The sequence below is a fragment of the Novosphingobium sp. genome (genome assembly GCF_030696665.1).
Taxonomy (GTDB): Bacteria; Pseudomonadota; Alphaproteobacteria; order Sphingomonadales; family Sphingomonadaceae; genus Novosphingobium.
In genome coordinates, this window is sequence record NZ_JAUYRV010000009.1 from 1 (window position 1) to 87,188 (window position 87,188).

Annotated in this window: 71 protein-coding genes and 1 pseudogene; 28 read left to right on the forward strand and 44 right to left on the reverse strand. The window is 62.9% G+C overall.

The annotated features are described in order from the left end of the window. Nucleotides 1-259, forward strand: a pseudogene (locus tag Q8R81_RS01385) (xylose isomerase); the annotation flags it as partial. A 205-nt stretch (nt 260-464) separates the two neighbouring features. Further along, complete coding sequence (locus Q8R81_RS01390; RefSeq protein ID WP_305615439.1) at nt 465-1,505, forward strand: LacI family DNA-binding transcriptional regulator; 1,041 nt, start codon at nt 465-467, stop codon at nt 1,503-1,505. Here Q8R81_RS01390 and Q8R81_RS01395 read toward each other — a convergent pair. Continuing rightward, nucleotides 1,502-3,136 (reverse strand): choline dehydrogenase, encoded by a 1,635-nt coding sequence (locus tag Q8R81_RS01395; protein ID WP_305615441.1) that lies wholly within the window; start codon nt 3,134-3,136, stop codon nt 1,502-1,504. The two genes, Q8R81_RS01390 and Q8R81_RS01395, sit on opposite strands and share 4 nt — an antisense overlap. A 199-nt stretch (nt 3,137-3,335) precedes the next feature. Here Q8R81_RS01395 and Q8R81_RS01400 point away from each other — a divergent pair, with 199 nt between their 5' ends. Then, entirely contained in the window at nt 3,336-5,648 is a 2,313-nt protein-coding gene (locus Q8R81_RS01400; RefSeq protein WP_305615443.1) for a TonB-dependent receptor, read from the forward strand. Between the two features lie 33 nt (nt 5,649-5,681). Continuing rightward, nucleotides 5,682-7,340, forward strand: coding sequence for an alkaline phosphatase (locus Q8R81_RS01405; RefSeq protein WP_305615445.1), 1,659 nt, complete (start codon nt 5,682-5,684; stop codon nt 7,338-7,340). 18 nt (nt 7,341-7,358) lie between these two features. Here the strand turns inward: Q8R81_RS01405 and Q8R81_RS01410 are convergent, their stop codons facing one another. Beyond that, nucleotides 7,359-7,694, reverse strand: coding sequence for a type II toxin-antitoxin system RelE/ParE family toxin (locus tag Q8R81_RS01410; protein ID WP_305615447.1), 336 nt, complete (start codon nt 7,692-7,694; stop codon nt 7,359-7,361). A 4-nt stretch (nt 7,695-7,698) separates the two neighbouring features. After that, nucleotides 7,699-7,992: a type II toxin-antitoxin system Phd/YefM family antitoxin gene (locus tag Q8R81_RS01415; RefSeq protein WP_305615448.1), complete on the reverse strand. Its 294-nt coding sequence runs from the start codon at nt 7,990-7,992 to the stop codon at nt 7,699-7,701. A 226-nt stretch (nt 7,993-8,218) separates the two neighbouring features. On the opposite strand from Q8R81_RS01415, the gene Q8R81_RS01420 reads away from it, so the two are divergent. From Q8R81_RS01420 to Q8R81_RS01430, 3 genes are all read left to right on the forward strand, one after another. After that, nucleotides 8,219-9,421: an AAA family ATPase gene (locus Q8R81_RS01420; protein WP_305615450.1), complete on the forward strand. Its 1,203-nt coding sequence runs from the start codon at nt 8,219-8,221 to the stop codon at nt 9,419-9,421. Nucleotides 9,422-9,486: 65 nt separating this feature from the next. Then, a complete protein-coding gene (locus Q8R81_RS01425) occupies nt 9,487-10,578 on the forward strand; it encodes a ParB/RepB/Spo0J family partition protein (RefSeq protein WP_305615452.1) in 1,092 nt (363 codons plus the stop codon). Between the two features lie 241 nt (nt 10,579-10,819). Further along, on the forward strand, nt 10,820-12,163 hold the full coding sequence (locus Q8R81_RS01430; RefSeq protein WP_305615454.1) for a replication initiator protein A: 1,344 nt from the start codon (nt 10,820-10,822) through the stop codon (nt 12,161-12,163). 460 nt (nt 12,164-12,623) lie between these two features. On the opposite strand, the gene Q8R81_RS01435 is transcribed toward Q8R81_RS01430, so the two are convergent. Then, nucleotides 12,624-13,637 carry a hypothetical protein gene (locus Q8R81_RS01435; protein ID WP_305615456.1) on the reverse strand — a complete coding sequence of 338 codons (1,014 nt, stop codon included), beginning with the start codon at nt 13,635-13,637 and terminating at the stop codon, nt 12,624-12,626. 134 nt (nt 13,638-13,771) lie between these two features. Here Q8R81_RS01435 and Q8R81_RS01440 point away from each other — a divergent pair, with 134 nt between their 5' ends. Next, nucleotides 13,772-14,086, forward strand: coding sequence for a hypothetical protein (locus Q8R81_RS01440; RefSeq protein ID WP_305615457.1), 315 nt, complete (start codon nt 13,772-13,774; stop codon nt 14,084-14,086). A gap of 33 nt (nt 14,087-14,119) precedes the next feature. Here the strand turns inward: Q8R81_RS01440 and Q8R81_RS01445 are convergent, their stop codons facing one another. Together Q8R81_RS01445 and Q8R81_RS01450 are read right to left on the reverse strand one after the other, a co-directional pair. Next, the gene (locus Q8R81_RS01445; RefSeq protein ID WP_305615458.1) at nt 14,120-14,965 is read right to left on the reverse strand and encodes a sugar phosphate isomerase/epimerase; all 846 of its coding nucleotides are present in this window, start codon (nt 14,963-14,965) and stop codon (nt 14,120-14,122) included. Between the two features lie 20 nt (nt 14,966-14,985). Beyond that, nucleotides 14,986-16,275 carry a sugar MFS transporter gene (locus Q8R81_RS01450; RefSeq protein ID WP_305615459.1) on the reverse strand — a complete coding sequence of 430 codons (1,290 nt, stop codon included), beginning with the start codon at nt 16,273-16,275 and terminating at the stop codon, nt 14,986-14,988. Nucleotides 16,276-16,469: 194 nt separating this feature from the next. On the opposite strand from Q8R81_RS01450, the gene Q8R81_RS01455 reads away from it, so the two are divergent. Next, nucleotides 16,470-17,243: an enoyl-CoA hydratase/isomerase family protein gene (locus Q8R81_RS01455; protein WP_305615460.1), complete on the forward strand. Its 774-nt coding sequence runs from the start codon at nt 16,470-16,472 to the stop codon at nt 17,241-17,243. Nucleotides 17,244-17,247: 4 nt separating this feature from the next. Here the strand turns inward: Q8R81_RS01455 and Q8R81_RS01460 are convergent, their stop codons facing one another. Next, on the reverse strand, nt 17,248-17,439 hold the full coding sequence (locus Q8R81_RS01460) for a hypothetical protein (protein WP_305615462.1): 192 nt from the start codon (nt 17,437-17,439) through the stop codon (nt 17,248-17,250). Then, complete coding sequence (locus Q8R81_RS01465; RefSeq protein ID WP_305615464.1) at nt 17,436-17,939, reverse strand: PAS domain-containing protein; 504 nt, start codon at nt 17,937-17,939, stop codon at nt 17,436-17,438. The genes Q8R81_RS01460 and Q8R81_RS01465 overlap by 4 nt, the downstream gene beginning before the upstream one ends. Nucleotides 17,940-17,992: 53 nt before the next feature. Between Q8R81_RS01465 and Q8R81_RS01470 the strand changes: the two genes are divergently transcribed. Beyond that, nucleotides 17,993-19,765 (forward strand): DUF885 family protein, encoded by a 1,773-nt coding sequence (locus Q8R81_RS01470; protein WP_371135280.1) that lies wholly within the window; start codon nt 17,993-17,995, stop codon nt 19,763-19,765. On the opposite strand, the gene Q8R81_RS01475 is transcribed toward Q8R81_RS01470, so the two are convergent. The 3 genes from Q8R81_RS01475 to Q8R81_RS01485 all read right to left on the reverse strand — a co-directional run bounded on the left by Q8R81_RS01475 (nt 19,747) and on the right by Q8R81_RS01485 (nt 23,093). Further along, nucleotides 19,747-20,373 (reverse strand): hypothetical protein, encoded by a 627-nt coding sequence (locus Q8R81_RS01475; protein WP_305615467.1) that lies wholly within the window; start codon nt 20,371-20,373, stop codon nt 19,747-19,749. The two genes, Q8R81_RS01470 and Q8R81_RS01475, sit on opposite strands and share 19 nt — an antisense overlap. Before the next feature lies 1 nt (nt 20,374). After that, entirely contained in the window at nt 20,375-21,343 is a 969-nt protein-coding gene (locus Q8R81_RS01480) for a hypothetical protein (RefSeq protein WP_305615469.1), read from the reverse strand. A 130-nt stretch (nt 21,344-21,473) separates the two neighbouring features. Continuing rightward, nucleotides 21,474-23,093, reverse strand: a complete 1,620-nt coding sequence (locus Q8R81_RS01485; protein WP_305615471.1) for a GMC family oxidoreductase — start codon at nt 23,091-23,093, stop codon at nt 21,474-21,476. 122 nt (nt 23,094-23,215) lie between these two features. On the opposite strand from Q8R81_RS01485, the gene Q8R81_RS01490 reads away from it, so the two are divergent. From Q8R81_RS01490 to Q8R81_RS01505, 4 genes are all read left to right on the forward strand, one after another. Beyond that, nucleotides 23,216-23,599, forward strand: a complete 384-nt coding sequence (locus tag Q8R81_RS01490; RefSeq protein ID WP_305615473.1) for a DUF6379 domain-containing protein — start codon at nt 23,216-23,218, stop codon at nt 23,597-23,599. A 15-nt stretch (nt 23,600-23,614) separates the two neighbouring features. Next, nucleotides 23,615-24,610, forward strand: a complete 996-nt coding sequence (locus tag Q8R81_RS01495; RefSeq protein ID WP_305615475.1) for a sugar phosphate isomerase/epimerase — start codon at nt 23,615-23,617, stop codon at nt 24,608-24,610. A 5-nt stretch (nt 24,611-24,615) separates the two neighbouring features. Next, nucleotides 24,616-25,392 carry a TIM barrel protein gene (locus Q8R81_RS01500; RefSeq protein WP_305615477.1) on the forward strand — a complete coding sequence of 259 codons (777 nt, stop codon included), beginning with the start codon at nt 24,616-24,618 and terminating at the stop codon, nt 25,390-25,392. 184 nt (nt 25,393-25,576) lie between these two features. After that, complete coding sequence (locus Q8R81_RS01505; RefSeq protein WP_305615479.1) at nt 25,577-26,059, forward strand: TspO/MBR family protein; 483 nt, start codon at nt 25,577-25,579, stop codon at nt 26,057-26,059. 121 nt (nt 26,060-26,180) lie between these two features. Here Q8R81_RS01505 and Q8R81_RS01510 read toward each other — a convergent pair whose 3' ends face one another. Both Q8R81_RS01510 and Q8R81_RS01515 read right to left on the reverse strand, forming a co-directional pair. Next, a complete protein-coding gene (locus Q8R81_RS01510) occupies nt 26,181-26,555 on the reverse strand; it encodes a DUF6379 domain-containing protein (protein ID WP_305615481.1) in 375 nt (124 codons plus the stop codon). Nucleotides 26,556-26,568: 13 nt separating this feature from the next. Then, nucleotides 26,569-27,603, reverse strand: a complete 1,035-nt coding sequence (locus tag Q8R81_RS01515) for a sugar phosphate isomerase/epimerase family protein (protein WP_371135281.1) — start codon at nt 27,601-27,603, stop codon at nt 26,569-26,571. 249 nt (nt 27,604-27,852) lie between these two features. Here Q8R81_RS01515 and Q8R81_RS01520 point away from each other — a divergent pair, with 249 nt between their 5' ends. After that, nucleotides 27,853-29,406, forward strand: a complete 1,554-nt coding sequence (locus Q8R81_RS01520) for a carboxylesterase/lipase family protein (RefSeq protein ID WP_305615485.1) — start codon at nt 27,853-27,855, stop codon at nt 29,404-29,406. 3 nt (nt 29,407-29,409) lie between these two features. Here Q8R81_RS01520 and Q8R81_RS01525 read toward each other — a convergent pair whose 3' ends face one another. The 5 genes from Q8R81_RS01525 to Q8R81_RS01545 all read right to left on the reverse strand — a co-directional run bounded on the left by Q8R81_RS01525 (nt 29,410) and on the right by Q8R81_RS01545 (nt 37,174). Further along, a complete protein-coding gene (locus Q8R81_RS01525; RefSeq protein WP_305615487.1) occupies nt 29,410-30,369 on the reverse strand; it encodes a nucleoside hydrolase in 960 nt (319 codons plus the stop codon). A 78-nt stretch (nt 30,370-30,447) separates the two neighbouring features. Continuing rightward, nucleotides 30,448-31,794, reverse strand: a complete 1,347-nt coding sequence (locus Q8R81_RS01530; protein ID WP_305615489.1) for an MFS transporter — start codon at nt 31,792-31,794, stop codon at nt 30,448-30,450. A gap of 33 nt (nt 31,795-31,827) precedes the next feature. Further along, nucleotides 31,828-32,664 (reverse strand): TIM barrel protein, encoded by an 837-nt coding sequence (locus Q8R81_RS01535; protein ID WP_305615491.1) that lies wholly within the window; start codon nt 32,662-32,664, stop codon nt 31,828-31,830. 81 nt (nt 32,665-32,745) lie between these two features. Then, a complete protein-coding gene (locus tag Q8R81_RS01540) occupies nt 32,746-34,602 on the reverse strand; it encodes a methyl-accepting chemotaxis protein (protein ID WP_305615493.1) in 1,857 nt (618 codons plus the stop codon). 70 nt (nt 34,603-34,672) lie between these two features. Then, nucleotides 34,673-37,174 carry a TonB-dependent receptor domain-containing protein gene (locus Q8R81_RS01545; RefSeq protein ID WP_305615495.1) on the reverse strand — a complete coding sequence of 834 codons (2,502 nt, stop codon included), beginning with the start codon at nt 37,172-37,174 and terminating at the stop codon, nt 34,673-34,675. 264 nt (nt 37,175-37,438) lie between these two features. Between Q8R81_RS01545 and Q8R81_RS01550 the strand changes: the two genes are divergently transcribed. The 3 genes from Q8R81_RS01550 (at nt 37,439) to Q8R81_RS01560 (ending at nt 40,121) form a co-directional block, all read left to right on the forward strand. Continuing rightward, the gene (locus Q8R81_RS01550) at nt 37,439-38,569 is read left to right on the forward strand and encodes a DUF2332 domain-containing protein (RefSeq protein WP_305615497.1); all 1,131 of its coding nucleotides are present in this window, start codon (nt 37,439-37,441) and stop codon (nt 38,567-38,569) included. A gap of 69 nt (nt 38,570-38,638) precedes the next feature. Next, complete coding sequence (locus tag Q8R81_RS01555) at nt 38,639-39,562, forward strand: LysR family transcriptional regulator (protein WP_305615499.1); 924 nt, start codon at nt 38,639-38,641, stop codon at nt 39,560-39,562. 109 nt (nt 39,563-39,671) lie between these two features. Further along, nucleotides 39,672-40,121 carry a DUF3429 domain-containing protein gene (locus tag Q8R81_RS01560; protein ID WP_305615501.1) on the forward strand — a complete coding sequence of 150 codons (450 nt, stop codon included), beginning with the start codon at nt 39,672-39,674 and terminating at the stop codon, nt 40,119-40,121. 2 nt (nt 40,122-40,123) lie between these two features. Here the strand turns inward: Q8R81_RS01560 and Q8R81_RS01565 are convergent, their stop codons facing one another. Next, complete coding sequence (locus Q8R81_RS01565; protein ID WP_305615503.1) at nt 40,124-41,359, reverse strand: SLC13 family permease; 1,236 nt, start codon at nt 41,357-41,359, stop codon at nt 40,124-40,126. A 32-nt stretch (nt 41,360-41,391) separates the two neighbouring features. Further along, entirely contained in the window at nt 41,392-42,903 is a 1,512-nt protein-coding gene (locus tag Q8R81_RS01570; RefSeq protein WP_305615505.1) for a malonyl-CoA synthase, read from the reverse strand. 444 nt (nt 42,904-43,347) lie between these two features. Between Q8R81_RS01570 and Q8R81_RS01575 the strand changes: the two genes are divergently transcribed. From Q8R81_RS01575 to Q8R81_RS01585, 3 genes are all read left to right on the forward strand, one after another. Further along, nucleotides 43,348-45,567 carry a TonB-dependent receptor gene (locus tag Q8R81_RS01575; RefSeq protein ID WP_305615507.1) on the forward strand — a complete coding sequence of 740 codons (2,220 nt, stop codon included), beginning with the start codon at nt 43,348-43,350 and terminating at the stop codon, nt 45,565-45,567. A gap of 186 nt (nt 45,568-45,753) precedes the next feature. Then, nucleotides 45,754-46,899 carry an acyl-CoA dehydrogenase family protein gene (locus Q8R81_RS01580; RefSeq protein WP_305615509.1) on the forward strand — a complete coding sequence of 382 codons (1,146 nt, stop codon included), beginning with the start codon at nt 45,754-45,756 and terminating at the stop codon, nt 46,897-46,899. Then, complete coding sequence (locus Q8R81_RS01585) at nt 46,899-47,852, forward strand: acyl-CoA dehydrogenase family protein (RefSeq protein WP_305615511.1); 954 nt, start codon at nt 46,899-46,901, stop codon at nt 47,850-47,852. The genes Q8R81_RS01580 and Q8R81_RS01585 overlap by 1 nt, the downstream gene beginning before the upstream one ends. Here the strand turns inward: Q8R81_RS01585 and Q8R81_RS01590 are convergent. The 6 genes from Q8R81_RS01590 to Q8R81_RS01615 all read right to left on the reverse strand — a co-directional run bounded on the left by Q8R81_RS01590 (nt 47,849) and on the right by Q8R81_RS01615 (nt 55,376). Further along, the gene (locus Q8R81_RS01590) at nt 47,849-49,258 is read right to left on the reverse strand and encodes a trehalose-6-phosphate synthase (RefSeq protein WP_305615513.1); all 1,410 of its coding nucleotides are present in this window, start codon (nt 49,256-49,258) and stop codon (nt 47,849-47,851) included. The two genes, Q8R81_RS01585 and Q8R81_RS01590, sit on opposite strands and share 4 nt — an antisense overlap. Then, nucleotides 49,255-51,039, reverse strand: coding sequence for a glycoside hydrolase family 15 protein (locus tag Q8R81_RS01595; RefSeq protein ID WP_305615514.1), 1,785 nt, complete (start codon nt 51,037-51,039; stop codon nt 49,255-49,257). Before Q8R81_RS01595 ends, Q8R81_RS01590 begins: the two co-directional genes overlap by 4 nt. Then, nucleotides 51,036-51,803: a trehalose-phosphatase gene (gene otsB / locus Q8R81_RS01600; protein ID WP_305615516.1), complete on the reverse strand. Its 768-nt coding sequence runs from the start codon at nt 51,801-51,803 to the stop codon at nt 51,036-51,038. Before otsB ends, Q8R81_RS01595 begins: the two co-directional genes overlap by 4 nt. A gap of 104 nt (nt 51,804-51,907) precedes the next feature. Beyond that, nucleotides 51,908-54,064, reverse strand: a complete 2,157-nt coding sequence (locus tag Q8R81_RS01605) for a TonB-dependent siderophore receptor (protein ID WP_305615519.1) — start codon at nt 54,062-54,064, stop codon at nt 51,908-51,910. 17 nt (nt 54,065-54,081) lie between these two features. After that, nucleotides 54,082-54,276, reverse strand: coding sequence for a hypothetical protein (locus tag Q8R81_RS01610; RefSeq protein WP_305615521.1), 195 nt, complete (start codon nt 54,274-54,276; stop codon nt 54,082-54,084). Beyond that, entirely contained in the window at nt 54,273-55,376 is a 1,104-nt protein-coding gene (locus tag Q8R81_RS01615; RefSeq protein WP_305615523.1) for a PepSY domain-containing protein, read from the reverse strand. Before Q8R81_RS01615 ends, Q8R81_RS01610 begins: the two co-directional genes overlap by 4 nt. Before the next feature lie 385 nt (nt 55,377-55,761). Between Q8R81_RS01615 and Q8R81_RS01620 the strand changes: the two genes are divergently transcribed. From Q8R81_RS01620 to Q8R81_RS01630, 3 genes are all read left to right on the forward strand, one after another. Then, on the forward strand, nt 55,762-56,943 hold the full coding sequence (locus Q8R81_RS01620; protein WP_371135282.1) for an acyl-CoA dehydrogenase family protein: 1,182 nt from the start codon (nt 55,762-55,764) through the stop codon (nt 56,941-56,943). Next, the gene (locus Q8R81_RS01625) at nt 56,940-58,004 is read left to right on the forward strand and encodes a phosphotransferase family protein (protein WP_305615527.1); all 1,065 of its coding nucleotides are present in this window, start codon (nt 56,940-56,942) and stop codon (nt 58,002-58,004) included. The genes Q8R81_RS01620 and Q8R81_RS01625 overlap by 4 nt, the downstream gene beginning before the upstream one ends. Before the next feature lie 94 nt (nt 58,005-58,098). Next, nucleotides 58,099-58,440, forward strand: coding sequence for a hypothetical protein (locus Q8R81_RS01630; protein WP_305615529.1), 342 nt, complete (start codon nt 58,099-58,101; stop codon nt 58,438-58,440). Between the two features lie 3 nt (nt 58,441-58,443). On the opposite strand, the gene Q8R81_RS01635 is transcribed toward Q8R81_RS01630, so the two are convergent. The 3 genes from Q8R81_RS01635 to Q8R81_RS01645 are packed head-to-tail and all read right to left on the reverse strand — an operon-like array spanning nt 58,444 to nt 62,741. Continuing rightward, the gene (locus Q8R81_RS01635; protein ID WP_305615531.1) at nt 58,444-59,880 is read right to left on the reverse strand and encodes a TolC family protein; all 1,437 of its coding nucleotides are present in this window, start codon (nt 59,878-59,880) and stop codon (nt 58,444-58,446) included. After that, nucleotides 59,877-61,034, reverse strand: coding sequence for an efflux RND transporter periplasmic adaptor subunit (locus Q8R81_RS01640; RefSeq protein ID WP_371135283.1), 1,158 nt, complete (start codon nt 61,032-61,034; stop codon nt 59,877-59,879). The genes Q8R81_RS01635 and Q8R81_RS01640 overlap by 4 nt, the downstream gene beginning before the upstream one ends. A gap of 3 nt (nt 61,035-61,037) precedes the next feature. After that, on the reverse strand, nt 61,038-62,741 hold the full coding sequence (locus Q8R81_RS01645) for an ABC transporter transmembrane domain-containing protein (RefSeq protein WP_305615533.1): 1,704 nt from the start codon (nt 62,739-62,741) through the stop codon (nt 61,038-61,040). A gap of 265 nt (nt 62,742-63,006) precedes the next feature. On the opposite strand from Q8R81_RS01645, the gene Q8R81_RS01650 reads away from it, so the two are divergent. Together Q8R81_RS01650 and Q8R81_RS01655 are read left to right on the forward strand one after the other, a co-directional pair. Further along, on the forward strand, nt 63,007-64,545 hold the full coding sequence (locus Q8R81_RS01650) for a phosphomannomutase (RefSeq protein WP_305615535.1): 1,539 nt from the start codon (nt 63,007-63,009) through the stop codon (nt 64,543-64,545). A 66-nt stretch (nt 64,546-64,611) separates the two neighbouring features. Further along, on the forward strand, nt 64,612-65,475 hold the full coding sequence (locus Q8R81_RS01655; protein ID WP_305615537.1) for a bifunctional 5,10-methylenetetrahydrofolate dehydrogenase/5,10-methenyltetrahydrofolate cyclohydrolase: 864 nt from the start codon (nt 64,612-64,614) through the stop codon (nt 65,473-65,475). A 145-nt stretch (nt 65,476-65,620) separates the two neighbouring features. On the opposite strand, the gene Q8R81_RS01660 is transcribed toward Q8R81_RS01655, so the two are convergent. Next, nucleotides 65,621-68,602 (reverse strand): hypothetical protein, encoded by a 2,982-nt coding sequence (locus Q8R81_RS01660; protein WP_305615539.1) that lies wholly within the window; start codon nt 68,600-68,602, stop codon nt 65,621-65,623. Nucleotides 68,603-68,753: 151 nt separating this feature from the next. On the opposite strand from Q8R81_RS01660, the gene Q8R81_RS01665 reads away from it, so the two are divergent. Together Q8R81_RS01665 and Q8R81_RS01670 are read left to right on the forward strand one after the other, a co-directional pair. Continuing rightward, the gene (locus tag Q8R81_RS01665) at nt 68,754-70,334 is read left to right on the forward strand and encodes an acyl-CoA dehydrogenase family protein (protein WP_305615541.1); all 1,581 of its coding nucleotides are present in this window, start codon (nt 68,754-68,756) and stop codon (nt 70,332-70,334) included. Next, nucleotides 70,334-71,185: a MaoC family dehydratase N-terminal domain-containing protein gene (locus Q8R81_RS01670; protein ID WP_305615543.1), complete on the forward strand. Its 852-nt coding sequence runs from the start codon at nt 70,334-70,336 to the stop codon at nt 71,183-71,185. Before Q8R81_RS01665 ends, Q8R81_RS01670 begins: the two co-directional genes overlap by 1 nt. A 13-nt stretch (nt 71,186-71,198) precedes the next feature. Here the strand turns inward: Q8R81_RS01670 and ribB are convergent, their stop codons facing one another. The 14 genes from ribB to Q8R81_RS01740 all read right to left on the reverse strand — a co-directional run. After that, complete coding sequence (gene ribB, locus Q8R81_RS01675) at nt 71,199-72,473, reverse strand: 3,4-dihydroxy-2-butanone-4-phosphate synthase (protein WP_305615544.1); 1,275 nt, start codon at nt 72,471-72,473, stop codon at nt 71,199-71,201. Between the two features lie 48 nt (nt 72,474-72,521). Beyond that, on the reverse strand, nt 72,522-73,865 hold the full coding sequence (locus Q8R81_RS01680) for an AarF/ABC1/UbiB kinase family protein (protein ID WP_305615545.1): 1,344 nt from the start codon (nt 73,863-73,865) through the stop codon (nt 72,522-72,524). Next, nucleotides 73,862-74,227, reverse strand: coding sequence for a DUF393 domain-containing protein (locus Q8R81_RS01685; RefSeq protein ID WP_305615546.1), 366 nt, complete (start codon nt 74,225-74,227; stop codon nt 73,862-73,864). Before Q8R81_RS01685 ends, Q8R81_RS01680 begins: the two co-directional genes overlap by 4 nt. A gap of 59 nt (nt 74,228-74,286) precedes the next feature. Then, the gene (locus Q8R81_RS01690) at nt 74,287-75,399 is read right to left on the reverse strand and encodes a LuxR family transcriptional regulator (RefSeq protein WP_305615547.1); all 1,113 of its coding nucleotides are present in this window, start codon (nt 75,397-75,399) and stop codon (nt 74,287-74,289) included. A 241-nt stretch (nt 75,400-75,640) separates the two neighbouring features. Then, nucleotides 75,641-76,381 carry a 3'(2'),5'-bisphosphate nucleotidase CysQ gene (locus tag Q8R81_RS01695; protein ID WP_305615568.1) on the reverse strand — a complete coding sequence of 247 codons (741 nt, stop codon included), beginning with the start codon at nt 76,379-76,381 and terminating at the stop codon, nt 75,641-75,643. A gap of 44 nt (nt 76,382-76,425) precedes the next feature. Beyond that, nucleotides 76,426-78,342, reverse strand: a complete 1,917-nt coding sequence (gene cysN, locus Q8R81_RS01700) for a sulfate adenylyltransferase subunit CysN (RefSeq protein ID WP_305615548.1) — start codon at nt 78,340-78,342, stop codon at nt 76,426-76,428. A 111-nt stretch (nt 78,343-78,453) separates the two neighbouring features. Further along, nucleotides 78,454-79,374: a sulfate adenylyltransferase subunit CysD gene (gene cysD, locus Q8R81_RS01705; RefSeq protein WP_305615551.1), complete on the reverse strand. Its 921-nt coding sequence runs from the start codon at nt 79,372-79,374 to the stop codon at nt 78,454-78,456. A 124-nt stretch (nt 79,375-79,498) separates the two neighbouring features. Further along, complete coding sequence (locus tag Q8R81_RS01710; RefSeq protein ID WP_305615552.1) at nt 79,499-80,620, reverse strand: ThuA domain-containing protein; 1,122 nt, start codon at nt 80,618-80,620, stop codon at nt 79,499-79,501. After that, nucleotides 80,620-82,308 (reverse strand): GMC oxidoreductase, encoded by a 1,689-nt coding sequence (locus Q8R81_RS01715; RefSeq protein WP_305615553.1) that lies wholly within the window; start codon nt 82,306-82,308, stop codon nt 80,620-80,622. Before Q8R81_RS01715 ends, Q8R81_RS01710 begins: the two co-directional genes overlap by 1 nt. A 14-nt stretch (nt 82,309-82,322) precedes the next feature. Next, a complete protein-coding gene (locus Q8R81_RS01720; protein ID WP_305615555.1) occupies nt 82,323-82,937 on the reverse strand; it encodes a gluconate 2-dehydrogenase subunit 3 family protein in 615 nt (204 codons plus the stop codon). A gap of 47 nt (nt 82,938-82,984) precedes the next feature. Continuing rightward, nucleotides 82,985-83,884 carry a ThuA domain-containing protein gene (locus tag Q8R81_RS01725; protein ID WP_305615557.1) on the reverse strand — a complete coding sequence of 300 codons (900 nt, stop codon included), beginning with the start codon at nt 83,882-83,884 and terminating at the stop codon, nt 82,985-82,987. 199 nt (nt 83,885-84,083) lie between these two features. Then, complete coding sequence (locus tag Q8R81_RS01730) at nt 84,084-86,288, reverse strand: xanthine dehydrogenase family protein molybdopterin-binding subunit (protein ID WP_305615559.1); 2,205 nt, start codon at nt 86,286-86,288, stop codon at nt 84,084-84,086. Further along, nucleotides 86,278-86,745, reverse strand: coding sequence for a (2Fe-2S)-binding protein (locus Q8R81_RS01735; protein WP_305615561.1), 468 nt, complete (start codon nt 86,743-86,745; stop codon nt 86,278-86,280). The genes Q8R81_RS01730 and Q8R81_RS01735 overlap by 11 nt, the downstream gene beginning before the upstream one ends. An 86-nt stretch (nt 86,746-86,831) precedes the next feature. After that, nucleotides 86,832-87,188, reverse strand: a 357-nt coding sequence (locus Q8R81_RS01740; protein WP_305615563.1) for a CoA-transferase, incomplete at its 5' end; no start/stop codon positions are given.

Sequence of the window (87,188 nt, forward strand, 5' to 3'; positions counted from 1 at the left end):
GGCAGACCTGTTCCACGGCCACATCGGCGGCGTAGACGTCATCGCCAAGGCCCTGATCCGCGCCGAAGCGATCATCAACGATGGCCGCATCGATGCCTTCCGCGCTGAACGCTACGCCGGGTGGAACGGCGATCTGGGCCAGACCATCGCCAAGTCCAGCCTCGCCGAAATCGCCGATCTGGCCGTCGCACAGGACTTGCGCCCCGCACCAGTATCAGGCCGTCAGGAATGGCTTGAAAACATGATGAACCGCTTCTGATCCACGTGGTCCGGGCGGTTGTCCCGCCCGGCCACCTCCCCCCAATCTCGTCATGCTGAACTTGTTTCAGCATCCATCTCTCGACACAAACCGCAGTGCGCGCGGATAGATGGACCCCGGATCCAGTCCGGGGTGACGAAGAACGGGGCAAGGCTTTCGCCCTGCCACTGGCAAGGGCGCGAGTCTCTCGCTAGACCGGCAAGCCATGACCGAACCCCGATCCCGCAGGCGCCAGTCTGGCCGACCGACCGTGAGCGATGTGGCGCGCCTCGCCAATTGCTCCACCATGACGGTCAGCCGCGTGATCAACGGCGGCAACGGCGTGCGCGCAGAAACCCGCCTTGCGGTTGAAGCCGCCATCCGCGAACTGGACTATGCACCAAACCGCGCCGCGCGCAGTCTCGCCGGAGCATCGCAGCTGCGCGTGGCGCTGCTCTATGCCAACCCGTCGTCGGCCTATCTCAGCGAGTTGTTGATCGGCTGCATCGATGCCGCCAGCCGGCTTGACGCGCATCTGGTCGTGGAGCGCTGCGATCCCGCGGGCGATCCGGCGCAGATGATCGCGCGGCTGACGGGCGCAATGGTCGATGGCTTCCTGCTGCCCCCGCCCCTGTGCGATGATTCCGCGCTGCTCTCGCGCCTCACCTGTGCCGAACTGCCCTGCGTGCTGATCGGTCCGGGCCATCAAACGCAGGACGGCCCCGGCGCGGTGATGATCGATGACCAGCGCGCCGCGCAGGACATGACGCGCCACATCCTCGCGCTAGGCCACCGCCGTATCGGCTTCATCATCGGCGATCCCGGCCAGTCCGCCAGCGCGCTGCGCCTCGCAGGCTATCGCGCCGCCCTGAACGAGGCGAGCGTTGCGGTCGACGAAACGCTGATCCGCCAAGGCCAGTTCACCTACCGCTCGGGCCTCGATGCCGCGATGGACCTGCTGGCCCTGCCCCAACGCCCCACGGCCATCTTCGCGTCGAACGACGATATGGCCGCAGGCTGCATCGCGGCTGCCCACCGCAGCGGGCTTGATGTGCCGCGCAATCTCACCGTCTGCGGGTTTGACGATACCGCGCTTGCCTCCACCATATCGCCCGAACTCACCACGATCCGCCAGCCCATCCGCCTGATGGCCGAAGCCGCGCTCGACCTGCTGGTGCAAGACATTCGCGGCGGGCGCACCGGCGATGGCTGCGGCACGCTCGACTACGAACTGATCCCCCGCGAATCCGAAGCGCGCTTGCTTTAGGCCACCGCCGCCAGCGCCTCCCTGCCCCGGATCACATCGGCAATCTTCTCGGCAATCATGATTGTCGGCGCATTGGTGTTGCCGCCGATCAGCAGCGGAATGACCGAGGCATCGACCACCCGCAGGCCCTCCAGCCCGATCACCTTGCAGTCCTTGTCCACCACCGCCATCGGATCACTGGTCAAACCCATCTTCGCGGTGCCGACGGGGTGATAGATCGTCTCCCCCTTCGCCCGCACCCATGCGTCGATCTCGTCGTCGCGCTGCACTGCCGCGCCCGGCCAGATTTCCTCGCCGCGATAGGGGGCAAGCGCATCCTGCCCCGCCACGTGCCGTGCCATGCGGATGCCCTCGCGCACCACGCGCCGGTCCTCCTCCGTGCCCATGAAGTTGGTCAGGATCGATGGATCGGCATAAGGATCGGCACTGGCCAGCCCCACCCTGCCCCGGCTTTCGGGCCGCAACTGGCACACGTGCAGCGTAAAACCATCACGCTTCACCTGAACCTTCGCATGCTCCTGCATGATGGCGATAACGAAGTGAACCTGCACATCGGGCCGGTCCAGATCGGGCCGCGATTTGAGGAAGGCGCCAGCCTCCAGCCCGTTCTGCCGCCCGGTGCCCTTCCCGGTCAGCATATATTGGAGCCCCACCTTCAGCTGCCGCAACCCCCTGATTTCATTGTAGAGCGATATCGGCTGCGTGCAGGCCCAGTTGAGCGTCACGTCCAGATGGTCCTGCAAATTCTCGCCCACGCCCTTCAGCGCGTGGACCGGCGCAATCCCGTGCGCCTTCAGTTTCTCCGGGTCACCGATGCCTGAAAGCTGGAGGATTTGCGGAGACTGGAACGCCCCTGCGCACAGCAGCACTTCACGCCCCGCCCGCACGCTCTGCACCGGTTTGCCCTGCCCGAGGCTATATTCCACCCCTACCGCACGCCCATTCACCACCACAATGCGATGCACCCGCGCCCCGGTGACCACGCTAAGGTTGCGCCGCGTCCCCACAATTGGCGTCAGGTATCCACGCGCCGCACTCCAGCGCTGCCCATCGTTGATGGTGAGTTGGTATCGCCCAAAGCCTTCCTGATCCGCGCCGTTGAAATCGGGTGTCACCTTGTGCCCGGCTTGCTGCCCCGCCTTGATGATCCCGCGATAAAGCGGATGGTCCGATTGCTCCCCCCAATTGACCTTCAGCGGCCCGCCCGCGCCGTGAAACTCGGACTTGCCGCCGCCGTAATCCTCAGCCTTGCGGAAATAGGGCAGCACATCGCCATAGGACCACCCCTCCAGCCCCATCTGCCGCCACTGGTCATAATCGCGCGCATGGCCCCGGATATAGACCATGCCGTTGATGGCAGACGATCCGCCCAGCCCGCGACCACGCGGATGCCACATGCGGCGACCGTCCATGTGCGGTTCCGGCTCGGACCAGAAGCCCCAGTTGTGCTTGCTCTTCTGCTTGATCAGCGTGCCCACGCCCGCCGGCATCCGCACCAGCACCGACGTATTTTTGCCGCCCGCTTCCAGCAGCAGCACGCGCACTTGCGGATCTTCCGAAAGCCGCGCCGCCAGCACCGCGCCTGCGCTACCTGCCCCGATCACGATAAAATCGAACGCGTCTTGTGCCATGCGCAGCCCCATCCCGATGGTGCGTCCCGAATCCGTCACACCTTATTGACATAGGGGTAATTAATCGCGCGATTAATGGCAAGCCGGACTGCACCGGCAACGCGCACCTGCCCCGAATGCCGTAAAAAAGGATGTGATACTCGTCACATGGTCGAAACATTGCCGCCCTATCCGCCCTGCATCACAACAGGTGGGTCCAATGAAAAAGACATTTCTTCTCGGTTCAGCGCTAACATCGTCGCTGCTTTTCTCGGGCAATGCTTTCGCACAACAAGCAACAGCGCCCGCCGCTGAAGAACAAAGCCCCGACACTATTGTTGTCACCGCGCAGAAGTTTGAACAGAAACTGGTCGACGTTCCCATCACCATTTCCGCCGTCACCGGTGATCGCATCCGCGAACTCGGCGTTTCAGACCTTGATGAACTGTCCGCCTACGTCCCTGGCCTCAACATTCAGGAACAGAGCGCCAACAATCCCGGCGTCGTGATCCGCGGCATTACATCGGATTCCGGCTCGGCCCAGCAGGGTCCGCGCGTCACGCTTTACTACAACGGCGTCGACATCTCGCGTTCGCGCGGATCGTATCAGGCGATCTATGATCTTGAGCGCGTCGAGGTCATCAAAGGCCCGCAGGCCACGCTGTTCGGCACGGCCTCTGCCGTCGGCGCGATCAGCCTTGTTTCGGCCCGCCCGCAGGAAGGCTTTTCCGCCAGCGTGACCGGCGGCATCGGCAACTACAGCCAGACCCTGCTCAGCGGCTATGTCAACGCCGGGTCAGACACCATCGCCGCCCGCCTCGCCTTCGAATGGCGCACGCGCGACGGTTATGTTGAAAACCTCGCTGTCAGCCAGGAAGAAGACCTTTACGCACAGGACCAGCTCGGCCTGCGCGCATCGATCCGCTGGAAGCCTTCGGACCGCGTGACCGTGGACCTGATCGGCACGTATGACCGTCAGCGCAATGGCGGAACGCCTTTCGTCTCGGGCACGTATGCCACTGTCAGCGGCCCCGCCAATCCGTTCGGCGATGCCAACCTTGGCGGCTCGCCGCTCTCCGCCTCGGTGCTCGGCAATTCGCAGCTTGGCCTCAACCGCGATGTCTATGACGCGAACCTGACCGTCGCTGCCGAACTGACCGACGAAATCACGTTCACCACCGTCAACGGCTACCGCGAATTTGACAGCCGCGAAGTGTTCGATGCCGATGGCAGCGCCGCGTGGTATCTCGAATTTGCTGAAAACGCCAAGGGCTGGCAGGCCAGCCATGAAGGCCGCTTCAGCTATATGTCCGATACCATCCGCGCTTCGGCAGGCTGGAACGTGTTCAAGGAAGACGGCACGCAGGCCGTGCCCTTCAGCTCTGAAGAAGGCACGTTCCTGCAGTGCGCCGCCAACATCATCCCCGGCCTTGGCTGCGTAAACTCGGCTGGCGTGGTCACCGCCGCACAGGCCACCGCCCTCGCCACTCGCGGGGCACTCACGCAGGTTCCCTATTCGTCGGAATTCATCAACGGTGGTGAGAACACTGCATACTCGGTGTTCGCCGATGCCACGTGGATTCCCACCCCGGCCATCGAAGTCACCGTGGGCGCGCGTTATGTCTGGGAAGACCGCACTTCAACCTTTTTCGCCCGCGTCCCGCGCCCGGTGCTGAACCCCGCCGCCACGTCGCTGGTCCCGGGCCAGATCGATACCGGCGGCCAGACCTTTACCGCCAGCGGCAAATCCAACGCCTTCCTGCCGCGCTTCAACGTGCTCTACCGTCTGGGTGACCGCACCAATGTGTTCGCCACCGTATCGAAGGGCCGCCGCTCGCCCGTGGTGCAGCTTGGTGCCACCCGCGTAAACGGCGCGCCGCAGCCCAACATCCAGTCCGTGCCCGAAGAAAAGGTGTGGAACTACGAAGTGGGCCTCAAGGGCGCAGCAGGCCCGGTTTCCGGCTCCATCGGCGTCTATTACCAGAAGTACGATGGCTTCCAGGTCAGCGTCCAGCAGGCCAACGGCACCACCGTGACGCAAAGTGCGGGCACCGCCAGCAACTTCGGGGTGGAGGCAGAACTGGCCATCAAGGCTTCGGACTGGCTGCAACTGTTCGGCAACGTCGGCTTCATCGATGGCGGGATTGACGAAGACAACACCTTCGCCCCCACCTTCTCGGGCGCACGTTTCCGTCTTCAGCCCGAATGGCAGGCCGCGGGCGGCTTTACCATCAACACCCCGGTGGCAGATGGTGTACGCTTCTTCATCACGCCCACCGTCACGCACCGCAGCAAGATCTTCTTCGAACTGCCCAACCGCGATCTGCTTTCCCAGAAAGCGGTAACGCTGGTCAACGTGCGCGGCGGCGTATCGTTTGCCGATGGCATGTATGAAATCTCGGCCTTCATGCGCAATGTGACCGACAAGGACTACTTGCTCGATGCCGGCAACACCGGCGGCGCGTTCGGCATTCCCACCTTCATCCCCGCCGAACCGCGCATGTTCGGCGCTGCACTCACCGCGCGCTTCTGATAGCCTGACCGCACAGCAAAGGACGCCAGACCGATGACACTCGCAATCAACCGCCGCAGCCTGCTCACCGCAATGGGCGCGGGCACCGGCATCGGTCTGGCTCCTGCCGCAATGGCAGCGCCTGCGCTCAAGACTGCCACCTTCAACCACGGCGTTGCCAGCGGCGACCCATCGGCAAACGGCGCAGTCTTGTGGACCCGCGCCACCGTGGCTGAGGACGCAACGGGTGACGTTCCGCTCAAGTGGCACGTTGCCGCCAGCGCTGAAGGCAAGCCGCTGAAATCCGGCAAGATCACCGCCACCGCCGCTGCCGATCACACTGCCAAACTGGAAGTCGAAGGCCTGAAGCCTGCCACCGATTACTGGTACTGGTTCAGCACGAAGGATGGCACCACATCACCCAAGGGCCGCTTCCGCACGCTGCCGGTGGGCAAGACCGACAAAGTGGTCATCGCGCTTGCCTCGTGCCAGCTCTACCCCGGCGGCTTCTTCAACGCCTATGCCGATATGGCCGCGCAGGAACGGCTCGACGCGGTGCTGCATCTGGGTGACTACATCTACGAATATGGCGCGGCAGGTTATGGCACGGACATCGGCAAGAAAATCGGCCGCCTGCCCGATCCCGCGCACGAAATCGTGACGCTGGACGATTACCGCCGCCGCCACGCACAGGCCAAGGCGGACCCGCAGCTTCAGGCCGCCCACGCCCGCGCCGCCTTCATCTGCGTGTGGGACGATCACGAAACCGCCAACGATGCATGGATCGGCGGCGCAGAAAACCACGATCCGGCCAAGGAAGGCGATTGGCGCGCGCGCAAGGCCGCCGCTCTGCAAGCCTATTTCGAATGGATGCCCATTCGCGCACCCAAGACCGGGAGCGATCCGGCTGCCATCTATCGCAGCTTCGAATTCGGCGATCTGGCCACGCTGGCAATGGTCGAAACCCGGCTCCTCGGCCGGTCAGAACAGATCGCCAGCAAGGGCGCTGCGCCCGATGCCGCACAAGTTGCCGCAATGCTCGCCGCCCGCAACGATCCCTCGCGTGAAATGCTGGGCGCAGCGCAGATGCAGTGGCTTGAAAGCCTGTTCGCAGCCTCGGTAAAGGCGTCCAAGCCTTGGCAATTGCTCGGCAATCAGGTGGTCATGGCGCGCGTGCCGGGGCCGGACCTGAAGCTGGCTCTGGGCGATGAAAAGTTCGAAGCCATGCTGGCCAAAATGCCGGAAGCCTATCGCGGCATGATTGCCCAATCGCAGGCCGCATTCAAAGCCGGCATGCCCTTCAACATGGACGCATGGGACGGCTACCCCCCTGCCCGCGAACGCCTCTATGCCATGCTGCGCAAGATCGGCGCAAACCCCCTCGCCTTCGCCGGAGACAGCCACGCCGCCTGGGCGAACGATCTGCATGACGACAGCGGCACCCGCGTCGGCGCTGAATTTGGCGCAACCGCCATCACCAGCCCGTCCTACGGCTCGCTGCTCCCCGGACTTGGCAAGATCATCGCCGCGCAAAGCCCCGAAGTCGCCTTCTGCGATCAGGACACCAAGGGCTACACGATGGTCACCATCACGCCGGACGCTGCGGTGGCCGATTTCGTCACCGTCTCAACGGTTTACACCCCGCAGTTCACACGCGGCGTGGCGGCACGATACGAAGCGCGCAAGGGTGCGGCGCTGAAGGCTCTTTCCTGAAATCTCAATGGGGACGGATCAGGCGCGGCCAAAAAGCCTACGCTGAAGCAAGTTTGAAAGATCACGGCGACTGTCGGCAACCATCACGACAGTCGCCACGTCATCTGACAGAAGATAGATGATGCGATAGGGCCGTAAGGAAATTTGCCGCCAGCCCGGTTCGGCCATATCCCGCAATTCCGGGACATTCGGTCCACTTTCCGGAAAGCGGACAATCCGTTCCATCGCCGCAAGCAGGCTGTCCAGCAAGGCCTCAGCCCCATCCTCGCCATCCGGGCCGCGTAGTTCGAGGCGTTTGTTGTAGATGCCGAACAAATCATGTTCCGCATCTTCCGAAATCGTAACGCGAACCACGAAGTCAGGCCTCCACGCTACCCGACGCCCGCCGCGCTCTCGCCCTGATCCTGTCCCCAAGACCTTCCAGCGGCTTTACCCTGCCCGCCGCAATGTCTTCCTTAGCCAGCGCCAGCAGCTTCAATAGTGCCAGCGTATCCTGCGTCTGGTAATAATCCGCAGCATCCTGCAAAACGGCCTTGGCTTCACCGTTTTGCGTGATGATCAGCGGCGGCGCGCCTTCGTTCAACTCGCGCAGCACTTCGGCGCTGTTCGCCTTTACATAGCTGATCGGCTTGATGCGGCTTTCAAGGCCCATGACACCCTCCATCGGAATTCAGACCGAATATAGCCTCTATCCGCCAATATGCCACCCCTCACCTCTACATGATTCGGACGCAGTGGCTTTACAGGCAACACAACATCTGGCGCGCTGAACCCCATCACCCACCACATGCAGTGCACCAAACAATAGCACGCCCGCAATTGCGCAATTGAAGGAAATCCGTTATCCACAACACGGAATACCTTCAAAAAGGCGCGCGATGTCTGATCAGAATTCAATAGTCAGCCAGATCGGCGATCTTGCCTCAGCGGGCGAGAAAATGATCGAGCGTCTGCGCCGCAAGGCCTTTCTGCCAGACAGTCGCAAGGGACTCAATGTCCGCATCGGCATTGCCGAGGCTGCCCAGCTGCTCGGCTGCTCCACCAACCGCATCCGCATGGCCGAAGACGATGGCCGCCTGCCCGCGCCGCCTGCGGGCGAAAACGGGCGACGGCTGGGCTATTCGATGGACGAGCTGATGCACATGCGCGAAGTGCTGGGCGCCTCCCCCGCCCGCGCGCCGGGCGATGTGCCCGCGATCATCGCGGTGCAGAACTTCAAGGGCGGCGTGGGCAAAAGCACCGTCACCACGCACCTTGCGCACTATTTCGGCGTGCAGGGATACCGCGTGCTGGTGGTCGATTGCGACAGTCAGGCGACCACCACCACGCTGTTCGGCTTCAACCCGCATTTCAACATCACGCGCGATGAAACGCTCTACCCCTACCTTTCCATCGACCCGACGCAGACTGATCTGCTCTATGCGGTCAAACGCACGCCGTGGCCCAATGTCGATCTGATCCCGTCGAACCTTGAACTGTTCGATGTGGAATATGAACTGGCCGCATCGGGCGCTGACGGCCAGTCCGTCCTTGCCGCGCGCTTCCGCAAGCTCAAGGCTGGCCTGCTCGATATGGCGCGCGATTATGACATCGTGATCCTTGATCCGCCGCCAGCATTGGGCACGATTTCGCTCGCCGTGATGCAGGCCGCCAACGCACTGCTGGTGCCTTTGGCCGCCACCACGCCCGACTTCTGCTCCACCGTGCAGTTCCTGTCGATGATGGATCAGGTGATAGCGCAACTGATCGAAGCAGGGATCGAGGTTGATTACTCCTTCGTCCGCCTGATCTGTTCCAAGTTCGATGGCGGCGATCCGTCTCACGAAATGGTCCGCACGATCATGGAGCAGACCTTCGGCCCGGCGCTGCTCCCCGTCCCCATCCTTGAAAGCGCCGAGATCAGCCACGCTGCGCTGCGGATGATGACGGTCTACGAACTTGAAAAACCGATTGGCACCCCGCGCACCCACAAACGCTGCCGCGCCAATCTGGACGAAGCGATGGGCCAGATCGAACAGCTGGTGCGCGCAGGCTGGGGCCGCGTCGCCCCGGCGCGTGAGGAGGATGTTATCCATGCGTGATGATGGCTCTTTCCTACAGCTCAATGTTCACTCTATGTTCCGCGCCGATGTGAGGGAGATGACTCATGGCGCGTAAGCAATCAGACTATCTCGCGGCGATCTTGGCAGACGAGGAAGCGGCTGAAACAAAAGCGGAAACCTCGGACAGCGGCGCAAGCGAATCGCTGAGAGAAGCAGATGCCCCCTCCCCTGCCCCGCCCCGCAATGAGCGGCTGCGCGGCACGACCTTGCTCGGCCGCGAAAGCGCGCTGGCCCGCGTGGCCAGCGGCGAAGTGCGGCAGGTAACGCAGCTTCTGCTCGATCCCGCAAAAGTGCGCGTGTGGAAAGGCAATGCCCGCTCCTACGAGCACTTGTCCGAAGAATCCTGCCGCGAACTGATCGATTCGATCATTGCCGAAGGGGGGCAGAAAGTGCCCGCCGTGGTGCGCCGGATTGATGGCGACCCGGACCATGACTACGAAGTGATTGCGGGCACGCGGCGGCACTGGTCCGTTTCGTGGCTGCGCGCCAATTCCTATCCGCAGATGCAGTTCGTGGCGCAAGTCGCCCAGCTTGACGATGAGGCCGCATTCCGCCTCGCCGATCTGGAAAACCGGGCACGCAAGGACGTGTCGGACCTTGAACGCGCGCGCAACTATGCGCAGGCTTTGCGCGATCACTATGGCAGCCACCTGACCCGCATGGCCGACCGGCTCAAGCTGTCAAAGGGCTGGCTATCAAAAATGATCAAGGTGGCAAGCCTGCCCGATCAGGTGCTGGCCGCATTTGCGAGTCCCGCAGACGTGCAGTTGAAGCCCGCCTACCCGCTGGCACAGGCGCTTGATGATCGCAGTGCGGCACCGGCCATCTTGCGTGAGGCCAAAGCGCTGGCCCGCCTGCAACAGGAACGCCGCAACGAAGGCGATCCGGCGATCCCGGCAAACGAGGTTATCGCTCGCCTGCTCGCCGCGCCCGAAAGCAACACCGAGCGCACCGGCGGCCCGGTAACCTACAACAGCGATTTTGACCGCCCTGCCCTCACGATCCAGTCGGTCAACCGGCAGGGCGTGACTTTGCGGCTCCATTCGGGTTCGGGGATGAGCCTTGAAGAAATGGTCGAACTGGCGCGGTGCGTTCTGGTCGATCTGGAAATCGAAGGCCGGGGCCTGCACCGCTGATGTTTCAAGGCGCGCGACTTGCTTTTCATGAGAGTGTTTCCCCGGGGAAACACCGTTTGGGCCTTTGCGCGCTGACATCCCATTTGACACGTCGAGGTTCTCAGGCCGGCGCACCAAAGTGTTTCCCCGGGGAAACACTCAGCACAAGACTGGCGCGCCTGCTTCTAACTACCCCCTCTTGGCCCGGATCGTTTGACTTCCCAGAACGCTCCTTATGCGTGTTTCCCCGGGGAAACACGCGATGAACCGCCCCCGCTCTGCCCCAACCGACAGCGGTCAGTTCGACCTGTTCCTGCCTTATGTCGCGGACATGCCGCTGCGCGATCAGCGCGAAATGATGGAGCGGCCGTTCTTCAGCCTTGCCAAGTCCAAGCGGGTAAAGCCGATCGACTATACGTCGCCCGATGGCAAATTGTGGGTCCATGTGTCGGCCAGCCCGGAATATGGGATGGCCACGATCTGGGATGCGGACATCCTGATCTATTGCGCCAGTGTGCTGGCTGACATGGCGCGCCGCGGTGTGAACGACGTGCCGCGCAAGCTGCATCTGATGCCCTACGATCTGTTGCGCGCCATCGGACGGCCCACCACCGGGCGCGCCTATGAACTGCTGGGGCAAGGACTGGACCGGTTGGTGGCAACCACGATCAAGACCAACATCCGTGCCGAAAACAGACGCGAGGCGACATTCTCATGGCTTGATGGCTGGACCCAGCTGGTCGATGAAAAGACTGAGCGGTCGCGCGGAATGACCATCGAGCTGTCGAACTGGTTCTGGGAAGGCGTGATGATGCAGGGCGGTGTCCTGTCCATCGACCGCGCCTATTTTGACATTACCGGCGGCCGCGAACGCTGGCTCTATCGCGTAGCGCGCAAACATTCGGGCGGGGCAGGGGAGGGGGGCTTTGCCATCTCCATGCCCGTGCTGTTCGAAAAATCGGGCGCTGAAGGCGAATATCGCCGGTTTAAGTTTGAAATCCTGAAGCTGGCCGAGAAGGACGCACTGCCCGGCTATGGCCTGTCAGTTGAAACGGCCAAGGGTGGCGAACCCATGCTGCGGATGCGGCGGATCGATGGAAAGGACGGGGCGGAGCGCGGGCTTGGTATCCACAGGCAAGCTCAGGATGACCGGGCAATTGAAGAAACATCGCCGTCCAAAACCGCTCAGCCTGAGCTTGTCGAAGGCCCCGCCAACTCCCCACTTGCCACAAAGGCAGGTGCATCGGGCGCGCACCCCGCAAAGCCTTCCAAAAGTGTTTCCCCGGGGAAACACCCCGCAGGAGAGTTCAGCGCAGCTAAGCACCCTACCGAACAGCGCATGCGGGAAGATACGATCGATGCCAGCGCGCTCATCCGCCGGACTGTTTCTGGCCTCAGCGACACCGCCACGCGCGGCTTCATGGCGGACGACACGATCCAGCACTTGCGCGAGACGTGCCCGGGTTGGGACTTGCACGCACTTCACGCAGACTTCGAGCGCTGGGTGAATGCCGATGCAGCGCGGCTTCCCGCCAATTGGCAGAAGGCGTTTATCGGATTCGTGAAGCGTCATCACGAAAAGCACGGGCACACACTGCGCCGTTAGGGCGTGCTCTGCCACCTGTTCCTGTTCGCAAAATGTCGGCCAAATGCTGAGGCGCAGGAAGCGTCCGTTCCTGATGTGTCGGGCTTACCCTAACAGCGTGGCGCCCTGATTTCGGTGGCAGCCGCTTCTCCACAGAATTTGAACCTCTATCCCGGTGATCCATGCGAAAGTGATTCAATGCCGACCGACTATCTGGCCCGTTGCACCGACCATCGATACATCGGGAACAGCGTTTCGCGCAGGTTCGACCTATCGGGAACACGCCTTCGACCTATCAGGAACGAATCGTCGGACTTTCAGGAACGCAGCTTCGACATTCCGGGAACGCCGTTTGACGCGCGACTCACGATGGCAAGGCGAGTCGGGACCGCTGGCGCAGCCCCTAACTTATCTAACCCAATCTAAAAGCCTTCTAACCTTGCCGGAAGCTTCGCTTTTGTCGGGAAAAGGGGAGAAGGGATCAGTCCTGAACAGCAATGCCCAGCTTTTGCAGCCGTGCGTCGATCTCGGCCATTTCTGCGTCGAAGCTGCTGAGGATCGCCGCGACTTCCGGGACTGTCCTAACGACGCCGGGTGGGCGACCACGTGCGGCAGAGCGCAAGCCCAGCGCAGTCGCAACATCGGGGGCGACATACGTCCGCCAGGATTCTCGGCCGGAAATTTCGGCCATCAGCCCCAGTGCAGTTGCGCGCTCCAACAGCTTGCCTGCGCCTGACACGGTGAGGCCGAGCAGCGGCGCGAGGCTGCGGGCGGCGAGGCAGGGGCGGGTGAGGGTGAGGCGGCCGAGATCAGCGAGTTTGCCGGGGCGGTGTTCAGCGGCAATGGCCGTGGCCGCGCGCCGGGTGCTTGCTTCAAGCCGGTCAAGGCGCTCCAGCCCGTCTTCAGCGCGCTTCTGCACGGCCTTGAGCAGGCGGCGCAGGAGCACCGGGCGCGGATCGGTGGCGAAGCGCTGTGACGGCTCTCCCAGCGCCATGCAGGGCAGGGCATGGCGGGTGAGGCCGAGGCGGCGCAGGGTGAGGGGGAAGGCAAGCCAAGGCGCGATGCTGCGGTCTGCGCGCGCTGAGGCATCGAGCAGGTGCAGTGCGCGGATCAGGGCCGGGGCGGTTTGCCAGCCTTCGGGAGGATCAAAAGTGAAAGGCAGGCCTTCGCTCCAGTGGCGGCCATCCGGTTCGGAGATCAATGCAAGCCAGCCATCGTAGGCGGCAAAAGGTTCATCCTCGGTGCGGGGCAGGGCGCGGCCGGGCAGGCGCAGGGCGCAGCGCTCCGCAATAATGTCGATTTCCTCGATCTGCGAAAGTTGCAGGTGCAGGCCGTGTGCATATCCTGTCCACGAGGCGCGCAACATCCATCCCGGACGCAGCGAACTCGCAGAAACGCGGGCGTCGAGCCGGGCGAGGGCGGCGCTGGCTTGCCCGAAGGCATCGGCCAGCGCGGCTGTCCACGGCAGGGCAGTGAGAGGAATAGGGGTGGCCATTATGTCCGATTATAGACTGAAACACATCATTCAGTCCACGTGCTTTGATGACCCTTGGCGCAGTGATCTGGCACCTCCGGCGGGGCCATCTCGCGTCGGCTGCACAATCCGGCTGCGCGGCAAGTTTGGTTCCGGTGATCGGGGCGGTGCTGACCAGCTTGGCGTTCGTGTCGCTGTTCACGCTGACCAAAAGTTCCAGCCCGACAATCTCGGCGGCGCTGACGTGTTTCCTGTTCTTCCTTGCGTCCACCGCGTTTTCGATGTTTTCGGTGCCCCATCTGGCGGGCGTGTTTTGCCTGGGCGCGTGCCTTGGCCCGATGCTTTTCGGCAAGGCTTATGACGCATGGGGCGGATATGACGCGGCGCTGATGTTGTCGGCTGCGGTCCTGCTTGCCGTGGTGGTGCTGATTGCCACGCTTGGTGCCTATCGCACCCAAAAGCTGGACTGAACGGGCGCGTCGCTGCAGGTCGCGCCCGCGCGGTCAGGCGGCGTCCCAGCCATTGCGGATGCAGGCGTATCCTTCGGTGTAGACTTCTTCGGGATTGGCGAAGAAATCGCGCCAGACGCGGGTAGCGGCGGCGAGTTCGGGCAGCGCTTTGCCGAAGGCTTCGATGGTCAGCCAGCCATCATAGTTGAGCGATTTGAGCGCCGCGATGGTTTCGGCAATCCTGGCATGGCCCCGGCCCGGCGTGCCTCGGTCATTTTCGCTGATATGCACGTGGTTTACGTAGCCTTTGGCAAAGGCGGTGTGCAGCGCGGCAAGCGGGTCTTTCTCTTCGATATTGGCGTGGAAGGTATCGTAGAGAATGCCAAAGCCCGGCTCGTTCAACCGGTCGAGATATGCGCTGGTCTGCTCGCAGGTGTTGAGCAGGTAGCATTCAAAGCGGTTGAGCGGTTCGAGTGCGCAAGCAAGGCCTGCATCGCGCGCCTTTTGCGCCACGGCACTGTGGACTGTGGCGCAGCGATCCAGCTCTTCATCGGTCGGGCCATTCCCGGAAAACACGCCGAGCGGCTGAAACCACGGCCCCACCAGCGCCTGCGCGCCGAGGGCATAGGCGCAATCGATCACGCGATTGAGGTGAGCGACAGCGCCAGCACGGGCTGCCGGATCAGCCGAAATCGGGCTGTGCGCTTCATCCGGGATCAGGGCAACCGATGTGCGTTCAAGCCCGAGATCATCGAGAATGCTGGCAAGCCTTTGAAAATGGCCAACGTCCGAAGGATCAAACAGCGGAATTTCAACGCCATCAAACCCGGTGTCCTTGAGCGACTTCAGGATGGCCACGTGATCGTTGGTCACGTGGCCGGTCCACAGCAGCATGTTCATGCCGATTTTCATGGGCGCGGTCAGCTTTTGTTGCGGCTACGTTCGACCAGACGAACGGCGCCGAAGATGAAGAACAACGCCACCGGGATCACCGCGATGGTCTGGAAGCTTTGTTCGCCTGCATAGGCCAGCACTTGCTGCAGTTCGGGCGAGCCAGGTTGCAGCGCGGCAAAGGCATCCTGCCCGCCCGCCTTTTCAAGCTTGGCATTGTCATAGACCGCACCGAGCCGGGGAAGGACGAAATAGATGGCCATTGCGCCTGCAAAGCCCACCAACCCTATGCCCCACGGGCCGGAGCGGGGATAGCGGCGCGATACGGCGGCCAGCATCGTGGGCCACATGAAGCACACGCCGAATGCCCATACGGTGGCCGCAACCAGCGCGGTGAACGGGGAATTGGCCACGCTGAGCAGATAAAGCCCGATGGCTGCGGGAACCGTGCATATCAGCAGCAGGCCCATGTCCGAAAAGCGATGTTCGAGCGCACCTGCAAAATGCCGCATCACGAACATGATGGCCGAGACATAGACCAGCACGAGGATGCCGGGCATGCCAACCGTACTGGACAGCGTGACATCAACCCACGCGCCGGGGGCCAGTTCGCTGGACGCGGTGAGGAACATGATCGCAAAGAACACCCAGAAGCCGGGGCGTTTGAACGGTTCGGCCATCATCTCGGCAAACGGGACACCGGCCACGCTGCTTTCAGTCTGCGGAAAGGAATGGCGCATGGCCCATAGCGCAACCAGCACGCCGGGCACGATGTTGAGCGCGACAAGCGCCTGCCACGGCAGATCGAGCGCGCGGAAGAACAGCACCGAAAGCAGCCCGCCAACAATCAGACCGGCTGGCCACCATGCATGCAATGCGTTGAGTTTGCCGGTTTTCTGATCGGGAAACAGCGTGGTGATGACCGGGTTGACCGAAGCTTCGGTTGCCCCCCAGCCAAAGCCCCACAGCACCATTCCCAAATTGAGCAGCAGGTAAGTTGCGCCGCCCGCACTACCGGCAACGAGCACCAGCACAGGCCCGGCGACAAAGCAGAAAGCGGCGAACAGGATCACCTTTTTTGCGCCGAACCGATCAAGCAGGGGGGAAATCACCAGCAGCGACATGGCAAAGCCAAGGAACGAATTGCCGAGCACCGTTCCGATCATTTCGCCCGAATGCTCAGGATCGATGGGATCGAGCAGCGCGGTCTTGATCGCGCCCGCAGCGCCTGCGCGCACCGCGTTGGCCAATGCCGCTGTGAACAGCGCCAACACGCAGATCCAATAGATCGTGGTGCGCTTCTCCGCCTCCCGCTCCATGCATTTCCCCCTTTTGCATCTGTTATCGTTGGCCGGCATGCTGCGCGGCCATGTGCATCCAAGTTGTCTAACGCTGTCTATCGGTTGCGACAAGCGAAGTTCGTGCCGCGACCCACCATATTGCGGCAGCAGGCCGGTTGCCAACGCGCCTCGCGCTCGCCTATCGCGGCACGAATGCATTGAAAGGGCAGGGCATGACGATCACTTTGCACACCGAAACCCGGGGCAACATTGGGCACATCCGGTTCGGAAAACCGCCGTTCAACTATGCCTGTCCCGAATTGCTGCGGCAGATTGCCGATGCGATCGATGCTTTTGATGCATCGGTGGAAGTGCGCTGCATTGTGCTGTCGTCCGAAGGCAAGCCGTTCTGCGGCGGGGCCGATCTGGTGGGTGACGAGGCGATTGCCGGTGAAGCGGGTATGGACGCCGTTGCCGGGCTGTATGGGCAGGCCATGCGCATTTTTCGGCGTCGCAAGCCGATGGTGGCGGCAGTGCAGGGTGCCGCAGTGGGCGCCGGGCTGGGGCTTGCGCTGGCGGCCGACTTCCGCGTGGCCGCGCCTGCTGCGCGGTTTTCGGCCAACTTTGTCCGGCTGGCGTTCCATCCAGGCTTTGCCATCAGCCACGTGTTGCCCCGTGTGATCGGAGAGCAGAAGGCCGCATGGATGCTGCTTTCAGCGGCGCGGATAAAGGCGGAGGAAGCGCTGGCTTGGGGTTTGGCCGACCGGCTGACCGGGCAGGCCGAGTTGCTGGACGGCGCGTTTGATTTTGCCGCACAGATCGCGGCGAACGCACCGCTGGCGCTTGAGGCCGTGCGGGCCACGCTGATGGCCGATACGTTGGCAGAGATCGAAGCGGTGCTGGCGCACGAACACGCCCAGCAATCGATCCTCAAACAGACCGCCGACTATGCCGAGGGCGTGGCTTCGGTGTTTGAGCGTCGGGATGCGAAGTTCGTCGGCGGTTAAGGCGTCAAGCGGCGTGAGCAGCGTGGGCAGCGGGGGCAGCGGGGGCATTGAACACGCGTTCAGCCGCCCCGGCAAGGTCCAGCACGGCAAAGACATGCTGTTCGTGGCGCAGGATGACGACAATCGAGCGGTCATTGGCCGGTACTGCGCCGCCTGCGCCACAAGCGCTGGTCAGGGCGCGCCGAAGGTCGATCACCGGGATGACTTCGCCGCGCAGTTCCAGCGCGAAATCTGGCCGGTCACGTTCTCGGTCAACTGCACCTGCTCTGTCACACCGAAAGCATATTTGACGATCCGCACGGGTTTGCCTGTAAGATCGACAATCGGGTTGTAGGTGGCCTGAATCCAGATAGCGCGGTACTCAGCGCTGCGGATATGGTCGGGCGAACAGAACATCGAATGGTGCTGGCCCACGATTTCACGCAGCGAATAGCCGGTCGAGCGCGGGAAATTGTCGTTGGCACTGATCATTTTGCCATCAAGATCGAACTCAGTTGTGGCCTGCGCCCGTTCGATGGCGCGAACCTTGGCTTCGGATTCGGCCGCACGGCGGCGCTGGTCGGTGATGTCATGCGCAAGTTGCCCCGCTGCGGCCAGCGCTTCAAGCCGCTGCTGCGTGACGTCCATCGCGACGCTGAGCCTGCGCAGGGCATCGCAATTCGTTGCAGCGTGGGTTAGCACTGCGGAGGTTGGCATTTTTCGGCAATGCCATCAGGACGATTGCTTCGGGCGGCGGAAAAGGGTGCGTGATGAAGATGATGTTGCAGGCCGCAGTTCTGGCCGGTCTTGTGCCGCTTTTGGCCAGTCCCGCCCATGCCGCGCCATCCGCCGACGTTGTGGATACGGCAGACGCGCGGTTCGAAGCGGTGTGGAAGGCCGAATACGCTTGGCGTGAAGCGCAGCAGGGTCCGTTCGAAGACGTGACCGGGAAGGGCGCAAAGGGTTTGCCCGATCTTTCCGATGCGGCGCAGGCGGCGCGGCTGGCCAGGTGGGATGCGGTGCTGCGCGATCTGGCGTCCATCCCGGTGGAGCAATTGACGCCCGCCCGGCGGATCGACTTTGCGGTGTACAAGGGGCAGGTCGAGGCGTTGCGCAATGCGCAGTTCTATCGCGAATATGAAATGCCGTTCAATTCGGACAGCAGCTTCTGGGGCGAGCTGATCGACCAGTCGCGCCGTCCGTTCAAGGACGAGAAGGCGGCGCGGATATACCTGAAAGTGATGGCGCAACTGCCTCGTTATTATGACCAGCAGATTGCGCAGATGCGCAGCGGATTGAAGCGCGGCTTCACCGTGCCGCGCGTGACGTTGAAGGGCCGTGAAGTGGCGGTGGCGCAGGTTGCTGGGGCGAAGGATGCGGAAAGCTCTGCGTTCTGGCAGCCCTTTGCCACTTTGCCTGCGTCCATCCCGGCGGCGGTGCAGGATGAACTGCGCAACAAGGCCCGCGCCGCGATTGCCGGTGGGGTGACGCCTGCGCACCAGAGGTTGCTGGCGTTCCTGCAGGACGAATATTTCCGTAAAGCGCGCGGCGGTATTGCTGCATCGGATTTGCCCGATGGCCGTGCCTACTACCAATCGAAGATCCACGAATATGTGACGCTGGACCGGACGCCGGAGGACATCCACAACATCGGCCTCGCCGAAATGTCGCGCATTCGGGCGCAGATGGCCGAAGTGATGGCGCAGGTGAAGTTTACCGGCGACCTGAAAGCGTTCCTGACCCATCTGCGCACCGATCCGCAGTTCTATCCCAAGACGCCAAACGAGCTGCTTTATCGCGCGGCGTGGATCGCCAAGCAGTTTGATGGGAAGGCGGCGCAATATTTTGGCCGCCTGCCGCGCAGCCGCTTTGCGATCAAGCCGGTGCCCGATGATATTGCGCCGTTTTATACCAGCGGGCGCGGCGGGCCGGGGGTGTACCTGATCAACACCTATGATCTGCCATCGCGCCCGTTCTATGCACAAGTGGCGCTAACCCTGCACGAAAGCGCGCCGGGCCACGCCTTCCAGATGCCGCTGGCGATGGAAAACAAGGACTTGCCCGCGTTCCGGCGCGATACCTACCTGTCGGCCTATGGCGAGGGCTGGGCGCTCTATACCGAGACGCTGGGCGTGGAAATGGGGATGTACGAGACGCCCTATGACCGGTTCGGGATGCTCAGCTATCAGGCATGGCGCGCATCGCGGCTGGTGGTGGACACCGGCATTCATGCCAAGGGCTGGAGCCGCGACGAGGCACGGGCCTATATGCGCGAGAACACTGCCCTGTCCGAGCATGAGATCGAGACGGAAGTGGACCGCTATATCTCATGGCCGGGGCAGGCGCTGTCATATTACATGGGGCAGCTGGCAATATTGGACGCGCGGCGCAAGGCGGAAGCCGCGCTGGGCGGCAAGTTCGACATTCGCGGCTTTCACGATGCGGTGCTGGCGCTGGGCGGAGTGCCGCTGCCAGTGATCGACCAGCGCATCGACCAACTGATCGCCGATGAGGGCAAGGGGCCCTATTCGGGCGAGGAGTGAGATGCCGGTGCGGCAGGCTTTGCCTTGCCCTTGCGCCCGGCGTTGAAGACGACGAACGATCCTACCGCAACCGCAAAGAACACGAACATCAGGATCCAGGTGAGCGCCAGCATGGCTGCGATGTTGTCGATGCTTGCCGCTGTCCAGATCGTCGATGGATCGTTGCCTGATATTTCAAGGAGATAGCGGTAATCGCCGGGGCACTGGTGCCGAGGATCAAGCGCTTCGTGCGCATCGGGGCGGTTGGCCAGCAGCAGGATATCGCGCTTCCATTCGCAGCCGAGCAGCAACGGGCCTTCAATGCCGGGCGCGGTGGTGACGAACCGCATGTGCAGGTAGACCTGCGTCAGCAGCGACGCGGCGAAAGCTATGGTCCCACCAATGAACACGCGGGCATAGCCCTTGCGCGTGCGCGGTAGGAACTGGAAGATCATCGCCATTGTCAGGAAGCTGAGCGTGGCGGTGACGAAATCGAGGTTCTTTGGCCAAGGCGGGGCAAGACCGGATGCCGAACCGATAATCGGCGCGATCACCGCGCCTGAGGCGGCGAGTGCGCCAACGGTGCCGAACTTTTTGAAGATGGCAAGGAAATCATCGAGTGCCGACATGCTACTGCGCTCCAAGATTGATCGGTCGGGGCAACAACTGCAGGTCCAGCTTTCCACTGCGGGGAGAAGCACCAGCCTTTTCCAGATGGAACCGGAAATGGCGGCCAGTGATACTGGCGAACGAGCCATAGACCTGATTCCATCCGCAACGCGTGTCGAAAACGGTCTTGTATCTGATCTCGCACAGCTGCGCTTTCATTTCCGTGGCGATCCAGAGCGTTGTGGCTGGTGGAAGCAGAAACTGCACGGGCGGTGAGGCGCTGGCGTAAGACGGTGGCGGCGGGGGTGGCGGCGGTGAGGGAGGGGGCGGCGGAGGCGGAGGAATTGCCCTTCCTGCCTGCCTGCGCCGGGCGGTGGTCCGCTCGTACCGCTCCATATCCTGTTCGTAAGAACCGCGCTGCGTGTTTGGGCAGAAAGGTTCCAGCACGGCGAATTGCGTGGCGGTGGCACCAGATGTCTTCGCGGCCTGCAACGCCGCGTTGAAACCCGCCAGCGCCGGATCGGGCACGGATCGGTTCCAGCTATAGCGTCCGCGCGATTGCAGCAGGGGAACATCGACGCTGCCCGCGCCATTGGTGGCCAGCGCCTTTTGCACGCGGAGCTTTTCTGCGGCGCGGACCATCGGGTCTGTCCATTCATCCGACTGTATCCAATCGACGGACATGCCGCTGGCGGCGCAGCGCGGGAGGTAGATTACCGAGACATTTCCGTCACCGGGAAAGCCATAGGGCAATTGTGCGGCATACCACGCGGTGCGGGCGGCCTTTTCCCATTTGGTATCATCAGCAAGATAGGGCTTCTGAAAGATCGATGCCGGTTCAACCTTGACGGCGAGCGTCGCGCTTTCCTTGGCCACTGCAGGCCCCAGCAGTTCGAGCAGTGCGTCATCCTCGGCCATTGCTTCGGCAGTTTGCGGGGCCTGCGCCTGTGCCTGCCCGCAGATGGCCAAAAACGCCAGTGCACTTGTCATGCGCCATATCATGCGGCTTCACCCCAAACAGCCACGTCCGGGGCGAAGTTACCAGAGATGACGCGCCTTTACGAGGAATGCAGGATTCCCCGTTTGCGTGATGCTAGTCACGCTTATGGCGCAATGCCGATTAGCGCGCGTCCGCCAGAATCAGCTCCGCCGCACGCTCTGCTACGGCCATTGCGGGGCCATTGGTGTTGCCTGAAACCGGGGTTGGCATGATCGAGCAGTCTACCACGCGAAGGCCGCCTATGCCGTGAACGCGGGTGCGGGCGTCGGTGACGGAAGCGGCCTCGCTGCTGCCCATAGAGCAGGTGCCGGTGCCGTGGAGGCCGCCTTCGACCATCTTGGCGAGTTCAGCTGCGATGGTCTCTTCGTCCTGCACGGCGGGGCCGGGCATACGTTCGGTACCGATGAAGGGCTTCAGCGGATCGGACGCGGCAATGGCGCGGAACAGGCGGAACAGTTCGAGCGATTTGGCGCGGTCATAGGGATCGGCCCAGATCGCCGGATCGATGATCGGCGCATCGCGGAAGTTGGGCGAGGTGAGCGTCACGCTGCCACGGCTGCGCGGGCGCAAGTGATAGCCCGAGAACGTGAGGCCGGGATTGGGCGTGAGCGGGCTGCCGGGGCGGGCGGCCATCTCGTTCACCGTGCGCATGGCAAAGGGCGCGGCGGCGACTTGCAAGTCCGGCCAGTCCGCGTCCACGCCCTCGCTGGCGATCAGGCCGGTGAGCGGCATGCCGACGCGGGCGAGGTGGCCGGTGCCGGTGAGGAAATACTGCATCGCGTTGCGATAGAGCCGCCATCCGAAGAATTCGCGGTTGGTGCCGGGGTGGTTGGTCAGATCGAACGACACCCCGAACTTGGTGTGATCGGCCAGTTGCTGGCCCACCATCGGCAGGTCTTTCACCACCGGGACGCCCAGCGCCTGCAGCGCCGCGCCGGGGCCGACGCCCGATAGCTGGAGCAATTGCGGCGAGCCATAGACGCCCGCCGAAACAATCACTTCGCCCGCAGCGGTGTGGATGCGTTCCTGCCCGTGGGCTTCGGTAACGACGCCGGTGGCGCGGCCATTTTCGATCAGTACGCGGCTGACCGCAGTGTGGGTGGCGATGGTCAGGTTGGGGCGCGACAGGACCGGCATGACGAAGGCCTTGTAGGCGCTTTCGCGCACGCCCTTGCGGTCCACGGTGTACTGGCTGCGGCCCACGCCGTGGGTTGATGGCGTGGTGATATCGTCCAGCCAGGGCATGCCCTGCGTGCCGAAACCTGCAGCCAGCGCATCGAACACCGGCGATTGGTAGGTGGAGGCGGTAACCTGCAATTCGCCATCGCGCCCGCGCCCCGGATGGGCGCCCGGTTCACGATAGCTTTCGATCTTGCCATAACAGCGGGCGATTTCATCCCAGCCCCAACCGGTCAGGCCCGATTGCGCCCAGCCATCGAAATCCTTGGGCGCGCCGGTGAGATACCACGTGCCGTTGATGGCCGATGATCCGCCCAGCCCGCGCCCATAAGTATGGATGCCGCCGCGCATGGCTTCGCGCGGCTTGAGCGGATAGACGCGGAAGTAATCCGGGTTGCCCATGATCTTCACAAAGCCGCCCGCCATCTTGATGAAGGGATGCTGGTTATCGCCCCCATCCTCGATCAGCAGCACGCGGTTGCGCGGATCGGCGCTAAGCCGATTTGCCAGCACGCATCCGGCCGAACCTGCGCCGATGATGATGTAATCGAATTCCGCCATTTTGATCGCGCACCCGCCCGTGAATTAGAATAGAACTTTGGTTCGGTTTTTGTCTGCACAGCCCTTGACCGCGTGTCAAGCCATGATTAGAAGTCAAATTCTAATTAAAGAGGGAGAGTGCGATGCTGCCAGTCGAACGGGTTATCGGGGAAGAAGGGCTTTGCCTTTGCGATGGCGGGCTGAAGCTGGCGATGCGCCTGCCGTGGTATCGCTCGCTGCCGTTTTCGGTGGTGGAAGTGGGGCCGTTGTCGATCAACGGCGATGCGGTGGACCTGTCCGACGCACTGATCGAATACGATGGGCAGCGCTGGCCGCTGAGCGAGAACGGCGAGAAGGTCGATACCTTCTGGTTCATCCGCGATTCTGCGTTCCTGATCCTGCCTTCGGTACACTCCGATGCTGGCAGCGATTGCGAAGTTGCGCTGAACCTGTTCGTCAGCCCGCCCTACATCCCCGGCATGAAGCGCACCAATCCGCAGACCGAAACCCTGCGCGTAGCGGCCTGAGAGAGGACAAGAAACATGACAGCTTCAACAGGCCCGCAGACCGGCGTTACGCTCTATTCCTTCACCAACGAATGGCTGACCCGCCAGTTCGAGGTTGATACCCTGCTGGCCGAGGTGGCCAAGCGCGGGCTTGGCCCGAATATCGAGATCATCGGCTTTCAGCAGTTCAAGGAATTCCCCGACGTTTCGGATGCCTATGCCGAAAAGTTCAAGGAAATGATTGCCGCCACGGGCCTTAACCCCGTGTCCTGCGCGATCAATTCGGACCGCTTCCTGAAGCCCGGCCAGCAGCCGATCGAAGATGCCGCGCTGGTGGAATACCACAAGCGCCAGCTGCGTTCGGCCAAGAAGATGGGCTTTTCGCTGGTGCGCTATCAGTTCGCTCTGCCAGTGCATCTGCTTCCCGAAATCGCGCCCTATGCCGAGGAGCTGGACATTCGCATGGGTGTGGAAGTGCATGCGCCGATGTGGGCGGGCCATCCTGCGGTGCAGGCCTATGGCGAGATGTACGACAAGCTGGACACGCCCTATCTGGGCTGGATTCCCGATTTTGGCGGCACGGCAAGCCGTATCCCGGAATCGATGCTTGATGCCGCGCGGGCCAAGGGGGCTTCGGAAGACCTGCTCGACAAGCTGAAGGACGTCTGGCTCGAACAAGGGATGAGCCACGAAAAGGCCGGGCGTCTGCGTGAATGGGGCATGGCCCACGGCCACGCACCGCTGCACATCCAGGCCGCATGCCTTGCGTTCTTCATCCTGTCGAACCACGATCCCAAAAGCTGGGCCGCGCTGGTGGACCGCACCATCCACATCCACGGCAAGTTCTATGGCGTGAGCGAGGATCTGGTCGAAGAAGCGATCGATTACGACACGATCCTGCCGCTGTTCAAGGACGGCGGCTTTACCGGCACAATGGTGAGCGAGTGGGAAGGCCATGCCTATGACACGCGCGATGCCTTTGAACAGGTGCGCCGCCATCAGGCGATGGCTCGCCGCATCTGGGGGAGCTGAGCGCCGTGGCTTTCGACCTTTCCGTCAATCTCGAATATGGCTTCACCGAGGCGGGCGACCGGCTTGAGGATCGCATTGCGGCAGCAGCTGCGGCGGGGTTCCGCAAGGTGGAGATCTTCAGCATGGAGGGCCGCGATGTGGCCTCGGTGCGCGCCGCGCTTAATGCGCATGGGGTGCAACTGTGGTCGATGGTCAACGATCCGCGCACGCGCATCATCGATCCGCAGACGCACGATGAATTCCGCGCCAATGTGCGGCAGAGCGCGGAAAACGCCGTGGCACTGGGATGCAAGCGGGTGGTCATCGCGTCTGGTCCGGCGGTGCCGTTCCTGAAACGCGCGGTGCAATTGCAGACGGTGGCCGATGCCGTGGCCAGCGTGGTGCCGATTGCCGAGGAGCATGACCTCACGCTGATCCTCGAAGCGGTGAACACCCGCGTCGATCATCCCGGCGTGCTGTTTGCGATGACCGAGGATTGTGTGAAGGTTGCCGAACTGGTGGGCAGCCCGCGGGTGCGGCTGCTTTACGACATGTACCATTCCATCGTTGAAGGCGAAGACCCTGAAGTGGTCCTGCCGCAAGTCATGTATCTGGTGGACCACGTGCAGATCGCCGATGCGCCGGGGCGGGGTGAGCCGGGTTCGGGCGCGATCGACTGGCCCGCGCGGCTGGCGATGCTTGAGCGGCTGGGCTATTCGGGGACGATCGGGGTGGAATGCTATCCTACGCGCCAGCCCACGGGTGAGGCGCTCGCCTATATCCAAGAGCTGTGCGCGGCGTAAACGCGCCCATTTTGTGACGCCGCGCCCCCGCGAAGGCGGGGGCCTCGGTGTTGTGACGCACCGCTAGTTTAACACGCCTGAGGCCCCCGCCTTCGCGGGGGAGCAGGGGGTGTTTGTATCCCCTGTTCGATCTGGCACCGCTTTGCGCATTGCCCTCGCTCGGCGCAGGCCTCATACGCCTGCCATGCCCGAACCCCATGTCATCGCCGCCATCCTTTGGGCCGTCATCCTTGGCGGAGCAGGAGGACTGCTGACCGACATCGGTCCGTGGTATCGCAACCTGAAAAAGCCATCGTGGCAGCCGCCCGATTGGCTGTTCGGCCCGGCGTGGACGGTGATCCTTGGCCTTGGGGGCTGGGCTGCCGTCCTGGCGTGGAACGGCGCGGTGGATGAAGCCGGACGCATGACGGTGATCGCGCTGTTCGCGCTGAACTTCGTGTTCCACTTCCTGTGGTCACCGCTGTTCTTTGCGCGGCAGCGGCCCGATTGGTCGCTGGTGGAAGTGCCGTTCCTGTGGGGGTCGGTGCTGGCGCTGGCCGTGGGCTTGCGTGAGTTTTCGGTGCTGGCGAGCTGGCTGGTCGTGCCCTATTTCGTCTGGGTCAGCTTTGCCGCCTGCCTGAACTTCACCATTGTGCGGCTGAACAAGCCGTTTGGGCCAAAAGCATAATTGGGTAAACGCGTCCCCGCGCAGGCGGGGACCTCAGGCCGTTTAGGGTGATGGGTCGTAACACGCCTGAGGTCCCCGCCTTCGCGGGGACGCACGGTGTTTGTTGTTCAAGCGCTGCGGATTACGCCGCCAGTGCGAGATCCTTGGTGTCCTTTGTGGTCGGCACGAAGGGCAGGTAGGATACGCGGTTGCGCACGGCGAAGGTGACCGTGTGGTTGCCAGCGGAAAGCCCGCCGTTCAGCACAATGATCTGTGCCTTTTCGCCAAAGTTCCAGCGGTTGTCGTAACAGGTTTCCATCTCGCCGAGCGTGTAGGTTTTGCCTCGCACGGCAAAGCGCACCGATTCACGCGGTTGCACATCGCCGTCCACGGTGACCTGAATGTCCTCGATCATGGAAAGACCAAGGCCACGGTAATAGGGCAGGCGCCCCAGGAACGAAAAGCCGCCATCCACCGACTGGAGGCTGCCTTCGACGATCATCTTGTTGTCCATCATGGCAATGCGCTCCTTATTCTGCAGCCACAGCGAAAGCTGGGGTCTTGATCGTGGGGACTTCGGTTTCGCCAAGCAGCTTGGCCAGCATCACCTGCTGGCGGCGGACCTGTTCGACGGAATCCGGCTCCTGCGCGTCTTCGATCCAGCGGTTGCCTTCGTATTCCGAACAGATGTAGCCTTCATAGCCGCCCTGCTTGAGCACCTCGACGATCTTGTCGTAGGGGATCGAAGGTTCGACATAATCCTCGGTCACTTCATAAAACTTGCCGTGGATGTTGTGGATGCGCGGCATGTAATCAAGCATGCGCTTGGGTTCGAACGCGGCGTTGTGGCGCAGCGTTTCGGCCATCGCGATGGCGGGGCCGGTGCCGCCCATCTGCTGGACATTCAGGATCACGTATTCCGAAAGGACGCGGTCCTCGTATGCCTTCTCGACATAGTCGGCGATGGCTGGCGGTACGCCGATGCGCAGGAACTTTTCTTTCCACACCGGAGGGAAAGCGAACAGGAACATGCCCATGTCGGGCAGGAAGCCGAGCGCGTCGGAGCCGGACTTTTCAAAGGCTTCGGCGTGGCGGATGATCCACGGGTGATCGAAGTGCAGCGGGGCGTGAACCTCAATCAGGATCTTGATATTGTGCTCTTCGGCGTGGTGCGCAGCGGCCACCAGCACTTCGGGCGCGATCGAGACGAGTGCGCGGATATACTTCATGCCAAGGCGGGCACCGAATTCGATGTCCTTCTTTACGCTGGCAACCTGTTCTTCAAAGGGCATCTCGCGGCCCTTGTAGCGCTTGTAATCGAGCATGAAATCGTGGCTGACGGGCGTGCAGTCGTACTGCTTGATCAGGCGATGCCACTGGTCGACGTCTTCTGATGCCACGCCATATTCGGGCCAGCCCCAGAAGGTCTGCTCGCCGATGATCTCGATGCCCTTGGCACCAAGCTCCGCGCTCACGCGGATGCAGTCTTCAAGGGTCATTTTGCCCTGAAAGGTCTCATTCTGATAGGAATAGAGGCTGACGCCCCGTTTGATTTTGCTGGACACAATTCACCTCTTGGCGGGGTTGTTTCGATAGCCGGGCACAGGCTGTGGATCGGATCAGTGCCGAGTTTGCTTGGCGGAGTTCGCGCGAAGGGGGCGGCGGATGGCCGCTGCACCTTTCATGCTCTCCTGGGGTCTGTAGCCCTTTATTGGAATCAATATTCTTATAAAGTGCACCGAGAGTCAAGTGGCGCTTGATCCATTTTTAGAATCTCCATACTATTTAAAAAAATGAACAAAGTGAGGATCACCATGAAAGCGACTGCCCCCTGCGCTGCCCTTGTTCTATGTCTTTGCGCTGGAAGCGCCCATGCCCAGACCGTTGCCACCAACGCAGGAGAATTGCGCGGGTCTGCACAGCAGGGCGCAGAGGCATTCCTTGGCATTCCCTATGCAGCCCCGCCGGTGGGGCAGAACCGCTGGCGCGCGCCGCAGCCCGTTTCGCCTTGGCAGGGCGTGCGCAATGCGACCGCCTTTGGGCCGGTGTGCGAGCAGGCGTTTGCTAAGCCGTGGGGGCCTTATACCGAAGAATTTGTCGCACCACCCCCTGCAAGCGAGGACTGCCTGACGCTCAATGTGTGGAAGCCTGCCTCGGCGGCAAAGGCATTGCCGGTGTTGGTATACATCCACGGCGGCGCGTTTGCCGGAGGGGCGGGAAGCGTACCGGTCAATCATGGTGGCGCCTTGGCAGCGCGGGGTGCCGTGGTCATCACGATCAACTATCGCGTCGGCGCTTTTGGGTTTCTTGCACATCCCGAACTGACGGCAGAATCGTCGCTCGGGTCATCAGGCAACTACGGCCTGCTTGATCAGATCGCCGCGCTTACTTGGGTCAAGGCCAATGTCGCACGGTTCGGCGGAGATCCCGCCAATGTTACTGTATCGGGCGAAAGCGCGGGCGCGGCTTCGGTGAATGACCTGATCGTCTCGCCGCTGGCCAAAGGCTTGTTCGAACGTGCCATATCGTTCAGCGGAGCGAGTATGGGAGTCGAAGTGCTGCCGCTGGCACGCAGTGAACAAGTGGGCCTTGCGCTGGCGAAAAAGCTTGATGCGCCCAGCCTTGCCGCTCTGCGCGCCGTGCCTGCACAAGCTTTGGTGGACGCCACACGCTATGTCCCGGGCGATACCAGCGGCGCAGCGCCATTGCGCTATTCGCCGAATGCTGATGGCAAGGTGCTACCGTTCGATCCCTCCCGCGCCAGCGCCCCTGTGGTCAACGCCGTGCCGCTGATGACCGGTTTCAACGCAGCAGAAATGATCGATCCTTCGGTCCGCACCCCGGCGCAGTTCATAGCAGCGGTGCGCGCGCGCTATGGCGCAACGGCGGACCGTCTGATTGCGCTTTATCCCCATGCTACGGATACCGAGGCTGTCGCATCGAACGCCCTGCTGGCGCGAGATCGCTACATGGCAGGCGTGCTGCTCTGGTCGCAGGCACGCACGCGCAGCGCGCGGCAGCCGGTCTTCGCCTATTTGCACGACCATGATTACCCTCCGGCAAAGGGCGGGCAGGGGTGGGGCGCGTTCCATTCATCGCACTTGCCTTATGTGTTCGGCACCATCGGCCTTGGTGATCGCACGTTCGGTGCGGCGGACCGGCGTATCGTAAAGCAATGGCAGGACCGCCTGCTCGCCTTCATGCGCACCGGCACGCCGGGCAAGGCGTGGCCACAAGTGACACGCACCACCACGCAAGTCATGGGCCTGGGTGACCGCGAGGGCATGCGCCCCGCCGTATCCACGCCTGAACGGTTTGAGGCGTTCAAGGCTTATGCCGCCAGTGGTGGCAAGCTGGGGCTTATGTAGTCTTCAGGCCGCAAGGCGCAGGCGGGCAAGGAAGTCCGCCCACACGAGCCGCGCGTCGATCGTCTCGAACACGCGGATCGTGCGACCCGGCATTTCGTCGCCATAGGTGCAGTCGGCTTTGATCCGCCGCGCCGGTCGGTCAACCCAACGGCTGCTTTCGGTCGTCAGTGCGGTTAGCAGGACAAGCGGGCTGTCACCCATTGGCCATGTTCCGCCAAGGTCCACAAATGCGGGCGGATGGGTGAACCGGTCATACAGCCAGCGGCCCAGCGGTGAAATGCTGCGCATGTCTGCGGCCAGTTCGGCAACGGACATCTGCATCTGCCGATAGGCGTTTTGCGGCACTTGCATGAATTGCATGGTCGTCTGTTCGATCACATGGCGCGCAGCTTCGATGTCGGTCGCCAGATTGTATTCCCAGCCGCCGTCCGGCCACGTGCCCCCCCCGATCCACACCACCGAAAGCCGCGAGGCGATGCGGGGTTCAAGCGTCAGGGCATCGGCAAGGTTGGTCAGCGGTCCACCGCACGTGAAGATCAATGGCAGGGGATCATCGCGCATGGCTTCGGCGACAATCGCCTTTGCTGCTTCTGATGGTATGGTGCTGGCAACCCCATCACGCCCTGCCCGCACCGGCGTTCCACGCGCGGAAGGGATGCGCGCGATCAGATCGGCGGCAAGCTTGGCACCTTCGCGCGTTGCCGTGCCGGGGGGATAAGTCGAAAGCTTCGGATCAAGCAGCGACACGGTGACCAGAACGGTCCGCGTCTTTTCGGCAAGGAGCTGGTGTGCCAGCGCCACAAGACCGTCTGGATCACCCGCGAAATCGTTGTCCACGATGACGCGTGCCGATGGGCGCTGGGGAATTCGTGGCTGGGCCTGAACGGTCAAGGGCAGGGCAAGTGTGCCAAGCCCGCCAAGAAGGCCCGTGGTGAAGGTGCGACGGCTTGTTGCATTGATCATGTTGCGTTTAATCTCGCGATTCTAATTAATGATGGTTTGTCACACACACCCAGCGTCCGCAACATGGCCGGCTCTGCTCTATTCACCTTCTACGGCGAGTCTCCGGGTGGCCACATCGTTGCGGATCGTTTCACGCAGGCCGTCCATCGGCCACAGCAGCATGACCACGGTCTGCAAGGCCAGCAGCACCACGGCGCTGCCGTAGTAGGCCCAGCGGATCGCATCGCGCGCACCTTCCGTCACGGCATCGGGGGCATAGCCCGCCGCGCCAAGGATGAAGGCAAAGCCTGCCGTGCCCACCGCCATGCCGACTTTGGTGGACAGGCTGATGCCCGCCGAAAGCAGGCCTTCGCGGCGGGTGCCGAACTTCCATTCATGGTAGTCCACCGTCTCGGCAATCATCGCAAAGGCGGCGGTGATGGTGATGGAGGTGGCAAGGCAGGCGGCGATGTAGAGCGTGAGGAACAGCGCCACGTTGCTTTCGGTGAAGGGCAGCAATGCGAACAACACCGCCGAAAGCGCCAGCACGAACACGCAGCCACGCTTGATCCCGGTGCGGGCAAGGATCGGCGGGGCGACGAACGACGACAGCAGCAACATGCCCGAAACGGCAGGCAGCATGACCGAAATCATCCAAGGCTTGCCCATTACGTCGATGGCGAAGTAGGCGGTCGCGCTCATCATCAGGCCGAAGCGCGTGAAATAGAGCAGGCATGATGCGAAGACGACCAGCCACGCCTTGTTGCGCAACATTTCACGCACGGCGGGCAGGATGGCGAAATCGGGCGATGAGCCATCCTCGAACCGCTCCTTGCAATTGCGGTAGAGCGCCAGCGTGCAGACAAGACCGATGGCGGCAAACAGCATGGCAACCGACTGGAAGCCCTTGGCCTGATCGCCCTTGCCGAACAGGCCGACCAATGGCAGCACCGCCGCCGTGCCCATCACCACAGAGATCGACGTGCCAACCCCGCGCATGCCTGAAAGCTTCAGCCGCTGCGCTGAATCGAGCGTCATCATCGGCATCAGCGCGGTATAGGGGATGGCCTGCAGGGACATCAGGATGCCCAGCGCCTTGAACGTGACGAAGGCATAGGCCAGCTGCGCGCCCTGGCCCCAGTCCGGCATGTGGAACAGCGCCACGGTGACCAGTGCATAGGGCAGGGCGGTGAACAGGAAGTACCCGCGCGTGCGGCCCCAGCGGCTGCGGGTCTTGTCCACCGCGATGCCCACCATCACATCGATCACCGCGTCCATCAGTCGCGCAATCAGGAACACCGTGCCAACACCCGCAGCAGGCAGGCCCACGACGTTGGTGTAGTAGAACAGCAGGAACCCGCTTGCCATATTGTAGGCAAGGCTGGTGCCCATATCGCCAAGGCCATAGCTCAGGCGTTCGGTGAATTTCAGTCTGTTTTCGGCCACTTGTCCTCTCCCGGATAGCAGCGTTGAAATCCGTCAGAGGCCCAGCGTTTTGCGGGTCTGCTCCAGCGATTGGTCCATCGGCAGCGTGGGGAAATATTCCATCCCGATAGCCCCGGCATAGCCAAGATCGTCCAGCGTGCGCATGACATGGGGCCAGTCGACCGTGCCTGTGCCCGGCTCGTTGCGGTCGTCCATATCGGCCACCTGAATGTGCGCGACCAGATCGATGCGGCCCTTCAGCACTTCGGCAATATCCTCGCACATCACGGCGCTATGCCACACATCGTAAAGCAGGCGCAGGTTGGGGCTGCCGACCGCTTCGACCAGATCGAGGCCGAGCGTGGTGCTGACCAGATACATCGCTGAAAACAGCCGGGTGTTCAGCGGTTCGAGCAGCAGCATGACGCCCGCTTCTTCGGCCAGTGCAGCCGCTTCCTTCAGGGCGGCGACGGCGTTGGCGAAGTGGTCCGCCTCGCTCATCCCCTCAACGCGAAAACCCGAGGCGACGATCAGCGGCGGCTTGCCGAGGCATGCGGTCGCGGCAATCGTTTCGCGCACTGCAGCCACCATCTCGGCCCGCTCTGCCGGATCGACGATGGAGCGGCGCGGGTCGACGCACAGGCCGGTCAGTTCGATGCCGGTGTCAGCAAGTGCAGCGGCCATCGCTTCAACCGGCTTGTCGCGCCAAAGGTGGAATTCCACCGCCGCAAAACCTTGCGCCTTGGCGGCGTGAATGCGCGCGGCAAGGTCACCGGCTTCGGCAAATTGCCATTCGATACATGCGGATAAAGTAGAGGCAGGCAGCACGTCGATCTCCCAATCGGCGGCCCCACGACGGCGCAAATGCTGCGCCCGTTTGCCTGGCGGCATCGCGCCGCTACTTTATTAGAACTTATGTTCTCATTTCCTGCTGCTCCGGTCAAGAGGCTGTGGATCAACAACGCAGCATGGTCAGAATTCCGACCAATCGTTGTCGAGCGCAAGATTTCCGCTGACCTGAGGGATCGGAGCGTATGCCGCCCGGCGCATCGGCGCAGCATGCGTAGCCGGTCGGGGTGCGGCCACCGGCGCGCTGCGGGCCGGTGCGTTGAACGATGTGCCGGGGCGTTCATCGCCGATCTTGAAGCTGGCAAAGGCACTCGAGAGCTGCCCTGCTTCCTGCGTCAGGTTCTTGGTGGCGGCGTTGGTTTCTTCTACCATTGCGGCGTTCTGCTGGGTCATCTGATCCATCGCGCCGATGGCCTGATTGATCTTGCGCAGCGCTACGCTCTGCTCGCCCGCAGTCTCGGCGATGGTTGAGATCGACGCGGTCACCGTGCCGACGCGGCTGATGATTGTCTCCAGCGCAGACCCGGTTTCATTGACCAGCGACACGCCGGAACGGACATGATTGGTCACCGCTTCCACGCGCTGCTTGATCGCGTTGGCGGCCTCTGTGGCGCGCTGGGCCAATGCCCGCACTTCGGATGCGACGACGGCAAAGCCCTTGCCGGCCTCGCCCGCACGGGCTGCTTCGACGCCTGCGTTGAGAGCCAGAAGGTTGGTCTGGAAGGCGATGCCATCGATCATCGTGGTGATGTCGGAAATCTCGGCGCTGGCCCGCGCAACGTTGTCCATCGCCTCGATTGCCTTGCTCACGACCTTGCCCCCGCTTTCAGCCTCGCCGCGCGCCTGAACCATCGATCCGCTCACTTCGGCGGCGATCTTGGCATAGTCCTCGATCTGGGTGGTCAGGTTATCCATCGCCGAGGATGAGGACTGCAGGCTGGCGGCCTGCTGTTCGCTGCGGGTGGCAAGATCGGTGGTGGCCTGCTGGATTTCGCCCGATGTCAGGTTGATGGCCATGATGCTGTCCTGCACCAGACCCATCGCCTGGCACAGCCGCTCCATCGCTTCGTTGAAATCGTGGGCCACGCTCTGGAATGCAGGCGGTACGTCGGTCAACCGCACCGAAAGATCGGCGTTGGCCACGGCGTGCAGGTTCGCGCCAATCTTGGCCATAGCCTCTTCGCGCTCCTTGACCGCGCGGGCACGCTCCAGCGCGGCATCGCGGAACACCATCATTGCCTGCGCCATCGCGCCCAGCTCATCGGCGCGGCCGGTGCCGGGAATGGCAAGATCGTGCTGACCTTTGGCCATCGCGGACATGGTGTGCGTAAGATCGGCAATCGGGGTGGCGATGGAGTGTGAAAGCTTGCGCGAAAGCACCAGAGCAAGGCCGATCAGCAGCGCGCCGCCAATGCCGAGCGCTACCCACCCGAACATGATGGCGCTGTCCTGCCATTCAGTCTCAGCCGTAATTGCTTCGTGCTGGGCATCGCGAACGGTGCGAAGCGGCAGCACGGCCTCGCTGACCAGCGCGGCCTTGCCACCATCGCGGATCGCCTGTTGTGCGGCATCGCGCTGGCCGGATTGGACCACGCTGACGTACTTGTCGCCCCAGTTTTCGCGCCATTTCAACGTTTCGGCGCGCGATGTTCTGACAAGTTCCTGCAACGCGGGATCTTCAAGCCGGGCCTCCAGCGCAGCCGAGGCCTTGTCGTAATCGTCGCGGCCTTCGTAGTAGGATTTGAGATAGCTCTGGTCCGCCGTGACAAGAAACCCGCGCAACTGGCTGTTCTGCCGCAGCAGCGCCGTTTCCAGCGTCAGCGTATCGGCAAGGATCGCCTGGCTCTCGGTGTTGCGGGCGGTGACGTTTGATATCATGGCCAGGCTTACGCCGAACACGATCATCATGACCGCCGCCGTAACATTGAGCGCCACGAACGAAAGGCCGAGCCTGCGAGGGATGTTCATGCGGTCAAACACGGTTTGGGTTTCCTTGAACTTGGGGTGCGGCCCGCTTTCCACAGGGGGAAGGAAGCGGGCCGCAAAGGCATCAGAAGGTGTAGCGAAGCGATGCTGTGACGGTGCGACCGTTCATCGTCTGGATGTTCACCACGCCGGAGGCCGGGATCGTGGCGGATGCCGCTGTATAGATCGCGCGCTTGTCAAAGACGTTGAAGGCGTTGATGCCAAGGGTCACCTTGGGTGCCGGGCGGAAGTGCAGGAACGGGCTGACCAGAACGTAGCCGGGCAACGTCAGTTGGTTCACATCCTGCGCAAAGCTGCTGGTCGTGCCATTGATGACCGCGCCGAACGTTGCGGCGTCCAGATCGACTGTCGGGCGTGCCATGAACGAGAACTCGGGAATGTAACGCGGCCGATTGCCTTCAAGCTGGGGATTGACGGCATCTCCGTTGATTTGGGCCTTGGTCCATGTGCCGCCCAGCGTCAGGCCAAATGGCCCACGCTTGTAATCGGCTTCAAGTTCTACGCCCTTGGCGGAATAGCTGCGCACCACGTTGATAACGACGACCTGCCCGTTGGCGTTGGCCCCGATTTGCGAATTGCGCTCTTCGGTTGATGCCCAGAACCCGGTAACATAGAGTGCCAGATCATCCTTGCGGAACTTCAGCCCGGCTTCAGCCTGCTTGACCGTGCCAAATGCCAGATCTGGATTTGCGAGTTTGCCGGTTGTGGGGTTGATCATGCCCTCGGTCAGGACCCGATCCGCGCTTGCCCGTCCGCCACGGCTGTAACGCGCAAAAGCGGAAATCGGCTCTGCGATCCTGTAATTGATGCCGGTTGAATACGATACATACTTGTAGTCGTAATCGACGTTGATCGGGGTCGTCAGTGGCAGCAAGGCAACGCTTGTTTCCGGCACTGCCAGAACGCCGTCGCCGTTCAGGTCTTTGGGGCCTACAAATGGGGTGTTTAAGACATTGCCCGAAACATTGCCGCGATCATAGCGGACGCTGGCACCGACCGATATCTTGCCACTGGCAAAGTTGACCGACGCATAAGGTGCGGTGATCTTGTACCGCACATCGAACCCGTAGTTGCCATATGCGCGGGGGAGGGCAAATCCGAAGCCGTAGCTGTAAACGCCGTTTTGCGTCAGCAATGTGCCATCGGCCGCACGCAAATCCAGCGGTGCCATTTGGCCGTTGCCAACCACATCGGAAATGGCATTGGTGAAGTTCCAGTCTACGTTGACTTCCTGCATGGAGTTGTAGAGACCGAAGCTGGTGGTGAGTTTGCCGCCCTGCAGATCAAACACGCGCGATGCGCGCAGATCGTTCGTCACATTGTCGAGCGAATTCTGATCGATGTTGAGCAGCACATTGATGCTGGCCAGCCCATTGCCATTGATCGAATTGCCAGGTGCAAGCACCGTGCCCGCGTTTGGACCCGACGCATACGTCAAAGACGAACCCGGCCCGCCAAGAATAGTGGAAACGACCGGCGAGGGGGCGGCCAGCATGGAGTCGATCTGGTTGAGCTCGCCACTGATGCTGGCATAACGGAAACGATCGCTGACAGACCATCCGGCAACTTCGAACTGGGTCTCGAGTCCGACCGCTTTTACCACGGCATGCAATCCGTCGGTGAGGTCACGGCTGACGGGATTGTTGTTCCCGTCTACCCCTAGATACTGCGCAACGCGTGGCGACGCAAAGCTGTCGTTAAACACGTCTGTTCCGGGAATGCTTGTGTAAACTGGCGAGCTGTCTGTGCCGGTTACGCGTGACGGATGAGTGCCATAATTCGGCTGCCGATCATCCAGATACTTGCCGTAGAACCGGATGTAGCCACCAGCGAACTTGCGCGTCACGTTCATCTTGATCTGGCCGCCCCTGAACGCGGTGTAGCCAAGATCGCGTGGACCTTCGCCTTCGCGATAGAACCCGCCCACGTGGAAACGCCAGTCATCGCCCAGCGGGCTGCCATAATCAAAGTCGATGCGCTTCAGTTCATGGCCAACCCCGGTCGAAACCTGGAGGTTCCCGCCTTCAACTTCGCCCGTCTTGGAAATCAGATTTACCACGCCGCCCGGTGAATTGGACGCAAAAGTCGATGCTGAACCGCCGCGGATCGACTGGATCTGCGAAAGTGTGAAGTCAGCCCGGACATAGCGGTCCACCGAACTGAAATTGATATCGCCGAACTCCAGCACAGGCAGACCATCTTCCTGTAACTGCAGAAATTTAGAACCATCGGCAGCCAGTGGCAAACCGCGCACGGTAATCGACGAATAGCCATCGACATCGGCGGTAAGTGAACGGATGCCGGGGATGTTCTGCATGATGCCTGAGACCGAGCTGACCGAAAGCTTGGCCAGATCCGCCTCATCAATCACGCTGGCGGAAATCGCGGTGTCCAGCAGGTCGCGGCCCTTGGCAACGCCGGTGCTGAACGCCTTCTTGGCCGGAGCAGCAGATGATGCCTCCTCAGCAGCACCGGCGGCAGGCGCGGCAGATTCGTCAGCTGCCCACGCAGTGTGGTGCATGGTCGTGGCAAGCAGGGTGGCGACGAGAAGCGGGAATTTGCGCATTGGTTATCCTCATGTCCTTGAACGGATCTGAAACTGTCGAGGATCACCAATAGATCGCGCCCCTTAATCCGGGTCGTGTCAGAAGGTATGTATAATTACCGAATATAGCTGCCAATTTCATGGTGTTGCAGTTGCCGTAGGGGATTTCCCTTATGATGCATTGGCTGGCTATTGTGCATGACTGCTTACGATTGACGGGCAGGCTCCTATCGGTCTGCGCCTGTTTTCGTCAGCGCTCGCGTACAAGAGAGTCTTCCATTGCCAATGTCTGCAACTGCCGAAGCTTTGCCCCTGCAAATTCTGCCGAATGCCAGCGGTTTGGCAGACGGTAGGGCCGAGGCACAGCTATTGATCGAAGCGGCCAAGGCGCGGGCCTTTGGCAAGACCATCGTTGCTGCCGTGCTGGAAAGCCTCGCACGGGTGCTCCCCTGCGCGCCGCGTATGCGCGTTTGCATCGAGGGCTGGCCGGGGGATCTGGCGGGCGCAGGCGTGATATTTCGCATCAACGCCGGGCTGCACGCGTTGGCGCGTTCTGGCCGGCACGCTGCGCTGCAGCAGCTCTATCGCACGGCAGAGCGCGGAGCTTTGCCCGGACCTGACAGGTTTGATGCCGTTTTGATCGATGTGCTGGCGCGCCATACGCCCGATCTTTTGCAATGGATGTCCGGCCCTACCCAGACCAACGAGGTAGCGCGCGTTGCCGGGTTCGTTGCTGCCCTGCTCGAACTCAATGCGCGCGCGCCGCTCCCATGCGAACTGCTCGAACTTGGCACCAGCGCGGGCCTGAATCTCAACCTGGCGCGCTATGGCTGCCAACTCGGCGACACGCACAGCGGCGATGGGCAAAGCGCAGTGCGGATCGCGCCGCGCTGGAAAGGGCGCACGCCGCCTGCGGTACCGTTGCTGGTGGAGCGCGCGTTGGGCGTTGATCTCAGCCCGCTCGACATCCGTGACGACGATGATTGTGAGCGTCTCCACGCCTATATCTGGGCGGGTGAGCGTGTGCGGACAGAGCGGCTGCGCGCTGCCATCGCTGTGGCAAGAGCGCATCTCCCGCAGGTTGATACCGGCCTTGCCAGCCGTTGGCTCGCCCGGCAGCTGGCCCAGCCGCAGCGGATGGGCACACGCCGCGTGGTGGTGCATTCAATGGTCGTGCAATACATGCCCGAAGTTGAGCGCGCCGCTGTCGATGCCGCGCTGACGCTTGCCGCTGCGGCTGCCACGCCAGATCGCCCGCTGGCGCGGATCGGCATGGAATGGAGCGCGGACCGCAGCACCGTGGAACTGCGCGTCACCTCTTGGGATGGCGGCGAAAACGCTGGGCAAACCATGATTGCCGCCCATTGCCACCCTTATGCCGAATGGTTCGATTGGCACGGCCTTCTGACCGGATGAAACCAGCTGCCGCTATGCACAGCATGAGCGTTGTGCAAATGGTCTGCCATCATCAAACGGGATTTGGGCATGACCGCTGCAGGCAGCACTCCGGCCGCACACAACCGCATCGATCCGCGCGCCTTGGCAACGTTCTGGCGTGTGTGCGAAACGGGTTCAATAACCGCCGCCGCGCGCGCGCTGAATCTTTCGCAGCCGTCGGTATCAAGCACCATTGCCCTTTTGGAACAGCGCCTTGGCGTGATTCTGTTCACGCGCTCGCGCAGCGGTATCGTGCTCACGCGCGAAGGTGAGGCGCTGCGCCAGCGTGCCGAAACGATGGTGCGCCTGCTCGAAGCTGCCAGCGTTGAGGTAAGCCATGCCGCGCGCGGGATTGCCGGGCCGTTGCGCATCGGAGGAACGCCCGGCGCACTGGTCAGCCTTCTGCCCGCCGCCGTTGCACAACTGGAAGAAGAGGTCGGCCCATTCGCGTTGAGCGTGATCGAACGGCCGGATTCGCAGCTTGCCGATCACCTTCGGTCTGGTGCCATCGACCTTGCCTTCGTCACCACTGAAATCGAAGCCTGTCCGCCCGATCTGGTGGAGATCACAGCCGCGCGTGATCCCTTTGCACTGATTGTGGGCCGCCGCCATGATGATCTGGACGATCTGGTTTCTCTGCGCGACGTGGCAGACCTGCCGTGGGTTCTGCCCGATGCCCAGGGCGCGTTCCGGCGGCAGGTTGACGCGCTGTTCCTGAATGCAGGCGTGCCGGTGCCGCAGAACGTGATCCGCTGCGATTCGCTGCTCACCACCAAGGCGATCGTGCGTCACAGCGATCGGGTCACAGTCCTGCCGCGCACCGTTGCCGGGGCCGAACTCACGGTTGGCGTGTTGCGCGCCGTAACCGTGCGCGAGGCAACGTTCGAGCGCAGCATCGGCATCCGCTACCTTGCACAACAGGAACTGCCCCCGCTCGGTCGCGCTTTGCTGGATATGCTGACACGCGGGTAATCACGGTGAATTCATGCCGCCGCGCACATGGATGCGGCAAGAGGGCCATGTTGCCCCCGTCATTGTGAACGGGCACGGATCCAGCGCCAGTGTGAGGAGCCTCGTGCCAATGTTCGGTTTTAAACTGCCTCGTCCGGTCGTGCTGCTGGGACTGGCCGGTTGGGCGCCGCAGGCAATCTGCGTCTGGCTGGTGGTCGGTGGGGGGCCGCCAGCATGGAGCGCTTTGGCAGCGGGGTGTTTCTATGCAGCGCTGATCCTGTCGTTCCTTGGCGGGTTGTGGTGGATGGCCGGGCTGTTGGGCGGCGTGCGCAGCGGCGGGTTCTATGTGATTGCAGTAATGCCCAGCCTTGCCGCATGGGCAGCCTTGCTACCCTGGACGGTGGGGGCCAATTGGCCCGGCCCGTCGCTGGTGGCGCTTGGCCTGCTCCTGTTTGCCAGTCCGCTGGTGGATCGCAAACTGGCGCTGGCGGTTGTGCTGCCGCCGGATTGGCTGCGCCTGCGCGTCTGGATGGCGACCGGCCTTGGCCTGCTGACGCTCGCTCTGGCGGCGGTTGCGTGAAATCAGCCCGAAAACAGTGGCACAAATACCGCCCACGCCACCAGCGGGCCTACCCCCACGATGATCGCAGCATAGCCCAGCAGTTTGCGCAGCATGGCGGGACGCTCCGCCTCGGGCGAATTGCCAACGATCAGCGCCCCGTTGGTTGAAAAGGGTGATGTGTCGACGATGGTATTGGCGATGCACAACGCCGAAATCACCGCCATGACCGAAAGCTGCGATCCTGCCAGCAGCGGCACCGCCAGCGGGATCATCACGCCCAATAGCGCGGTCGACGAGGCGAAGGCCGAGACGGTGCCGGCAAGATAGCACAGCAGCAGCACCGCCAGCGCGGGCGATCCAACCCGGCCGATCAGGTCGCTCACAGCTGCCAATGTCCCCAGCTTTTCCATCAGGCCGACGTAAATGACGATGCCTGAAATCAGCAGGATCGTGGACCAGTCCACCTGCTTCAGCGCGCCTTCCTGCGTGCGCGGCACGGCTATGGCAAGTGCGATGATCACCAGCAGGGCCATGAACCCAACGTCGATCTTGAACAACAGCGCGCCCGTGGCCAGCGCGGCAAGGCCCCCCAGCGTCCACGCGCCTTCGCGGCCAAGCGCAGGCGGGGCTTCGGCGGGGGCGTCATGCGTTATACCGGCGGCAGCCTCGCGGCGGGCATAAAAGGCCCAGATCAGCAGCGCGATGGCCGCGTTGAAGGCCGCGCTGGCAAGAAACAGGAAGATCGGATCAGGCGCAATTCCGTTCGAAGCCAGCACCTTGTTGGTGATGCCGCCATAGATCGAGATGGGTGAAAACGATCCGGCCTGCGCGCCGTGGACCACCAGCAGGCCCATCATCAGCGCGGAAAAGCCGTGGGCGCGGGCAAGCCGCAGAGCAATCGGGGCCACCACCGCTACCGCTGCCGGGCCAACTGCTCCCAGCGCAGTCAACACGCCAGCAACCAGAAACACCAGCGCGGGCAGCAGGCCGGTATGCCTGCCCAAAAGCGCCGCAGCGCGCGCCACCAGCCAGTCAATCGCGCCGTTGCTGCTGGCGATGCCGAACAGGTACGTGATGCCCAGCAGGGTGAGGAACAGGTCGGTGGGAAAGCCCGCCAGCACTTCCTTGACCGACAATCCGCCAACAAACACGCCAAGCCCCAGCGCCGCGGCAAGGCCGATCAGCCCCATATTGACCGGCAGCCACACAGCAGCGATGAAAATTGCAATCAGGATCGCCACCGAAAGCACGATCATTATGTCGTTCCCCTCCCAACCCGAACGGATTGTTATGTCTTTGCGAAGAGCGCGCCATAAGTCTCGCGCAGCAAGGCTTTCTGCACTTTGCCCATCGCGTTGCGCGGCAGTTCGTCGACCGTCACCACGGCGCGCGGCTGTTTGAACCGGGCGATCCGGTCGGTCAGTGCGGCCAGTACGGCGGTCTGGTCCAGCCCGGCGTCGGTCACTTTCACTACCGCTACCACGGCTTCGCCCATGTCAGGATGCGCCACGCCAATCACCGCGCTTTCAGCAATGCCGGGGATTTCGTCGAGCGCGGCTTCAACTTCGGCAGGGTAGATATTGAAGCCGCCAGCGATGATCAGATCCTTGGCACGGCCCACGATGTGGACGTATCCATCAGCATCAATGAAGCCGAGATCGCCGGTGATGAAAAACCCGTCGGCGCGAAATTCCTCGCGGGTTTTCTCGGGCATCTGCCAATAGCCGCCGAAGACGTTGGCACCTTTTACCTCGATCACGCCGATTTCGCCCTGCGGCAGCGCAGCGGCACTGTCCGGATCGGCGATGCGCAGCGCAACGCCGGGCAGGGGAAAGCCGACGCTGCCAGGTCTCCTCTGGCCGTCATAGGGATTTGACGTGTTCATGTTCGTTTCGGTCATGCCGTAACGCTCAAGGATGGCCTGTCCGGTCAACGCATTGAATTCCTTGTGCGTTTCAGCCGATAGCGGGGCCGATCCAGAAACGAACAGGCGGACACCCTCTGCCAGTTCGCGCGTGAAGCCGGGGTGGCCAAGCAGGCGGGTGTAGAACGTGGGCACGCCCATCAGCACCGAGGCCTGCGGCATCAGCCGCACCAGCGCATCGGCGTCGAACTTGGGCAGGAAGATCATTGCTGAACCTGCCGCGATGGTTGTGTTGGTCGCTACGAACAACCCGTGGGTGTGAAAGATCGGCAGGGCGTGGAGCAAGCGGTCATCGCCGGTAAAGCGCCAGTATTCGCGCAAGGTCAGCGCGTTGGAGGCAAGGTTGGCGTGGCTCAGCATCGCACCCTTGCTGCGCCCGGTAGTGCCCGAGGTATAGAGAATCGCGGCAAGGCCATCGGGCTGGACGCGCGCATGGTCGAACGCTGTCGGCTGTCCGGCGGCGGCCTCGATCAGTGATCCGCCCGAGCCATCGGCATCAAGCGTCAGCAGCGCGGGCACGCCAAGTTCGGCACACAATGCGGCCATCGCCGGTTCGTCCGCCGGGCGGCACAGCACCAGCGCCGGGCTGGCATCTCCCAGAAAATAGCGAACCTCACCAATGGTATAGGCAGTGTTCAACGGCAGATAGACCGCGCCTGCCTGCAATGCTGCCAGCCAGGTCAGCAGCGCGGTTTGCGATTTTTCCACCTGAATGGCGATGCGGTCTCCGGGCTGCACACCTGCGTTGCGAAACGCGTGGGCAAGCTGTGCCGAACGCGCGCGGGCACCGGCATAAGTCAGCACCGCGCCGTCCTCCCCGATCAGGAACGGCGCGTCTGGCGCAGCGTCGCAAGTGGCACGAAACAGTGAAAACATGTCTGGGGTGGCGGTAGTGGCCAATTTGCAACCCTTGCTGCTGGAAACAGATGAATGGCGCATGCGCGGTGGGATGCATGCAACAACGGCGTTTTCAGGGCAAGGTCTGCAAGGCAGAACCAAGCTTGCTGGTTTCGCCGGATTTACTGCAGCGATTCGCAAAATTACTTGTGAACGATCACATCCAGCACCCCACGCCTCCGGAACCTGTGCTTAGTAATAGGTATCGTCACGAATGTTGGCCTAGATTGTCTGATGGAGCAATTTCTGACTTGCGCTGTCAATTAAGCTATGCAAAATCGGCGTGATAAAGATCGCGAGCGCAGCGTTGCCGCGAGTGGGAGGTGGAGCCTGAACGGATTGCATGCAAATGCGGTCTACCCCCTCGTCACTGTCAGCGCTGTCTAGCGATCAACAGGGTGTTGTTTTTGAGGGAGTGAAAACATGAGGAATCTGAAATTTGCGTGTCTTGTGTCGGCTTTTGCGCTGGCATCGACACCGGCTTTTGCGCAAGATGCGCAGGAAGCTGAAACGGGTGCAGTCGCCGATGGCGATATTGTCGTAACCGCCAACCGTACATCGTCGCTGCTGTCAAAGACGCCGATCGCGATGTCTGCCGTAGGCGGTGAAGATCTGATCGCTGCGGGCATCACGAACCCGACCCAGCTTGAAGAAACGATCCCTAACCTTTCGATCGTGCGCGGCAACGGGCTGCAGATCACGATTCGCGGTGTGACCAGCACCGACGGCACCGAAAAGGGCGATCCTTCGGCCGCGTTCATGGTCAACGGCATCTATCTTGCCCGCCCGCAGGCGCAGGAAGTGTCGTTCTTCGATATTGAGCGCATCGAAGTGCTGCGCGGTCCGCAGGGCACGCTCTATGGCCGCAACTCCACTGCAGGCGTGGTCAACATCCTGACCGCCCAGCCCAAGTTTGAATTCGGCGCGCGCGCCGACGTGGTCTATGGCAATTTCAACGCGCTGAACGGCACCGTGGTGCTGAACGTGCCTGCAAGTGACACGCTGGCATTCCGCGTTGCTGCGAACATCGACCAGCGTGACAACTACATCATCGATGGCGCGCCGAACGACAACGCCACGCTCGACAAGTTCAAGAACAACAAGTCGGTCCGCCTGTCCGCCCTGTGGAAGCCGACCCCCGATCTCAGCCTGCTGGTGATGGGCGATTACAGCTCGGTCAAGGGTAACCCGACCAACGGCGTTTCACCTGCGAACTTCTACAGCAACATTGCCAGCGGTGTGCGGCCCACATTCAACGCGCCTATCTATCGCAGCCTCGATCCGGATGTTGCCCGCGTCCTCAGCATTCCGCAGGCCCAGCAGGGCTTCCGCGACAACGAGGAAAAGGGCGTGATGGCCGAGCTCAACTATACGATGGGCAACGTCACCCTGACCTATCTCGGGTCGTACCGCGAATCCGAACGTCGCGAATTCGCAAACTCTGCCAACGGCCTGTTCTCGAACGATTTCATCGGCAGCTACTGGCAGACCTCGCAGGAAGTCCGCCTTGCATACGGCGGTGACGGCCCGCTGCAGGCGCAGATCGGCGGTTACTACTTCAAGGAAAAGTCGGGCATCGCCTTCTTCCTCAACAACCTGCTTGGCGCCAACACCCGCTTCGGCTTCCCGCAGGATCCGACCATTGCCGAAAACAAGTCGGCCTTCGGTCAGGTCACTTATGAGGTTGCAGAAAACCTGCGCGTCACCGGCGGCATCCGCTATTCGCATGACCTCAAATCGCGCATCGGCCAGACCGTCGTCGATTTCTATGACCGTATCGGCAATTCCTACAGCGTCGGCAACTTCATCCGCCGTCAGGTGAACCAGGTCAACAACGCCGAACGCACGTTCAGCGAGCTGACATGGCGCGCAGGTGTCGATTACGACAGCCCGCTGGGTCTCGTCTTCGCCTCGGTTTCGACCGGCTACAAGGCGGGCGGCTTCAACGATGGCTGCGAAATCGGCACGGCAACGAACTGCAACCTGCCCGCAGGCGCGCTGTACTATGATCCGGAAACGCTGACCGCCTATGAAGCGGGCTTCAAGTTCCGCTTCAGCCCGGCCTTCCGCCTGAACGGTACTGTGTTCCACTATGACTATCAGGGTCTGCAGCTTTCGCAGCTGTCCGACATCTGCGGTGGTCCTTGCCAGGTCACGACCAACGCCGCCAAGGCCAAGATCGATGGCGTTGAGCTTGATGCCACGCTCCAGCCGGTTGATCGCTTTGCCATTCGGCTTGCACTTAACTGGCTCGATGCGCGGTATGACCAGTTCCTGCCTAACCCGGCGATCAACTTCGCAGGTCGTCCGCTGAACCGCAGCCCCAAGTGGAGCTGGATTGCTGGCATGAACTACACCCTGCCGATTGGCGAAGGCCGCATGGTGTTTGATGCTCAGACGTCGTCGCGCAGCCGCTTTGAAGTGACCGATCTGGCCAACTTCGCCTACTTCTACCAGCCAGCGGCCACCAAGACCGACATGTCGGTGACCTACAACGCACCGGACGATCGTTTCTACATCGCCGGGTTCGTTGAAAACCTGGAAAACAATCTGGTCGTCACTGGTGCCACTACCGGCCTGTTCGGTTCTGTGACTTTCGCTGATCCGCGCACCTACGGTGTGCGCGCCGGCTTCAAGTTCTGATCAAAACTCCCTCGCCAACCTTGCGCAGATGATCTTCGCAGGGTTGGCAAACGGGCGGGCGGAACCATCACGGTCCCGCCCGCCTTTTTTGTGGGCAGTGCCGATTGCGCATGCCCCTTGGCAAAGTGTTAATTGTTCGGTTAAACCCCTTGCAAAGCTACCCGGCTGACTGCGAGAGGAACCACATTGTTCGATGGCCTGACGCTTGCCTCCCTGCCTGACGCGGCAGAGGCTGTGCGCCCGAAAATTCGCGCATTCCTTGCCGACCACATGGCGGGCATCGCAGCTGATACGCGCGCAAGATCATGGCAAGGCTTCGACGCCGCCTTCAGCCGCAAACTGGGCGCGGAGGGATTCCTCGGCCTCACCCTGCCGGTGGAATATGGCGGACAGGGCCTCGGCCCATTCGCGCGCTTCGTGGTGGTGGAAGAACTGCTGAGTGCAGGTGCCCCCGTGGCCGCGCACTGGATCGCCGACCGGCAAAGCGCGCCCTTGCTGCTGCACTATGGCACCGAAGGGCAGAGACAGCGGCACATTCCCGCGATCTGCCGGGGTGAACAGGTGTTCTGCATCGGCATGAGCGAGCCGGGGTCCGGGTCAGACCTTGCCAGCGTGCGCACCCGGGCTGATCGCAATGCCGATGGCTGGCTGCTCAATGGCCAGAAAATCTGGACCACCAACGCGCACTATGCCGACTACATGATCGCACTGGTCCGCACATCGGGCACCGGCGCAGACCGGCAGGCCGGCCTTTCGCAACTGATCGTCGATCTGCACGCCCCCGGTGTCACCATCCGCCCGATCACTGATCTGACCGGAGACGCCCACTTTGCCGAGGTGTTCTTCGACAACGTGCAACTGGCCGACGATGCGCTGGTTGGGCAGGAGGGCGATGGCTGGGCGCAATGCACCGCCGAACTGGCGTTCGAACGGTCCGGGCCGGAACGCATCTATTCCAGCGTGGTGCTGCTCGATGCATGGATCGCGCACTTGCAGGCGGTGGGGCGGCGTGATGCCGATGCGCTGGTCGGACGGCTCACGGCAGAGCTTGCCACATTGCGCGCCATGTCCTTGGCCTGCACGGCACTGTTGACGGCGGGGGAAAGCCCGGTGGTCGAAGCTTCCATCGTCAAGGATCGCGGCACCGGCTTTGAACAGGAATTGGCCGTGGTGATCGGCGATGATCTGGCCGCCCACCCGGACGAACCGGTGAGCGCGGAACTGTGGCGGACGCTGGCTTACGTCACGCACATCGCGCCCAGCTTTTCGCTGCGCGGCGGCACGCGGGAGATCCTGCGGGGCATTATTGCACGCGGGATGGGGCTGCGCTGATGACCACTGAACTGCTGGAACCCTTCGTGCGCATGCTTGATGAAATCGCTTCGCCCGCCGCCGTGCGCGCAGTGGAGGCAGGCGGCGATTGGCAGGCGATGTGGGCTGCCATCGCGGCTTCAGGATTCCTCGATGCGCTGGTTGGCGAAGACCAAGGCGGTTCAGGGCTGACGCTCGCCCAAGTAGAACCGCTGTTGCAAGCGTTGGGCGCAAGCGCCGTTCCGCTGCCGGTGGGTGAAACGATGATCGCCCGCGCGCTTCTTGCCCATGCAGGCATCGCCGCGCCCGCAGGACCGGTCGTGCTGGCCGCCACGCAAGGCCAGCCGGTTCCCTGCGCTCTGGTGGCGAACCATGCTCTGGTCGATACCGGCGCGGCGCTGGCGGTCACCCCGCTTTCCGAAATGGAAGTGACCGCAACCGGGGTTCACGGCTCGCTGGCGGCGGTGCTGTCAGGCCCGGCGCAAAGCCTTGCTCTCCCGCGCCCCGGCAATGGCCTGCGCTCCATTGCCGCCGTCCTGCGCGCGTGCCTGATCGCAGGCGCAGCGGCGCGTGTGTGCGATATGGCGGCGGCCCACGCGGCGCAGCGCGTGCAGTTCGGCAAACCCATCGGCAAACAGCAGGCCCTGCAGCAGATGCTCAGCGTGATGGCCGAGGATATGGTCGCCTGCCGCATCGCGGCGCAACTGGGCTGTGCCGGTGGCCTTGATCCCGCTTTGACCCACGTCGCAACAGCCAAAATCACCACATCTGCCGCCGCGCCGCGTCTCGCGGCAAGCGCTCACGCCGTGCACGGTGCCATCGGCATTGCCGAAGAGTTTGACCTTCAACTCCTCACCCGCCGCCTGCACGAATGGCGTCTGGCCGATGGTTCGGAAGGCTATTGGTCACGGCAGCTTGGCGCAGAACGGCTTGGCGCGCCAATGTCGTCGATGGACTTTGCGCGAACGCCCTAAACGATCTGCACAACCTTGATCGGCCCATGTTCCGAAGCGTTTTCCAGCGGTGTCTCCAGACAATCGCGGAACGTTTCCAGCCACCACATCACGTCGCGTTGGCGCACGTCTTCGATCATCGCTTTCCAGCGCGCCTTGCGTTCGGACAGCGGCATGATCAGCGCGCGTTGCAGCGCGTCCGAAAGTTCCTCGGCGCTATAAGGGTTGACCAGCAGCGCATCGGGCATCTGCTCAGCCGCCCCGGCAAAGCGGGACAGGATCAGCACGCCGGGGTCTTCCGGGTCTTGCGCCGCAACATATTCCTTGGCCACAAGGTTCATCCCGTCGCGCAAGGGCGTGACAAGGCCGATCTTCGCCGCGCGGTAGACGCCCGCCAATTCGTCACGCGCATAGCCTTGGTTGACATAGCGTATCGGTACCCAATCGAGTGCTGCGTGCGCGCCGTTGATGCGGCCAGCGAGGCCTTCGAGGGTCGAGCGAATGCGCTGGTAGCTTTCCACCGCGCCACGTGATGGCGGCGCAATCTGCAGCAGGACCACGCCGTTGCGCTCTTCGGGATTCTCCGCAAGAAAGCGTTCATAGCCAAGGAAGCGCTCTTCCAGCCCTTTGGAATAGTCGAGCCGGTCCACGCCCACGATCAGCGAACGACCGACCAGACTCGCCCGGACCTTCTCATATGTGCGCCGCGCAGTGTTGCTCCGGGCCATCTCCTCAAAGGCGCGCGTATCGATCCCGATGGGGCAGGCGACCAGCCGCGCGGTGCGCCCGTTGCAATGCGCCACGCCATCTGCGTCCACCGTCGCGCCCATTTCCGCCTTCACGAAATCGACAAAGGAATCGAGCCATTCCTGCGTGTGGAACCCGATCACGTCATAGGCGAACATCGTTTCCACCAGCGCGGCGGCTTCGGGCAGGGTGGCCAGCAGGCGGCGCGGGGGCCAGGGGATGTGCAGGAAAAAGCCGATGCGGTTTGCAATGCCCCGATTGCGCAATTCGCGGCCCAGCGGGATCATGTGGTAATCCTGCACCCACACCACATCGTCCGGCTCGATCAGCGGCAGCACGGTTTCGGCAAAGCGCGCATTGGCGCGTTCATAGCCCCCGGCAAAGCTGCGTTCGTATTCGGCCAGATCGATGCGATAGTGGAACAGCGGCCACAACGTGCGGTTGGCGTAGCCGTTGTAGTATTCCTCAACGTCCTGCTCTTCCAGATCGACCGTGGCGGTGGCCACGCCATCGGTGCGCTGGAAATTGATGTGGCCGGTGAACTGTTCGGTCACCTCGCCAGACCAGCCGAACCAGATCCCGCCATTGGCGCGAAGCGCCGCGGATAGTGCCACCGCCAGCCCGCCCTGCGCGCCGCCGCCCGCGCTGACGCGGTTCGATATGACGATCAGGCGGCTCATCTTACCGATGTCCACGGACGGCTGAGCAGCCCGGCGCAGTTGATGATTCCGACCAACGAGTAGGTCTGCGGGAAGTTGCCCCATAGCTCGCCGGTTACGGGGTCAATGTCTTCGGAAAGGAGACCGGATTTCGTGCGTCGCATCAGCATTTCCTCAAACAGTGCGCGTGCTTCGTCAGACCGTCCGGTCAGGTGAAGCGCTTCGATCAACCAGAAGGTGCAGACATTGAAGGCCGTCTGCGGGAGCCCAAAATCGTCCTCGGTGGCATAGCGCAACATGTGCGAGCCACGCCGCAAGCCTTCCTCGATGGCCGAGAGGGTGGAAAGAAAGCGCGGATCGTCGGGCGCCAGAAAGCGCAAGTCGAGCAGTTGCAGCACGCTGGCGTCCAGATCGTCGCCCGAGAATGTGGCCGAAAGCCGCTGCGTCTCCTCGCGCCATGCCGAAGTTTCGATCAGCGTGCGGATTTCGGCAGCACGTCCGTTCCACAGGTCTGCGCGGTCGGTCAGCCCCAGCGTGCCCGCGATATTGCCGAGCCGGTCACAAGCAGCCCAGCACATGGCCGCCGAATAAGTGTGGACCGATTGCCGCGTGCGCAGTTCCCACAGGCCAGCGTCGGCCTGATCACGGCTCGCCCACGCTCGCTCGCCCACCTTTTCCAGCGCCTCGAAATCCTCGTGCCCGGCCAGCCGGAACAGGCGCTGGTCAAAGAACGCCTGCGCGCTCGACAGCACGATCTGGCCATAGGCGTCGTGCTGGATCTGTTCATAGGCCTGATTGCCCACGCGCACCGGCCCCATGCCGCGATAGCCGGGTAGGTCAGGCGCAAAGCCCTCTTCCAGCCGCGCCTCGCCCAGCACGCCATAAAGCGGCTGGATGTGGCCACCCTTGGCCCCGTCGACGATGTTGCGCAGATACGAAAGGTAGCCTTCCAGCACATCCAGCGCGCCCAGCCGGTTCAGCGCCTGGACGGTGTAATAGGCATCGCGGATCCAGCAGTAGCGGTAGTCCCAGTTGCGTTCAGACCCGGCATGTTCGGGGATTGATGTCGTCAGCGCCGCCACGATCGCGCCCGTCTCGGCATGCTGGCACAGGCGCAACGTGATGGCGGACCGGATCACCGCGTCCTGCCATTCGAGCGGGATGGCAAGGCCACGGACCCACCCGCGCCATTCCACGCAGGTGCGCTCCAGCATGTCGTCCACGGTGCGCCCGATATTGCCGGAAAAGCTCTCGTCCGGGCCGAGGTAGAAGTGCAGCGGGCGCTCCAGCCGGAACGTGCGTTCTTCGGCGACCATGCCCACCGGCGCGGTGGTCGTCAGCCGCATGGTCATGGCCGGGCCGGGGTAGCGGATGTGGCTGGTGCCGCCGACCACGCCGGGGGAGGGAGCGCCCCAATCGCGCGTGGCGCGCAGCCGCACCGTGATGCGCGGCGATCCGCTGACCGGGCGGACGATGCGGGCATAGGACACCGGGCGGAACGTGCGCCCGGAATGGCCATAGAACGGGCAGAAGTCGGTCACTTCAATGGCGTTGCCGTGGTCATCCTCGTGCCGCGTCACAAGGATCGGCGTATTGCGCAGATAGCGCTGCTGCGTGCGCACCACGCCATCCAGAGCAATGTCCCAGAAACCCGCCTCGGGCGTTTCTCCGCCCACCAGCGCGCTGAACAGCGGGTCACCGTCCACACGCGGCACACAGGCCCAGACAAACCGCCCGGCCTCGTCCACCAACGCCGAAACGTGGCAATTGCCGATGGGCCACAGTTCCATGCCCGCGCTCATGTGTCGAGCACCCCGTCCAGCCACGCCAGCACATGCTGAACGCCCTCCAGCCGGTAGCGCGCGGACGTCTGGCGTAGCGGCCCCACCAGCACGCCCCATCCGCCATGCGCGGCAGCGGCTGCAAAGCCCGGCTCGTCGGTCAGATCATCGCCCAGCATGATGGGCACGGTGCCGGCAAAGGGCGGCGTATCAAGGATCCGCGCCACGGCGCTGCCCTTGTCGCCGCCGGGTGCGCGCAGTTCGACCATCATCTTGCCGGGCTGCAAATGCAGGCCATGCGCAGTGGCCAGTTCCTCGGCCAGCGCAAGACTCCACCCTTCAAGATGGGGCGCCATGCGATAGTGCAGCGCCACGCCCAATGGCTTGCGTTCCACCAGCACGCCTTCATGCGCGGCGGCATATTGGGTCAATGCATCGCCTGCTTCACCAAGCGCTGCTGGCGCTTCGGGAATTTCGGTCGTGCCATCGGGAAAGTGGATTTCCTGACCGTGGCTTCCGGCAATGCCCAGATAGGACATCCCGAGCTTTTCGCGCACGAAGCCCGCATCGCGCCCGGTGACGATCGCCAGCCTGCCTTCCAGCCTTGCACACAACGCCGCTACCAGCGCCCGCACCCGGTCCGTCACCTGCACCGCATCGGGCCGGTCGATCAGATCGACCAGCGTTCCATCAAAGTCGAGGAACAGGCTGGCCCGTGCGGGCAGGCGGGAAGGCGGCAGATCAAGAGCACGTTCGATGACGGCATGGGGGCCTTGCGGGTCCAATGCGGATTCCAATGATAGCTGGCTGATGCTTTCCCAACGTCAGCCAGCCCCGCAAGTTCCCCCTTTTGTGCCGCAGCGCAGCATAAAACGCCGCCGTCTACCCTTTAGAAGTCTATCGAAGCACTCGCCCGGAAGGTGCGCGGTTGCCCCTGCAACAGCGCTGCCGAGAACACGTCAAACGCGGATGCCCAGTACCGCTTGTTCGCCACATTATCCACGCCCGCGCGCAGCGTAAGCGGCTTTCCGCCAGTGATAAGCACATAGCGCGCACCCAGATCGAACCGCGTCCAGTCGGGGATTTCCAGCGTATTGGCCACATTTACCGCCTGCTTGCCGGTGTGGACCACGCGGCCCGTCAGCGTGAAGCCGGTGGACGGAATATCCCATTCCACACCCGCATTGCCGGTCCATTCAGGCACGCCCACCGCGCGGTTGCCCTGGTTGGCCCCGCCCAGCGTGCGGCGCAGCTTGGCATCGATCACCGATGCACCGCCGATGAAGCGCAATCCGTCCACCGGCTCGCCATTCAGCGTGAATTCCACGCCCTCGTTGCGCTGCAATCCGTTGAGGCCAAACCGCACGCGCCCATCGCCCGTCCCGGCATCGACCGAATAGGCCACCGGCAGATCGATGCGGAATACCGAAAGCCCCGCCTCAAACCGGCCAAGCCGCAGCTTGCCGCCCACTTCATACTGCTTTGACCGGATCGGCCCGAACACTTCGCCCGCATTGACTACCAGCGCGTCAACCGGCGCGCTTGGCCCCTGCTGCAAGGCTTCCACGCGGTTGGCGAACAACGACAGGCCGGGCACCGGCTTCACCACAAGGCCGATCACTGGCGTCACCGCGGATTCGCGATAAGTTCCGTCCAGAAGGCCGCCGTTGTAGGCGTTGTAGCTTTTGACCTCGATGTCCTGCAACCGCAGCCCGCCGGTCAGCAGCACACGATCCCCGAACAGGCCCACCGTGTCAGACGCAAAGGCGGAAAGCAGACGCGTGCGGCTGATCGGGAACGGATTGTCCAGATCGCCACCAACGAACGCCGATGCCGGGATCGCCGCTTCGGGCGCGTCATAGATGTTCGTCGCAAACCCGGCAAAACCCGGTCCATACAGGAAATCGAACGCATTGCGGTTCACCTGCCACACCGCGCTGCCGCCGAAATTGATCTCCTGCGTGATCGCATTGCCCAGCTTGACGGTGAAGCCCGCTTCGACCGCTTCGTTGTTGTCGGTGCGCGGCACATAAAGCCCGTTGCCATTGGCCGCGCCGGTCGCCGCATCCAGCACGGTGACCCCGCCATAAATGCCCTGTTCGCTGCCATCGCGCGCGCCGCCGCTGATGTGGAACATGGCGTTGTCGCCAAAGTCCTGTTCAAACCGCAGCACGCCAAACACGTCGCGCAGATCGGTATAGCTCCACGGCTGGGAATAGTTGGCCGAAGCCCCCGGCACGGCGGGGATCGTGGTCGTGCCAATCGTCACCTTGGGGCGAAGGCCGTCCACCTCGACGCGCTGGTATCCAAGATCAAGGAACAGGCGCGTGTTATCATCGCGCCAGTCAAACGCCGCGCCCACCACGGCAGTGCGGCGGAACTCGCCATCGGTCGCCACATCGCCGCTGCGGAACGCCGCGTTCAGCCGCACACCCACCGCGCCATCATCGCCAAAGCGGCGCGAAACATCAAAGCTGCCGCCGAAGTTCGCGTCCGAGATATAGCCCACGGTCACGCGGTTCAGCGCATCATCGCCCGCGCGCTTCAACTGCAGATTCACTGCGCCGCCGATGGACGTCCCGCCCGGTGCAGCGCCGTTCAGAAATGCCGAAGCCCCGTTCAGCACTTCGACTGACTGGAACAGTTCCGGCGCGATCAACTGGCGCGGGGCGATCCCATAAAGGCCGTTCAGCCCCACATCATCGCCATAAAGCGCAAAGCCACGGATCACGAACTGCTCCGCCGCATTGCCAAAGCCATAGCTGGTGCGGACGGTCGGGTCGTTCTCCAGCACCTGCCCCAGCGTCTGCGGCTGCTGGTTGAGGATCAGCGCTTCGTTATAGGCGCGGATGGTGAAGGGCACGTCCTCGGCCTTCTTGCGCCCCAGCGCGCCCAGGTCGCCTTCGCCCATGACTTGCGTGGCGTTCAGCGCCTTGGCCACCACCACGATGTCGTCCATGTCCTCGGCCGAGACATCTTGCGCAAAGGCTGGCGTGGTCAGAACGGGGATGAAGGCAGCAGCCGCGAGCAGAGTAAAGCGATTCATCGTCTTCAGGCTTTCAGTCAGGATGCGCGCCGGGTGCGGCAACGCCAATGGTTCAGGAAAAGGAGGCACGGCAGCGCCAGCAGCACCACCGAAACAACATCGCGCCAGCCATCGCCGGTCAGGCCCAGCACCAGCCCGGCCAGCGCGAGTGCCGCCAGCAACAGCGGCAGGGCAAGGATCGTGCGGGTGGGTTGCGGGCGCAGGCGGCTCATCGGCGTTTCCCAAGCCACAGTACCAGCCCGGTCCACAGCACCCACAGCGTCGCCAATGTCAGCGCCGCCCACACCAGCTTCAGCGCCAGTCCGCCGTAATCGCCAAAGTGCAGCGGTTTGGACAGCATCAGCGCCTGCATCGTGGCGGGCATCGGGCGCACGTCGATCAACGCACCACTCTCCGCATCTACCAGTGCGGGCGTCAGCAGGTGGCTGGTCAGTGGCGTGTCGCCTTGAAAAAAGATCGCATAGTGCCGCGCCGAGGACCACGCGCCGCCCGGAAAGCCGATGAACTGCGGCATCTGCCCCGGCAGAGCGGCCTGCGCGCGCGCCATTGCGGTGTCGATGGAGCCATAGTCCGCAGGGGCCAGCGCGGTCTGGCCATCCTGCCCCGCCACCATGCTCTGCAATTCCCCGGTCCGCCACGCGGCGGTCAGCGGATCGGCAAAGGCGTTGATCGCGCCGGTCAGCCCGATCACCAGCGTCCAGCCCAGCGCCAGCACGCCCAGCAGGTTGTGCTGATCCAGATTGCGCACCCGCGCAGACCGGTCATGCCGCAACGTGCCGAATGCGAGGCGGCGCATGAACGGCACATACAGCACCACGCCGCTTATCAGCGCCACCACGAACAGCACCGCCATCGCCCCCAGAAACAGCATTCCCGGCAGACCCAGCAGCAGATCGGTGTGAAGCTGCAACAGGAAGTCCATCACCCCGCCCTGCGCCACTTCGCCCACCGCAGTGCCGGTGGCGCGGTCATAGGAGAACAGCCGCATTTCGGCCTCTGGCGCATCAGGGCGCGGGCCAACGGTCACGGTAATCAGTGGATTGTCGGGCGAAAAGCCGATGAACAGCGGCACACCCGGATTGCCTGCTGCTTTGGCGTAATCGGTCAAAGCCGCGCCAACGATGCGGTCCAGCGGCTGCCCGGTCCGTGCAGAAGCCGCGCCTTGCAACGCTGTGTCGCCTGAAAGACCTTCGATCTCGTCGTGAAAAATCAGCGGTAATCCGGTCAGGCACAGCATGAACAGAGCCAGTGTGCAGACAAGGCTGCTCCACTTGTGGACCCATGCTACCGCCGTGATCGCTCGATTGCGCATCGCCGCGCCTTAGGAATGCGAACCCGAATCGTCAATGCGAATAACTTGCATTAGCGTTTTACCGTCCGGTCAGCGCAGCTGTTTTCAGCCATTGTCATCGCTGTCGTGCGCATAAGCGCATCAGATGTGTGAAACACCGCACATTGCAATCGGCCCAATCCGGATATTCAACCCTTGCGACCCGAAGGGCTTTGCAACCGCAAAGTTCTTTCAACTTCAGGGGGCGGCGTTCATTCGCCGTCCCCCTTTTTTATTGACCAAACGTGTCGGCACCATTGCGGCAACGTTATTTGGCCTTTCCCCGGCCCATTGTTTTGGTCAGGTGCGGATTGCGCGGTTTAGGCCGAAGTCGCCTGAACGAAATCAAATGAAGGGACCGAGGATCGTGACGATCAGCAGCGAAGCACTGGAAGTTGCCGCACGGGTTGAGGCATTCGTGCGCGGCACGGTCTTCGCCTATGAGCAGGATCCCCGCCGCGATCACCACGGCGCGCCGACCGACGAACTCGTCATGGAACTGCGTGAACTGGCGCGCGCAGCGGGCGTGCTCACCCCGCACATCCGCAACGATGGCGGGCACTTCAACCAGCGCGAAACCGCCGTCATCCTCATCAAATCGGGCCTTACCCCGCTGGGCATGCTGGCCTGCAACACGCAGGCCCCGGATGAGGGCAACATGTACCTGATCGGCAAGGTCGGCAGTGCGGACCTGAAAGCCCGCTTCCTCGAACCCCTCGTCTCGGGCCGCGCACGCTCGGCCTTTTTCATGACCGAACCGGCGGAATTGCAGGGCGCGGGCGCGGACCCCTCCATGATGATCACCACTTGCCGCAAGGACGGCAACCACTGGGTGGTCAACGGCAAAAAGTGCTTCATCACCGGGGCCGAAGGGGCGAAAGTCGGCATCGTCATGGCCAAATCGGAAGACCCGGACAGCAAAGGCGGGGCCTGCATGTTCCTGGTCGATCTGCCCGATCCTGCCATCCGCATCACGCGCGTTCCCAACACCATCGACAGCTCGATGCCCGGCAGCCACGCCGAAATCGACATCACGGACCTTCGCATCCCCGCCGACCAGATGCTGGGCGATGCGGGGGAGGGCTTCAAATATGCGCAGATCCGCCTTTCTCCCGCACGCCTGTCGCACTGCATGCGCTGGCTGGGCGGCTGCATCCGCGCGCAGGAGATTGCGGTAGATTACGCCAACCGCCGCATGGCCTTCGGCAAGACGCTGATCGATCACGAAGGCGTCGGCTTCATGCTGGCCGAGAACATGATCGATCTGCAGCAGTGCGAACTGATGATCGATTGGTGCGCAGGCGTGCTCGATACCGGATCGCTCGGCACGGTGGAAAGCTCGATGACCAAGGTTGCCGTGTCCGAAGCGCTGATGCGTGTGGCCGACAAATGCGTGCAGGTGCTGGGCGGCACGGGCGTGACCGACAAGACTATCGTGGAAACAATGTTCCGTGAAATCAGGGCCTTCCGCATCTATGACGGTCCCACCGAAGTCCACAAATGGAGCCTCGCCAAGAAGCTGCGCCGCGATTGGAAAGCCGCGCAATGACCGGACTGGCCGACGCCAACACCGGCGCGGGAAAGGTGCGCGTCGCGTTTGACGAAGCGGCGCTAGAGCGTTGGCTGGTGGCCAATGTCGAAGGTTTTGCCGGTCCTCTCACAGTCGAGCAATTCAACGGCGGCCAGTCCAACCCCACCTACCGCCTGACCACCCCCACCGCCCGCTACGTCCTGCGCCGCAAACCGCCCGGCCCCTTGCTCAAAGGCGCGCACGACGTGCTGCGCGAGGCGCGCGTGCAGACCGCGCTCTACGGCACAGACGTCCCCATCGCCCGCATTTACGGGACGTGTGAGGACGAAAGCGTGATTGGCAGCGCGTTCTATGTGATGGACATGGTCGAAGGCCGCGTGATCTGGGACGCCTCGTTCAGCGAAGTGCCCAAGGACGAGCGCGCCGCCTATTTTGACGAGATGAACCGCGTGATCGCGGCGCTGCATTCGGTGGACCACGTGGCCGTCGGCCTTGGCGAATTTGGCCGCCCCGGCAATTACTTCGCCCGGCAGATCGGCCGCTGGTCAAAGCAATATCTGGAAGATGACCTTGCCGGCCGCTTGCCGGATATGGACGCACTGGTGGAATGGTTGCCTACCGCCATTCCCGAAGGCGATGAAACCACTGTCGTCCACGGCGATTTTCGCTGCGATAACATGATCTTCCACCCGACCGAACCGCGCGTGCTGGCGGTGCTGGATTGGGAACTCTCCACCCTCGGCCACCCGCTGGCGGACTTTGCCTATCACGCGATGATGTACCGCATGCCCGGCGATATCGTGGCGGGCCTTGGCGGGGCGGACCCGGTGCCACTCGGCCTGCCGACGGAAGCGGAATATATCGCCGCTTACTGCCAGCGGACAGGGCGGACGGAGATTGCCAACTGGGACTTCTACCTCGCCTTCAACTTCTTCCGCCTCGCCGCGATCTTTCACGGGATCAAGGGACGGGTGCTGCGCGGCACGGCTTCCAACGCGCAGGCCAAGGAACGCGCCGAGGCGCTGCCAAGGCTTGCCGCATTGGCGTGTCAGGCCATGGAAAGCTGCCGTTTGGGGTGAGTTAAGGGCGCTTAGGTGCAGTTAGGTGCATCTAGGTGCTGTTCAGAAACGCCCTTGCAGTTGCGCCCCCGCCCAGTTGCTATAAGGCGCGTGCATGGCCCGCAAGCACCCCAAACACGGTCGTTTTGACGACACTCCCGAGATCGATGACGAGGCTCCGGTCCAGGTTGTCCCCTGCTGGCTGTGCGGGCGGCCCACCGGATCGACCATCGTGTGGCACCATCCCGTGCCGAAAAGCCGGGGCGGGCGCGATGTGGTTCCGATGCACGGCATCTGCCAGCAGACCCTGACGGTGAACTTCACCAACGCCGAACTGCAGCGCTATGGCATGGACGTGGAAGGGCTGCTGGCCAACCCCGCCGTGCGCAAGTTCGTGGATTGGGTGGCCAACAAAGACCCCGATTTTACCGCCACCATCGCCAAGAAGCAGCGCTGAACCTTACAGCCTCAACTGATCGCGGTCTGCCAGCGCGGCCACCAGTTCGGCTTGCGCGGCGGCATGGCGATAGTTCGCGTCGATTTCACGGACGGTGGCGTCGGCCAGCGATTCCTCGCGCAGGTTGACGAGCAGGAAGTCGCTTGCTCCCAACGTGAAGCGCCGACGTTCCGCCTCGGCCATGCGGCGGGCAAGGGCAGCTTCGGCGGTGGCAAGGCCTGCCAGCTTTTCCGCGCCGGAAACTTGCGTGCGCAAATTGGCGATTTCCACGCCGATCTGCTCTTCCAGAAAGCGCAGCCGAACGGCTAGCGCATCCTGCTCTGCCGCCACTTCGGCAATGCGCCCTTTGGCGGCGCGCTGTTCCAACGGGACTGAAAAGCGCACACCCACTGCACCTTCCAAAGGGCGGCGTACCGGCGATCCGGGGCCGAAATCCTTGGACGCTTCGGCCCGCACATCAAGCCGGGGCTTCAATTCGTTCTCGGCCAGGCGGGCACGGATTCCGGCCTGTTCTATGCGGGTGACCAGCGCCTGCAAATCGGGTCGTGCGGAAATCGCGCTGTTCTGATCCATCAGTCGCGGCGATACCCCATCCACCAGTCGCACCGGCAGGCGCTCTGCCGATGGGACGATGGGTTGGCCCAGACCATCGCGCAAAAACAGGGACAGCGCATTGGCCTGCAACTGGAGGTTCTGTTCCCACTGCACCATCAACGATTTGCGGCGCATGATGTTCTGTTGATTTTCAACGCTGAGAATGGCCGGGCGCGCGCCCAGCGTGATCTGCTTCTCGATCGAATCCTGCCGTGCTTCGGCCAGTTCGAACAGTTCGCGGTAGATCCGCAAGCGCAGGCCTGCCGCTACCCAAAGCTGATAGGCCTCAATCGCGCGGCGCTGCACACCGATGGCAACAAGATCGCGGTCAAGATCGGCCAGTTCGATATCGGCCTGCGCAATCTCCCGCCGCCCGCGACGCTCATCAATCAGGCGGTCCCGCAACAGCGAGAACACTGCACCGGCCTTGAGTTCACCCAGTTGGTTGGTGATCTGTTTGCCGTCATAGCTGGCGAAGCTGCCAGTCGAGATGCGATAGCCACCATAGACCTGCCCACCATTGTTCTGGAACGGGCGATAGGCCGAAACCTCGGCGCTGGAGCCGTCGTAGTACCCCAGCGGGCGGGCGTTGGCTTCGGCGTTGAACACAAGGTCGAACTGGCCTTCGACCGTCAGCGCGCGGGCATCGGCCTGTCGCTGGCGCGCCATCGCCTCAAGGATCTGCGGTGCATGAGTGGCCGAGGATTCGAGGACATCGGCCAGCGTCAATTCACGCGCGGCGGGCGCGGTTGCAGCCGGCCTTTCTTGCGCCGCCAAGTGCGCGGGCGCACCTGCCAGCACGAGGGTCAGCGCCAGCATCGCCCCTTGGGGCAAAGAGCGGATCATTTCTCGTCCTCGCTCCCGCCGTATTCGCTGTCGTAACCGCCCGATTTGCCACCCTTGGACTTGCCTGCCGCTTTGTCGGACAGGGCCTTGGCGGCTGTGCCCTTGCGCGGGCCGGGATCGATTGGGGTCGGGAATTCGAGCGGGAAATCATTGAGCTGGCGCCACAGTTCATAACCGATGGTGACGGTTTCCATCTGGACCCAGCCGCGCACTTTGGAGCCGAGGCGGATGTAGTTCTGATCCGGCCAGCCGGGCTTTCCGGGCATCGGTTCCACCAGCACGCGGAACAGCCCGCTGGTCTGCGCCGAAGGATCGATGGTCAGCACGCGGCCATCGAACATGCCCTGTGCCACCGATGGCCAGCCGCTGAACTGGATGGCGGGCCAGCCTTCGAAGTGCAGGCGCACGGGCTGCCCCTTGCGCACCAGCGCCACATCGCGGCCATCGAGCAGCAGTTCGACCACGCGCTGGGCGTTATCGGGCGCAAGCGTTGCCAGCATGTCCCCGGCGCTGACCAGCGTGGCCCCGGCGGCGGTGTTGAGCGACTGGATGCGGCCATCGTGCGGGGCGCGCACCAACTGTGCCGACTGGCGGCCCAGCGCAATGTCTACCTTGCTGAGCTTGGCGCGGGTTTCGGCCAGCTTGGCGTTGAGTTCGGCGACCTTGATCTGCGCGCCTTCAAAATCGCGCCGTGCGGCAAGGCCTTCGGCATAGAGTTGCGAATAGCGGTTCACGTCCAGACGTGCGGTGGCCATCGCCTGATCGGCGGCGGCAATCTGTGCGATGACCTGTTCCCGCTCTGCGCCAAGGCGGACCAGCAGATCGGGGTCATTATCGATGATGCGGGCGATCGGATCGCCTTTCTTCACCTGCTGCCCATCGACCACGTACCACTTTTCCACGCGGCCCGGCACAAGCGCGGTGACCTGCTGCACGCGGTCTTCAGGGTTGAGCGCGATAACCTCACCCCGGCCAGGCGCGGTCTGCACCCAGTTGACGAAGAACAGCAGCACCAGCAGCAGCGGGATGCTGACCGCGATCATCCGCCCCAGCGCGCGCGTGGCACGCGGCACTTTCAGCGTGGTGAAAGTGTGGAATTCGCCAAGATCGTGGTGTCCGGCGCGGTTGGCGAGCGTCTTGTTACCCGAGGCCATTGCTCAACGCTCCCCCTTGGTATGCGGCAGGATTTCGGTGAGTTCGGTGGAGGCGTGCTGCGCTTCCTTGCCGATCCACAACCAGGAATCGCGATGCAAGCCATCGGGACGTTCGGTAAATTGCAGCACCGTGGTGCCGTGTTCGCGCAGCGCGCCCAGCACGCGATCAAGCCGGGCGGGCGGGATCATGTCATAAAGCGGGGACAGCATCAGCACGCGCGGACGGGCGAGGACCGCGCCTGCCAGCTTCAACGCCATCGTTTCACCCACCGAAAGCGGCCAGCCCGAACCGGACAGAATGGCATCAAGCCCGCCATCCAGCGAACCGATGCGCCGGTCCAGCCCGACCAGTTCCAGCGCTTCGATCATTGCTTCGGGGCGGCCCGGCGCGCTGAGGCCGAGATATTCGCGCACGGACATTTCCACGATGGTGGGCCGGTCCAGCACGATCACGTCTGAGCGCAGGCGGTACATATCGAATGTGCCAAGGTCTGCCCCGCCGACCGAAACGAAGCCGCTTTGCGGCACATCCAACCGTTTCAGCAGGGTGGCAAGGCAGCGTTCGACGCCGGGCGCGGCCAATACCCCCACTTGCGCGCCTGCGGGCACGGCAAAATCGAAGCGGTGCCCGGCGTGGTGCACATCGCGCAGGCGGATTGCGCCATCGGGCGGGCAGGGGTTGTCGGTCTCTACCGGCGCTTCCTGCGGGATTTCCCAGAACAGGTGCAGTTCTTCAAGGCTGGCCGATAGATCGTAGAATACTTCGAGATAGTGCCCGAGTTGGGCAATGCCATAGAACACGCTGGAAAGGATCAGTTCTGCGGCAACGAGTTGTCCGATGGACAGTTCGCCCTGCAGGATCAGCCAGCCACCCATCGCCAAAAGACCCGCGCTGGCAAAGGCATAGAGCAGCAGCAGCGCGATGGTCTGCCCGAAGGTTGCGCGGAAGTGACGGCGATGCGCGGCAACATAGCGGGCGGTCACGCCTTCGGACCGTTCGATCGCATAGGTCATGTGGCGGCTGGATTTGTAGATACCGTTGGAATTGCCGACCGTGCCCAGCCAATGGGCCGTTGCGTGCTTGGCGTGGCTTTTGACCACGGCGGTGGCGATGGAGGCATTGGCCCAGACCCGCCAGATCAGCAGCACGGTGAGCACCAGCACCAGATTGAAGGCGAGGAAGAACGGGTGGTAAAAGCTGGTCACGACAAGGCCGACGATGCTTTGCAGCACGATAGTGAAGCCGCCGATCAGCAGGCTAGTGAGCGATTTCTGGACCAGGCCCATGTCAAAGAAGCGGTTGAACAGATCACCGCGCCGCGAATCGACGAAGAACGGGTTCTGCGCGTGGACGGCACGCAGCGTGATCTCTCCCACCAGCCGGGCAAAGAAGCGGCGTTCGAACATGGCGAGCAGCTGGACGCGGAAGGCCATCAGCACGCCCGACAGCAGCAGCAGCGACAGCAGGATCGCCGCCAGAGTCAGCAGCGGGGCGGGCAGTGCCGTATTGGCGACCGAATTGATGAGCAACTGCACCGAAATCGGCGTGGCCAACGAAAGCAGCGATATGGCCACGCCATAGAGCAGTGCCAGCCGCACGAAGCCCGCATCCGGCCCAAGCACCTGCTTTGCCCAGCGCAGAAAATCGCGAAATCGCGGGGCGTTATGGCCCTGTGGTCCATTAGAAGCGGCATTGGGAGAAGCCATCGTTTATCGTAATTCCGTTTTTCGCAGTTGCAGCATAAATGGGGGGCGTTCAGTGTCTTTGTGGCAACCGTTTGTGAACTTTTTTTGCTGAAGCGCAAAGGGTGGGCCGTCCAGTATAGTTGCAAAAGCATGCGTTTTGGATGCTATCGGGAGCATCACGAGGGATTGCGCGTTCTATTCGGGTGGCGTCTGCGTTCAACTTTTGGCAAGTGCGAACAGGCGTGGGCGCAGCCGAAGCGCAACAGGTTGATTGGAACTATCTGAAATGCATGATGATCTTCAGCAGGCCGGACTTCAGCAGATAGGCGTGACGGTGTCCGAACTGATGGCCACCAGCGGCGTGCCCTTTGGCACCAGCGGCGTGCGCGGCCTTGCCAGCGCGATGAAGGATAAATTGTGCCACGCCTATGCCACGGCGTTTTTGCAATATCTGCGGCAGATCGGCGAATTTGCCGATGGCGGGCGCGTGGCGATTGCCGGGGATTTGCGCGAAAGCACCCCGCGCATCATCGCCGCCTGCGCCACGGCGGTGCGCGATTGCGGGGGTGAGGTGGTCTATTGCGGCATGGTGCCGACGCCTGCGTTGGCGCTTTACGCGATGTCTGGAAAGGGGGGGGGCAAGGCAATGCCCTCGATCATGGTTACGGGCAGCCACATTCCGGCGGACCGCAACGGCATCAAGTTCTATCGCCCGCATGGCGAAGTGCTGAAGAGCGACGAGGCGGGGATCGTGTCGCAGCGGGTGGCGATTGATCCGGCGCAGTTCGGCAATGATGACAGCCTGTTAGCGCCGGTTGCACTGCCCGAAGTGGTGGACGTGGTGCCCGCCTATATCGAACGCTATGTGCGGCACTTTGGCGCAGACGCGCTGTCCGGGCTGACCATCGGGGTCTATCAGCACACGGCGGTGGGCCGCGATGTGCTGGTGCAGGCGGTGGAGGCACTGGGCGCAAAGGCGGTGCCTTTCGGGCGTGAAACGGTGTTCGTGCCGGTGGATACCGAGGCGATCCGGGCTGAGGACATCGCGCTGGCGGCGGAATGGGCAGCGGCGAACAAAGTCGATGCGATCATTTCCACCGATGGCGATTCTGACCGGCCCCTGGTTTCTGACGCGCAAGGGGTGTGGCTGCGCGGCGATGTGGTGGGTCTGCTGTGTGCGCGGTCGGTTGGCGCGGATGTGGCGGTAACGCCGGTCAGTTCAAACACCGTGCTGGAATTGAGCGGGGCGGTGCCCAAGGTGGTGCGCACGCGCATCGGATCGCCCTATGTGATTGCGGCGATGATGGATGCGGCCAAGGCTGATCCGGCGGCCTGCGTCTGCGGGTATGAAGCGAATGGCGGGTTCCTGCTGGGCACGGACGTGGGCGATCTGGCGGCCTTGCCGACGCGCGATGCTTTCTTGCCGATCGTGGCGGTGGTGCAGGCGGCGCGGGAGCGTCCGATTGCCGATGTGGTGGCGGAACTGCCGCCGCGCTTTACCTTCAGCGACCGCGTGGCCGATTTTCCGCAGGCGCACAGCGCGGCATTGATTGCGCTGCTTTCAAGCGGGGCGCAGGACGAGCAACTGGCTCGGATCGCGCGGCTGTTTGGCGAGATTGCGGGTCTGCCGACCGGGATCGACACGACCGACGGTTATCGCATGAGCTTTGCCGATGGCGCGGTGATCCACTTCCGCCCTTCTGGCAATGCGCCCGAACTGCGCTGCTATACCGAGGCGGAAAGCGAGGCCAAAGCACGCGACCTCAATGCGCGGGCGCTTTCGCACGTGGTGGCCGATGTGGTGCCCGAAGCGGTCAGGGTCTAAAAGGCTGGTTGCCAAATTTGTATGCAACACATACAATATCCTCAACTGAGAGGGTGAGGTAAGGCAATGGCCCAGATTATCGATGGCAAGGCGCTGGCCGCGCAAGTGCTGGCGCGTACCGCTGCGGATGTGGCGGAGATGGTTGCAGCGGGCGCACCTGCGCCGGGGCTGGCGGTGATTCTCGTCGGCAACGATCCGGCGAGCGAGGTCTATGTGGGCCGCAAGATTGCGCAGTGTCGCAAGGCGGGCATCAGTTCCATCGAACATCGCCTGCCCGCCGATACGCCGGAGGGCGATGTGCTGGCGCTGATTGACACGCTCAATGCCGATGCGGGCGTCCACGGCATTCTGGTGCAGTTGCCGCTGCCAAAGCACATCGACGCCGCGCTGGTGCTGGACCGGATCGATCCGGGCAAGGACGTGGATGGCTTCCACCCGGTCAATGTCGGGCGGCTTTCCACCGGCACGGGCGGGCTGGTGCCCTGCACGCCGCTGGGGGTGATGCTGCTGCTGGACAGCGTGATCGAGGATTATCGCGGACTGAACGTGGTGGTGATCGGCAAGTCGAACATCGTGGGCAAGCCGGTTTCGATGCTGCTGCTGGAACGGGAAGCGACGGTGACCGTCACGCACATTGAAACGCGCGATCTGCCCGATGTGGCGCGCAAGGCCGATGTGATCGTGGCCGCTGCGGGCGCGCCGCATCTGGTGCGCGGATATTGGGTAAAGCCGGGCGCGGTGGTGATCGACGTGGGCATCAGCCGCGTGACTGACTTTGACGGCAAGACCCGCATCGTGGGCGATTGCGCCACGCATGAGCTTGACCATGCCAAGGCGGTCACGCCGGTGCCGGGCGGGGTGGGTCCGATGACCATTGCCTGCCTGCTGAGCAATACCGTGCTGGCGGCAAAGCGATCAGCAGTTGCGTGAAATGCAATTGCGATAGCGTGGATCGCACTTGCGGAAACCGGTGTCACAATGGATAAAGAACCTGCCTTTCAGGCATCCTCTCCCAAACTTTCCAAGGGGGCCAGCGCAAGCCGGTCCCCCTTTTTTTGTTCGGAATCCGTGAAGTTCAGATCAGCCAGAGGTCGGTTGCCGCCAGCGCGGGCAATCCGGTGAGCGTGGCGATCTGGATTTGCGCTGCGCCGCCCTTGCCATCAGCATCATAAAGCAGCGCGCCGTTGGCCGGGTTGTAGATCAGGTGATGATCGGCACTGGCCGCTGCCGTGCCGATGTGGAAGGCCGATGCGGAAATCTGGCCCGCAGGATCAACCGCAAAGGCCGTGAACGCGGCGCGGGTGAGTTCTATCCGGTCCATGCCGCTGGCGAAATCGGTGATGGTATCGCGATCGGTCGTGGTGCCCAGCGTATCGAACACGAACGCATCAGCGCCGGTTCCGCCGGTCAGCTTGTCGGCTTCCGCCCCGCCCAACAGGCGATCATTGCCCGCGCCGCCGATCAGCACATCCTTGCCATCAAGACCGGAAAGCACATTTGCGCCGTTGTTCCCCGTCAGCGCATTGGCAAGCGCATTGCCGGTGCCAAAGAGGTCTGCAGTGCCAGCAAGGATCAGGTTTTCGACATTGTCCGCCAGCGCGCCAAGGCTGATGCTTGTGCGAATGGTGTCGGTGCCCTGACCTTCCAGTTCGATCACCACATCGCCCAGGCTGTCTATCACGAACAGGTCATTGCCCGCACCGCCATCCAGCGCATCATCGCCAATCCCGCCATCAAGCGTATCGTTACCCGAAAGCCCGAACAACCGGTCATTCTCGCCAAGCCCGGACAGCACGTTTGATCCGTCATTGCCATAAATGGTGTTGGCAAGTGTGTTGCCGGTGCCTGCAAGTCCGCTCGTGCCCAGCAGGGTCAGCATTTCAACATTGGCTGAAAGGACCGTGCTGACACTGGCCAGAACCAGATCCTCGCCTTCATCGGCCTGCTCGGTCACGGTATCGGACACATTGTCGACCCAGTACCAGTCATCGCCAGTGCCGCCGGTCATCGCATCGATGCCCGTGCCGCCATCGAGCAAGTCGTTGCCCGCGCCGCCCGAAAGCGTGTCGTTGTTCGCATGGCCGACCAACTGGTCGTTGCCGTCGCCGCCGATAAGGGTATCGTTGCCAGCATCGCCGCCCAGAAAATCATGGCCTGCGCCGCCATCGACAACGTCGTTTCCGGCGCCCGAATAGATTTGGTCGTTGCCATCCATGCCGAACATGGTGTTGGCCCCGCGATTGCCGGTGATCAGGTTATCCTGCGCATTCCCGCTGACCACCAGCCCAGCCGATCCGCCAAGTGTGAGCCGTTCAACATTGGCGGCGAGCGTATAACTCACCGTAGTGATGACTTCATCGGCCGTCCCGGCAGCCGGTTCTTCGACCACCATATCGCCCGCATTGTCGACATAGTAGCGGTCATTGCCACTGCCGCCGATCATCGTATCCGCGCCGGTGCCGCCATCGATAACATCATCGCCGCCCAGCGCCGTGATGTGATCGTTTCCGCCCAGTCCGGTGAAGCTGTCGGCAAAGTCCGATCCGCTGATCGTGTCTGCGCCCGACGTTCCCGTCCACACGATGGCCTCAAAGATATCGGCCACGTTCACCGTCACGCTTTGCACATCGGTGGCATAGCCATCGGACACTGCGATCTGCACCGCGTAAGTGTTGGCATGGAAGGCGGTGCCCTCAAAATCCGGGGCGCTGCGGAACGCCAGCGCGCCGGTTTGGGCGTTGATCGTGAAGAATGCCGCATCCGCGCCGCCGCTGATCGACCAGACCAGCTTTGCATTAACATCGCCGTCGCTCGCCGTGGCCGTAGTGACGGCGGCGGTGTTTTCGAACACGGTGTAAGTGGCCGTGGCGCCATTACCCGATGTAATTTCCGGCGCGTGGTTCGGACCGAAGATTCGCGCTCTGATGCCGGTAACGTCGGTATCTTGCGCATTGAAGCGCGGGTCATACCACCCGGCGAAGAACCCGCCGCCTGCCAGCGCCTCAATATCGACGCCGAAGTATTGCCGGCCCCCTGTGCGATCAAGCCATGACTGGCCGCCCACTTTCGCGCCGCTTGCGTCAAAGGTCTGGACGGTAACGCCATCGCCTTCGCTGATGATGAAGCCCTGACCGTTCACGTAGAAGGATGGCCGATGCCAGGCGACCGTGAATGATCCGTCGGCAAAGACCGCCAGATCGGGCAGTTCGTTGTAGGTATTGTCCGGATCGTTGACCAGAACCTGTCCGCCCACTTGCGCGCCGTTGCTGGCGAAGCGCTGGAGATAGATGTCCTGCCGCCCATTCAGCGCGATGACCCCCACTGCCACCATGCCCCCATCGGGCAGAGCCTCGAAAGTCCAGCCGGAATAGTCACCACCAAGGCTGATATGCCCGCCCAGCGCTGCGCCCGCGCTGCTGCAATTGCGCAAGTAGGTCAGGCCGTCGGTGTGGTTCGTAATGATGCCGAAGCTGCCATCGGCGCGGGTAACGATCTCTGCCTGCGCGTTGAGCGGCAGACCGGAGGCTACGACGAAAGTGGCACCAACCGCCGCGCCATCGGTATCGAACACTTGCGCGCGCATCTTCTTGGCGGCGGTATCGAGCCACGAGACAACCAGCTTGCCATCGGCCAGGAAGGCAATGTCGCGGTTGAATTCGGTGAAGACTGTGGTGGTGGTATAGGCCAGTTCGCCGCCCACTTTGTTGCCTGCTGCATCGAAGGCCTGTCCGCGCACGAACACGTCGGTGCTTTGCCCCGTCTGGTCGCTGCTGGTCCATGCCGCGATGAAGCCGCCGCCCGGCAGCGCGCTGATCAGCGGAACATTCTCGACCCCGGCTTCGGTGGTGTTGAGCTGAATTTCCCCGCCAATCTTGATCCCGCCCGCCGTGAAGATCTGCGCGGAAACGGAATTGAGATCATCGTCAGCGGCAGAGACGCTGGGGAACACCATCACGATGTTGCCACCGGCAAGCTGGGTTACGCTTGGCGATCCGCGCGTTGTGGTGGGTGCGGTTTCCACGGTGAACTTTTCACCCAACACCAGATTCGCCGTCATGGAATTCCCCACCCCTGTATTGCGCGAACTTTAGCGGCAAAGCGCCGTCTTGCCACCCCGTTCTGAGGCCAGACGACATGACGCCCGCATTGACGGCGGCCCCTTGCGCAAAATACCTGAGAGCCGTGCAACGGTGATTGGAAATTGCGGGATGTTCGAACACGAACTGGAGGCGGCGCGGGCCTATCGCGCGGCGGCGCAAGGTGCGCTGAAGGCGCGGCTGGAAGGGCAGCGGATGGACGCGCACCAGCGTGCCGCGCACGGCTTTGCCTGGGTGGCGACGAGCGTGGCGGCGCTGGAGGCTCTGGCCGATTGGCAGGCACGCACTGGATCTGGGCTGGATGCCGATGTGGCGACGCTGGCCTTTGCTGAAACGCTGGCGCAACTGGTGGGCGGGTTGCCGATGGCGCAGAACGAACTGTTCCGCGCGGCAGACCTTGGCCTAGGGGCAGAGGCGCGGGCGCTGGCTGCGGCTTGTGCAGAACTGCTGGACGCCGACCATGCCGACACCCGGGCGCGGGTGGCCGGGGCGCTGGCGGCGGGGCAGTGGCCGTCTGATGGGCTGGGCGATGCGGAACTCGACACGATCCGCGATCAGTTCCGGCGCTTTACCGATGCGGAAATCCTGCCCCATGCGCACAAGTGGCATCTGGCGAATGACCTGATTCCGGATGCCACGGTGAAGGCGATGGCGGACCTTGGCACTTTCGGCGTGTGCATCCCCGAGGACTTTGGCGGGCTGGGCCTTGGCAAACTGGTGATGTGCGTGGTGACCGAGGAGCTTTCGCGCGGGTGGATCGGTGCGGGGTCATTGGGCACCCGGTCTGAGATTGCGGGCGAGCTGATCGTGCTGGGCGGGACGCAGGCGCAAAAGGCGCAGTGGTTGCCGCGCATCGCCAGCGGTGAAGTGCTGCCAACGGCGGTGTTTACCGAGCCTGATACCGGGTCCGACCTTGGATCACTGCAGACCCGCGCGCGGCGACATGACGATGGCTGGGCGATTGATGGCGCGAAAACGTGGATCACCCACGCTGCGCGGTCGGACATGATGACGCTGCTGGCGCGCACGCTGCCCGATGCAAAGGGCTATGCCGGGCTTTCCATGCTGCTGGTCCCCAAGCCCCGCGGGACAGAGGCTGATCCGTTCCCCGCGCAAGGCATGACTGGCAGCGAGATCGAAGTGCTGGGCTATCGCGGGATGCGCGAATATGCGCTGCAATTCGATGCCATGCGCGCACCCGCCGATACGCTGCTGGGTGGTGAGGAAGGGCAGGGCTTCAAGCAATTGATGCGCACGTTCGAAGGCGCGCGCATCCAGACCGCCGCGCGCGCCGTAGGCGTGGCGCGCCGGGCGCTGGAGCTGGGGCTGGACTATGCCACGGGCCGCAAGCAGTTCGGTCAGGCTATCGTCCACTTCCCGCGTGTGGCCGACAAATTGGCGATGAGCGTGGTGGACATGGTCCTGTCGCGCGAGCTGACCTATGCCGCCGCCCGCGCCAAGGATCTGGGCAAGCGCTGCGACATAGAGGCGGGCATGGCCAAGCTGCTGGCCGCGCGCACCGCATGGGCCAACGCCGATTGCGCGCTGCAGATTCACGGCGGAAACGGCTATGCGTTGGAATACGAGATCAGCCGCGTGCTGTGTGATGCGCGCATCCTCAACATATTTGAGGGCGCAGCGGAAATTCAGGCGCAAGTCATTGCACGCGGGCTGCTGGAAGGGCGCAATTGATGGGTGATTGGAACCAGTGGGTCGGGCGCACCGAGCGGCGCGCGGATCGGGTGGATGCCGGGCTGGTAACACGCTGGCTGGCCACGCTGGACCGTGATGCTTCGGAGCGGGAGGCGGTGCCGCAAGGGTTGCATTGGTGTCTGTGTCTGCCCGATGCGCCCACCGCGGCGCTGGGCGCAGATGGGCACCCGCTGCGCGATGACAGCCTGCACAGCTTCCTGCCGCCGGTGCCTTTGCCTCGCCGCATGTGGGCCTCAAGCAAGGTCGCGTTTATGGAACCCCTGCGCATTGGCGCGGCGGTGGAGCGAACGTCGACCATTTCCGCCATCACCGAAAAACGCGGGGGCAGCGGGTTGCTGGTGTTCGTCGACATCACGCATGACACGTTGTGCGAAGGCGTGTTGTCCGTGCGTGAAGTGCAGACGGTGGTTTACCGCGATGCCGCGCCCGCCGGTTCTGCGCCCGTGCCGCCGATGGCAGGCGATGAAATGTTCGATCCCGCGCCGTGGACATCTCATCGCATGATCGTGCCCGCCGAACCGCTGCTGTTCCGCTTTTCCGCGCTGACCTTCAACAGCCACCGTATCCACTACGATCTGCCCTATGCGCAACGCGTGGAGGGCTATCGGGGGCTGGTTGTCCACGGGCCGCTGACAGCGACGCTGCTGCTCGATCTGGCGCGCCGGGCGTTGGGAGATAACGCGCTGCAGACCTTTGCCTTTCGCGGGCTGTCTCCGGCGATTTGCGGCGATGCGCTGCATCTTGTCATGCGGGGGCAGGGCGCAGAAATCGGTCTCGCCGCTTTCGCCGCAGATGGGCGTCAGGTCATGGCCGCCAGCGCGACGGCTTGACCTGCGCTTCGCCTCAGTTCGCCGGAATCGCCAGCTCGCCCACGATGTTCAGGCCATAACCTTCGAGCGCGACGAGGTTGTGGTGCGAATTGGTGAGCAGCACCATGTCATGAATGCCAAGGTCGGCAAGGATCTGCGCGCCGATGCCATAACTGCGCAGTTCCATGTCATGCCCGGCGGTGCCGCCCACTTCGCGGATCAACTGATCGGTCTCGGTGGGCATCAGCAGCACGATCACGCCCGCGCCCGCCTCGCCAATGGCAGACATCGCGCGTTGCAAAATGCGCTTGCGCGGGCCGGGCTGGCCCAGCACGTCCGACAGGACAGAGATTGAATGCATGCGCACCAGCGTGGGCTGATCGGCCAGAACAGGCCCCTTCTGCAGCACCAGATGGACCGAGCTGTCCACCTTGTTGCGATAGGTTTTGATCGTCCATTCGCCGCCGTAATCGGTGTGGAACGGGGCCTGGTTCACGCATTCGACAAGGTGATCGTTGCGGCGGCGATAGGCGATGAGATCGCGGATCGTGCCGATTTTCAGCCCGTGCTTGCGGGCGAACGGGATCAGATCGTTCAGGCGCGCCATCGTGCCATCGTCGTTCATGATCTCGCAGATCACGCCCGATGGGTTGAGGCCCGCAAGGCGCGGCAGATCGACGGCGGCTTCTGTATGGCCAGCCCGCACCAGCACGCCACCATCGCGCGCGATCAGCGGGAAAACGTGGCCAGGAGTGACGATGTCGTCCTTGGTCTTGTTGGCATCGACGGCCACGGCCACGGTGCGCGCGCGGTCAGCCGCGGAAATGCCCGTGTCCACGCCATCGCGCGCTTCGATCGATACGGTGAAGGCCGTGCCGTGGCGCGTGCCGTTGTTGCGGCTCATCAGTTCAAGGCCAAGCTGGCCTGCACGGTCGCTGGTCAGGCACAGGCAGATCAGCCCGCGTCCGTGCGTGGCCATGAAGTTGATCGATTCCGGCGTGGCCATCTGCGCGGGGATCACCAGATCGCCTTCGTTCTCGCGGTCCTCGTCGTCCACCAGAATGACCATGCGGCCATTGCGCACTTCGGCGATGATTTCTTCGACCGAGGCGAGCGCGAAATCATCGTCGTCACTATCGTCCATCGCGCGGGCAAGCTTGTTCAGCGTGTCCACCGTGGGGTTCCATTCGGGCAGCAGCGCATCGCGCAGCGTGTTGGGATGAAGCCCGGCAGCGCGGGCAAGGGCTGCCCGTGAAATGATGCGGGCTTCGATGAGTTTGCGCGCGCGCGCTACAATGTCCTGTGCCATGCCGAATCCTGTCGCACATCGTGATGGTGCGCGTCAACGTGAATCACATCATGATGTTGGCACAAGCGCTGGCAGTGACTCTCCGATGGCGTCTGCTACCATTTCGCGCAAGGGCAGCTGGGCCTTCATGCGGATTGCCAGCAGGGCGGTGCCGCTGACTTTGCGCTGCACGAACAGCGTATCCACCGGGGGAATGTGCCAGCTGGCGCGGTCTGCCGCGATCACCTCGGCCTCGGCGCGCACGCGTTCCACAAATGAACGGTCGGCAAAATCGAACAGGCCGGGGCGTCCGATGTGGCCGATCAGCACATCAATGGCGCGATCCATCGCCGGGCCGTGGCGGTCAAGCTGGGCGGGCGATACAAAGCCGACATCCAGCAGCGCCGCGCGCAACGCATCACGATCTTCAGCCAATCCCGCGCGCATCAGCCCGCGATAGGCCTGCGCCGTGCCTGCCGGAACCGGCCGCGCAGCGCCGAAATCGAGCAGAACGATGCGCTGTTCTTCCGGTTGCCAGCGGAAATTGGCAAAGTTCGGGTCGGTCTGCATGAAGCCGAAGCCGAACAGTTCGCGCAGGGCAAGACCCAGCAGCGCCCCCATCGCGCGGTCGCGCACGTCCTGCGTGGCGCTGGCGAGCAGTTCGATCGGGCGGGCATCGATAAAGTCCATCGCCAGCACATTGCGCCCGCACAGCGGATCGTGCGGTTGGGGCACAAGGAACGTGGGATCATCGGCCAGCAGTGCGTGATAGCGGCGCATCATCTCGGCCTCGCGCACATAGTCGGCCTCTTCGTGCAACTGGCGCTTGGCCTCTGCCAGCAGCGGCGTGATGTCGAGCGTGGCGGGCATCAGGCCGGTCATCCGCAGCAGGCTGGCCACGTTGTCCACGTCTGCATCGATGCTCTTGGCGATGCCCGGATACTGCACCTTGATCGCCAGCACGCGCCCATCGGGCAGGACCGCGCGATGGACCTGCCCGATGGAGGCAGCGGCGATGGGCTGTGCCTGAAAGGACCGGAACTGCTTGCGCCAGCCCATGCCCCATTCGGCGGCCAGCACGCGCTCAAGCTGCGCGGGCGGCATGAAGTGCGCGTTGTCGCGCAGACGTGAAAGGATCTCGGTCAATTCGCGCGGCAGCACGTCTCCGGCATCAAGCGAGATCATCTGCCCCAGCTTCATCGCCGCGCCGCGCAGGCGCGATAGCTGATCGGCCACGCGCGTGGCATTGCCCGGTGTCAGCAGCAGGTCCGATAGCTTGGGCGCTTCACCCCGCGCCAATCGCCGCGCGCCTTCGGCCAGCACGCCGCCTGCCACGCCGCCCGCCAGCTGGCCGAATGCGGCAAGCCGGGAAAGGCGCGCCGAAGGCACCTTGCGATAGCGGGAATCGCTCATTTCAGCAGCCTTTGCAAACGCGGGCGGACAATCAAAAACACGCGGTACATCCCTTCGAGCAGCAAGGCGAACGGCTGCCATCGAGCCATCCGGCCAAGCCAGCGCAAACGCGGAATGGCGCGCCACATCGCGGCAAAGGCCGCCGCCCCTGTGAACAGGCGGTCCCCTTCGCGCACATGGAACCGTGCCAGTGCCTGTGCGCGATCAACCGGGCAAGCGGTGGCGGGATTGCTGGCGTCATGAAAATCAATGCGTCCCTCGCCCCCGATCCGCCGCATCAACGCAATTTCGCGCTGGCACAGCGGGCAGGCGCCATCATACCACACGGTCACAGGCAACGGGGCAGGGTCGGGCGCGCTCATGGCCAGCATATGGGGACGATCTGTGCAAAGCGTGACCTGACATTTCGGGAATGGCGCTTCTACGCAAGAGGCGCGGGGCCGCACAGGATAAGTCGCACCAGATCGGCTTGGCCGGTGGTGCCGGTCTTGCTGTAGATGCGCTTAGAATAATTGCGCGCGGTTTCGGCGGTAAGGCCCAGAGCAAGCCCTGCTTCGACCAGTGGTTCCCCGCGCGAAAGGGCCTGCGCCAATGCCGCCTCCTGCGCGGAAAGGCCGTGCAGTGCCTGCAATGTTGCGGCTCCGGCGGCACTGTCTTCGCGCCGGTCAAGCCGCAGCAGGCCTACCACCGCGGGCCGCGCCGCCGGATCATCAAGCTGCAAATCAGCGCGGCGCAGCACAAGGTCGATGGCGCGGCGCGGATCGACTTGCAGCACGCAGACGGATGGCCCCGCGCCCGATGCCAGCGCGGCGCAGGCGCTTTCAAGCTGGCGCTCCACTTCGGGCAGCAGTTGCAGCCTTCGGCCTGCGCGTTGGCTGGGTTCGGGCAGGAACGTCAGCATGCTTTCGGCCAAAGCATCCGCCGCCATCACCCGCCCTTCGGCATCCAGCGCGATCTGGCCGATGCCCAGCCGTTCCAGCGCGGATTGCGCCAGCCCGGTTTGCAAGCGCTGCCCGATCAGCGCCACCAGCGTGCGCAGCGCCGATGCAAGATGCGGCGCGATGTCGGACAGCAGCGAGACGGCGCTGGCCGAAAAATCCTCACGCAATCGCACCAGCACCAGCCAGGCATCGGCGGCTCCGCCCGCGCTGACACGCAGCCAGCGGGCGTGGCGAATGCCCATGTCTTCCAGCGCATCGCGCTGCCGCGCCAATTGCGCCGGATCATCATAATCCAGCATTTCGTCGAGAGCATAGACCCGCCCGGGCCGCAGCGCGCGATGCTGATGCAGGCCCAACGTGGCAAGTCTGCGGAAATCGAGGTGCGGTTCTTGCGCAGCGCGGGGTGCGCTGACCGGGATGACCACCGGCTCCTGCCCCGGCGCGGCATTGGCCAACGTCATGATCAGGAACGCGCGCCGTGCGCCTGTTCGCGCCACAAGATTGCGCATGAACAGGCCGAACGGCGGCGTTTCATGAATGCCCTCGATCAGGGGCAGATACAGCTCGCGCTGGTCAGCGGGCGTAAAGGCCATGACGCTTGCTCCCATGTGGGAGGGCAGGCGTCAAGTGTGCGTCAACCTGTTGGATGTTTCCCCGGGGAAACCTGAGCGTGAGGTTTATCTCGTTCTCAGAGGCCTCTACCAAGATCGTCACCCCGGCGAAGGCCGGGGTCCATTTCTCGTCACAAACCGCCGTTTCACAGGCGAAATGGATCCTGAAACAAGTTCAGGATGACGATGACTTCTGATCGCTGCAAGCCCACTCAATCCAGCCTTACGCCTTGGGCTTAACCTTGCGGATTTCTTCCAGCACCATTTCGGCATGTTCGGTGCGGCAGATCAGCAGATCGGGCATATAGGTATCGGCCTGATTATAGACCAGCGGGCGGCCATCGATGCGCGAACAGTGCAATCCGTGGGCCAGCGCCACGGCGACCGGCGCGCAGGAATCCCATTCAAACTGCCCGCCCGAATGCAGATAGATGTCGGCATCGCCAAGGATCACCGCCATCGCCTTGGCCCCGGCGCTGCCCATCGGCACCAGTTCGGCACCAATCGCTTCGGCCACGGCCACTGCCTCATGCGCGGGGCGCGTGCGGCTGACGACCATGCGCAGCGTTGCGGGGGCTGAGGGCACTTGGCGCGGTTGATCGGTGCGCAAAATGATGCCTGCACCGGGAAGCGCCACTGCGCCAGTCGTCGCCACGCCATCGATGGCAAGGCCCACATGCACGGCCCAATCTGCGCGCGATTCGCCATATTCGCGCGTGCCGTCCACCGGGTCGACAATCCACGTGCGCGAAATGGCCAGCCGATCAAGGTTGTCCTTTTCCTCTTCGGACAGCAGGCCATCATCGGGGCGCTGTTCCAGCAGAGCGTGGACAAGAAACTGGTTGGCGGTGGCATCGCCTGCCTTGCCCAGCTTCTTCAGGCTAAGCATCCCGCTGTCACGCACGGTCAGCAGAAGCTTTCCGGCCACCTCGGCAAGGTGCGCGGCCAGCGCAGCGTCGGTCATGCCAGATTGGATCATGGTGGTTGTGTCGGTCATGGTCTGTACTCTCAACCGGCCAGCATGGCATTGACGATCCGTTCGGCGGCGTCTTCGGGGCTTTCGGTGGTGGTATTTACGCGGAAATCAGGGTCTTCCGGCGCTTCATAGGGGCTGTCGATACCGGTGAAGTTCTTGAGCTGGCCCGACCGCGCCTTCTTGTAGAGGCCCTTTACGTCGCGGCTTTCGGCCACTTCCAGCGGCGTATCGACGAACACTTCGACGAATTCGCCGTCCGCCATCAGGCTGCGCACCATGTCGCGTTCCGCACGGAACGGGCTGATGAAGGCGGTGAGGACGATCAGGCCGGCATCGGTCATCAACCGCGCCACTTCGCCCACGCGCCGGATGTTTTCGATGCGGTCCGCCTCGGTAAAGCCCAGATCCTTGTTCAACCCGTGGCGCACATTGTCGCCGTCCAGCAGGAACGTGTGCTTGCCCAGCGCGTGCAGCTTCTTTTCAACCAGGTTGGCGATGGTCGATTTGCCCGAACCGGACAGGCCGGTGAACCACAGCACGCGCGGGCGCTGGTTCTTCGACGCGGCGTGCGCCTCGCGGCTGATGTCGAGCGCCTGCCAATGCACGTTCTGCGCGCGGCGGAGCGAGAAGTTGAGCATGCCCGCAGCCACGGTTGCGTTGGTGATCTTGTCCACCAGCACGAAGCCGCCCAGCGTGCGGCCATCGGTATAGGCTTCGAACACCACGGACTTGTCGGTGGCAAGTTCGGCCACGCCGATGGCGTTGAGTTCGAGCGTCTTGGCGGCCAGATGCTCCATCGTGTTCACGTTGACGACGTACTTGGGGCTTTGCACGGTGGCCGAAACGGTCTGCGTCGCCAGCTTCAGCCAATAGGCGCGGCCCGGCACCATCGCTTCGTCATTCAGCCACACAACGGTGGCTTCGAACTGGTCGGCGGCCTGCGGCGGATTGTCGGCAAGGCTGATCACATCGCCGCGCGAACAATCGACTTCATCGGCCAGACACAGCGTGACCGACTGGCCTGCGACCGCCTGATCAAGGTCGCCGTCCAGTGTGACAACGCGCGTGACCTTGCTGGTCTTGCCCGAAGGCAGCACGCGGATGTCATCGCCCGGCTTGACGCTGCCGGTGGCGATCAGGCCCGAAAAGCCCCGGAAATCAAGGTTGGGGCGGTTGACCCACTGCACCGGCATGCGGAACGGCTTTTCAGCGTCAAGCGCGGACAGCACTTCGACCGTTTCGAGGTGGTCGATCAGCGTCGGGCCGGAATACCACGGCGTGTTGGCCGACCGCGTGGTGATGTTGTCGCCCTTGAAGCCCGAGATCGGCAGCGCGGTGAAAGTGTTGATCCCGATGCTGCGCGCGAAATCGGTGTAATCCTTGACGATCGAGTCGAACACCGACTGATCGTAGTCGACAAGGTCCATCTTGTTCACGGCCAGCACGATGTTGCGGATGCCGATGAGGTGGCACAAGTACGAATGGCGGCGCGTCTGCACCAGCACGCCCTTGCGCGCATCAATCAGGATCACCGCAAGGTCGGCGGTCGAAGCGCCGGTCACCATGTTGCGCGTGTACTGTTCATGCCCCGGGCAATCGGCCACGATGAACTTGCGCTTTTCGGTGTTGAAGAACCGGTAGGCGACATCGATGGTGATGCCCTGTTCGCGCTCTGCCGCCAGACCGTCGACCAGCAGCGCAAAGTCAATCTCCTGCCCCTGCGTGCCCACCTTCTTGCTGTCGCTTTCCAGCGCGGCCAGCTGGTCTTCGAAGATCATCTTCGAATCATAAAGCAGGCGGCCGATCAGAGTGGACTTGCCATCGTCCACCGACCCGCAGGTGATGAAGCGCAGCATGGTCTTGTGCTGATGCTGGTCAAGGTATGCGTCAATGTCCTCGGCGATCAGCGCTTCGGTGACGTAAATGGGATCGGTGGTTGTGTCGGTCATCGTCTGGTTCCTCCCTGCTCCCCCGCGAAGGCGGGGGCCTCAGGCCGGTAAGAATGGCGTTTTCGGCACGAGGTCCCCGCCTTCGCGGGGACGCACATCATGCTGGTGAGGTTAGAAGTATCCCTGCTGCTTCTTCACTTCCATGCCCGCGCCGCCTGCGTCCTTGTCAATCGCGCGGCCCTGGCGTTCGCTGGTGGTGGTGAGCAGGGTTTCCTGAATGACTTCCGGCAGCGTCTTGGCGGTGCTTTCCACCGCGCCGGTGAGCGGGTAGCAACCCAGCGTGCGGAAGCGGATCGAGCGCATCACCGGCTCTTCGCCCGGCTGCAGCGGGAAGCGTTCATCGTCGACCATCAGCATCATGCCATCGCGCATCACTGTGGGGCGCACGTCCGCAAAGTACAGCGGCACGATCGGCACGTTGTTCAGGTGGATATACTGCCAGATGTCCAGCTCGGTCCAGTTGCTGATCGGGAACACGCGGATGGACTCGCCCTTGTTCTTGCGGGCGTTGTACAGGTTCCACAGTTCCGGGCGCTGGTTTTTGGGATCCCAGCCGTGGCTGGCGGTGCGGAAGCTGAAGATGCGTTCCTTGGCGCGGCTCTTTTCCTCATCGCGCCGCGCGCCGCCGAAGGCCGCGTCAAAGCCATACTTGTCGAGCGCCTGCTTCAGACCTTCGGTCTTCCACATATCGGTGTGCAGCGCGCCGTGATCGAACGGGTTGATTCCGCGTTCAGCCGCTTCGGGGTTCTGATAGACTAGCAGGTCCATGCCGCTATCGACCGCCATCTTGTCGCGCAGCTTGTACATTTCCTTGAACTTCCACGTGGTATCGACGTGGAGCAGCGGGAACGGCGGCGGCGAGGGGTAAAACGCCTTGCGCGCAAGGTGCAGCATAACTGCGCTGTCCTTGCCCACCGAATACATCATCACCGGGTTCGTGGCCTCGGCCACAACCTCGCGCATGATGTGGATGGCTTCGGATTCGAGGCGCTCAAGATGGGTAAGCGTCTTGCGATCAGGGTAGGTGGTCATGGCAAGGATACTGCGCTGTTGCGGTCAATGATCCTGCGATGCCGCATCGCAATATGCAGCGAAGTTCCCATTTGGGAGCAAGGCGCGACTCTTTTTTCTTTAGCGCACCTTGCCCCAGATCACATCACCGGGGTGATGCGCATGCCCCCCGGTCTGTTGCTGCCCAGCCGATGGCGTTTTCCAGCAGGCGCAGGTGGTTGGGTTCACTGTAGGTTTCGGGCCGGTGGCCTATGGCGGAATAGAACACGCGGCCCTGGCCGATGCAGTTGGTCCACGCCAGCGGGTGGTCTGCGCCCATCACCAGACCCGGCATCTGCGGATCGTTGGGTTCATACGTGCTTTCATCCAGCGTCAGCACCGGGGTGGCCCCGGCAAGGCGCGGGTTGGATTTGAACGAATACCATTCGTCGGTCATCCGCCATTCTGAGGGCAGGCCTTTGGCGAGCGGGTGTGCAGCGACCGTGGCGATGCGCGCTTCCTGAAACTGCTTGCCGCGCGGGTGCCCGGCAAAGCGCGCGCCGATCAGCGTATCGGGATACCAGTCCCAGAAATAGACCGGATCGCCCGCCGAACCATGCACGCCCACAAAGGCGCCACCAGCTTCGAGCCAGCCCTTGAATGCCGCGCGTTGCGATACGCTCAGCACATCGCCCGAGATGTTGTTCCACAATACAACGTCGAACTGGCCCAGCGTCTGCGGGTTGAATGCGCCGCCCTTGTCGGTGAACGAAAGCGCCCAGCCCTTGCGGTCGGCCATTGCGATCAGCGCGGCGTGGGCCGCATCGACCGAGGGGGTGTCCTTGAAGCCGTTGATCTTTTCAAACACCAGAATGTTCGGCTTGCCCGCAACGCGGGTGAAGGCGGGGACTTCATTGTCAAAGCGGGCGCAGCGGGCCACGCGGTCGGCATCGGTTACCGGCACGGCGCGCAAGCCTGCATCGATTTCCGCGATCTTGGCAGCGTCTGTGCCAAGGAAGCGCGCGGCCGATTTCACATCGAGAATGGCCGCGAACGTGGGCGGCGTGGTGCCAGAGAACAGCGGCGGCATGGTGGCGATCTTGCCGGGGATGACCTTTTCGACCACCGCTTTGGCCTGTTCGCTCAGCAGCACGTCCACCAGTGGCGATGCTGCGGAAAACGGCGTGTCGCGATTGCCGCAATCTGTCGCCGGTGCGGCGGCAGAAGCACTGCCTGCCGCCACCAGAAACGCCGCGCCGATGGCCGAAGCCATTAGCCTTCGCAGCATCACAGCTTGCCTTCCTTCATCCATTCCGCCGCATGGTGCGCGGCGCGGGCCGACATCGCCATATAGGTGAGTGATGGGTTCTGGCAGCCGGACGAGGTCATCACCGCGCCATCGGTGCAGAACAGGTTGGGCGCTTCATGTGCCTGATTGAAGCCGTTGAACACTGACGTCATCGGATCGCGGCCCATGCGCGCGGTGCCCATTTCGTGAATGCCAAGGCCCGGAGGTCCGGGCTGGGTCGATTGCGAAACGACCGTGCCGCCCGCGCCTTCGATCATCGCGCGGCCATCGGCAAGGATCTGCTTGGCCATCTTGCGCTCATTCTCGCTGAAACCGACGCTGATGTTGAGCAGCGGGATGCCCCACTTGTCCTTGCGCACTTCGTCCTGCGTCATGCGGTTTTCGGGGTTGGGCAGCATTTCGCCAAAGCCCGAGATGAACGCCGTCCACGGGCCGAATTCACGCCCGCGATTCTTGATGTCCTGCCCAAGGCCGGGCGTGCCAGCATCGGGCATGCCGCCGCGCCGCACAACTGCGCCCTGATAGCCATAGCCGCGCACGTAATCGCCGCCGTCCTCGGTGACATTGCGATAGCGCGGGATGTAGATGCCGGTGGGGCGACGACCGCGATAATAGCTGTCCTTCGGGTAATCGGGCATGATCCCCACGGTGCTGAGCGCATACATGTGGTCCATGATGTTGCGCCCGACCTGATCGGATTTGTTGCACAACCCGCGCGGATTGGCTTCGCTTTTTGAATTGAGCAGGATCTGCGCGGTGCCGATGGTCGATGCGTTGAGGAAGAAGACCTTGGCTTCATAGGTCTTGCCTTCCATCGTCTTGGCATCGATCACGCGCACCGATGTGATGCGCCCGGTCTTGGGGTCTTGCACCAGCGAATGGACGATGGCGTCGGTCACGGTGGTCAGGTTGCCGGTGCGCTCTGCCGCTGGGAGCGATGACGAAAGGCTGGAATGGTTTGCGCCAAAGCTGCAGCCGCGCTCGCAGATGGAGCGGTTCTGGCAGCTGGTGCGGCCCAGTTCTTCATGGTGAGGCTGCGCCTGCGACAAGTTGGCATTGCGGCCGATGATGACCTTGCGGCCCGGGAAATTCTGTTCGACCGAAGCCTTGAACAGCTTCTCGGCGTCGTTCAGTTCCCACCCGGGCAGGAACTCGCCATCGGGCAACTGCGGCAGATTTTCCTTGGTGCCAGCCACGCCGATGAACTTTTCGATGTGGCTGTACCACGGGGCCAGATCGTCATAGCGGATCGGCCAGTCAACGCCGTGCCCGTCCTTGGCATTCGCTTCGAAATCCATAGGCGACAGGCGATAGGACTGGCGGCCCCACATGATCGACCGCCCGCCAAGGTGATAGCCGCGAATCCATGTGAAGGGGCGCTCTTCGGGCGTGATATAGGGGTGTTCGCTGTCCTTGACCCAGAACTGCTTGGTGGCAGCGTTCATCGCATAGCACTGACCCTGCACGGGGTAATCGCGCGCCAGCTCCTCTTCGGGAACGGCGTTGTTGTTGGGCAGATCCCACGGCGATTGCGTGTCGTTATAGTCGGTGACGTGCTCCACCTTTTTGCCGCGTTCGATCAGCAGCACTTTCAACCCGCGCTCACACAGTTCCTTGGCGGAAATACCGCCGCTCATCCCCGAACCGATCACGATTGCATCAAACATTGTCATCACTCGCTTCAGAAGGGGCCAACGCCAAGGTATGGGCGCGATTTGGGGGTAAGCTTGATCGAAGGCTCGAACTTGCCGGGCACATGTTCATAGACCAGCTCGGTCGCCGTCGCTTCGGGGCTGTAGTAGTAGAGATCGACGATCAAGGTCTTGAGCCGCAAGTAGCCGGGATCGGCCACCGGGATGTATGACCCGAACGGGAACTTGCCCGAAGTTGTCGGCTTGCCGGTTTTTGCCAGCGCGGCGGCGTCGTGCGGGCGCAGCACGGCTTCGCGCTGCTTTGCGTTCAGCTTGGCAAAGCTCTTGCCGGTCTTGGCTTTGGCCGCGTCTTCAATCCGCACCAGCGCGCCGCCGATGGCATCGCGTGTGGCAGGTGCAGCCCATGCGCCCAGCATCACATCAAGCCGCGCCGGAACCTTGGCAGCAAGCGCGCCGGGGGTATCGGTGGCGGGCATCACCGTGTCGGCCACGGCGGAAAGCAGCGCGAATTGCCCTGCTGCCAGAAAGGGTTCGTTGCCACGCAGCGACTTTGCAAACGCTTCGGCCGGAAGCGCGGTTGCGCCCAGCAAAAGCGCAATGCGGGCCATCGCGTCGCGCCGGTCAATGGCATCTGTGTGGAACATCGGTTGTGCTTCCCTGAGGGTGGATGGGTGAATGCTGGTGTTGAAAGTCATGGCTGCGCGGGCGCTGGCGCGGTGCCGCAGGCTTCGCCCTGCTGGCGCATTGCCCACGAAATGGCGTTGGTCAGCACGGCCTTGTATTCCGGCTCTGCATAGGATGCGGCGGTGTGGCCCAGCGCGGAATAGAACACGCGGCCCTTTCCGGCGCAGCGCCACCACATGATCGGGTGATCGCTGCCCATCTTCAGATCTTCGCCAAGCAGGCCTTCCTGGTTGTATGTCTTCTCGTCCAGCGTGGCCAAAACGCTCACGCCGGGCACGCCGCGGGGCGATTTGTCGAAGGAATACCATTCGTCGGTGCGTTGCCATACCTTGCCCAGATCGCGCGTGGCGGGATGGGTGTTATCCTCTATGCGGATAGTGGCGCGCTGGAACTGCGGCTTCATCGGGTGGCCGGTGAACGTCGTGCCGATCACGCTTTGCATATACCACGGCCAGCCTGCGTGGCTGTTATCGCCCGCAGCATGGATGCCGACATAGCCGCCGCCATTTTCAAGATAGGCCTTGAACGCGGCCTGCTGCGCCGGATTGAACACGTCGCCGCTGGTGTTTGAAAACACTACCGCATCGAACCGGGCGAGTATGTCGGGCGAAAATACCGCGCCGTTCTCCGTCTTGAAAATGCCCCAGCCATTTTGTGCTGCAATCTGGTCAAGCAGAGTGTTGGCCGCTGGAATCGCCTCTTCGTGGCGGAAGCCGTTGGTTTTGGAAAACACCAGTATGGCTGGGCGGTTCAGGTTTGCGGGAAGGGCCGGGGGCACGGTTTCATGCGTATGGACACCACCCAGGAACACGCGCTGGATCGTGTCCCACTGCTGCCATGCCAGCACGGCAAGCAGCAGTAGCAGCGCAAGCAAAACCCAGCCGATGATCCTAAACGCCTTGCGCACCACGGTGCCGTCTCTCCCCAGTCCAGCCGCGATCCGCCTCCTTGCTATGGGCCGATTCGCGATTTTCCGCAGCGCGTTTCACCGCCCGGAATGCATGGTTTTAGACAATTGGCAGCGCTGGTCAAGTTAACGGTAACAAGAACTTTGCACGGTCGGGCGTGCCCTTGTGAACCCGCACTTGCGCGGGTTCACAATCGCATCATCCCTCGTAAGGGAGTGACCGCACGCGCTTGCCCATCAGGCTGCTGACGGCGTTGGCCACAGCTGCCACGGCCGGCGGCAATGCCGGTTCGCCAAGCCCGGTGGGAGGATTGTCGCTGCGCACCATCGAAATTGCGATGGGCGGCACCACGTCGATCCGGGGCAGGGGATAGGCGTCAAAGTTTGCCACTTGCACCTGTCCGTTTGCAAACGGCACTTTCAGCCCGCTGATGACATGGCCGATGCCTTCGATCATCGCGCCCCTGATCTGCTGTTCGGCGTTCATCGGGTTGATGATGGTGCTGCCGATGTCGCCTGCAACGTACATCTTCGTCACCCGAACCGCGCCATCCACCTGCGCGCAATCGGCCACCACTGCAAAGTAGCCAAGGTGGCTGAAATAGAAGCCGAACCCGCGTCCCTTGACCGGTTCATCTTTCCAGCCAGACATCTTCATCGCCTCGAGCGTCACCGCTGCTGCACGGCCTGTATGGAACGCGGGCGGTTGCCAGATATCGGGCACGCCGGGGATCTTGGGCGGCGAAACAAGGCGCGGCGCGCCCAGCACGCCCAGCATGAAAATGGGCAGGGTTTTGCCCGCTGCGCCTGCCACTTCATCCAGAAACGCCTGCGTGGCAAAGGCCAGCGCGTTCGATCCCGGCGCGCGCAGCCAGCCGAGCGGCACGTTGCTGTCCAGCACGGTCATGCCAAGGTCCATATCGGGCACAAGGTTGGCCGGGACCAGATCGTTCGGCAGTTCCCCGCCGCGCCCCGGCTGCCCCTTGGCGCCAAACGTGACGAAATGGGTGCTGAAGGCCACCAGCTTGCCACTGGCATCCAGCCCTGCGTCCAGCTTGTGGAAGCCTGCGGGCCGGAAAAAGTCGAGCTTGAAGTCCTCTTCGCGGTCAAGGATCAGCTTCACCGGAACGCCCGGAACCTCGCGCGCGATCGCGGCGGCGAAGATCATGAAATCGCTTTGCAGCCGCCGCCCGAACCCGCCCCCGATGCGTGTCACGCTGACGCTGACGGTTTCGGGTGCAAGGCCCAGTGCCTTGGCGACGAGATCCTTGCCCTCATTGGGAATCTGGCTTGGCACCCACAGTTCCAGCTTGCCGTCCTTGAACTGCGCTGTGCAGTTCTGCGGCTCCAGCGTGGCATGGGCCAGGAAGGGGTAGCTGTATTGCGCTGACACCACCTTGGCGGCTTTGGCCAGCGCTGCATCAACATCGCCTTCCTTGCGCACCGAGGTGGCAGGCTTGCCCGCAAAGGCTGCCTTGGCTGCGCCTGCAAACGCCGCGTCTGAATGCTTGTCACGCCCGCCGTTATCCCATTGCGCAACCAGCAGTTTGCAGGCTTCGCTGGCGGTCCACCAGCTGTCGGCCACCACGGCCAGCGCATCGACCGGCGCATCGTCATGGCCAAGCTGGCGCAGCGCCACCACTTTGCGCACGCCGGGCAGGGCGAGCGCCTTGGCCGCATCGTGGCTTTTCAGCGTGGCCCCGCGCACCGGCGCGGTCAGCAGGGCGGCATGGACCATGCCCGGCAGCACGGCATCGACGCCAAACAGCGGCTTTCCCGCCACGATCGCAGGCGTATCCGGCCCGCGCACCGGCTTGCCGATGATCGCAAACGTGGCCGGGTCTTTCAGGTTCAGCGAGGCCACATCGGGCACAGCTTCCTTTGCCGCCGCCGCTGCCAGCGCGGCATAGGGCGCGCGGCGCTTGGTGGCCGCATGGATCACTTCGCCCGCGCTGGTGGAAAGTTCCGCTGCGGGTACGCCCCACTGCTTTGCCGCCGCCGCCACGATCATCGCGCGCGCCGTGGCACCGGCCTGCCGCATCGGCATCCAGTTCATCGGCGTGGTCATCGATCCGCCCGCAAACTGTTCGCCAAAGCGCGATTGGTCAGCCACGGCCTGTTCCACTTTCACCGAGGCCCACGCAACGTCCAGTTCTTCGGCAATCAGCATCGGCAGCATGGCTTTCACGCCTTGGCCGATTTCGGGGTTCTTCGATGTGATCGAAACCGTGTTGTCCGCCGCAATGGCCACATAGGCGCTGATCCGCGCCGAAGCCGCGCCATTGGGCTTTGCGCCTTGCGCAGCGGCGATCTGGATGTCGAACGCCAGCGTGCCGCCAGCGGCCAGCATGGCTTTCAAAACAACGCGGCGGTCCGTGGACAGGGCGGTCATATCAGCGCGCATTGGTGCCTCCTGCGGCCTGCTTGATAGCATCGCGGATGCGGTGATACGTGCTGCAACGGCACAGGTTGCCCGCCATTGCAGAGTCAATATCGGCATCGCTGGGTGATGGGTTGGCCTCAAGCAAGGCCACCGCGCTCATGATCTGTCCGGCCTGACAGTATCCGCACTGCGGCACGTCAAGATCAACCCACGCCTCGCTCACCTTCTTGCCCACCACGCTGGCGGCCACGCCTTCGATGGTGGTGATGGCCGCATCGCCCACCGCATTGATCGGTGTGATGCATGAACGGATTGCCTGCCCATCAAGATGCACGGTGCAAGCCCCGCACAGCCCCGCGCCGCAGCCGAACTTCGGCCCGAGATAGCCCAGATCCTCACGCAGAACCCACAGCAGCGGCTTTTCACCGGGAACGTTCACCTCGCGCGGGGTTCCGTTCACTTTCAGCATTGTCGGCATTGTGGGCACTCCGGAGGCAGCATTTATGCGCCATGCACTATGCCGATGGCGTGCCGGTTACAAATGCCTTTTCGTGGGGGTGTGCGCTAACCGATATAATGCGCCGAAGTCTTCGCCCGCACGTCCTCAGCCGAAACGCCCGGTGCGCATTCGATCAGGCAGAACGGCGATGCATGATCCGCGCGGCTGAACACCGCAAGGTCGGTCACGATCATGTCCACCACGCCGCGCCCGGTCAGCGGCAGCGTGCAGGCGGGGATGAATTTCGGGCTGCCGTCCTTGGCGCAATGTTCCATCACCACGATGATCTTTTTGACACCGGCTACAAGGTCCATCGCCCCGCCCATGCCCTTGATCATCTTGCCCGGGATCATCCAGTTGGCGATGTCGCCGTTTTCGGCCACTTCCATCGCGCCCAGCACGGTCAGATCGATCTTGCCGCC

Excerpts from the sequence above, each read along its gene's own strand:
- Q8R81_RS01485 (WP_305615471.1), bottom strand. The coding sequence starts at position 23,093 with ATGGCGGAATTCGATTACATCATCATCGGCGCAGGTTCGGCCGGATGC.
- Q8R81_RS01470 (WP_371135280.1), top strand. The coding sequence starts at position 17,993 with ATGAAGATGATGTTGCAGGCCGCAGTTCTGGCCGGTCTTGTGCCGCTT.
- Q8R81_RS01465 (WP_305615464.1), bottom strand. The coding sequence starts at position 17,939 with ATGCCAACCTCCGCAGTGCTAACCCACGCTGCAACGAATTGCGATGCC.
- Q8R81_RS01555 (WP_305615499.1), top strand. The coding sequence starts at position 38,639 with ATGACCGCTGCAGGCAGCACTCCGGCCGCACACAACCGCATCGATCCG.
- cysN (WP_305615548.1), bottom strand. The coding sequence starts at position 78,342 with ATGACCGACACAACCACCGATCCCATTTACGTCACCGAAGCGCTGATC.
- Q8R81_RS01645 (WP_305615533.1), bottom strand. The coding sequence starts at position 62,741 with ATGGCTTCTCCCAATGCCGCTTCTAATGGACCACAGGGCCATAACGCC.
- Q8R81_RS01715 (WP_305615553.1), bottom strand. The coding sequence starts at position 82,308 with ATGTTTGATGCAATCGTGATCGGTTCGGGGATGAGCGGCGGTATTTCC.
- Q8R81_RS01450 (WP_305615459.1), bottom strand. The coding sequence starts at position 16,275 with ATGGAGCGGGAGGCGGAGAAGCGCACCACGATCTATTGGATCTGCGTG.
- Q8R81_RS01400 (WP_305615443.1), top strand. The coding sequence starts at position 3,336 with ATGAAAAAGACATTTCTTCTCGGTTCAGCGCTAACATCGTCGCTGCTT.
- Q8R81_RS01595 (WP_305615514.1), bottom strand. The coding sequence starts at position 51,039 with ATGAGCGCGGGCATGGAACTGTGGCCCATCGGCAATTGCCACGTTTCG.
- Q8R81_RS01525 (WP_305615487.1), bottom strand. The coding sequence starts at position 30,369 with ATGATCAATGCAACAAGCCGTCGCACCTTCACCACGGGCCTTCTTGGC.
- Q8R81_RS01535 (WP_305615491.1), bottom strand. The coding sequence starts at position 32,664 with ATGCCGCCAGGCAAACGGGCGCAGCATTTGCGCCGTCGTGGGGCCGCC.
- Q8R81_RS01615 (WP_305615523.1), bottom strand. The coding sequence starts at position 55,376 with ATGCGCAATCGAGCGATCACGGCGGTAGCATGGGTCCACAAGTGGAGC.
- Q8R81_RS01435 (WP_305615456.1), bottom strand. The coding sequence starts at position 13,637 with ATGGCCACCCCTATTCCTCTCACTGCCCTGCCGTGGACAGCCGCGCTG.
- Q8R81_RS01625 (WP_305615527.1), top strand. The coding sequence starts at position 56,940 with ATGACCGGACTGGCCGACGCCAACACCGGCGCGGGAAAGGTGCGCGTC.
- Q8R81_RS01505 (WP_305615479.1), top strand. The coding sequence starts at position 25,577 with ATGCCCGAACCCCATGTCATCGCCGCCATCCTTTGGGCCGTCATCCTT.
- Q8R81_RS01640 (WP_371135283.1), bottom strand. The coding sequence starts at position 61,034 with ATGGCCTCGGGTAACAAGACGCTCGCCAACCGCGCCGGACACCACGAT.
- Q8R81_RS01570 (WP_305615505.1), bottom strand. The coding sequence starts at position 42,903 with ATGTTTTCACTGTTTCGTGCCACTTGCGACGCTGCGCCAGACGCGCCG.
- Q8R81_RS01390 (WP_305615439.1), top strand. The coding sequence starts at position 465 with ATGACCGAACCCCGATCCCGCAGGCGCCAGTCTGGCCGACCGACCGTG.
- Q8R81_RS01720 (WP_305615555.1), bottom strand. The coding sequence starts at position 82,937 with ATGTTCCACACAGATGCCATTGACCGGCGCGACGCGATGGCCCGCATT.
- Q8R81_RS01650 (WP_305615535.1), top strand. The coding sequence starts at position 63,007 with ATGCATGATGATCTTCAGCAGGCCGGACTTCAGCAGATAGGCGTGACG.
- Q8R81_RS01445 (WP_305615458.1), bottom strand. The coding sequence starts at position 14,965 with ATGAACATGCTGCTGTGGACCGGCCACGTGACCAACGATCACGTGGCC.
- Q8R81_RS01635 (WP_305615531.1), bottom strand. The coding sequence starts at position 59,880 with ATGATCCGCTCTTTGCCCCAAGGGGCGATGCTGGCGCTGACCCTCGTG.
- ribB (WP_305615544.1), bottom strand. The coding sequence starts at position 72,473 with ATGGCACAGGACATTGTAGCGCGCGCGCGCAAACTCATCGAAGCCCGC.
- Q8R81_RS01415 (WP_305615448.1), bottom strand. The coding sequence starts at position 7,992 with ATGGGCCTTGAAAGCCGCATCAAGCCGATCAGCTATGTAAAGGCGAAC.
- Q8R81_RS01710 (WP_305615552.1), bottom strand. The coding sequence starts at position 80,620 with ATGCTGCGAAGGCTAATGGCTTCGGCCATCGGCGCGGCGTTTCTGGTG.
- Q8R81_RS01420 (WP_305615450.1), top strand. The coding sequence starts at position 8,219 with ATGTCTGATCAGAATTCAATAGTCAGCCAGATCGGCGATCTTGCCTCA.
- Q8R81_RS01520 (WP_305615485.1), top strand. The coding sequence starts at position 27,853 with ATGAAAGCGACTGCCCCCTGCGCTGCCCTTGTTCTATGTCTTTGCGCT.
- Q8R81_RS01695 (WP_305615568.1), bottom strand. The coding sequence starts at position 76,381 with ATGACCGACGCTGCGCTGGCCGCGCACCTTGCCGAGGTGGCCGGAAAG.
- Q8R81_RS01610 (WP_305615521.1), bottom strand. The coding sequence starts at position 54,276 with ATGAGCCGCCTGCGCCCGCAACCCACCCGCACGATCCTTGCCCTGCCG.
- Q8R81_RS01575 (WP_305615507.1), top strand. The coding sequence starts at position 43,348 with ATGAGGAATCTGAAATTTGCGTGTCTTGTGTCGGCTTTTGCGCTGGCA.
- Q8R81_RS01735 (WP_305615561.1), bottom strand. The coding sequence starts at position 86,745 with ATGCCGACAATGCTGAAAGTGAACGGAACCCCGCGCGAGGTGAACGTT.
- Q8R81_RS01455 (WP_305615460.1), top strand. The coding sequence starts at position 16,470 with ATGACGATCACTTTGCACACCGAAACCCGGGGCAACATTGGGCACATC.
- Q8R81_RS01510 (WP_305615481.1), bottom strand. The coding sequence starts at position 26,555 with ATGATGGACAACAAGATGATCGTCGAAGGCAGCCTCCAGTCGGTGGAT.
- Q8R81_RS01495 (WP_305615475.1), top strand. The coding sequence starts at position 23,615 with ATGACAGCTTCAACAGGCCCGCAGACCGGCGTTACGCTCTATTCCTTC.
- Q8R81_RS01585 (WP_305615511.1), top strand. The coding sequence starts at position 46,899 with ATGACCACTGAACTGCTGGAACCCTTCGTGCGCATGCTTGATGAAATC.
- Q8R81_RS01425 (WP_305615452.1), top strand. The coding sequence starts at position 9,487 with ATGGCGCGTAAGCAATCAGACTATCTCGCGGCGATCTTGGCAGACGAG.
- Q8R81_RS01670 (WP_305615543.1), top strand. The coding sequence starts at position 70,334 with ATGGGTGATTGGAACCAGTGGGTCGGGCGCACCGAGCGGCGCGCGGAT.
- Q8R81_RS01685 (WP_305615546.1), bottom strand. The coding sequence starts at position 74,227 with ATGAGCGCGCCCGACCCTGCCCCGTTGCCTGTGACCGTGTGGTATGAT.
- Q8R81_RS01475 (WP_305615467.1), bottom strand. The coding sequence starts at position 20,373 with ATGTCGGCACTCGATGATTTCCTTGCCATCTTCAAAAAGTTCGGCACC.
- Q8R81_RS01680 (WP_305615545.1), bottom strand. The coding sequence starts at position 73,865 with ATGAGCGATTCCCGCTATCGCAAGGTGCCTTCGGCGCGCCTTTCCCGG.
- Q8R81_RS01430 (WP_305615454.1), top strand. The coding sequence starts at position 10,820 with ATGAACCGCCCCCGCTCTGCCCCAACCGACAGCGGTCAGTTCGACCTG.
- Q8R81_RS01480 (WP_305615469.1), bottom strand. The coding sequence starts at position 21,343 with ATGACAAGTGCACTGGCGTTTTTGGCCATCTGCGGGCAGGCACAGGCG.
- Q8R81_RS01490 (WP_305615473.1), top strand. The coding sequence starts at position 23,216 with ATGCTGCCAGTCGAACGGGTTATCGGGGAAGAAGGGCTTTGCCTTTGC.
- Q8R81_RS01605 (WP_305615519.1), bottom strand. The coding sequence starts at position 54,064 with ATGAATCGCTTTACTCTGCTCGCGGCTGCTGCCTTCATCCCCGTTCTG.
- Q8R81_RS01405 (WP_305615445.1), top strand. The coding sequence starts at position 5,682 with ATGACACTCGCAATCAACCGCCGCAGCCTGCTCACCGCAATGGGCGCG.
- Q8R81_RS01550 (WP_305615497.1), top strand. The coding sequence starts at position 37,439 with ATGTCTGCAACTGCCGAAGCTTTGCCCCTGCAAATTCTGCCGAATGCC.
- Q8R81_RS01590 (WP_305615513.1), bottom strand. The coding sequence starts at position 49,258 with ATGAGCCGCCTGATCGTCATATCGAACCGCGTCAGCGCGGGCGGCGGC.
- Q8R81_RS01630 (WP_305615529.1), top strand. The coding sequence starts at position 58,099 with ATGGCCCGCAAGCACCCCAAACACGGTCGTTTTGACGACACTCCCGAG.
- Q8R81_RS01560 (WP_305615501.1), top strand. The coding sequence starts at position 39,672 with ATGTTCGGTTTTAAACTGCCTCGTCCGGTCGTGCTGCTGGGACTGGCC.
- cysD (WP_305615551.1), bottom strand. The coding sequence starts at position 79,374 with ATGACCACCTACCCTGATCGCAAGACGCTTACCCATCTTGAGCGCCTC.
- Q8R81_RS01690 (WP_305615547.1), bottom strand. The coding sequence starts at position 75,399 with ATGGCCTTTACGCCCGCTGACCAGCGCGAGCTGTATCTGCCCCTGATC.
- Q8R81_RS01545 (WP_305615495.1), bottom strand. The coding sequence starts at position 37,174 with ATGCGCAAATTCCCGCTTCTCGTCGCCACCCTGCTTGCCACGACCATG.
- Q8R81_RS01665 (WP_305615541.1), top strand. The coding sequence starts at position 68,754 with ATGTTCGAACACGAACTGGAGGCGGCGCGGGCCTATCGCGCGGCGGCG.
- Q8R81_RS01395 (WP_305615441.1), bottom strand. The coding sequence starts at position 3,136 with ATGGCACAAGACGCGTTCGATTTTATCGTGATCGGGGCAGGTAGCGCA.
- Q8R81_RS01660 (WP_305615539.1), bottom strand. The coding sequence starts at position 68,602 with ATGACGGCGAATCTGGTGTTGGGTGAAAAGTTCACCGTGGAAACCGCA.
- Q8R81_RS01565 (WP_305615503.1), bottom strand. The coding sequence starts at position 41,359 with ATGATCGTGCTTTCGGTGGCGATCCTGATTGCAATTTTCATCGCTGCT.
- Q8R81_RS01730 (WP_305615559.1), bottom strand. The coding sequence starts at position 86,288 with ATGCGCGCTGATATGACCGCCCTGTCCACGGACCGCCGCGTTGTTTTG.
- Q8R81_RS01655 (WP_305615537.1), top strand. The coding sequence starts at position 64,612 with ATGGCCCAGATTATCGATGGCAAGGCGCTGGCCGCGCAAGTGCTGGCG.